Origin of the sequence: Corallococcus aberystwythensis, assembly GCF_003612165.1 — a bacterium.
GTDB classification, from domain to species: domain Bacteria; phylum Myxococcota; class Myxococcia; order Myxococcales; family Myxococcaceae; genus Corallococcus; species Corallococcus aberystwythensis.
Map to the genome: position 1 here is coordinate 1 of NZ_RAWK01000001.1, position 96,766 is coordinate 96,766.

At 70.3% G+C, this 96,766-nt stretch carries 63 protein-coding genes; 29 read left to right on the forward strand and 34 right to left on the reverse strand.

The window, feature by feature from the left end; translation table 11 throughout:
* Nucleotides 1-110: 110 nt before the first annotated feature.
* The 4 genes from D7W81_RS00005 to D7W81_RS00020 all read right to left on the reverse strand — a co-directional run bounded on the left by D7W81_RS00005 (nt 111) and on the right by D7W81_RS00020 (nt 5,034).
* Nucleotides 111-626: a hypothetical protein gene (locus D7W81_RS00005; RefSeq protein ID WP_147445293.1), complete on the reverse strand. Its 516-nt coding sequence runs from the start codon at nt 624-626 to the stop codon at nt 111-113.
* A gap of 54 nt (nt 627-680) precedes the next feature.
* Nucleotides 681-3,698, reverse strand: coding sequence for a CHAT domain-containing protein (locus D7W81_RS00010; protein WP_120553245.1), 3,018 nt, complete (start codon nt 3,696-3,698; stop codon nt 681-683).
* Nucleotides 3,695-4,306 (reverse strand): RNA polymerase sigma factor, encoded by a 612-nt coding sequence (locus D7W81_RS00015; RefSeq protein ID WP_244226880.1) that lies wholly within the window; start codon nt 4,304-4,306, stop codon nt 3,695-3,697. Before D7W81_RS00015 ends, D7W81_RS00010 begins: the two co-directional genes overlap by 4 nt.
* A 107-nt stretch (nt 4,307-4,413) precedes the next feature.
* Nucleotides 4,414-5,034 (reverse strand): hypothetical protein, encoded by a 621-nt coding sequence (locus D7W81_RS00020; protein WP_120553247.1) that lies wholly within the window; start codon nt 5,032-5,034, stop codon nt 4,414-4,416.
* A gap of 117 nt (nt 5,035-5,151) precedes the next feature.
* Between D7W81_RS00020 and dgcN the strand changes: the two genes are divergently transcribed.
* Entirely contained in the window at nt 5,152-6,165 is a 1,014-nt protein-coding gene (gene dgcN / locus D7W81_RS00025; protein WP_120553248.1) for an N-acetyltransferase DgcN, read from the forward strand.
* Between the two features lie 63 nt (nt 6,166-6,228).
* The gene (locus D7W81_RS00030; RefSeq protein ID WP_120553249.1) at nt 6,229-6,957 is read left to right on the forward strand and encodes a YebC/PmpR family DNA-binding transcriptional regulator; all 729 of its coding nucleotides are present in this window, start codon (nt 6,229-6,231) and stop codon (nt 6,955-6,957) included.
* A 31-nt stretch (nt 6,958-6,988) separates the two neighbouring features.
* Here D7W81_RS00030 and D7W81_RS00035 read toward each other — a convergent pair whose 3' ends face one another.
* The 3 genes from D7W81_RS00035 to D7W81_RS00045 are packed head-to-tail and all read right to left on the reverse strand — an operon-like array spanning nt 6,989 to nt 11,357.
* Nucleotides 6,989-8,701 carry a sodium:solute symporter family protein gene (locus tag D7W81_RS00035; protein ID WP_120553250.1) on the reverse strand — a complete coding sequence of 571 codons (1,713 nt, stop codon included), beginning with the start codon at nt 8,699-8,701 and terminating at the stop codon, nt 6,989-6,991.
* On the reverse strand, nt 8,698-8,877 hold the full coding sequence (locus D7W81_RS00040) for a hypothetical protein (protein WP_120553251.1): 180 nt from the start codon (nt 8,875-8,877) through the stop codon (nt 8,698-8,700). Before D7W81_RS00040 ends, D7W81_RS00035 begins: the two co-directional genes overlap by 4 nt.
* Complete coding sequence (locus D7W81_RS00045) at nt 8,874-11,357, reverse strand: PIG-L family deacetylase (protein ID WP_120553252.1); 2,484 nt, start codon at nt 11,355-11,357, stop codon at nt 8,874-8,876. The genes D7W81_RS00040 and D7W81_RS00045 overlap by 4 nt, the downstream gene beginning before the upstream one ends.
* 95 nt (nt 11,358-11,452) lie before the next feature.
* On the opposite strand from D7W81_RS00045, the gene bshC reads away from it, so the two are divergent.
* The 3 genes from bshC to bshA are packed head-to-tail and all read left to right on the forward strand — an operon-like array spanning nt 11,453 to nt 15,089.
* Nucleotides 11,453-13,126, forward strand: a complete 1,674-nt coding sequence (gene bshC, locus D7W81_RS00050) for a bacillithiol biosynthesis cysteine-adding enzyme BshC (protein WP_208721103.1) — start codon at nt 11,453-11,455, stop codon at nt 13,124-13,126.
* Entirely contained in the window at nt 13,123-13,929 is an 807-nt protein-coding gene (bshB1, locus tag D7W81_RS00055) for a bacillithiol biosynthesis deacetylase BshB1 (protein ID WP_120553253.1), read from the forward strand. Before bshC ends, bshB1 begins: the two co-directional genes overlap by 4 nt.
* On the forward strand, nt 13,926-15,089 hold the full coding sequence (bshA, locus tag D7W81_RS00060; RefSeq protein WP_120553254.1) for an N-acetyl-alpha-D-glucosaminyl L-malate synthase BshA: 1,164 nt from the start codon (nt 13,926-13,928) through the stop codon (nt 15,087-15,089). Before bshB1 ends, bshA begins: the two co-directional genes overlap by 4 nt.
* 23 nt (nt 15,090-15,112) lie before the next feature.
* Here bshA and D7W81_RS00065 read toward each other — a convergent pair whose 3' ends face one another.
* Complete coding sequence (locus D7W81_RS00065) at nt 15,113-15,970, reverse strand: DUF2911 domain-containing protein (protein ID WP_120553255.1); 858 nt, start codon at nt 15,968-15,970, stop codon at nt 15,113-15,115.
* A gap of 152 nt (nt 15,971-16,122) precedes the next feature.
* On the opposite strand from D7W81_RS00065, the gene D7W81_RS00070 reads away from it, so the two are divergent.
* Entirely contained in the window at nt 16,123-17,766 is a 1,644-nt protein-coding gene (locus tag D7W81_RS00070) for a DUF2339 domain-containing protein (RefSeq protein ID WP_120553297.1), read from the forward strand.
* Between the two features lie 59 nt (nt 17,767-17,825).
* On the opposite strand, the gene D7W81_RS00075 is transcribed toward D7W81_RS00070, so the two are convergent.
* Entirely contained in the window at nt 17,826-18,896 is a 1,071-nt protein-coding gene (locus D7W81_RS00075; RefSeq protein ID WP_120553256.1) for an ADYC domain-containing protein, read from the reverse strand.
* A gap of 309 nt (nt 18,897-19,205) precedes the next feature.
* On the opposite strand from D7W81_RS00075, the gene D7W81_RS00080 reads away from it, so the two are divergent.
* Complete coding sequence (locus D7W81_RS00080; protein WP_120553257.1) at nt 19,206-22,415, forward strand: CHAT domain-containing tetratricopeptide repeat protein; 3,210 nt, start codon at nt 19,206-19,208, stop codon at nt 22,413-22,415.
* A 42-nt stretch (nt 22,416-22,457) separates the two neighbouring features.
* On the opposite strand, the gene D7W81_RS00085 is transcribed toward D7W81_RS00080, so the two are convergent.
* Nucleotides 22,458-22,724 carry a hypothetical protein gene (locus D7W81_RS00085; RefSeq protein ID WP_120553258.1) on the reverse strand — a complete coding sequence of 89 codons (267 nt, stop codon included), beginning with the start codon at nt 22,722-22,724 and terminating at the stop codon, nt 22,458-22,460.
* Nucleotides 22,721-23,074 carry a hypothetical protein gene (locus D7W81_RS00090; RefSeq protein WP_147445294.1) on the reverse strand — a complete coding sequence of 118 codons (354 nt, stop codon included), beginning with the start codon at nt 23,072-23,074 and terminating at the stop codon, nt 22,721-22,723. Before D7W81_RS00090 ends, D7W81_RS00085 begins: the two co-directional genes overlap by 4 nt.
* A gap of 88 nt (nt 23,075-23,162) precedes the next feature.
* Here D7W81_RS00090 and D7W81_RS00095 point away from each other — a divergent pair, with 88 nt between their 5' ends.
* Nucleotides 23,163-24,032, forward strand: coding sequence for an alpha/beta fold hydrolase (locus D7W81_RS00095; RefSeq protein WP_120553260.1), 870 nt, complete (start codon nt 23,163-23,165; stop codon nt 24,030-24,032).
* On the opposite strand, the gene D7W81_RS00100 is transcribed toward D7W81_RS00095, so the two are convergent.
* Nucleotides 24,005-25,186, reverse strand: a complete 1,182-nt coding sequence (locus D7W81_RS00100) for a DNRLRE domain-containing protein (protein ID WP_120553261.1) — start codon at nt 25,184-25,186, stop codon at nt 24,005-24,007. The genes D7W81_RS00095 and D7W81_RS00100 overlap by 28 nt on opposite strands.
* A 228-nt stretch (nt 25,187-25,414) precedes the next feature.
* Here D7W81_RS00100 and D7W81_RS00105 point away from each other — a divergent pair, with 228 nt between their 5' ends.
* The 3 genes from D7W81_RS00105 to D7W81_RS00115 all read left to right on the forward strand — a co-directional run bounded on the left by D7W81_RS00105 (nt 25,415) and on the right by D7W81_RS00115 (nt 28,153).
* Nucleotides 25,415-27,022: a patatin-like phospholipase family protein gene (locus D7W81_RS00105; protein WP_244226883.1), complete on the forward strand. Its 1,608-nt coding sequence runs from the start codon at nt 25,415-25,417 to the stop codon at nt 27,020-27,022.
* 65 nt (nt 27,023-27,087) lie between these two features.
* Nucleotides 27,088-27,486, forward strand: a complete 399-nt coding sequence (locus D7W81_RS00110; protein ID WP_120553262.1) for an MGMT family protein — start codon at nt 27,088-27,090, stop codon at nt 27,484-27,486.
* A 121-nt stretch (nt 27,487-27,607) separates the two neighbouring features.
* Nucleotides 27,608-28,153 (forward strand): M15 family metallopeptidase, encoded by a 546-nt coding sequence (locus D7W81_RS00115; RefSeq protein WP_120553263.1) that lies wholly within the window; start codon nt 27,608-27,610, stop codon nt 28,151-28,153.
* Here the strand turns inward: D7W81_RS00115 and D7W81_RS00120 are convergent.
* The 3 genes from D7W81_RS00120 to D7W81_RS00130 form a co-directional block, all read right to left on the reverse strand.
* Nucleotides 28,150-30,480, reverse strand: coding sequence for a sensor histidine kinase (locus D7W81_RS00120; RefSeq protein ID WP_244226884.1), 2,331 nt, complete (start codon nt 30,478-30,480; stop codon nt 28,150-28,152). The genes D7W81_RS00115 and D7W81_RS00120 overlap by 4 nt on opposite strands.
* Nucleotides 30,481-30,641: 161 nt before the next feature.
* Nucleotides 30,642-31,214 (reverse strand): hypothetical protein, encoded by a 573-nt coding sequence (locus D7W81_RS00125; protein ID WP_147445295.1) that lies wholly within the window; start codon nt 31,212-31,214, stop codon nt 30,642-30,644.
* A gap of 66 nt (nt 31,215-31,280) precedes the next feature.
* The gene (locus tag D7W81_RS00130; protein ID WP_120553265.1) at nt 31,281-32,489 is read right to left on the reverse strand and encodes an extracellular solute-binding protein; all 1,209 of its coding nucleotides are present in this window, start codon (nt 32,487-32,489) and stop codon (nt 31,281-31,283) included.
* Nucleotides 32,490-32,600: 111 nt separating this feature from the next.
* On the opposite strand from D7W81_RS00130, the gene D7W81_RS42190 reads away from it, so the two are divergent.
* Nucleotides 32,601-32,750, forward strand: coding sequence for a hypothetical protein (locus D7W81_RS42190; protein WP_158621375.1), 150 nt, complete (start codon nt 32,601-32,603; stop codon nt 32,748-32,750).
* A 178-nt stretch (nt 32,751-32,928) separates the two neighbouring features.
* A complete protein-coding gene (locus D7W81_RS00135; RefSeq protein WP_120553266.1) occupies nt 32,929-53,151 on the forward strand; it encodes a non-ribosomal peptide synthase/polyketide synthase in 20,223 nt (6,740 codons plus the stop codon).
* A gap of 1 nt (nt 53,152) precedes the next feature.
* Here D7W81_RS00135 and D7W81_RS00140 read toward each other — a convergent pair whose 3' ends face one another.
* Nucleotides 53,153-54,145, reverse strand: a complete 993-nt coding sequence (locus D7W81_RS00140; RefSeq protein ID WP_120553267.1) for an alpha/beta fold hydrolase — start codon at nt 54,143-54,145, stop codon at nt 53,153-53,155.
* Nucleotides 54,146-54,282: 137 nt separating this feature from the next.
* On the opposite strand from D7W81_RS00140, the gene D7W81_RS00145 reads away from it, so the two are divergent.
* From D7W81_RS00145 to D7W81_RS00165, 5 genes are all read left to right on the forward strand, one after another.
* Nucleotides 54,283-55,188: a hypothetical protein gene (locus D7W81_RS00145; RefSeq protein ID WP_244226885.1), complete on the forward strand. Its 906-nt coding sequence runs from the start codon at nt 54,283-54,285 to the stop codon at nt 55,186-55,188.
* Between the two features lie 106 nt (nt 55,189-55,294).
* Nucleotides 55,295-57,541 (forward strand): DUF4139 domain-containing protein, encoded by a 2,247-nt coding sequence (locus D7W81_RS00150; protein WP_120553268.1) that lies wholly within the window; start codon nt 55,295-55,297, stop codon nt 57,539-57,541.
* Complete coding sequence (locus tag D7W81_RS00155) at nt 57,541-59,100, forward strand: mucoidy inhibitor MuiA family protein (RefSeq protein ID WP_120553269.1); 1,560 nt, start codon at nt 57,541-57,543, stop codon at nt 59,098-59,100. Before D7W81_RS00150 ends, D7W81_RS00155 begins: the two co-directional genes overlap by 1 nt.
* Nucleotides 59,101-59,114: 14 nt before the next feature.
* Complete coding sequence (locus D7W81_RS00160) at nt 59,115-59,879, forward strand: alpha/beta fold hydrolase (protein WP_120553270.1); 765 nt, start codon at nt 59,115-59,117, stop codon at nt 59,877-59,879.
* 7 nt (nt 59,880-59,886) lie between these two features.
* On the forward strand, nt 59,887-61,008 hold the full coding sequence (locus tag D7W81_RS00165) for a DUF6348 family protein (protein ID WP_120553271.1): 1,122 nt from the start codon (nt 59,887-59,889) through the stop codon (nt 61,006-61,008).
* Here the strand turns inward: D7W81_RS00165 and D7W81_RS00170 are convergent, their stop codons facing one another.
* The 3 genes from D7W81_RS00170 to D7W81_RS00180 form a co-directional block, all read right to left on the reverse strand.
* Entirely contained in the window at nt 61,009-61,533 is a 525-nt protein-coding gene (locus D7W81_RS00170) for a hypothetical protein (protein WP_147445296.1), read from the reverse strand.
* Between the two features lie 67 nt (nt 61,534-61,600).
* Nucleotides 61,601-62,761: an FAD-dependent monooxygenase gene (locus D7W81_RS00175; protein ID WP_120553273.1), complete on the reverse strand. Its 1,161-nt coding sequence runs from the start codon at nt 62,759-62,761 to the stop codon at nt 61,601-61,603.
* Between the two features lie 30 nt (nt 62,762-62,791).
* Complete coding sequence (locus D7W81_RS00180) at nt 62,792-63,640, reverse strand: MBL fold metallo-hydrolase (RefSeq protein WP_120553274.1); 849 nt, start codon at nt 63,638-63,640, stop codon at nt 62,792-62,794.
* A gap of 242 nt (nt 63,641-63,882) precedes the next feature.
* Between D7W81_RS00180 and D7W81_RS00185 the strand changes: the two genes are divergently transcribed.
* Both D7W81_RS00185 and D7W81_RS00190 read left to right on the forward strand, forming a co-directional pair.
* Nucleotides 63,883-64,467 carry a hypothetical protein gene (locus D7W81_RS00185; RefSeq protein WP_244226886.1) on the forward strand — a complete coding sequence of 195 codons (585 nt, stop codon included), beginning with the start codon at nt 63,883-63,885 and terminating at the stop codon, nt 64,465-64,467.
* Between the two features lie 60 nt (nt 64,468-64,527).
* Entirely contained in the window at nt 64,528-65,364 is an 837-nt protein-coding gene (locus D7W81_RS00190; protein WP_158621377.1) for a type VI immunity family protein, read from the forward strand.
* A 21-nt stretch (nt 65,365-65,385) separates the two neighbouring features.
* On the opposite strand, the gene D7W81_RS00195 is transcribed toward D7W81_RS00190, so the two are convergent.
* Together D7W81_RS00195 and def are read right to left on the reverse strand one after the other, a co-directional pair.
* Nucleotides 65,386-66,453 carry an NADH:flavin oxidoreductase/NADH oxidase gene (locus D7W81_RS00195; protein ID WP_120553276.1) on the reverse strand — a complete coding sequence of 356 codons (1,068 nt, stop codon included), beginning with the start codon at nt 66,451-66,453 and terminating at the stop codon, nt 65,386-65,388.
* On the reverse strand, nt 66,450-67,076 hold the full coding sequence (def, locus tag D7W81_RS00200) for a peptide deformylase (protein WP_120553277.1): 627 nt from the start codon (nt 67,074-67,076) through the stop codon (nt 66,450-66,452). The genes D7W81_RS00195 and def overlap by 4 nt, the downstream gene beginning before the upstream one ends.
* A 138-nt stretch (nt 67,077-67,214) precedes the next feature.
* Here def and D7W81_RS00205 point away from each other — a divergent pair, with 138 nt between their 5' ends.
* On the forward strand, nt 67,215-67,712 hold the full coding sequence (locus D7W81_RS00205; protein ID WP_120553278.1) for a hypothetical protein: 498 nt from the start codon (nt 67,215-67,217) through the stop codon (nt 67,710-67,712).
* Between the two features lies 1 nt (nt 67,713).
* Here the strand turns inward: D7W81_RS00205 and D7W81_RS00210 are convergent, their stop codons facing one another.
* Complete coding sequence (locus D7W81_RS00210) at nt 67,714-68,865, reverse strand: fatty acid desaturase family protein (RefSeq protein WP_120553279.1); 1,152 nt, start codon at nt 68,863-68,865, stop codon at nt 67,714-67,716.
* A 93-nt stretch (nt 68,866-68,958) separates the two neighbouring features.
* A complete protein-coding gene (locus D7W81_RS00215) occupies nt 68,959-69,435 on the reverse strand; it encodes a MaoC family dehydratase (protein ID WP_120553280.1) in 477 nt (158 codons plus the stop codon).
* A gap of 187 nt (nt 69,436-69,622) precedes the next feature.
* Between D7W81_RS00215 and D7W81_RS00220 the strand changes: the two genes are divergently transcribed.
* Nucleotides 69,623-71,020 carry a BamA/TamA family outer membrane protein gene (locus D7W81_RS00220; RefSeq protein ID WP_244226887.1) on the forward strand — a complete coding sequence of 466 codons (1,398 nt, stop codon included), beginning with the start codon at nt 69,623-69,625 and terminating at the stop codon, nt 71,018-71,020.
* Between the two features lie 10 nt (nt 71,021-71,030).
* Here the strand turns inward: D7W81_RS00220 and D7W81_RS00225 are convergent, their stop codons facing one another.
* The 5 genes from D7W81_RS00225 to menA form a co-directional block, all read right to left on the reverse strand.
* Nucleotides 71,031-71,981 carry a DUF5995 family protein gene (locus tag D7W81_RS00225; protein WP_120553281.1) on the reverse strand — a complete coding sequence of 317 codons (951 nt, stop codon included), beginning with the start codon at nt 71,979-71,981 and terminating at the stop codon, nt 71,031-71,033.
* A 157-nt stretch (nt 71,982-72,138) separates the two neighbouring features.
* Nucleotides 72,139-73,392: a c-type cytochrome gene (locus tag D7W81_RS00230; protein WP_120553282.1), complete on the reverse strand. Its 1,254-nt coding sequence runs from the start codon at nt 73,390-73,392 to the stop codon at nt 72,139-72,141.
* Nucleotides 73,393-73,497: 105 nt separating this feature from the next.
* Nucleotides 73,498-74,613 (reverse strand): hypothetical protein, encoded by a 1,116-nt coding sequence (locus tag D7W81_RS00235; protein WP_120553283.1) that lies wholly within the window; start codon nt 74,611-74,613, stop codon nt 73,498-73,500.
* A 15-nt stretch (nt 74,614-74,628) separates the two neighbouring features.
* Entirely contained in the window at nt 74,629-76,542 is a 1,914-nt protein-coding gene (locus D7W81_RS00240) for a hypothetical protein (RefSeq protein WP_120553303.1), read from the reverse strand.
* A gap of 257 nt (nt 76,543-76,799) precedes the next feature.
* Nucleotides 76,800-77,726, reverse strand: a complete 927-nt coding sequence (menA, locus tag D7W81_RS00245) for a 1,4-dihydroxy-2-naphthoate octaprenyltransferase (protein ID WP_120553284.1) — start codon at nt 77,724-77,726, stop codon at nt 76,800-76,802.
* Nucleotides 77,727-77,980: 254 nt separating this feature from the next.
* On the opposite strand from menA, the gene D7W81_RS00250 reads away from it, so the two are divergent.
* Nucleotides 77,981-78,667, forward strand: coding sequence for a DNA-binding protein (locus tag D7W81_RS00250; protein WP_120553285.1), 687 nt, complete (start codon nt 77,981-77,983; stop codon nt 78,665-78,667).
* Between the two features lie 209 nt (nt 78,668-78,876).
* Nucleotides 78,877-81,327, forward strand: coding sequence for a lytic transglycosylase domain-containing protein (locus D7W81_RS00255; protein WP_120553286.1), 2,451 nt, complete (start codon nt 78,877-78,879; stop codon nt 81,325-81,327).
* 57 nt (nt 81,328-81,384) lie between these two features.
* On the opposite strand, the gene D7W81_RS00260 is transcribed toward D7W81_RS00255, so the two are convergent.
* Nucleotides 81,385-82,197, reverse strand: coding sequence for a hypothetical protein (locus tag D7W81_RS00260; protein ID WP_208721104.1), 813 nt, complete (start codon nt 82,195-82,197; stop codon nt 81,385-81,387).
* A 320-nt stretch (nt 82,198-82,517) separates the two neighbouring features.
* On the opposite strand from D7W81_RS00260, the gene D7W81_RS00265 reads away from it, so the two are divergent.
* On the forward strand, nt 82,518-83,927 hold the full coding sequence (locus D7W81_RS00265) for a M28 family metallopeptidase (RefSeq protein WP_120553287.1): 1,410 nt from the start codon (nt 82,518-82,520) through the stop codon (nt 83,925-83,927).
* Nucleotides 83,928-83,991: 64 nt separating this feature from the next.
* Here the strand turns inward: D7W81_RS00265 and D7W81_RS00270 are convergent, their stop codons facing one another.
* Entirely contained in the window at nt 83,992-84,876 is an 885-nt protein-coding gene (locus tag D7W81_RS00270; RefSeq protein WP_120553288.1) for a fatty acid desaturase family protein, read from the reverse strand.
* A 222-nt stretch (nt 84,877-85,098) separates the two neighbouring features.
* Between D7W81_RS00270 and D7W81_RS00275 the strand changes: the two genes are divergently transcribed.
* The 3 genes from D7W81_RS00275 (at nt 85,099) to D7W81_RS00285 (ending at nt 87,589) form a co-directional block, all read left to right on the forward strand.
* Nucleotides 85,099-85,761 (forward strand): iron-containing redox enzyme family protein, encoded by a 663-nt coding sequence (locus D7W81_RS00275; protein ID WP_120553289.1) that lies wholly within the window; start codon nt 85,099-85,101, stop codon nt 85,759-85,761.
* A gap of 174 nt (nt 85,762-85,935) precedes the next feature.
* Nucleotides 85,936-86,562 (forward strand): DUF47 domain-containing protein, encoded by a 627-nt coding sequence (locus tag D7W81_RS00280; RefSeq protein ID WP_120553290.1) that lies wholly within the window; start codon nt 85,936-85,938, stop codon nt 86,560-86,562.
* 1 nt (nt 86,563) lies between these two features.
* Nucleotides 86,564-87,589: an inorganic phosphate transporter gene (locus D7W81_RS00285; RefSeq protein ID WP_120553291.1), complete on the forward strand. Its 1,026-nt coding sequence runs from the start codon at nt 86,564-86,566 to the stop codon at nt 87,587-87,589.
* 79 nt (nt 87,590-87,668) lie between these two features.
* Here D7W81_RS00285 and D7W81_RS42195 read toward each other — a convergent pair whose 3' ends face one another.
* A complete protein-coding gene (locus tag D7W81_RS42195; protein WP_158621379.1) occupies nt 87,669-89,393 on the reverse strand; it encodes a hypothetical protein in 1,725 nt (574 codons plus the stop codon).
* Nucleotides 89,394-89,648: 255 nt separating this feature from the next.
* Here D7W81_RS42195 and D7W81_RS00295 point away from each other — a divergent pair, with 255 nt between their 5' ends.
* The gene (locus D7W81_RS00295; protein ID WP_120553292.1) at nt 89,649-91,121 is read left to right on the forward strand and encodes a B12-binding domain-containing radical SAM protein; all 1,473 of its coding nucleotides are present in this window, start codon (nt 89,649-89,651) and stop codon (nt 91,119-91,121) included.
* On the opposite strand, the gene D7W81_RS00300 is transcribed toward D7W81_RS00295, so the two are convergent.
* The 3 genes from D7W81_RS00300 to D7W81_RS00310 are packed head-to-tail and all read right to left on the reverse strand — an operon-like array spanning nt 91,042 to nt 96,670.
* On the reverse strand, nt 91,042-91,902 hold the full coding sequence (locus D7W81_RS00300; RefSeq protein WP_244226888.1) for an acyl-CoA desaturase: 861 nt from the start codon (nt 91,900-91,902) through the stop codon (nt 91,042-91,044). The two genes, D7W81_RS00295 and D7W81_RS00300, sit on opposite strands and share 80 nt — an antisense overlap.
* Nucleotides 91,903-91,949: 47 nt before the next feature.
* Nucleotides 91,950-96,251 carry an AAA family ATPase gene (locus D7W81_RS00305; RefSeq protein ID WP_120553294.1) on the reverse strand — a complete coding sequence of 1,434 codons (4,302 nt, stop codon included), beginning with the start codon at nt 96,249-96,251 and terminating at the stop codon, nt 91,950-91,952.
* A 17-nt stretch (nt 96,252-96,268) separates the two neighbouring features.
* A complete protein-coding gene (locus tag D7W81_RS00310; RefSeq protein ID WP_120553295.1) occupies nt 96,269-96,670 on the reverse strand; it encodes a hypothetical protein in 402 nt (133 codons plus the stop codon).
* Between the last annotated feature and the right edge of the window lie 96 nt (nt 96,671-96,766).

A 96,766-nucleotide genomic window follows, 5' to 3' on the forward strand; every position in this document is an offset into this window, starting at 1 on the left:
GGTGGGCGGGGGTCCATCCAGGAACGTGAAGGCCGTGGCCTTCCAGGGTGAGGCGACGTGCCCCTACCCTGGCGCCACGGCCATCCAGTCCGTCCCGTGAGAAACCGGGACTAGCGCTGCAGCGGCGTGCCGACCTTCACCCGGGCCTTGTCCAGCTTCAGGGTGGACAGCTCGCGGTTGATGTTGGCCACGTCCGACGGGCTGATGGGGTCCGGATCATGTCCGCCCGGGGGACCGCCGCCCTTGGGGCGCGGGCCTTCGGGGGCGACGGCGCCGCCGCGGTCCGGGTCCACCAGGGACGTGCCGCCGGCCTGCACGTCCGCCAGCGCCTTGAAGCCGGCGGTGCTGCTGGCCGCCTCCTTCTGGGTGAGCTGCTTCACCAGCGTGAGCTTCCCGCTGCTCCGGTCGTACCGGTACAGCCGGGTGCCCTTCGCGCCCTCATCCACGGCCACGTCCACCGCGCCGGTGGCCTTCGCCCTGGCCGGGCTCGCCATGGGCTTCGCCGCCGGGGCGAGCTTCACCGGGGTGTTCTGGGTCTTCGCCTGCTGGGCCCCCGCCTGCGCCGCTGACAGCGTGGCGATGCCCACGGCCATCCTTCCCACTGCGGACTTCCAACGCGTGATCATGATTCCTCCCGGTTCCCTTACGCGCGGCGGCGCGAATATTCGGCGGGAGTCTACTTATTCGAACGCGACCAGGTCCTGGATCCACCGGGCGCTGCCCTGATGGAGCCACCGCGCGCGGGTGTCCCGGAGCGCCTGGGCCGGCGGGCTGCCGCGCCGCACCGCTTCCAACAGGGCCTGGAAGAAGGCCCCGGCCTCCACGTCCGGCACCTCCGTGGACGGCGCGACCACGGCCCGCGCGCCTGCCTGGATGAGCGCCGACGGCAGGCTCCACACCGCGTGGTAGCGCCAGGCGCCCACGTTCGCGTCACAGGCGGCCAGCATCACCACCGGGGCGCCCTGGAGCGTGTGGCCCTCCAGGTCCTCTGCGGTGAGCGCGTAGCGGCCGGCCGCGTCCGGGGACAGCGCCAGGAAGGCGGCGTCGGACACGGCGCCGGAGAGGCCGTGCGTGTGCAGCTCCACCTCCGTGGCGTCCTTCATCTCCGCGAGCACCGCCTCCGGCGTGGCCGCGCGGCCCCGCAGGTGGACGTCGCCCGGTCCCGTCACGCCCTTCCATGGCATCAGGCGCGGCAGCCCGAGCGTCGCGGGCGGCTCCACGTCCGACACCACCAGCCGCTTCGGGGCGGGCGCCGCGGCGGGAGCGTCCACGCGGTGTCCGCCGGGGGCCAGGTAGCTCCACGCGCGGTCCCCCGGCAACACCCCCGGGCGCCCCTGGAGGATGGGCTCCGCGAGCACCCGCACCGCGTCGCAGCCGGAGAGCAGCTGGAGGAGCGACTCGGGCACCGCGGGCACCTGTTCGCGCAGGGGCCGCCGGAGGGCGTTGAGGTACAGCCCGTTGCTCGCGCCGGTGGGGCCCCGGGCGACGAAGAGCAGCCGTTCATCCTGGCCGGCCAGCGCCAGCAGGCACGACGTGGGCGCGGCGCGGTCCACCTCCTCCGCGAGCAGGTCCACGGCGGGGCCCCACTCCTTCGCCCGGCCCGCGTCCATCGCCAGCACGTGGTGGCTGTGGGCCCAGGCCTTGCGTGCCTCGATGTCGGTGGAGCGCAGGAGCGCCGAGCCGGTGATGACGCCACGCAGGATCCGCTGTCCCGCCTCGCGGTCGCGCTCGATGACGAGGCGCCCTTCGATGTGGTCCACGAGCAGCCGCTCACCGGCCGTCAGCGATGGGTCCTCGCGCAGCACGCGGATGCGCTCGCGCACGCGGTCCAGCTCGCGGCCCGGCACCGTGCTGCCCTCCATCCGCAGCAGGTCTCCGGCGACGGCGACCTCCAGGAGCATGGGCGCGGTGGGACAGGCGAGCGCGTCCTGCACCTCGCGCCGGGCCCGCTTCGCGTCCAGGGCCTCCACGAAGAGGAGCGCCCGGGCGTGGTGGTACTCGGAGCGGCGCGCGCAGTCCTGCGGATCGTGCTGGACGTACTCGTCCAGGTAGGCACGGGCCAGGGCCGGGGCGTGGCTCAGCCGCGCGCTCGTCACCAGGTCGGACAGGAGCATCTCCTCCTGGAACCAGCTGTCGGTGCGGAAGGCCTCCTCCAGCGCGGAGCGGGCCAGGACCTCCGCCTCCTTGCGGCGGTCCAGCCGGTTGTAGAGGGCGGCCAGGTGCCGCTGGAGATCCACGCAGCGGTACTGGAAGCCCGCGCTCCGGCACGACGCAAGCCCGTCCTTGAGGGACGTCTCCGCCGTCCGCATGTCCCCTCGCGCCTGCGCCGCCTGCGCCCGGCCCCGGGCGAGCGGAGCGTCGTACCAGGCGGGCTCGTCGGACTGACGGACCAGCGGCGTCAGCTCGTCCACGAAGCGGTCCTCCTGGTGGAGCAGCAGGATGGCGCCCAGCAGCAGGTCGCGCTCACCGGAGCGCCGCAGCCGCGCGAGGAACGCGTCCGCCTCCGCGCCCTCCAGCGTCCGCATGCCGGCCAGGACTTCGCGGTAGGTGTTCGCCAGCGGGCCGCGCTTGTGGAAGTCCGCCGCCGCGACGCGGGCCACGTAGGCGCTCGCTGTCTTCGTGCGGGTGACGTCGTCCAGCAGCTCGGCCAGCGGCGCCAGCGCCTTCACGCGCTCCACCGTCGGGGCCGCACGCAGCGCGTGGTAGAGGTACAGCCGCGCCAGGTCCGGGTTGCGACGCGCCATGGAGGCCGGGTACGGCGTGCCGTCCAGCGCCAGCGTCATGCCGGCCGCGTTCATGGCCTTCCACGAGTCCCGCCGCGCCAGCGCGCCCTTGCGCAGGCCGTCCGCGCGCTCGAGCGCCTCGGTGCTCCAGCCGGGCTCCTTCGCCTGGGCCACGAGGGAGAACTCCGCCGCCGCGGCCAGCTCCAGCGAGAGCGCCTGGAGCGCGAGGCCCCGGTTCCAGTGCAGCCGCGTGTCGTCCGGCGCGGTCTCCAGGCCGCGCTCCAGCAGGGTCAGCGCGCGCTCCGGCTGGGCACGGCCCAGGGCCGCCAGCGACAGGTCCCCCATGACGGCGGGCGACGCGGGCAGACGCTCCAGGATGCGCTCCGCCCGCTCGAAGTCCCCGGCCGCGAGCCAGGCGGTCGCGACGCCGTGCAGGTCGCCCTTCGCCTCCAGCGCCGTCAGGGCCTTGAGGTCCAGCTCTGGCCGGCCGTCGGAGCCGCCGCGCATGGTGCCCAACCCGCGGTAGCCCGCGAGGCCCGGGTGGCTCAGCCGGCCCTCCAGGGGACGCGCGGCGGCGAGCGCGAAGGGCAGCGCCCGCTCTGTTTCGGAAGAACGCCACGGACGCCCCACCGCCAGCACCGCGAGCACCACCGCGGCAGCGGCCGCCGCGAAGCCCGCCACGCGGCGGCGATCCCAGGCGGAGCGGGCGCGGGGGCGAGCGGACGGAGCGCGCGTTCCCGCATCGGACACCGGCCCGGTGCGGGAGGCTGTCGTGCCGGGCACGGGCTTGAGTCCCGAGCCGGATGCGGAGCGCGCGTCCGCTGCGGCCTGGACCAGGAGGCTCGCCTGCACCTGGTCCTCCAGGGCGGCCTGGCACTCCGCGCAGTCCGCGAGGTGGGCCTGGAAGGCCTCGGCCTCCTCGGATGGAAGCTCCCCGTCCACGAAGGCGGCGAGCTGTTCACAGGACACAGTCACGCCGGGCCCCCCGCGGTGCCTTCCCGGGCGAGGAGCAGCTCCTTGAGCTTCTTGCGCGCCCGGAACAGGCGGGTGCCCACCGTCATGGACGGGATGCCGAGCCGCCGGCCGATCTCCGCGTAGCTCTGTCGCTCCATGTCCTTCATGCGGACCACCTCGCGCAGCTCCGGGGGAAGCTGTTCCACCGCCAGCCACACGTCATCCAACGTGTAGCGCGCCCATGTCTCCGGGGCGGCTTCGGCCTCCGCCAGGGTGTCCCCCATCGCGTCGGTGAATTCCTCCTGGGGGTGGCGCCGGTCGTGCCGGCACCAGTCGAGGAAGCGTCGAACGAGGATGGACGCCAGCCACGCCATGGGGGGCGCGGACCGGTCATACGTATGAAACGCGCGGAAGGCCCGCTCGTAGGTTTCCTGCAACAGGTCCTTCGCGTCCGCCGGGTTGCGCCCCCGGCACAGGATGCGGGCCCGCTCCTCCAACGCCGGAGCGCACCGCGCGATGAGCGCCTGGAACTCCGCGGCGTCCCCACCGGACGATGAAGACACCTCCGGCGCGGATGCGGAGGACTCCCCGGGCCGGGGGGCGGTGCGGGGCGATCGCGGGCGGAACACCACGGGGCCGTTCCTAGCAGGAGCGGCCCCGCCCGCGAAGTCCGTCGACACCCTCCCCGGCGCTTCCCACCCGGCAGGTGGGAGGCCCGGGACGGTGGCCCGGAGGGCTAGCAGGGGCCGTTGCCGATGCGGACGCCCGTGCGGACCCGGCCCTTGAAGACGCCCAGCGCCGCCCCGAGCCCCGTCACGCGCATCTTGCTGTAGCCCGACCCGCCCGTGCCGATGTTGACGCGCAGCGAGCAGTGGGCCGGCCAGAAGAGGGTCGCGGGGTACCAGGTACCGGTCGTGGTCACCGAGCCCAGGCCGAACCAGACACCGTTCTTGTAGCCGAACGCCGAGCCAGAAATCGCAATGCCCTTGCAGGCGCTCTCCGTGACGTTGCTCGTCGCCGGGATGACCTCCACGAACGGCTGGGCGTAGTTGCCGCCCAGGCCGGTGACCTCCGTCACGAAGCGGTGGGGACACGACGGCTGGTCATAGGTGCCGTCATTGGAGGCCGCCGACGCGTCCGCGTACGAGCAGTGGGGAAACACGGCGGTGACCACCGCGCCATCCGGCTGCGCCAGCACCACGTCCGACCCCACACAGGACTCGTCGAGGTCCTGCTCCTGACTGGCCAGGGACTCCTCCGCGACGTCGGAGGTGGCGGTCTCCTCCTCCAGCGGACCGCCACAGGCGGTGGCGAGCGAGGCGGCGAACAACAGGGCGGCGGACGAGGAGAAGCGCATGGGGTGACTCCGTGAGAAAGGGGCCCGTATGCGGGCTCCTCCCTGTTACGTCCGCTGTCGCGCTTATTCCCCCGCGCCATTTCCACGCCGTTTTTCCGCCGTGCTAAGGCACCGCGCGTGGACATCGACAAGCCCTACCTGCTGTTCCTGGGAGACGTGAAGGATCAGCTCGCGGCCAAGACGGCCCACGGCGTCGTGGACTGGCGGCCGGACTGGTGCGTGGGTCAGCTTCGCCTTCCGGGCTGCGTGGCGGACTGTGGCCTGCCGGACATGGACATCGCCCAGGCGAAGGCGAAGGGCGCGCGCACGCTGGTGGTGGGCGTGGTGAACCCGGGCGGCGTGCTGGCGGACGCGTGGGTGGACACGCTGGTGCGGGCGCTGGAGGCCGGACTGGACGTGGCCACCGGGCTGCACAAGCGGCTGTCCTCGTTCCCCGCGGTGGCCGCGGCGGCGGCGAAGCATGGGCGCAAGCTGCACGACGTGCGCTTCGCGGACCGGGACTTCGCCACCGGCCAGGGCACGAAGCGGCCCGGCCTGCGCGTGCTGACCGTGGGCACCGACTGCGCGGTGGGCAAGAAGTACACGGCGCTGGCGCTGGAGAAGGAGCTGCGCCAGCGCGGGTGGAAGGCGGACTTCCGGGCCACCGGACAGACGGGCATCCTCATCTCCGGGCGCGGCGTGGCGCTGGATGCCATCGTGTCCGACTTCGTGTCCGGGGCGGCGGAGTGGCTCACGCCCGCGAACGACGCGGACCACTGGGACGTGGTGGAGGGCCAGGGGTCGCTGTTCCATCCCTCCTTCGCGGGCGTCACGCTGGGCCTGCTGCACGGCGCGCAGCCGGACGCCTTCATCGTCTGTCACGAGCCCACGCGCACGCGCATGCGCGGCGTGCGGCACCCGCTGCCATCCATCCAGGACGTCATCGACCGCACGGTGCTGGAGGGCCGGCTGACGAACCCGGCCATTCAGTGCACGGGCATCGCCATCAACACCGAACACCTGCGCGAGGACGAAGCGCTGGCGCTGTTGGAGTCCACGGGCCGGGCGCATGGCCTGCCCTGCGTGGACCCCCTGCGCACGGGCGCAGGCCCCCTGGCGGACGCGCTGGCGAGCCGCTTCCCGCGCGGCTGACGCGCGGGCCCCTTCTTCCGAAACCCTCTCCACCGGAGCGGGTCACGGTATATTGAGGAAACCATGGGACGCATTTTCGAGACACGCAAGGCGACGATGTTCGCCCGCTGGAACAAGATGGCGAAGGTCTTCACGCGCATCACGAAGGACATCGTGATCGCGGTGAAGTCCGGCGGACCGACGATCGAATCAAACCCCGCGCTGCGCCGGGCCGTGCAGAACGCCCGCGCGGCGAACATGCCCAAGACCAACGTGGACGCCGCCATCAAGCGCGCCAGTGGTCAGGACCAGGCCGACTACCAGATCCTCCTCTACGAAGGCTTCGCGCCCCACGGCGTGGGCATCCTGGTGGAGGCCGCGACGGACAACGTCACGCGCACGGTGGCCAACGTCCGCTTCCCCTTCACCAAGCTGGGCGGGAGCATGGGCACGGCGGGCAGCGTGTCCCGCCTCTTCGAGCACATGGGCGCCATCCGCCTGGACGCCGAGGGCGTGAACCAGGAGGAGCTGGAGCTGGAGCTCATCGACCACGGCCTGGAGGAGATGGGCGAGACGACCGGCGAGAAGGGCGAGAAGCAGCTGCTGCTGCGCTGCAAGTTCGCGGACTTCGGCAAGCTCATGTCCGCGATTGAAGCCAAGGGCATCGCGACGGTGTCCACCCAGTCCGAGTACATCCCCCTGCCCGGCACCCTCAAGGAGCTGCCCGAGGAGCAGGCCACGGAGGTGCTCAAGCTGGTGGACATGCTGGAGCAGGACGACGACGTGCAGCACGTCTTCCACAACCTCGCCTGAAGCACTCCGAAGTCCTGGCACCCCCGCGGACTCAGGCCCCCGTCGCCGGGGCCTGCGTCTCGCCGCGCGGCAGGATGCCCTGCATCACCAGGCTCAGCACCACCACCAGCGCACAGCCGATGACGTTGAACCAGAGGTAGCCCACGTCGGAGAGGAAGAAGAGGGCAATCACCGTCGCCTGGGAGATGACAGCCGCCGCGAACACGCCATGGCCGCGCACGTGTTTCACGAAGAAGGCCACCAGGAAGATGCCCAGCACCGTGCCGTAGAAGATGGAGCCCAGGATGTTGATGGCCTGGATGAGGTTGTCCAGCAGCGAAGCGAAGGTCGCGAAGGCCACCGCGACCAGCCCCCAGAACACGGTGAACAGCTTGGACGCCACCAGCACGTGCCGGTCCGAGGCGCCGGGCTTGAACACCCGCCGGTAGAAGTCCACCGTCGTGGTGGTCCCCAACGCCGTCAGCTCGCTGGCGATGGAGCTCATGGCCGCAGACAGGATGACGGCGATGAGCAACCCGAACAGCCCGCTTGGCAACCAGCGCTTCACGAAGGCGATGAAGATGTAGTCCGAGTCCTTCGTCTCCGCGCCCGGAAGCGCGCGCGCCACCATGTCCTTGGCCTCCTTGCGGACCGCGCCCGCCTGCTGCTGCGCGCCCTGGAGCAGCGCCCGTGACGCCTCGCCAGCCGCCACGTCGCCCGACTCGACGGCCGACAGGTAGCGCTCCACCTCCGCGCGCTTGCCGGACTGGACCTGCTCCCACTTCGCTTCCAGCTCGGCGTACTCGGCCGCCTGCGGCGTGGCCTGCACGCGCGTGCGCAGCGCCTCGTTGAAGAGCAGCGGCGGCGTGCTGAACTGGTAGAAGACGAAGACAAGAATCCCGACGAAGAGGATGAAGAACTGCATCGGGATCTTCAGCACGCCATTGAAGAGCAGCCCCAGCCGGCTCTCGGAGATGGAGCGGCCCGTCAGGTAGCGGCCCACCTGGGACTGGTCCGTGCCGAAGTACGACAGGGACAGGAACAGCCCTCCCGTGATGCCGGACCAGAAGTTGTAGCGGTCCTGCATGTCGAAGCCGAAGCTCACCACGTTCATCCGGCCGAACGCACCGGCGACGTCCACCGCCTTGCCGAACGACACGTGCTCCGGCAGGCGCCAGAGGATGACCGCGGCCGCCACCACCATGCCGCCCATCATCACCACCATCTGCTGCTTCTGCGTCTGGCTCACCGCCCTGGAGCCTCCCGTCACCGTGTAGAGGATGACGAGCGCGCCCATGGCGATGACCGTGGGCTCCAGCGGCCAACCGAGGATGGTGGAGAGGATGATGGCCGGCGCGTAGATGGTGATGCCCGCGGCCAGGCCGCGCTGGATGAGGAAGAGGAAGGCGCCCAGGAGCCGCGTCTTCAGGTCGAAGCGTGACTCCAGGTATTCGTACGCGGTGATGACGTTCAGCCGGTAGTAGATGGGCACGAAGACCGCGCTGATGATGACCATCGCGATGGGCAGTCCGAAGTAGAACTGCACGAAGCGCATCCCGTCCTCGTAGGCCTGCCCGGGGACGGAGAGGAAGGTGACGGCGCTTGCCTGCGTGGCCATGACGGCCAGGCCAATGGTGGGCCACTTCAGCTCACGGCCTCCACGCATGTACTCGTCGCTGGTGGCCTGCCCCCGGGACTTCCAGAGGCCCCACACCACGATGCACGCAATCGTCCCGCCCAGGACCAGCCAGTCGAGCCCCGTCACGCGTACGCCTCGGTGAGCACCCAGAACAGGGCGACGAACAGCACGAAGATGCCCAGCACCAGGATGTAGATGTTGCGCCAGGAGCCCAGCAGCGGCGGCGCGTCATCGAGCTCGGGCCGGTGCGCGGGGGCGGCTTCGGCGGGCTCACGAGGGGTCAGTTTGGGAGCGGTGCTCATGGAGAAAGGATGTTGGCCAACAGGCGGTAGGCGCCGGGAACCCCGGCGGGGAGCTGACGGAAGAAGGCGAGGCCCGTGTAGATGAAGGTGCCCTTGCCATGACGCGCGACCAGCAGCGCGCCCTGGAGCGGCGCCTCGCCGGCATCGTGCATGGCGAACACGGGCTGATAGCGGGCGTCCCACGACGACGCGAAGTAGAGGCCACGCTCCTGCACCCAGCCCTCGAAGTCCGCGGCCGTCAGCGCATTGGGCGCGCGCAGCAGCGGTTCATTGGCGCGCAGCGGCGTCATCACCGCCGTCTCGTCCGTCACCCGGTCGCGGCCAATCTCCATCGGATAGGGCCCGACGAAGGACGTGAGCGGCCCCACGCGGCTGTTGGTGTTGTACTGCACCACCAGCCGCCCACCGCCTTCCACGTACTGGAGCAGCCGCTCCCGGTGGACGGTCAGGTGCGTGTTGGCGTTGAAGGCGCGCACGCCCACGAGGATGGCGTCGAAGCGCTCCAGCTTCTCCCGGGCCAGCCGCTCCTCGGGAAGCAGCGTCACCTCGTAGCCCACCGCGCTCAGGCTCTCCGCGACGCGGTCGCCCGGACCGGGGATGTAGCCGATGCGCTTGCCCTTCATGGCCAGGGAGAGCGGCACCACCGTGGCCGTGGAGGGCTGGCGCACCGTCAACGGCGGGATGTGGGGATGGGACACGGAACGGGCACGCCATGACCAGGCGCGGTCCCCCACGTCGACCTCCACGGAGAGGACTCCCTGCTGCGTCGAGCCCTGGGGTGGCGTGACCTGGAAGGTGGCGGTGCGCTCGTCTCCGCGCGCCGCGAGCTTGAACTCGACGGAGGCGGGCTCCACGCGCCAGCCGGGCGGCGCCACCATCCGCACCGTGCCCGGCACCTGGTCCATCCCCGCGACCAGCACCACCGGCACGGCACGGGACTCACCGTTGGGGAACATGAGCACGTCCTGCGGCAGCGTGGCGGTGACGGGCGGGGCGATCTCGAAGTCACGGTACAGCTCGCCGCGCACCGGGTCCGTCCAGGCGTAGACCACCGGACGCACCGCGCGGAAGCGCCGGCCCGCGACCTGGTACTCGAACGCCACCGATAGCGCGGGAGCGCCCTCCGGCTGGCCGGTGAGCGCGCGGTCCTCGTCCTTGAGCGTGTAGAGCCCTCCGGTGACAGGCTCCCGGAGCCAGTAGGGCGTGGAGATGGGCGCCGTCGCCGGCGGCGTCACCGTGCGCGACAGCTTCAGGGGCACGTTCGCGCCCAGCGCCTTCCCCACGGCCTCGGGTTTCTCACCTGGCAGTGTCAGCCCCACCCACTCGACGGCGGCGGGCGAGCGGTTCAGCGCCACCACGTCCAACGCCACGGGCAGGCCCGGGATGCCCGTGGGCGCGGCGGCACGCACCTCCAGGAACAGCCCCGCGCAGGCGGCGATGAGCGCCTCCGTCTCACGCAGCTTGGGCGCCTTCCACGGGTGGGTGTCCGGCAGCGCGGTCAGCGCCTCGTGGACGCGGACGAGCGCGGGCAGGGAGCGGTGGGGGGCGCGCGCATCGAACGTCTTCATCGCGGCGGCCACCGCGCCGGACACGGCCTCCGAGCCCTTCCAACGCTTCCAGGAGAACTCGAGCCCCTCGAACACGTCGCGCTTCGGAAGCGTCCCCGCCAGCGGCGTGAAGTACTCGGCGCCGGGGCCCCGGTCCGCGGCCTGGCCGAAGCCCTGGCTCTTGTGCTGGCTGCGGCTCTCCGCGGCCACCTCCCCCCACGAACGCCCGAGCAACGCGTCGTAGCCGCCCACCTCCAGCTTCACGTAGCGGGACAGGTCCTCATCGGGCTTGAACGACCACGAGGAGGCGTTCTGCAGCAGGCGATCCGCCTTCCACGGCTTCACCTCGGACAACTGCTCGGGGAAGCGCTTCGGGTCCGCGGCGGCGATGAAGGCCTCCGCCGCCAGCAGCGCGGAGGCCGTGTGGTGGCCGTGGTTCGGCGGCGCCGTGGTGAAGCGGGTGATGATGACGTCCGGCTGGAAGCGCCGGATGGCGAGCACCACGTCCGCCAGCACCGCTTCATGTCCCCAGATGCGCAGCGCCTCTTCCGCGCTCTTCGAATAGCCGAAGTCCCGCGCCCGCGTGAAGAACTGCTCCGCGCCGTCCACGCTCCGCGCGGCGAGCAACTCATGCGTGCGGATGAGCCCGAGCAGGGCGTCCTGTTCGGTGCCGATGAGGTTCTGCCCACCATCACCGCGCGTCACGGACAGGTAACCCGCGCGCAGGCCGCGCTCTCCCACCAGCCACGCGAGCAAGCGCGTGTTCTCGTCGTCCGGGTGGGCCGCGACATAGAGCACACTGCCTGTCACACCGAGCCGCTTCAGGCCCGCCGCGATTTCACCCGCGTGCAGCTGCCGGGCAGGCCGCGCCACCGCCGTCGACCCGATTCCAAGGCTCATGGCCAGCATCATTCCGAGGAGCAGGTTCCGCATCCGCGCGGACCCTACAACAAGCCTCTTCCCTGCGCGCGGCCCGCATTCATTCCGGGTTGACGCCCGCCGCCACGGCCGCGCGACGACGTGCGCGCATGCACTTCCGGTGGCGTGCCCGCCGCGACCTGTTATCACCGCATGCCGTGACGTCCTCGTTCTCGACCGCGTGGCTTCGCGGAGATGCGTCCGCGCTCGCCTTCCTTTCCGACGACTATCGGCACCGTGAAGCGCGCGCCCGGGCCGTGGCCGCCGCCGCGTCGCGCACGGTGTCGCCCGCGCTGCTGGACGTCCTCGCCGCGCAGAACGCGCGCCTCGCGCCGAGTCCCGCCCGGGAGCGCAACCTCGCGCTGCTCGCGCGGCCCGGCACCGTGGCGGTGGTGACGGGACAGCAGATGGGCCTCTTCCTGGGCCCGCTGTACACACTCTACAAAGCCGCATCCGCCATCGTCACGGCGCGCGCGCTCCAGGAAGAAACCGGCCGGCCCTGTGTTCCCGTCTTCTGGCTCCAGACGGAGGACCACGACCTTCCGGAGATTGACCACTGTTTCATCCCGCGCCGGGGCGGAGGGCCCTGTCGCGTGGCGCTCGAGCTTCCGGATGCGGCAACGTCTCGAGCGCCCATCGCCCACCGCCACCTGGGCCCGAGCGTCCTCCCCGCCCTGGCCACCCTGCGCGCCGAGCTGGGAGCAGAACCCCACGCGGAGGAGTTCCTCTCCCTGCTGGAGCAGGCCTACCGTCCCGAGGCCACGCTCGCGAGTGCCTTCACCGACGTGCTGTCGTCCCTCTTCGCCGACGAGGGCCTCGTCTTCCTCGACCCTCGGGACGCACGGCTGGCGCCACTGGCCGCGCCGGTGCATCGCTTCGCCCTCCAGGAAGCGGGGACACTCTCCGCGGTGCTCGCGGCCCGTGTGGAGGCGCTCGACCGCGCGGGCTACACGGTGCAGGTCCATGTCCGCCCGGGCTCGCCGCTGAGCTTCTTCTCACCGGATGCGCTCGAGGGCCCGCGCTACCGGTTGGACCCGGCGGAAGCGGGCGCCTGGAGTCTGGTGGGCCACCCGGAAGACAGCGCCATCACCCAGGACGCGCTGCACGCCGCCCTGGAGCGCGAACCGCTGCGCTTCACCACGTCCGCGCTGCTGCGTCCCCTCCTCCAGGACACCTGGCTCCCCACGGCGGCGTATGTCGGCGGCCCGGGCGAGCTGGCCTACTTCGCGCAACTGGCGCCGCTCTACGCCCACGCGGGCCAGCCGATGCCGCTCGCCATTCCCCGGGCCCGCTTCCGCGTGCTCGATGACCGCGCGCGCCGGTGGCTGGGCAAGGTGGGGCTTCAGCCGGATGAGGTGAACGTGCCGCGCGACGCGCTGCTCACGCGGCTGGCCACGCGGGATGCCCCGGAGTCGCTGGAGACGCCCGAGGCCCTGGAGGCCCGCCTCTTCGGGGCCTTCTCCTCCGAGCTGGAGCGCGTCGCCGGACAGGTGTCGGCGGTGGACGCGAACCTCCAGGACGCGCTGCGCCGCACCCGGGGCACGGTGCGGGTCGCGGTGTCCCGGCTGACGGGCCGCTACCGCCGCGCGCTCGCCCGGCGCGATGCCACGGCGGCCGAACAGGTGGACCGCCTGCGCACGTTCCTCTTCCCGCAGGACGCGCCCCAGGAGCGTGTCCTGGGGCTGCCCTACTTCGCCTGCCACATCGGGGCGCGTGCCTTCACGAAGGGGGTGCTGGACGCGTGTGTCCCCTTCCACGGTGACTCGAAGGACCTGACGCCATGAGCGCGACCGGCACCGCCTACGGCATCGACGTCCTCGCCTTTGGCCCACACCCGGATGACGTGGAGTTGTTCTGCGGCGGGCTGCTGGCGAGCATGGCCGCCCGCGGCTACCGCACCGGCATCGTCGACCTGACGCGCGGCGAGAAGAGCTCGCGCGGCACGCTGCAATCCCGCGCGGAGGAAACGGAAGCCGCCACCCGCGCGCTGGGGCTGGCCCACCGGGAGAACCTGGAGCTGCCCGACGGCTGGCTCAATCCGTGGGCGGGCTTCGACGCGCCCGAGCCCGAGCGCGCCCGCACCGCCGCCGTGGCCCGCGTGGTGGAAGCGCTGCGCCGCCTGCGTCCGGAGCTGGTCGTCGTGCCCTGGGAGCAGGAGCGGCACCCGGACCACGAGGCGGCCAGTGCGCTGGTGACGCGCGCCCTCTTCTTCGCGGGCGTGCGCAAGTTCGACGCGGAGCCCGCCGCGGAGCCCTTCACGCCGCGGCAGATCCTCTACTACCCGCTGCGCCACCTGGCCGAGCCCAGCGTCGTCGTCGACGTCTCCGCCGTCTACGAGCGCAAGCTGGCCGCGGTGCACTGCTACGCCAGCCAGGTGATGCCCCGCCCGGACGCCCCACCCACGCTGGTGGGCTCACCGCTGTCGCTGTCCTCACTGGAAGCCCGGGACCGCTTCTATGGCGCCCAGATTGGCGTCACCCACGGCGAGCCCTACGTCCTGCGCGAGACGCTGGGGCTGGCCGACCCGCTCGACCACTTCCGTAGGAATAGCTTCGCCCGGCCCCTGTTCTTCCCAGCACGCACATGAACGCCCCGCTCAACGTGGCCATCACCTGCTTTCCGACCTTCGGTGGCAGCGGCATGGTCGCCACGGAGATTGGCCTCGCGATGGCGGACCGGGGCCACCGCGTCCACTTCATCGCCCGGGACCTGCCGGTGCGTCTGCATGGCGCGAACCGGAAGGTCGTCTTCCATGAGGTGACGGAGAGCGACTACCCGGCGCTCCAGCAGTCCAGCACCTATCCCATCGCGCTGGCCTCCAAGATGATCGAGGTCGCCAGCTACGAGCGCCTGGACATCCTGCACGTCCACTACGCGGTGCCGCACGCCACCGCCGCGTGGATGGCGCGCGAGGTGCTGGGCGACAGGGCGCCGCGCGTCGTCACCACGCTGCACGGGACGGACACCACGCTGGTGGGAATCGACCCCAGCTACCTGCCAATTACGCGCTTCTCCATCCTGCGCAGCGACGCGGTGACGGTGCCGTCGGCCTACCTGCGCCGCGCGACGTGGCAGGGCTTCGACATCCCGGAGAGCGTCCCCATCGACGTCATCACCAACTTCGCGGACACCGCGCGCTACGCCCCGGTGCGCGACCGCGCCTGCCTGCGCGCGCTCTTCCCGGCCCTGCATGACGACGAGCCGGTGCTCATCCACGTCTCCAACTTCCGGCCGGTGAAGCGCATCGCCGACGTGGTCGCCATCTTCACCGAGGTCCACCGCCACCGTCCCTGCCGGCTGGTGATGGTGGGAGACGGTCCGGAGCGCTCGCCCGCGGAGCGGATGCTGCGGGAGAAGGGCCTGGAGGACCGCGTCGCGTTCCTCGGCAAGCAGGACCGCTTCGAGGAGCTGGTCGCCGCCTCCGACGTCTTCCTGCTCCCCAGCGAGCAGGAGAGCTTCGGGCTGGCCGCGCTGGAGGCGCTGAGCTGCGGCATTCCCGTGGTGGCCAGCGACCTGGGCGGAATCCCGGAGCTCGTCACGCACGGAGAGACGGGCTTCCTGGCGCCGCTGGGGGATGTCCCCGCCATGGCCCGGCACGTGCTCACGCTGGTCGAGGACGCGGAGCGCTGGCAGGGCTTCTCACACCGCGCGCGGGCGCGGGTCCTGGAGCGCTTCCAGAAGGACCCCGCCATCGACCGCTACGAGGCGCTCTACCGCCGGCTCCTGACGGGGCCCCTCCGTCGCTGAGGGGCCCCGGGAGCTCAAGCGGGCTACTTCTTGTTCTTCCACTCCGTCAGCGCCTGGGAGACCTCGTCACGCGCGTAGAAGTTCTTGTCCTTCTGCCCCAGGTCCCACGCGGTCTGCGCGGCCTTGCGGGCCTCGGCGTACTTGCCCGTCTGCGCCAGGATGTTCGCGCGAGTCCAGTGGGCGTACCAGGTGGGGTTGGCGGCCACGGCCGCGTCGGCGTGCTTCAGCGCGGCGGCGGGGTCCTTGGCGGTGCCCGCGAGGTAGGAGGCCGCGCTCGTGTGCATGCTGGCCATGCTCTTCTCCGCCTGCTCGATGTTGGCCTTCGAGAGGGCGGCGGTGTCCACCGTGATGGGCACGGAGACGCGCAGCTTCTCCCACTCCAGGTCCAGCCGCGTGCCGGTGTCCGTGGTGTCGGTGAAGAGGTACGTCAGGCGCTCGCGCGCCGGAATCGCCGTGGTGGTGGCGCTCACCGTGGCCACGTCCTTGGAGGCGTCATAGGACGTGCCGCCCCGCCACAGGCCCAGGTCCGTGTTCAGCATCACCTTCCAGCCCTTCTGCGAGGGCAGGCTGACGATGGCGTAGGAACCGGCCGGGACGGCCTTGCCGCCAAAGGTGACGGGGTGGCTGAAGGTGATCTTCGTCGCCGCGTTGGCGCCGCTGCGCCACGCCGCGTCGTTGGGGACCAGCTCGCCCCAGATCTTCCGGCCCTTCACTGCGGGGCTGGAATATTCGACGGAGATTTCGGAGACACCCACCTCCTGCGACACCTTCGCCGCGGGGCTGGGGGCCGGCAGTTTGAGCTGAGCCAGCGCGGGCATCGCCGACAGGAGCATGAGCGCGGAGGCCATCCGGCCGAAAAGCGGGTTCTTCATCGTCTTCACTTCGTCCTTTCCGACCCGGGAAGGGTCGCAGAGCCTGCGGAGTGTATAGACGAGGTTTCGCGCCGCCTCACCCTCCCAAATTGAAGGGACGCCGCGCCTGTGCTTGAAGAGGCCGCGGGCCGGGAAGCGCGTTGGAGCACGAGGGGAAGTCCATGTCGGACGAGGGTGAAGGGCAGGACCTGCGGGACACGGTGAAGCGGCTGGAGGCGACGGTCGCGGCCCTGGAGACGCGGCTCGCGAAGGTGGAGGCCCGGGAGGCACCGCGCCCCGTCGCCGCGCCCGCCGTCCCTGTCGACGCGCCCGCTGTCTCCGTCGCCGCGCCCGAGCAGCGCGACCTGGAGGCGCATGTCGGCACCTACTGGCTGAGCCGCCTGGGCATCGTGGCGCTCATCATCGGCATCGCGTACCTCATCACGTACCACTTCGGGGAGCTGGGGGTGCTGGCGCGCGTGGGCGCGGGCTACCTGCTCAGCGCGGGGCTGGGCGCGTTCGGGTTGTGGCTGGCGAGGAAGCATCAGCTCTTCGGGCGCATCGTCTTCGGCGGAGGCCTGGCGCTCGCGTACTTCGTCACCTACGCGCTGCACTTCATCCCGGCGGTGCGGGTCATCGACAGCGAGGTGCTGGCGCTGGTGCTGCTCGCGGCGTTCGTGGTGGCCATCGTCACCATCGCGCACCGGATGCAGTCGGAGACGGTGGCGGGCATCGCGCTGTTCCTGGGACTGCACACGGGGATGCTCAGCGACATCACCGCGTTCACACTGCTGTCCACGACGTTGCTCGCGGCGGGTGCGCTGTTCTTCCTCGTGCGCAACCGCTGGGTCATCGTGCCCCTGTCCAGCCTGGTGGCCGTGTACAGCACGCACGTCGTCTGGGCGGTGCGTACGGGCCACATGGCGCCGGGCGCCCCCGAGGACGACCGGCTCTTCTTGAGCCTGGGCTTCCTCGCGCTCTACTTCCTGCTGTTCTCCGTGGCGCTGCTCGTCCGCCCGCGCGACCTGCCCCTGCGCGCGAGCCTCGCGTTCACCCTGCTCAACTGGGTGGGCCTGACGTCGCTGGGCGCCTACGAGGTCTCCCAGGAGCAGGACTCGCGCCTCTTCACGTTCCTGCTCGTCGTCGCGCTGGCGCATGGCGCGGCGGCGGCCGTGGCGCGGCTCCAGCGCGCGCCCGTGGGGCTGACGCACGCGTACCTCGCGCTGACCGCGGTGACGCTCGCGCTGGCCATGCCCGCGCGCTACGACGACGTCGCGCTGGTGGCGGCCTGGACGGTGACGGGGCTGGTCGCGGGCCTGGCCGCGCGCGGAGTGGAGTCCCCGGTGCTGCGCGGCGTGGGCGTGCTCATCCTCTACGTGGCGCTGGGGGCCTGTGAGTGGGAGACGCCGGGGCGCCTGACGCTGCTCATCGGGCTGGTGGTGGCGTTCGTCCTGGTGGAGCGCGGCGGGACGGTGCGCGTCGCCGGCCTGCCCGAACCCGAGGCCCGGACGCCCTTCACCGCCATCTGCGCGGTGGGCGCGGGGCTGGCCCTGGTGGCGCTGGTGGGCGCGCGGATGCCCGGGGGACTCGTGACGCTGGGTTGGGTCATCGCCGCGTTCCTCCTCTTCGGCGTGGGCTTCACGGTGCGCGAGCGCTGGTACCGGCTGGCCGCGCTCGCGGTGCTGGGGCTCGCCCTGGGACGTCTGGTGCTGGTGGACGTGGCGAAGCTGCCGCCGGATCAGCGGGTCATCACGTTCATCCTGCTGGGCGTGATGCTGCTGGTCATCTCATACACATACACGCGGCTGCGCGACCGGCGCGGGTGAAGGCAGACACCCAGGCTTGAAATACGAGGCTCGCGCCGGGGCCCGTGACCGGGGGCGTGCTACGGGCCCTTGGCCGCGGAGGCAGCGCCCTTCGGGGCCGCGAACGTCAGGTTCCGCAGCAGCGCGGCCTCGGGGCGCACGTTCATGCGTCGCACCGTGCAGCGCTCCCCTTCCCCTTCGCCGGGAACGACCGCCGCGTCTGGCTGGAAGCGGTTGGGGCACTCCTGGAGGAGGGTCGCCAGCTCGCGGCCGTCACGGGTGCGGGCCAGGCAGGTGGCTCCGTCGGGTGCCCACGCCGCCTCGAATGAGGCCTTCGCCGGATCCCACTCCCCCCGCTCGACCATGCCGAACCGATCATAGACATCGATGGTGGTGCCCTGGTGCGTGTGGCTCCGGCCATTGCCACAGTAGTCCGCGCGCGCCATGCGGGTGCAGGCCTGGTGGAGTTCGGCCAGCGGCTTCCCGTCCCGGCGGTCCCAGGGTTTGTAGCCCCACTGGATGCACTTGGTGATGGCGCCGTTCTCACAGGCGAAGGTGAGCTTGCCCGGGGCGTCGTGGTGGGCCCCGCTGGCATCCCAGACGCCGCTCACCGCGAGGGCCCGGGGGTTGGACTCGCGGCCCACGGCGACGCAGGGGTTCTCCCACTCCTGGGCCACCGCGTTCCACGCCTCGATGCGGTAGAAGACCGTTCCCGGATCCTCGGCGGACGGTTCGGCGTCGCAGAGGGCCACCTCCACGGGCTTGCCGCCGCTGTTCGTCCCCTGGAGCACGGTGCCGACGACGTCCCGGGGAGCCGCCCCTGCCTCCGAGAAGGGAGAAGCGACCAGGTGCCCGCCCTCGAGCCGCAAGGCCTTCACCCCGCCCTCCGCCCGGCGCAGGGGCGCGAGGTCGGCCGAAACGAGCACGCTGCTGCGCTCGTCGGCCACCTTCTCCGTGTTCCAGTCCCGCTTGGTGCCCCACAGCATCGTTCCCTGCGGCCTGGCGATGCGGCTGCCGGACGAGCCCTGGCAGCGGCGCGCGTAGCGCTCGGCCTCCGAAACCTGGCCCGCGGGCCTTGCGGAGGCCGGAACTCCCGCCTGCGCCAGGGAGGGAAGCTGAAGGAGCAGACAGACCACCAGGGACTTCTTCATCGCGTTTTCTCCGGCACGCCCAGGGACGGAATTGATGGACCGTGATTGGGAGAGACAGGGACTTGCAAAGTCATGCACGGAATTCTCCAGCTGTCCCATGGCCCACCAGCCTGGCGACCTCCGCGTGACACCGCCGGAGAGCCAGGGTTCACTGGCCATGTCTGCGTTCAACGGGGAAACATGAGGCGCATGCTCGGGTGGATGGTGGTTGTCGTGGTCTGCTGTTCGGCGGGAGCGGCGACAGCGAAGGAGCCGCGGGATGCGAAGCTTCGGGAGGCGCAGACAGCCTTTGACGAGGCGACGAGGCTCATGGAAGCAGGCCTCTACACCGAGGCGTATGGACCGGCTGCGCAGGCGCTCGCGCTGAAGGAGTCCGCGCTTGGAGGCACGCATCCAGACATCGCCGGCGCTCTGGACCTCGTGGGGGAACTCTCTCAACGGCAAGGCGACGCCGCCCACGCGGAGCCCCTGCTTCTACGCGCGCTGGCCCTGAGGGAAGCCACGCTCGGCAAGGACCACCCGGACGTGGCCCTGACGCTCACCCTCCTGGGCATCCTCTACAAGGACCAGGGACTGTTCGCTCAGGCCGAGCCCCTCTTCCTGCGCGCACTCTCCCTCCGGGAGACGGGCCTTGGCGCCACACATCCCCTCGTCGCCAGAACGCTGGGCAACCTCGCGAATATCTACAAGGACCAGGGGCTGTACGAGCGGGCCGAGCCCCTCTACCTGCGCGCGATCGCCATCCGGGAAGAGGCCTTCGGCAAGAACCATCCCCATGTCGCCACATCGCTCAACAACCTTGCCCTGCTCTACAAGGACCAGGGGCTGTACGAACGGGCCGAACCCCTCTTCCTGCGCTCGCTCGCCATTCGGGAAGAGGCCTTCGGCGACCGCCACCCCGATGTCGCCGCATCGCTCCACGGCCTCGCCAACCTCTACGTGGGTCAGGGGTTGTACAGCCGGGCCGAGCCCCTCTTCCTGCGCGCGCTCGCCATCTTCGAGGCGGCCCTCGGCGGCAAACACCCTCACGTGGCCGCCTCGCTCGACGACCTCGCCAATGCCTACTCGGAGCAGGGGTTGTATCCCCGGGCCGAGCCCCTCCACCTGCGTGCGCTCGCCATTCGGGAGGAAGCCTTCGGCAAGGGCCATCCCGAAGTCGGCCTCTCGCTCAACAACCTGGCCCTGCTCTACATGGAGCAGGGGTTGTACGAGCGGGCCCAACCCCTCTTCCTGCGCTCGCTCGCCATCCTGCAAACAGCGCTCGGCGACCAACATCCTCTCGTCGCCACCTCGCTCGACAACCTCGCGCTCCTCGCCAGGGAACAGGGGCTGTACGGCCGGGCCGTGACCTTCCATCAGCGCGCGCTCACCCTCCGGGAGGTGGCGCTCGGCAAGAGCCATCCCGACGTCGCCTCATCACTCCACAACATGGCCAATGTCTATCTGGACCAGGGAGGGAATGAGGACCGGGCCGAGCCGCTCTTGAAACGCGCGCTCGCCATCCAGGAAGCCACGCTCGGCGACGCCCATCCCTTCGTGGCCTCCTCGCTCTCCAGCCTCGCCAGGATCCACCTGGCCCGAGGAAGGTATGACCGGGCCGAAACCCTGTGGACGCGTGCGCTCGCCATCCAGGAAGCCACGCTCGGCGACACCCATCCCAACATCGCTCAATCGCTCCAGGGCCTCGCCCTGCTCCACCTGGCCCGGCATCGCCTCGCCGCGGCCCTGCCGCTCCTCACGCGCGCCTTCGACATCTCCGAACAGCGGCTGCGCCAGGAGGCGCTCGACTTCTCCGAGTCACGCCTGGCTCATTTCCTCCAACTCCTGCGCGCGGATGAGCAGGGGCTCTACGCCGTGCTGCGCGCCTGGCCCCAGGACGCCAGCGTGCGGCGTCTGGCGCTCGGCGCCGTGCTCCTGCGCAAGGGCCGCTCCGTCGAGGAGACCGCGGAGATCTCCCGCAGCCTCTCCCGAAGCCTGGGCGCCAGGGACCGCGACACCTTCGAGCGGCTGCGAGGCCTGCGCACCCAACGGGCCGCCCTTTCGCTCGAGGGCCCCGGCGAGCTCACTCCAGCGGACTACCAGCAGCGCCTCAAGTCGCTCGCCGACCAGGGTGATGCCCTGGAGGCCGACCTCGCCAAACGCTCCGCGCCCCTGCGCGCGCTCACCGCGCCCCCACCCGCCTCCGAAATCGTCGACCGGGTCGCCGCCTCCCTCCCGCCAGATGGAGCCCTCGTCGAGTTCATCGCCTACGAGGACAGTCCCGTCATCCCCACTCCCGGCAAGCGCCGCGTGAAGAGACCGGGCCGCCTGCACTACCTGGCGTTGGTGCTCCTCCCCGACGGATCCACGCGGGCCCTGGACCTGGGCCCGGCGGCGCCCATCGACCGCGCCGCCATGCGCCTGCGCGATGCACTGGCACGCCGCGATGCCCAGGCACAGGCCTCCGCCCGGGCGCTCCACGACCTCGCGTTCCGCCCCCTGCTGCCGCTGCTGGGCAACACCCGCCGGCTCTTCGTTTCGCCTGACGGACATCTGAGCCTCGTCCCCTTCGCCGCGCTCCACGACGGGCGCGAGTTCCTGGTCGACACCTGGGACTTCACCTACCTCACCTCCGGCAAGGACCTGCTGCGGCGTCCCCAGGACACCTCCGCCGTGTCGTCCGTCGTCGTCTTCGCCGACCCGGACTTTCAGGCGGCCTCTGGAGCCGCGCCCCGGCCGCCTTCGCCCGTGGAGCGTTCCGCGCCCCTCGAGCGCTTCTTCTCCACCGCGCGCGCGGAGGACATCGCCGCCATCCCCTGGGCACCGCTCCCGGGCAGTCGCGCGGAGGCCGAGGACATCCAACGCCTCCTCCCCCAGGCACAGCTCTTCGTCGGCCCCGAGGCCACCAAGGAGCGGCTGCTCCACCTGTCCACGCCCGGTGTCTTGCACCTGGCCACCCACGGCTTCTTCCTCGACGACGCCGCCGTGCCCCGCGATTCCAGGGCCGTGGTCCACTTCGGTGTGATGGGAGAGGGAGCCCTCACACGCCCCGTTCCGGATCCGTTGCTGCGCTCAGGGCTGATCCTGACGGGAGCGTCCTCCAAGGCCCCTGACGCGGTCAGGGCCCCGGCGGCCAGCGCGATGGTGACGGCCCTGGAGCTGGCGGGCCTGGACCTGTGGGGCACGCAGCTCGTGGTGCTGTCCGCGTGCGACACCGGACGAGGCGACGTGAAGCCAGGCCAGGGCGTGTACGGCCTGCGCCGCGCCTTCGTCGTGGCGGGAGCGGAGACGGTGGTGATGAGTCTCTGGAAGGTGAACGACGGGGCGACCCACTCCCTCATGGAGGCCTACTACCGCAACCTGCTCGCGGGGCAGGGACGGGCCACGGCGCTGCGCGAGGCGATGCTCTCCTTCCGGCGGACGTGGCCCCATCCCCACTACTGGGCCCCCTTCATCACCGTGGGCAGCGACGCACCAATGCGCGCGCTGTCGCCTGTCCCCCCTTCCCTTCCGGCCGCGAAGCCCGCCCAGCCTCGCTGAACGTCGTCGGCCTCGACACCGTGCCCTGACAGGCGCGGCCTCTCAGATGTCGGTCTCCAGCCGCTCCAGCACCCGATACTCCTGCCGGTAGGCCTTGCCCCCACGCTCGAAGGTCTCCACCACGGTGGCGCCGTCCTCGGAGATGACGAGGCGGTAGTCCGTGTCCGCCGTGGGCGTGGTCGCCCTGTAGGCGCCAGACGGGAGCAGGAAGGTCACGCGTGGGGGACGGTCCGGACAACAGGCCGTCAGCAGCGAGGAGGCCAGGGCACTCGTCAGCATGCCCGCGAGTACGATGCCGGCCTTCCTCATGGCAGCCTCTCCAGGGTGAGGTCCCGGTAGAGTTCGCCCGTGCCTTCCGTCGGCTCGGCCTCGAAGAGCGTGCCCTTCGCGAACTCGTTGGGCGCGCCCTCCGCCGGCCGCACGGCCCACACGCTGTAGACGGCGCCAATGGGGCCCGGGCCCTGCGCGGGGATGATGGAAACGCCATCCGCGGTGGCCGACACGAGCCGCAGCCGGATGCCCTCGGCTTCGTCATTCAGCGGATCACACACACCCCCCTGGAGCTTCGCGCCCGCGAACAGGGGCCAGCCCAGCGCGAGTCCCGCGCAGAAGAGCGCCGTGGGGACGACCTTGCGACGATGCGACAAATGAATTGGCATGGGACGGGAGCCTGCTCCAACTCCCACGCGAAACACCATCCACCCCGGGGACAGGCTAATCTTGTGTCTCTTTGCGTCAGGAGCCTCCATGAGTCTCGCCTACCGCCGACAGGGCACCTCCCACCGGGGCTGCACGCTGAGCTGGTTCGTGGAGGGCGACGGTCCTCCGGTGGTGATGATCCAGGGGGCGGGCATTGGCGCCACGGGATGGCGGCCCCAGGTGGAGGGGCTGGCCTCCCACTTCCGCTGCCTGTGCCTGGACAACCGGGGCTTCGGTGCCAGCCAGCCTCCCGGCGACGCGCTCACGGTGGAGTTGATGGCCGAGGACGTGCTCACGCTGATGGACGCGCAGGGCTGGAAGAGCGCGCACGTCATGGGGCACTCGCTGGGCGGGCTGGTGGCGCTGTACCTCGCGCACCGGGCGCGCGAGCGGGTGCGCAGCCTCGCGCTCTTGTGCACCTTCGCGACGGGCGCGGTGCCCACCCGGATGACGCCAGACATGCTGCTCATGGGCCTGCGAACGCAGGTCGGAACGCGGCGCATGCGGCGCCACGCCTTCCTCCGGATGGTGCTGGCGCCGGAGGAGCTGGCCCACGCCGACAAGGACGCGCTGGCGGCGGAGCTCGCGGAGCTGTTCGACCATGACCTCGCGGACCAGCCGCCCGTGGCGATGCGTCAGTTCCGGGCCATGGGGAAGGCGGACGCGACACCGTTCCTCCGGGGGCTGGCGGGCCTGCCGACCCTCGTCGTGAGCGCCACGCATGACCCCATCGCGCCCCCCACCGCCGGGCAGGCCCTGGCGGTGGGAATCCCTGGCGCGCGCTTCGTGGAGCTTCCCCATGCCTCACACGGCGTCACGCTGCGCTTCGCGGACCGCATCAACGCGCTCCTGCGGGAGCACCTGGAGGCCTCGGAGACCCCGGAGCTTCGTCACGGAGGGCAAGGCCGGTCGAAGTAGAGCGTCAGCTTGGGCCACACCGCGTCCGACGCGACGTAGGGCGAGTAGAACTCCACGCCGTCCGACGAATCGCTGCGCAGCCCGAGCTCCACCCGGAACCCTGTGCCGTTGGAGCCCAGCGTCCCGGTGCCGCTCCGCACCAGCCCCGTCACGTCCATCTTCACCGTCGTGAAGGGCGGAACGGCGCCCATCCCCGTGAGGGGAGAAGGCTCCAGTTGGGGACGCGTGTTCCAGGTGCGGCTCTCCGGCGTCCAGGTCCCCGGCACCACGTTGTACAGGCTGGGACCTTCGCGGGTGCCGTCGTCTCGCGAGCGCAGGCTCAGGATCGCGCGCTTGATGTGACGGCCCCGCGGGTCGACGATGAAGCTGAGGAAGGTCTCACGTCCCACGTCCGCGTCCACCCAGAGCGACGTACTGCGGGACAGGCGCGAGCCGGGCGAGGACTCGGACACGTGGAAGACCCGGTCCGGGAGGTTCACCTCGTAGCTCTCCACGAGGGTGCCGGGGGTGCAGTTGGCGGGCTCCGTGTTGACGAAGAGTACGGGCCGGAGCTGCTCCAGGCTGCTGTTGCGCGACACGAAGCTCGCGCCGTCCTGCGAGCCCATTCCCACGGAGAAGCTGTAGACGCCGTCGCCCTGCACCACCCCCGTGGCGTCCAGCTCCACCCACGATTCATCCTCCACCGGCAGCGGGGTGTTGAGCACGGGCCCCGCTCCTGCGTACAGGGGACGGTTGTCCCAGGTGAGGGTGGATTCGGTCCAGTCATTGGAGACGGGCCACGCGGACAGCGTGCCCGAGGAGCCGCTGGTCGCGTACAGCCGCAGCTTCGCGTTGTTCACGGGCGCGCCCAACCCCACGAACTCGAAGCGGAGGAAGGACTCGGACAGGGGCGCTCTGTCCGCGCGCAGCCGCGTGGTGTCACCGTAGTTCGTGGAGGGCGCATCCGCGTCCGTCCGGGCGTCAGCGCTCGCGATGGCGTAGTTCGTCAGGCCCGGCGTCAACGCGGAGGCCTGCTGCCCCTCGGGCATCGGGGCCACCTCCTCGTCCGCCAGCTCCTGTTCATCTGGAGCGCCCGCCCCCTCCGGCCCACAACCCGTTCCCGTCAACAGCAGCAGGCTCAAACCCGCCGCGCTCCCCACGCACTTCAATGACATACCCACCCCCAGGATGTACCGGCGCGAAGTGCATCCCCTGTGCCCATGAAACAACGTCTGCTCGCGACCACCGGCCGACGTTCGCGACGGCGCGAGGGGAAGCTCCGGTGCGTGAGGGGACACTCCCGTACAACACCAGGGTATCCAGGCGACCCAGCGGGGGAACGGCGCGGGAGCCAGGAGAGGCGTGGCCGTGGCTCAATCTGGCCTAAGCTCGCGGCCCTCCCTATGAGCCAAGACTCCACGACCCCTGTCACAGAGAAACACGGTCCGCTCGGGCCGCTCGCGCTGTCGCTGTCCGGCGGCGGTTATCGCGCGGCGGCGTTCCACCTGGGGACGCTGCGGTTCCTCGACACCGTTGGACTTCTGTCTGATGTCGTGGGCCTGTCCACGGTCTCCGGCGGAACGCTCACGGGCCTGGCCTGGGTGGTGAGCCAGCTGGACGGCAAGCCGTTCAAGGAGTTTCACGAGACGTTCTCCGCGTACCTGCTGCGGACGAATGTGATTGCGGAGGCGCTGACCGGGCTGACCTCCAACCGCGACCACGGCAGCCATGCGTGGGCCAGCCTCATCCGGTCCGCGGCGGACGTCTACGCCCGGCCGGACTTCCTGGGCGACCGGCGCTTCGGAGAGGTGCTGAACGCCGGCGGGCTCCAGCTCCAGGAGGCCATCTTCAACACCACCGAGTTCCACAGCGGCCTGGACTTCCGCTTCCGGCGCAGCAACAAACCGAACACCCTCCTGGGCAACAACGGCTACCGGATGCCGCGCCCGGTGGCCAGCCACGTCCGGCTGGCGGACATCGCCGCCGCGTCGTCGTGCTTCCCGGGTGGCTTCGAACCGCTGGTGTTTCCGCAGCAGTTCCACTGGCCGCGGGACTATCCGCTCGACACCGCGCTGGCGGCCCTGGGTCCGGGCTTCCAGAGCGGCCTGCCCCTGATGGATGGCGGCATCTACGACAACCAGGGCATCGACAGCCTGTTGCTCGCGTTCAACCGCGCGGAGCCGCCGCCCACGCTGGTCATCTCCGACGTCAGCGTCCAGAGCCCGGAGATGTACAACGTCCCGGAGAACCCGACGAAGCGAGGCTGGGTGACGCTGAACGGGGTGTCCTGGATGGCCTACGGCCTCTTCGCCCTCTCCCTGCTCTCCGCCGCCATCCTCGCGTGGCGAGGGTTCGAGACCGCTCGCGCGGGTGACTGGGCGCCGCGGGACTATTTCCTCTATCTCATCCCCGGCGTGCTGACCGCGTCGGTGGCGACGGCACTGGTCTGGGGCCGGGCCCGTCTGGAGGACGTCATGGCGCTGCTCAAGCGGCAGATGGACCTGGACGTCTGGCCGTCGTTCAGGAAGCTCACCGTGCTGGAGTTCACGCAGATGCTGGTGCTCCGCGCGACGTCGATGCTGGCGCTGACGTCCAAGGTGTTCATGAAGCGGGTGCGCGGGCTCGTCTTCGGGCAGGTGTATGGGGACTCGCGGTTCAAGGACCGGCGCATCTCCAACCTCATCGCCGCGCTCACGGTGGACCGGCCCAACCTGTTCGCGAAGCACCCGTGGCTCAAGCCCGGTGCGCACCTGGTGTCCCTGGGCACGCAGGCCTGCCAGATGCCCACCACGCTCTGGTTCACGGACGCGGCCCGGTTCACCGAAGTGGAGGGCGCGGGCGCGGCCACCATCTGCTACGTGCTCCTGCGCCACATCGTGGAGCACCACGCCGGCCGGTACGAAGCGCCGGGCCAGCCGCTGAATACCCTGTACGAGCGCCTGCGCAAGGAATGGGCAGTGCTCAATCAGGCCGGCGCTCCGTCTCAGGACCGGCCGTCCGTGGCGGCCTAGCAGGTTCTGCGTGCATCGGGTGATGCCATGAGTAGGATTCGGGCAATCCCCCGCCCGGAGGCCCGATGGCATCCCCCACCGACACGCAGGACCCGTATGAGCGCATCTATCGCGTCTGCGAACAGGTGCCCTCCGGCCAGGTGGCCACCTACGGGGACATCGCCACCATCGTCGGCGGGGCCTGTGATGCGCGCGCCGTGGGCTACGCGATGGCGGCGCTGGGTTCGCGCTCGACCGTGCCGTGGCAGCGCATCATCAACCGCACGGGAGGCATCAGCACCTCCGGCATCCGCCAGCGCGAGCTGCTGGAGGCCGAGGGCGTCGCCTTCGACGAAGCGGGCCACGTGCGCATGGACGCGCACCACTGGAAGGGCCCGAGCGAGGCCTGGGTCCGCGCCCACGGCTTCAGCGTGCTGCCGCCCCGGGACGCGCCCGCGCCCGACGCACAGCTCAAGCTCTTCTAGGGCTCACGGAGCGTCCGGGCGACCGGGCACGAGGGGACAGGGCTCGGCGGGCTGCCTGCTTTTCATGGCGGAATAAAGGGGGCAGCCTTCGGTCTTCGCCCATTGCTTGGACCTCCGAAGAATGTCCTCTCCCCTGCTCCGCTGGGGCCTCGTGCTCCTGGTCTGTCTGCTGGCACCTGTCGGGTTCGCGAAGGAGGCGAAGGTCCGCAAGGCCAAGGCGAAGGCACCGCGTCTGGTGCGGATCCACAGCGGGCACCGGCTCCAGCGCGACGCGGCCGCCGCCTTCGAGCGCATGGCGACGGAGGCGCGCACGGCGGGGCAGCCGCTGCTCGTCACCAGCGGGTGGCGGTCGTATCAAAAGCAGCGCTACCTCTGGCGCCTCTACCGCAAGGGCCTGGGGCCCCAGGCCGCGCGGCCGGGCCGCTCCAATCACAACCGCGGGCTGGCGGTGGACCTGGTGGTGGGCAGCGAGGAAGCGTCCCCCACGTATGACTGGCTCGCGGGCAACGCGTGCCGCTTCGGCTTCCGCCGCACCGTGGCGTCCGAGCCGTGGCACTGGGAGTACCGGCCGAAGAGCACCTCCGCGCCTGAAGCCGACGAGGACTGCCTGGGCCGCCCGCTGAACGTGGAGCCCCTGCCCGCGGTGGTCCGTCAGGACGCGAGCTAGGTCCCGGGAGGCAGCTCCACGATGAACTTCGCGCCGTGCCCCGGCTCGCTTTCGACGCGGATGTTTCCACCGTGCGCTTCGATAAGCTGGCGCGTGATGAAGAGCCCCAACCCCAGCCCTCCGTAGTTGCGGGAGGCGGCGCGCTCGAAGCGCTCGAAGATGCGGCCCTGGGCCTCCGGGGGAATGCCCATGCCGTGGTCCTCGACGATGAGCCGCGCTCTTCCCGCGTGGTTCGCCACCTCCATCTGGATGGGCCGCCCCGCGCCATACTTCATCGCGTTGGTCAGCAGGTGGAGCATCACCTGCTCCATCCGCAGCCGGTCCCACCTCCCCTGAACCGGCTCCAGGGCCACCAGCTCGAAACCACAGCCCGACTTCTGGAACTGCTCCGCGAGGTGCGCCGTCACGTCCCGCGCCAGCTCCGCCAGGTCCAGCTCCTCCGGGCGCAGGGTGAGCCGCTTCTCGTTGATGCGTGAGACGTCCAGCAGGTGCTCCGCCAGATGTGACAGCCGTTGGAGCTGCACCTCGAAGACCTCCAGCATCTTCGACACCTTCTCCATGGGCAGCGGTCGCGCGGCCGTGAGCGTGGACTCCATTTGCTGCACGCGCAGGCGCATGGAGGTCAGTGGGGTCTTCAGCTCATGGGAGGCGATGGACAGGAACTCGTCCCGCGCGCGGATGGACTCCTGCGCCGAGCAATAGAGCTGGGCGTTGTCGATGGCGAAGGCGGCCCTGCGGCCCAGCTCCTCCACCAACGCCACCTCCGTCGGCGTATACGTGCGCCCGGGCGAGGGAGAGACGAGGAACAGCGCCCCCAGGGTGCGGCCTCGCGCCTGGAGGGGCACGCCGAGCGAGGGCCGGCCCTGGAGCGTCCGCGCCTCCCGCCATGGCTCCTGCGCCAGCGCGACGGGATCCAACAGGCCCATGGACGCCTCGAACATCTCGGACATCCCGGTGGACAGGACCCGGGCCGGGCCGTGGGGGTCCGGCGGATGGCGTTGGAGGAACTCCCGCACCTGCGCGGCACGGGCCGGGGAGCGGTCCGCCACCGCCACGGGCCGCAAGGCCGCGCTGTCCGTCCGCACGAAGACGACACACAGGTCCGCGAGCACGGGCACCACCAGTTCGGCGACGCGCTGGAGCGTGGTCTCATGGTCGAGCGACGCCACCAGCTCGCGGCTCGCCTCGGCCAGGAAGCGCTGGGAGGTCTCCATCTGCTTGCGCTCGGTGATGTCGGTGGCGATTCCGCAGAGCGCGTACACCGCCCCGGTGGAGTCGCGGAGCGGGAACTTCTGCGTGAGGTGGATGTGGATGCCGTCGTCGTGGAGGAGCCGCTCCTCCCGCTCCACGGAGACACCCGTCTCGAGGATGCCTCCGTTCACCTCGTGCAGCGTCTCCGCGATCTCCCGGGGGAAGACGTCGAAGACGGTCCTCCCCGCCACCTGTTGCCGGGTGCGGTGGTAGAGCCGCTCCCACTCGCGGTTCACGAACAGGAAGCGCCCCTGCGGATCCAGCAGGAAGAACACGGTCGGCGCGTTGTCCAGGATGGCGCGCAGCCGCTGTTCGCTCTCCTGCAGCGCCTCTTCCGCCCGCTTCCGCTCGGTCACGTCGATGAGCACCGCGAGCGAGCGGAGCACCCTGCCGGAGGAGTCCTGCTCCGCGATGGCGGACAGGAGGACGTCGATGGGCTGCCCGTCCTTCTTCACGACCTGGTACGGCACGTTCCAGCAGGCCCCCGTCTTGAAATACTCCGGGAGGACGACCTCGCGCGCGTACCGCCGGGACTCCGGCGTCAGGAACTCCACCGAGTCGCGTCCGAGCACCTCCGCGCGCTCATAGCCCAGGATGCTCAACCAGCGATCGCTGACGCTGATGAGCCGCCCCTGCGGGTCGATGGAGTGCATCATCACGGGGGTGTTGTTGTAGAGCGAGCGGTACTTCTCACTGGCCTCGCGCGTCACATCCTCGGCCCGCTTGCGGTCGGTGACGTCGCTGACGACGGAGACGCCGCCGCGGATCCGGCCGGCCTCGTCGCGGACCGGACTGGAGCTGACGTGCAGCCAGGCCCCCGCAGGCCTCTCGGCGTTGCGCAGGAAGACCTCCTCCCGGCTGACCGTCTCCCCCCGGAGGGCCCGGCTCATGGGCAGGCGCTCGGACGGATAGAGCGTGACCTGGTCCGGCAGGTAGAGCCCATAGTGCAGCGGCCACCGGCTGACCGGCTCGTCGGTAGGCCCCATGCCCAGGGTGAGCTGCGCCTTCGGGTTCATGAACACCAGGCACTGGTGGTCGTCCGCCACCATGAGCCCCTCCCCCATGCTGGTGAGCACGGCATCCAGAAGACTGCCGTGCCCTGGCGGCGGGCTCCGCAGGGGCGGATGTGCTGGGCTGTCGTGCAGGCGGGCCATGGGACGCGTGAATGGGATGAAATTCTCCCTCTTCAACGATGGGGGCTCGCCAGCCCATGTGCCAGACGTCGCCCCCCGGATCCCTACTCCGCGCGACGCAGCAGCTCGTCCATGAGCGAGTCGTCGATCCGGTGTTCGTACCTCGCGCCCTGAATGGCCTTCAGCCCGGGCCACGCTCCAATGAGCACATGCCCCATGAGGCAGGTCGCACCGGCCGCGTATTCGAGGACGACCGCGCCGGCCAGCGTCTTGCCGTGCCACATGTTGGTCCTCGCCACCCGCAGCGTGCCCCTGGAGGAGTCTCCGAGCAGCGCCCCGGTGGCGTCGAGCACCTTCACCCCGTCCCCGGTGAGCTCGACGTGTTGCAAGGGCTCCTTGAGGTAGGTGGAGTTGGGCGCCTCCGTCCGGAGAATCAGCATCACCAGCGCGATCGGGAAGGTGGCGCACGTGACGGAGAACATGACGAGCCCGAAGACGGCGGGGCTGAAACCAGGCCAGGAAGAATATGCGCCCGCCGCCAGCGCGATGAGGACGGCCGGCAGAAGGGCGCTCACCGCCAGTGCCAGCACGAAGCGGGAGGTGGTCACCTTCCACAAGGTGAAGCTCGCACGGGGCGGGGAGCTGCGTCGGCGGGACTGCGCGAGGGTTGAAGCCATGTCTCCACGATGACGGAATCCCAGCGCCGTGCGTAGCCCCCTCGTCCCCCTTCCACTGTCATCCGGTCACTGGAGGTCTTCGAGCAGGGCCGCCTGGAGTGCCTTCCGGTTCTCGGGGAAGCGCTGGTTGGGATAGGGCCGTGCTCCGCTCAGGATGGGTTCGTATTGCTGGTACATGGGGTCGGAGCGCGCGGGCTCCTGCTGATAGAAGGCGCGGTTGGCCTGGAGCAGGTAGCGGGGCCGGGTGCCATCGGGAGCGTCCTTGCTGAAGGCGATCAGGCTGCGCGTCTCCGGGGCCTGCATGAACGACGTGAAGGCCCGGGCGTCCTCCGCGCACGTCCCGGCGCAGTTCTTGTTCAGCACCAGCGCATCCACGAACACCGCCGGAGCCGAGCCCGCGCCCAGCGGGACCGAGATGACCTCCGGGAGCGGCATGGAGGGCTGGGCCTGGAGGATGTAGAAGAGGCGCTCGGTGTAGCCCATGAAGCCGTTGGCCTGCCCCGTGGCGAAGGCCTCTTCCGCCACCGTGTTGTCCGCGTAGCTGCCATCCAGGCACGGATTGACGCCCGCTTCGATTGAGCAGCTGTCAACGACCTCCGCGAACGCGCCCACCGTGGGCGAATCCAGCGGCAGGGAGATGGCGCTCGCGAGCGCATCCCCCGGATGCGTGTCCAGCCAGGCATCCAGGTACGAGGCGGGCAGCGTCCAGCTTCCGTCGAAGTTCGCCACCAGCGGGCGCTTGCCGGGGGCCGCCTCGCGGAGGATCCGCGCGAGCGAGGTGCTGTCGGTGGCGGACCGGATGTTCGGGGTCCGCGAGTAGATGACCTTCGTGCACAGGTAGGTGGGCACGCCATAGCTCTGACCCGAGATGCGGACGGCCTCCTCGGCCGCGGGATGCGCGACGCCCGCCTCCAGCGCGACCGGCTGGATCCATCCCTTCTCCGCGAGCGAGCCGAGCACCAGCGTGTCCACCTCCACCACCTGGGCGGCCGACGCGTCCGTGCCCAGCAGCTGGTTCAACGTTCCGCCTTCATCCAGGTCATAGACATCCAGGTTGGCGTCGAACACGACGTCCAGATCGATGTCCGGATGGGCCCTCTCGAAGTCGGCCTCCAGCCGCTGCTCCAGGCTGGCGAAGCCGTCCCCCGCGGAGTCGGGGATGTATGGGAACAGGACGGCCTTCAAGGGACGCTTGGGCGTGGGGTCGGGATCGGACGACTCCGAACAGGCACTCAGGACCAGGACGGCGGGGCAGATCAGGGCGCTCCAACGCATGGCGGATGACCTCTCTTTGAATGGGCTTGGGGCGCCAATCCTTAGCAGGGCGCAGCCGGCCCCGGCCACCGCTGGCGCACGAAGGCCTCAGGGTTGGATGACGACCCGGCGATGCGTGACTCGATGCGGATGACGGGCGTGCTGCTGCTCCTGGCGGCGACGCCCGCCCTGCTGGCCGCGTCCCATGTCTGGGCGTTCTGGCGGCTCGTCACGGGCCTTTCGATGCATCACCGGAGCAGCAACGACTCCCCTCGGGAGTGACGAACAGGGCGGGGTTCGTCGCGCGGCGCGTGCGTGAGGGCCGGTGCTCGCCGTACGGGGACCGCTTCGCGAAGCCGTCCACGGAGCGCGCACGCCGGCTGAAGATCAGCGGCGCCTGGGACTGCTGTTACGGTCGCGCACCCGATTTGCCACGGGTCCCCAAGGAGTATGCGCGGACATGGCCCCTTCCGATTCGAAGCGTGCGCGACTGGCTGAACTGTTGCGAGGAAAGGTCCGGCCCTCTCCGCGCACGCCCGCATCTTCCGGCCAGGAGCGCATGTGGTTCCAGGAGCGGCTGGCCCCCGGCGGCACCACCCTCCACATGGCCGTCGCCGTCCGCCTCTCCGGAGTGCTCGACGAAGCAGCCCTGCGCCGCGCCTTCGATGAAGTGGTGCGCCGTCATGATTCCCTGCGCACCACCTTCATCGAACAGGACGGGCGCCCCTTCCTGAGGGTGGCCCCCGAGCTTGAGCTCTCCGTGCCAGGGGTGGACCTGAGCGGCCATTCCGAACAGGAGGCCTGGCGCCTTCTGCATGAAGCCTCCCGCATCCCGTTCCACCTGGAGCAAGGCCCCCTGCTGCGCGCGGTGCTCTATCGCCTCTCCAAGACCGAGCACCTGCTGCTGCTGACCGTCCACCACATCGTGTCGGACGGTTGGTCCATGGGAGTGCTGGTGCGCGAGATGGCGGAGTTGTACCGGGCCTTCGCGTCCGGCGAGCCTTCGCCCCTGCCTCCCCTGCCCTTGCAGTACGCGGACTACGCCGCCTGGCAACGTCAGGCGTTGCAGGGCGAGGCCCTGGAAGCGCAGCTCCATTACTGGCGCCAGCGTCTGGATCCTCTCGCCGTGCTGGAGCTGCCCACGGACAGGCCGCGTCCCGCAGAGCTCGACTCTCGCGGGGCTCGCACCTCACTGCTGCTGCCGCTTGCCGTCACCCAGCAGCTCAAGCAGGTGGCCCTGCATGAGGGCCGGACGCTCTTCTCCGTCCTGCTGGCCGCCTTCAACGTCCTGCTTCAGCGCTACTCAGGACAGGAGGACCTCACCGTCGGCACGCCCGTCGCCGGCCGCTCCCGCTCCGAGCTCGAAGGCCTCATCGGCCTCTTCGTCAACACGCTCGCCCTCCGCACCGACCTCTCCGGCGACCCTTCTTTCCGGCAACTGCTGGGCCGCGTGCATGACGCCGCCCTGGGCGCCTTCGCCCACCAGGACGTCCCCTTCGAGAAGCTGGTGGAGGTCCTCCAGCCCTCGCGCCGGATGAATGGCTCGCCGCTGTTCCAGGTGATGTTCGTCCTGCAAAACGCGCCGATGTCCGCCGTGTCCCTTCCCGGGCTGCACATGGACTCGCAGCCGGTGGACGGCGGCGCTGCCCGCTTCGACCTGACGCTGATTGCCGCCGAGGATCCGCACGGCCTGCGCCTCACCGCTGAGTACCGCACGGCGCTCTTCGACGAAGCCACTGTCGCGCGCATGCTGGGACACCTGCGTTCACTGATCCAGGCGGTCGCCCTGGACGCCGGGCAGCGGGTGTCCGCGCTGCCAATGATGAACGAGGCCGAGCAGCGCCGGTTGCTCATCGACTGGAACGCGACGGCTGCCGACTTCCCGCGCGATGCCACCCTGCACGGGCTCATCGAAGCCCAGGTGGAGCGCACGCCGGAGGCCGTGGCGCTCGCGTTCGAGGGCCGCACGCTCACCTACCGGGAGCTGGACGCACGGGCCAATCAGCTCGCGCATGCCCTCATCGCATTGGGCGTGGGGCCGGAGGTTCGCGTTGGCCTGCTGCTGGAGCGATCGTTGGAGCTCGTCGTCGCCCTGCTGGCCACGCTCAAGGCCGGCGGCGCCTACGTTCCCTTCGACCCGGCCTACCCCGCCCAGCGCCTCGCCTGGATGCTGGAGGATGCGCGCCCCGCCATCCTGCTGGCCCAGGAGCACCTGCTGTCGCGCCTGCCCGCTCATGAAGCCCGCGTGCTGTGCCTGGACACGCAGTGGGAAGACGTCGCGCTCAATCCCCGGCACACGCCGCTTCCGCGCGCCACCGCGGATGGCCTGGCCTACGTCATCTTCACCTCCGGCAGCACTGGCCGTCCCAAGGGCGCCATGAATGCCCATGGCCCGGTGGTGAATCGCCTGCTGTGGATGCAGTCCGCCTACGGCCTGGGCCCCTCCGACGTCGTCCTGCAGAAGACGCCCTTCAGCTTCGACGTCTCCGTCTGGGAATTCTTCTGGCCCCTCATGACAGGCGCACGGCTCGTCCTCGCGAAGCCCGGCGGACACCAGGACCCGGCCTACCTCGCGCGCCTCATCTCCGAAGCAGCCGTCACCACGCTGCACTTCGTGCCCTCCATGCTCCAAGTCTTCCTGGAGGAGCCGGGGCTGGAGTCCTGCACGTCCCTGCGCCGCGTGGTGTGCAGTGGTGAAGCCCTGCCGCTGGAGCTCGCGGAGCGCTGCCTGCGGCGGCTGCCGTGGGCCGGACTGCACAACCTCTACGGCCCTACAGAAGCCGCAGTCGACGTCACCTTCCACCAGTGCTTGCCGGGCGAGTCGCGCCGCTCCGTGCCCATTGGCCGGCCCGTGGCCAATACCCAGCTCCGCATCCTCGATGCGCACCTTCAGCCCGTTCCCGTGGGCGTGCCGGGCGAGCTCTTCATTGGCGGTGTGCAGGTGGGGCGCGGCTACCTGGGCCGTCCGGAGCTGACGGCGGAGCGCTTCATCCCGGATGGCTTCAGCACTACGCCGGGCACGCGCCTGTACCGCACCGGTGACGTGGCCCGCTGGCTGCCCGACGGCGCCATCGAGTACGTGGGCCGTGCGGACTTCCAGGTGAAGGTGCGCGGCCTGCGCATCGAATTGGGGGAGATTGAAGCCGCGCTGGAGCAGCACCCGGGCGTGCGGCAAGCGGTGGTGGTGGCTCGCGAGGACGTGGCTGGCGACAAGCGACTCGTCGCCTACGTGGCACGCCGGAGCGACGCAGGGGTGGATACCTCCGCGCTGCGCTCGCGTCTGCACGAGAAGCTGCCCGAGTACATGGTGCCCTCCGCCTTCGTCCTCCTGGAAGCCCTGCCGCTGACGCCCAGTGGCAAGGTGGACCGCAAGGCCCTGCCAGCGCCTGAAGCCACGGCCTCCGCCTCTGAATACATCGCTCCGCGCACGGCCACCGAGGCGAAGCTCGCGGGCCTCTGGGCCGACGTGCTCCGCGTGCCCCGTGTCGGCGCGCGCGATCACTTCTTCGAACTGGGCGGGCACTCGCTCCTGGCCACCCAGCTCGTCTCGCGCGTGCGTGCGGCCTTCGGGGTGGAGCTGGCCCTGCGCACCGTCTTCGAGGCCCCCACGCTGGAGGCGCTGGCCCGGCGCCTCGACGCGTCGGGCGAACAGGTGCTGGCGTCTCGTGTCCCGGCGCTCGTGCCGGTGCCTCGCACGGGTGCGTTGCCGCTGTCCTTCGCGCAGCAGCGGCTGTGGCTCATCGAGCAGATCGATCCCGGCAGCCCGGTCTACAACATGCCCATCGCCCTGCGCCTGTCCGGGGCGCTGGACCTCGACGCCCTTCGCCGGGGGCTCGAAGCGCTGGTGCATCGGCATGAGGCCTTGCGCACCACATTCCGCGAGGACCCCTCGGGCCCCGTCCAGATCATCTCTGCGCCCTCCGTGTTTCCATGGGAGGTCATCGACCTGCGCGGGCAGCACCAGGACGAAGCGCGCCGCCGCGCGGAAGCAGAGGCCGTGCGCCCCTTCGCGCTCACCACTGGCCCCTTGCTGCGCGCGTCGCTGCTCATCCTGGAAGAGCGTGAGCACCTGCTGCTGCTGACCGTGCACCACATCGTGTCGGACGGCTGGTCCCTGGGTGTGATGGTCCGAGAGATGGCGGAGCTGTACCGGGCCTTCACGTCCGGCGAGCCTTCGCCCCTGGAGCCTCTGCCGTTTCAGTACGTGGACCATGCCGCCTGGCAACGTCAGGCGTTGCAGGGCGAGGCCCTGGAAGCGCAGCTCCAGTACTGGCGCCAGCATCTGGATCCTCACGCCGTGCTGGAGCTGCCCACGGACAGGCCGCGTCCCGCACAGCTCGACTCACGCGGGGCTCGCGCTTCGCTGCTGCTGCCGCTTGCCGTCACCCAGCGGCTCAAGCAGGTGGCCCTGCATGAGGGCCGGACGCTCTTCTCCGTCCTGCTGGCCGCCTTCAACGTCCTGCTTCAGCGCTACTCAGGACAGGAGGACATCACCGTCGGCACGCCCGTCGCCGGCCGCTCCCGCTCCGAGCTCGAAGGCCTCATCGGCCTCTTCGTCAACACGCTCGCCCTCCGCACCGACCTCTCCGGCGACCCGTCCTTCCGGCAACTGCTGGGCCGCGTGCACGACGCCGCCCTTGGCGCCTTCGCCCACCAGGATGTCCCCTTCGAGAAGCTGGTGGAGGTCCTCCAGCCCCAGCGCAGCCTCAGTCACTCGCCGCTGTTCCAGGTGATGTTCGCCTTGCAGAACACGCCCATGTCCGCCGTGTCCCTTCCCGGGTTGCGCATGGAGCCGTTGCCAGTGGATGGCGGCACTGCCCGCTTCGACCTGACGCTGATTGCTTCCGAGGAATCGCACGGCCTGCGCCTCACCGCCGAGTACCGCACGGCCCTCTTCGATGAGGCCACTGTCGCGCGCCTGCTGGGACACCTGCGCACGCTGCTCCAGGGCGTCGCCCGGGACGTCAACTCTCGCCTGTCCGAGCTGCCGCTCCTGGACGCCGCCGAGCGCCGGCAGGTGCTCTTTGATTGGAACGACACCCACGCCGAATTCCCGTGCGATGCCTTGCTGCCAGAGCTGTTCGAAGCCCAGGTGCGGCGCACGCCGGAGGCGGTGGCGCTCGCGTTCGAAGGCCATACGCTCACCTACCGGGAGCTGGACACACGCGCCAACCAGCTCGCGCACGCCCTCATCACATGGGGTGTCGGGCCGGAGGTTCGCGTAGGCATCCTGCTGGAGCGCTCGCTGGAGCTTGTCGTGGCGCTGCTGGCCACGTTGAAGACCGGCGGTGCCTACGTCCCGCTGGACCCCGCCTACCCGGCGCAGCGCCTCACCTGGATGCTGGAGGACGCACGCCCCGCGGTGCTGCTCGCGCAGGAACGGTGGCTGTCACGCGTGCCGGTCCACGAGGCCCGGGTGCTGTGCCTGGACACGCAATGGGACGACGTCGCGCTCCAGCCCCTGCACCCGCCGTCAGCGCGCATTCCTCCCGACGCCATCGCCTACATCATCTTCACCTCGGGCAGCACGGGGCGGCCCAAGGGCGTCATGGTTCCCCACCGCACCGTGGCCCACCTCATGGGCGCCACGGACCGGATGCTGGGCACCGTGCCCGGCACCTGGCTCGCGGCCTCCAGCGTCTCCTTCGACATCCACGCCCAGGAGCTTCTCTGGACCCTGACGCTCGGCTTCGAGGTCGTCCTCTTCGATGCGAAGGGGTCGCTTCCCGACGTGCTGCGCCGCCATGCCATCACCCATCTGCAGGCCGCGCCGTCCTTCCTGCGCAGCGCGGTGTTGACGCCGGAGGCTCTCGCCCTGCTCGGGAGCCTGCGCCATCTCGGGGCGGGCGGTGAGGCCTTGCCCGGCCCGCTGGCACACCAGCTCCTCGCCGGGCTGCCTGACGTCACGCTGCTCAATCTCTACGGGCCCACGGAGACCACGGTCTACTCGTCGTCCTACCGCGTGCCTTCCGGCGCGCTCCCCGCCGTCGTCCCCATCGGCGCGCCCATCGCGAACACCCGGCTCTACGTGCTGGACGCGCGGGGGCAGCCGGTGCCCGCGGGCGTGTCTGGCGAGCTGTTCATCGCGGGCGAAGGCGTGGTGCGTGGATACCTCCAGCGTCCGGAGCTGACCGCGGAGCGTTTCGTCCCCGATGCCTTCTCCGGCGTGCCGGGTGCCCGCATGTACCGCACGGGGGACCTGACCCGCTGGCGGCAGGACGGCACGCTCGACTTCCTGGGCCGCACCGACTTCCAGGTGAAGGTGCGCGGCTTCCGCATCGAACTGGGAGAGGTGGAGGCCGTCCTTTCACGCCATCCGGACGTGAAGCAGACGGTGGCGGGAGCGCACCGCGACGCTTCGGGTGAGCACCGGCTGGTGGCGTGGGTGCAGCCCCGGCCCGGGTGCGCGGTCGACACGGGGGCGCTGCGTGAACACGCACGCGCGCACCTGCCCGAGCACATGGTGCCCTCCCTCTGGATGCCTGTGGACGCCTTCGCCCTCACTCCGAATGGCAAGGTCGACCGCAAGGCCCTGCCTGTACCGAGGGCCTCCGCTGCGTCCTCCGGATACGTCGCACCGAGCACCCCGACCGAGCAGAAGCTCGCTGCACTCTGGACCGAAGTCCTCGGCGTTCCCCGCGTCGGCGCACGGGATGACTTCTTCGAACTGGGTGGACATTCCCTGCTGGCCACGCAGCTCGCCTCCCGCGTGCGCCGGACGCTCCGGGTCGAGCTGTCGCTGCGCACCCTCTTCGAAGCGCCCACGCTGGAGGCACTCGCCCGGCGCATCGACGACACCGTACGGCAGGACAGCAGCCCGCTACCACCGCTCGTGCCAGTGCCCCGCGTGGGTGCGTTGCCGCTGTCGTTCGCGCAGCAGCGGCTGTGGCTCATGGATCAGCTCGAGCCCGGCAGCCCCGCCTACAACATCCCCTCCGCCCTGCGGATCCAAGGGGCCCTGGAGGTCCAGGCGCTGGAGCAGTCCTTCCGCGACCTCATTGCTCGCCACGAATCGCTGCGCACCACCTTCGAGGTGCGCGACGGGGAGCCCGTCCAGGTCATCCACCCCGCCGCCGGGTTCCACCTGGCCGTGGTGGAGCTGACCCACCTGTCCGAACGCGATGACGAAGCCCGGCGTCTGGCTTCAGCGGAAGCCCTGCGTCCCTTCGACCTCGCACGCGGACCGCTGCTGCGCGCGTCGCTGCTGAAGCTGGCAGCGGACGAACACCTGCTGCTCGTGACGATGCACCACATCGTCTCCGACGGCTGGTCCATGGGCGTCCTCGTCCGGGAGCTCGTTTCCCTCTACGAGTCGCGCTCCTCCGGCCGCACGCCGCGAGTCCAGGCCCTCCCCATCCAGTACGCGGACCATGCCGTCTGGCAGCGTGGGTGGCTGCGGGACGACGTGCTCGAAGCGCAGCTGGGCTACTGGAAGCAGCAGCTCTCCGGCGCACCGGCCCTGCTGGAGCTGCCCACCGACAGGCCCCGTCCCGCCGTGCGGACACAGCGGGGCGCATCCCTTCCCATCCACCTTCCGCTGGCGCTCTCCGGGGCGCTGACGGCCTTCTGCCAGCGTGAGGGCGTCACCCCCTTCATGGCCCTGCTGGCCGCCTTCCAGGTGCTGCTGTCGCGCCACTCCGGTCAGGATGACATCGTCGTCGGCTCGCCCATCGCGGGCCGCACCCAGGCGGAGACCGAAGGCCTCATCGGCTTCTTCGTCAACACCCTGGTGCTGCGTGCCCGGGTGAAGCCCCAGGTGGCGTTCCGCCAACTGCTCGCGCAGGTGCGAGACACGACCCTCGCGGCCCATGAGCACCAGCACCTGCCGTTCGAGAAACTCGTTGAAGCGGTGCAGCCCACGCGCGACCTGAGCCGGAGCGCGCTCTTCCAGGCGATGTTCTCGTTGCAGAACGCGCCCGCCGAAGCGCTGCGCATCCCCGGCCTGTCCTTCCAGGCCGTGGAAGTGAACACCGGTACCGCCAAGTTCGACCTCACCCTGTCATTGCAGGACTCCCCACGGGGCTTCACCGGCACGCTGACGTACGCCACGGACCTCTTCGACGCGTCGACCGTCCAGCGCATGGCGGGCCACCTGGGCGTGCTGCTGGAAGCCATCGTGGCGGCGCCGGAGACGGCACTCGCGGACCTGCCACTGCTCACCGAAGCGGAGCGCCAGCAGCTCCTGACCGATTGGAATGGCCCCCGCGTCGGGTTCCCGCGCGACACCTGCATCCACGAAGTCTTCGCCGCCCAGGCCCTTCGCACGCCTGACGCCCTGGCCGTCATCTGCCGTGCTCAGCAGCTCACCTTCCGTGAACTGGACGCGCGCGCCAATCAACTGGCCCACCGGCTCGTGACGCTGGGTGTCGGTCCCGACGTGCGCGTGGTGCTCTGCGTGGAGCGCTCCGTGGAAGCCCTCGTCGGCATCATCGGCACGCTCAAGGCCGGCGGCGCCTACGTGCCCATCGACCCCAGCTACCCGCGTGAGTGGATCGCCCATGTCCTCCAGGACACGGGGGCTCCGGTGGTGCTCACCCAGCAGCGGCTGCGTGACTCGCTCCCTCCCCACACCGCGCATGCGGTCTGCCTGGACTCCGACGTGGCGGACCTGGCCCGCGAGTCCCGGGAGGCTCCTGCCACCGGCGTGTCCCCGGAGCACCTGGCCTACGTCATCTACACCTCTGGCAGCACCGGCCGGCCCAAGGGCGTGATGATCCAGCACCGCTCCGTGCTGAACCTGCGCCTCGCGCTGGCGAGCACCGTCCACGCCGGCGCGCGAACGGCGGAGCGGGTGAGTGTCAACGCGCCGCTCTCCTTCGACGCCTCCGTCAAGCAGCTGATCCAGGTGCTGGACGGTCACACCCTCTGCATCGTCCCGGATGAGGCACGGGCCGACGTGGGCGAGCTGCTCAAACGCATCGCCCGGGACTCCCTGGACGTCCTCGACTGCTCACCGGCACACCTGCGCCTGCTCGTGGAGGAGGGACTGCTCACGCGCGAATCCGTCCCCCGCCGCGTCCTCGTGGGCGGAGAGGCCGTGGACCCGGCCACCTGGAGCCAGCTCGCCGCGAATGCGCGCCTGCGCGTCTTCAACGTCTACGGCCCCACCGAGTGCACGGTGGACGCCACCGCGTGCGCGTTCGACGCCTCGCCCACGCCGACGCTCGGAAGGCCCCTGCCCAACGTCCGCGTCTACGTGCTGGATGGGACCCTCCACCCGGTGCCCGTGGGCGTCTCGGGTGAGCTCTTCATCGGCGGAGAAGGCGTGGCGCGCGGCTACCTGGGCCGCCCCGCGCTGACCGCCGAGCGCTTCATCCCCGACGCCTTCTCCGGCAACCCGGGCGCGCGTCTGTACCGCACGGGTGACGTCGCGCGGTGGCGCGCGGACGGCACGCTCGACTACGTGGGACGCGCCGACTTCCAGGTGAAGGTGCGCGGCTTCCGCATCGAGCTGGGCGAAATCGAAGCCACGCTGCTCCAGCATCCAAGGGTGCACGAGGCCGTGGTGCTGGCGCGTGAGGACGCCCCCGGTGACAGGCGCCTGGTCGCCTACGTCACCGCGACGGAAGGCCACCTCCTGGAGGCGGACACCCTCAAGGCCCACTTGAAGCAGCACCTGCCCGAGTACATGGTGCCCGCGGCCTTCGTCCTGCTGGACGCCCTGCCGCTCAACACCAACGGCAAGCTGGACCGCAAGGCCCTGCCCGCGCCCGAAGCCGCGTCTTCTTCCGGGTACGCCGCCCCCAGCACGCCCACCGAGGAGCTGCTCGCGGGCCTCTGGGCGGACGTGCTGCGCGTGAAGCACGTGGGGCGGGAGGATCACTTCTTCGAGCTGGGCGGCCACTCGCTGCTCGCGACCCAGCTCGTCTCCCGCCTGCGCGCGGCCTTCAGGGTGGAGCTGCCGCTCCGGGCGCTGTTCGAGGCACCGACCCTGGCGGCCCTGGCCGTTCGCATCGACGCGGCCCTCCAGTCCGGGCAGCTCGCGGCGGCCCCTCCCATCCAGCGCGTGCCTCGCGCCCAGGCACTGCCCGCCTCGTACTCGCAACAGCGGGTGTGGTTGCTCGAACAGCTCGCGCCCGGCAGCACGGCGTTCAACGTGCCGCTCGCGCTGCGATTGTCCGGCGCGTTGGACGTCGAAGCCCTGCGCCAGGCGCTCGAAGCACTGGTGCACCGGCACGAAGCCCTGCGCACCACCTTCCGCGCCGCGGCCGAGGGCCCCGTCCAGCTCATCGCCCCCCCGTCTCCGCTGGCCCTTCAGCGCGGCGACCTGCGCTCGCTGCCCGAGGACGCACGCGAGCCAGAAGCACGGCGGCTGTCCGAAGCCGAGGCTTTGCGCCCCTTCGACCTGGCCACGGGACCGCTGCTGCGCGCATCCCTGCTGACCCTGGACGCGGAGGAGCACGTCCTGCTCCTCACCCTGCATCACATCATCTCCGACGGCTGGTCCAGGACCGTGCTGGTGCGCGAGGTGGCGGAGCTCTACCGGGCCTTCGCCTCCGGAACGCCCGCCGCCCTGTCTCCGCTGCCCCTGCAGTTCGCCGACTACGCCGCGTGGCAGCACCAGTGGCTGCGAGGCGACGTGCTGGAGGAGGAGCTCGCGTGGTGGCGGCGGCAGCTCGACGGGGCTCCGCGAGCGCTGGAGCTGCCCACCGACAGACCCCGCGCGCACCACACCCAAGCGCGCGCGGGCCTGCTGCCCGTGGTGCTGCCGCGCGAGCTGTCCGAAGCGGTGGAAGCGCTCTGCGTCCGCGAGGGCCTCACGCCCTTCATGTTCCTGCTCGCGGCCTTCCAGCTGCTGCTGTCGCGCTACTCCGGACAGGACGACATCTGCGTGGGCTCGCCCGTGGCCGGCCGCAACCGCGCGGAGCTGGAGGGGCTCATCGGCTTCTTCCTCAACACCCTGGTCCTGCGCACCCGCCTGGACGGCGACCCCACCGTGCGAGAGCTGCTGATGCGCGTGCGCACCACCGCGCTGGGTGCGTTCGCGCACCAGCACGTGCCCTTCGAACAGCTCCAGCCGATGCGCGACCTGCGCCAGGCCCCCTTGTTCCAGGTGATGTTCATCCTCCAGAACACGCCCCCGGCGGAGCTCTCCGTGCCAGGGCTGACGTTCCGCCACCTTCCGCAGGCGAGCCCCGCCGCGAAGTTCGACCTGACGCTGTCGCTGAGCCGGACCGAGCACGGCTTCACGGGCGTGCTGGAGTACGACGCAAGCCTCTTCAACGCCTCCACCGCCGAGCGGATGGTTCGGCACCTGCGGGGGCTGGTGGAGTCCCTGGTGGCCGCGCCCGAGCGCCCCGTGTCCTCGCTGTCGCTGCTGACCGTGGATGAACGCCGCCAGGTGTTGGGGGACTGGAACGCCACGCGCGCGGACTTCCCGGACGCCTGCGTGCACTCGCTCTTCGAGGCGCGGGCCCGGAGCACGCCGCACGCGCTGGCCGCGACGTTCGAGGGCACGCGCCTGACGTACGCGGCGCTGGACGCACGGGCCAACCAGCTCGCCCGCGAGCTGCGCCGCCGGGGTGTCGGGCCCGAGGTGCGCGTGGCCCTGAGCGTGGAGCGCTCACTGGACGTCGTCATCGGCATGCTGGGAATCCTCAAGGCCGGGGGGGCCTGGGTGCCGGTGGATCCGCTGCTGCCGCGCGAACGGCTGGCGTTCCTGCTGGAGGACAGCGGCGCGAAGCTGCTGGTGACACAGGCCGCGCTGCGCGACCGCTTCCCCAAGGCACACCGCGACCAAGCCCTCTGTCTGGACTTGGAGCGCGAGGCGCTCGAGCAGGAACTCCCGGAGGCGCCGGAGACGGCGGTGACGCCGCGTCACCTGGCCTACCTGCTCTACACCTCCGGCAGCACCGGCACGCCCAAGGGCACGGCGGTGGAGCACCGGAGCGTGGCCAACCTGGTGACGCACGAAGCGGTGGCCTACGGCATCGGGCCCGGCAGCCGCGTGTTGCAGTTCGCCAACCTGAGCTTCGACCTGTCGGTAGAGGAGATCCTCACCACGCTGTGCGCCGGGGCCACGCTGGTGCTGGCGCCGTTGGACAAGCTGATGCCGGGTGAGCCGCTGCGGACGCTGCTGCGCGAGGAGGCGCTCACCGTCATCAGCCTCACGCCCGCGGCCCTGGCGGCCACGCCCGCGGACGGATTGCCCGAGCTGCGCACGGTCATCTCCGGAGGCGAGGCCCTGCCACGCGAGGTCGTGGCGAGCTGGGCGCCCGGCCGGCGCTTCCTCAACACCTATGGCCCGACGGAGGCCACGGTGGTGGCCACGCTCACCGAATGCGTGGCGGACGAGCGCGTGCCTGGCATCGGCCGGCCGCTCGCGAACGTGCGCGCCTACGTGCTGGACGGCCGTGACGAACCGGTACCGGTGGGCGTGCAGGGCGAGCTGTATGTGGGCGGCGCGGGCGTGGCGCGAGGCTACGCAGGCCGCCCGGCGCTGACCGCCGAGCGCTTCGTGCCAGACCCATTCAGCGGCGAGGCCGGAGCCCGGCTGTACCGCACGGGCGACGTGGTGCGCTGGCGCGAGGACGGCACGCTGGAGTTCGTGGGCCGCGCGGACGCACAGGTGAAACTGCGCGGTTTCCGCATCGAGCTGGGTGAAGTCGAGCACGCGCTGCGCGGGCACCCATCGCTGAAGGATGCCGTGGTGCTGGCCCGGGAGGATGTCCCCGGCGACAAGCGCCTCGTCGCGTACGTGGTGGGGAGCACCGGGGCCACCGGTCTGGACCTGGAGTCCCTGCGTGCCCACGTCCAGCAGCACCTGCCCGGGTACATGGTGCCCGCGGCCTTCGTGCCGTTGGACGTCCTGCCGCTGACCCCCAATGGCAAGGTGGACCGCAAGGCCCTGCCCGCGCCGGACCTCTCCCGCGACGCGAGCGGATACATCGCGCCCCGCACGCCCACCGAGGAGCGCCTCGCCGCGCTGTTTCAGCGGCTGCTCAATTCCCGGCGCGTGGGTGCAAGCGACGACTTCTTCGACCTGGGCGGGCATTCCCTGCTGGCCACCCAGGCCATCAGCCGCATCCGCGAAGCCTTCGGAGTGGAGCTGCCGCTGCGCGCCCTCTTCGATGCCCCGGCCGTCGAGGCTCTTTCCGCGCGCATCGACGCGGCCCTTGAAGGCAGGGGCGCGCCGGCCTCCTCGCGGCGGAGTGAAGGCCCCGCGCTTTCACTGCCCATGCTCCCGCTGGAGGAGGTCGCGGCGCTGCCCCATCCGGTGGAACCGCGCGATGACTCCGCCGGGACGCACCCGCTCACCGATGCCGAGCGGCAGCAGGTGCTCTTCGATTGGAACGCGACGGCGACGGACTTCCCTCGCGATGCCACGCTGCACGGCCTCATCGCGGCGCAGGTGGAGCGTACGCCGGAGGCCGTGGCGGTCGCCTTCGAGGGCACCACGATCACCTACCGGGAGCTGGACGCGCGGGCCCATCGGCTCGCCTGCCACCTGCGCTCGCTGGGCGTGGGGCCGGAGGTGCGCGTCGGCGTGATGCTGGAGCGGTCCCTGGAGCTGCCCGTGGGCCTGCTCGCGATCCTCAAGGCGGGCGGAGCCTACGTGCCGCTGGCACCCGATTATCCCCCTGCACGACTGGCCTTCATGTGGGAGGACGCCGCGCCACACGTCCTGCTCACCCAGCGGCACCTGATGGACCGGCTCCCCGTGAGGGATGCGCGCGTGGTGTGCGTGGACTCCGAAGCGGCCCTCCTGGCGAACGTGCTGGACAGCGGCGTTGACGCCGGGAACGCGGCCTATGTCCTCTACACGTCCGGCTCCACGGGACAGCCCAAGGGCGTGGTCATCCCCCATCGCGCGCTCGTCAATCACATGGCGTGGCTGATCACCGCCTTCGGATTGGGGCCCGACGACCGGGTGCTCCAGAAGACACCCCTGAGCTTCGATGCCTCGGTGTGGGAATGCTGGGCGTCCCTCATGTCGGGAGGCCGGCTGATCATCGCGCCTCCAGAAGCGCACCGCGATGGCGCCCTGCTGCTGGACACCGTGGTGCGGAGCCAGGTCACGGTGCTCCAGCTCGTGCCGTCACTGCTGCGGGCTCTGCTGGACGAACCGGGCCTGTCGCGGGCCACCAGCCTGCGCTGGCTCTTCTGCGGCGGCGAGGCCCTTCCGGCGGAGCTGGAGCCACGGCTCCGCGCACGGCTGCCCCTCGTCACCCTGGTCAACCTCTACGGCCCCACCGAGGCCACCATCGACGCGACGTCGGCCCGCTGCCCCACCTCCAGCACGGGCAGGACGGTGCCGCTGGGACGGCCCATCGCCAACACCCGGGTCTACCTGTTGGATGACGGCTTCCATCCCGTGCCCATGGGCGTCGCCGGAGAGCTGTACCTGGCGGGAGAAGGCCTGGCGCGCGGCTACCATGCCCGGCCCACGCTGAGCGCGGAGCGCTTCCTGCCTGACCCGTTCAGCACCACTCCCGGCGCGCGGCTGTACCGCACGGGCGACGTGGCCCGCTACCTGCCGGACGGCAACCTGGAGTTCCTTGGCCGAAGCGACGCGCAGGTGAAGGTGCGCGGCCTGCGCATCGAATTGGGAGAGATTGAAGCCGCGCTGGAGCAGCAGCCCGCCGTGCGGCAGGGCGTGGTGGTGGCGCGCGAGGACGTGGCCGGAAACCCGCGCCTCGTCGCCTATGTCGTGCGCGACGGCGGCGCTGGCGCAGTGGACGTGGGTGCACTGCGCGCGGGTCTGCACGCAGTGCTGCCGGAGTACATGGTGCCCGCGGCCTTCGTCGTGCTGGACGCCCTGCCGCTGTCACCCAGTGGCAAGGTGGACCGCAAGGCCCTGCCCGCCCCGGGAGCCTCGCAGCCCCGCGTCCCTACCCGCCCGCCGGGCACCGGCACCGAGCGCGAGCTGGCGGCGCTCTGGGGCCGCGTGCTCCACGTCGCGGAGGTGGGCGGCGAGGACGACTTCTTCGAGCTGGGCGGCCACTCCCTGAGCGCCACCCAGGTGCTCTCGCGCGTCCGCCAGCACTTTGGTGTCGAGCTCTCCCTCCCTGACTTCTTCGCCTCCGCCACCGTTGACGCCGTGGCCCGCCGCATCGACGCGCTGACCCTGGACCGCCCGGCGGCGCGCGTACCACCGCTCCGTGCGCGCACCGGACAGGATCCCGCCCCGCTCTCCTTCGCTCAGCAACGCCTGTGGTTCCTCGCGAAGCTGGACCCCGACAGCACGAACTACAACCTCCCGGTCGCCGTGAGCCTGGACGGATTCCTCGACGTGCCGGCGCTCGCGCGCGGCCTGCGCGACCTGCACCAGCGCCATGAATCGCTGCGCACCACGTTCCAGGAGCGCGATCACCAACCGGTCCAGGTCATCACCGCGGAGTCCGCACTGCCTGCCGCCTGGACGGACGTCAGCGCCCTGCCCGAGGCCGAGCGCGAAGCCGCGCTCCAGCGCCTCATCGAGCACGAGTCCTGGCGGCCCTTCGACCTGGAGACCGGCCCGCTCTGGCGCGTGCTCCTCGTGCGCCTGTCCGGCCAGCGCCACGCGTTGCTGTTCACCCTGCACCACGTCATCTCGGATGGCTGGTCCATGGGGGTCCTCGTCCAGGAGCTGACAGCGCTGTACACGGCTCACGCCGAGGGACGGCCCGCGCTCCTGGAACCCCTCCCGGTCCAATACGCGGACTTCGCCCTCTGGCAGCGCGGCTGGCTGCGCGACGAACTGCTGGAGGCACAGCTCGGCTGGTGGCGGCAGCAGCTCCAGGATGCGCCCCAAGCGCTGGAGCTGCCCACGGACCGGCCCCGTCCGTCCGTGCGGATCTCCCAGGGCGGCGCGCATTCCTTCCAGTTCCCCCCCGAGCTGTCGGACGCGATGCACGCCCTCTGCCGGCGCGAGGGCGTCACCCCGTCCATGGTGGTGCTCGCGGCCTTCCTGCTGCTGCTGTCGCGCTACTCCGGACAGGACGACATCGTGCTCGGCTCGCCCATCGCGGGCCGCACGCATGCGGAGCTGGAGGGGCTCATCGGCTTCTTCGTGAACACGTTGGTCCTGCGCACGAAGCTGGACGGAGTGCCTGACTTCCGTGCGTTGCTCGCCCGGGTGCGGGACGTGACGCTGGGGGCCTACGCCCATCAGGACGTGCCCTTCGAAAAGCTGGTGGAGGCACTGCGGCCTGACCGCGCCCCCGGCCGCGCGCCCCTCTTCCAGGTGATGCTCGCGTATCAGAACGCGCCCATGCCGGAGGTCATGGGGCCGCGGCTGCGGATGGGCGCACTCAAGGTCGAGAACCGCGCCGCGAAGTTCGACCTGACGCTGTCCATCAGCGACCGAGGACAGGGGTTGAGGGGACAACTGGAGTACAGCACCGACCTGTTCGACGCCTCGACGGCGGCGCGGATGGTGGACCACCTGCGTGTGTTGCTGGAGGGGGCGCTCGCACAGCCCGACCAGCCGCTCCATGCGCTGCCCCTGCTGACTGCGCGTGAGCGGCACCTGCTGTTCCACCCGGAGCGCGAGCTGTCCGCCATCACTCCGGCGGACGCGTGCCTGCATCGCCTCATCGAAGCCCAGGCCCGGATCACACCGGACAGCGTGGCCGCGGAGCTGGAGGGACGGACGCTCACCTGGGCCGAGCTGCACCAGCGGGCCCGTGGGGTGTACCGGTCGTTGGTGGCGCAGGGGCGGGTGGAGCTTCCCGCGCCGCCTCCGCTCCTCCCCATGCCGCGCAAGGACGCCGTGCCGCTGTCGTTCGCTCAGCAGCGCTTGTGGTTCATGGATCAGCTCGAACCCGGCAGCGCCGCCTACAACATCTCATTCGCCCTGCGGATCCAGGGCGCCCTGGACGTCCCCGCGCTGGATCAGTCCTTCCGCGCCCTCATCGCCCGTCACGAGTCCCTGCGCACCACCTTCGCCCTGCGTGACGCGGAGCCCGTCCAGCACATCCACCCGGCCACCGGCTTCCACCTGGCCGTGGAGGAGCTGGCCCACCTCCCCGAGCGCGATGACGAAGCCCGGCGCCTGGCTTCAGCGGAAGCCCTGCGTCCCTTCGACCTCGCACGCGGGCCGCTGCTGCGCGCCTCCTTGCTGCGGCTCGACCCACGAGAGCACGTGCTGCTGCTGACGATGCATCACATCGTCTCCGACGGCTGGTCCATGGATGTGTTCGTGCGGGAGATGGCGGCGCTCTACGCAGCCTTCGCCCAGGGCCGGCCCTCGCCCTTGAGTGGCCTGCCCGTGCAGTACGCGGACTACGCCGTCTGGCAGCGCGGGTGGCTGCGGGACGAAGTGCTCGAAGCGCAACTGGGTTACTGGAAGCAGCAGCTCTCCGGCGCACCGGCCCTGCTGGAGCTGCCCACCGACAAGCCTCGTCCCGCGGTGCGGACACAGCGGGGCGCATCCCTTCCCATCCACCTCCCGCTGTCGCTGTCCGAATCGCTCACGGCCTTCTGCCAGCGCGAGGGCGTCACCCCCTTCATGGCCCTGCTGGCCGTCTTCCAGTTGCTGCTGTCGCGCTACTCCGGCCAGGACGACATCGTCGTCGGCTCGCCCATCGCGGGCCGCACCCAGGCGGAGACCGAGGGCCTCATCGGCTTCTTCGTCAACACCCTCGTCCTTCGCTCGCGGCTGGAGCCCGGCACGTCCTTCCGGCGGTTGCTCGCCCAGGTGCGCTCCACCACCCTGTCCGCCTTCGACCACCAGCACGTCCCCTTCGAGAAGCTCGTCGAGGAGTTGCAGCCCCAGCGCAGCCTCGGCCACTCGCCGCTCTTCCAGGCCATGCTGGTGCTCCAGAACGCGCCCGCGGCCACGCTCTCGCTCCCAGGTCTGGCATTGCTGCCCCTGGAGCGGGACGCCGAGACCGCCAAGACCGACCTCACCCTGTCCCTGACGCAAACGCCCGAGGGGCTCGTGGGCACGCTCGGCTACCGCGCGGACCTCTTCGCCCCATCCACCATCGCGCGCATGGCGGAGCACCTGCGCGTCCTGCTCACCGCGGCGCTCACTTCACCGGACTCGCGCTTGGGGGACCTCGACCTGCTCACCGGCGAGGAGCGCTCCGTCCTGCTCAAGGACTTCGTCACCTCCGGAGCGCCCGTCTCGCAGGCTCCCACGGTGCCGGCCCTCATCGCGCTTCAGGCGGCACTCCATCCGGAGCGTCCGGCGGTGGCGTGTGACGGCCAGGTGATCACCTACGGAGAGCTGGAGGCGCGGGCGCACCAACTCGCGTGGCACCTGCGCTCGCTCGGCGTCGGCACCGACTCCTGCGTGGCCCTCTGCCTGGATCGCTCCGTGGAGACCGTCGTCGCGCTGCTGGGTGTCTGGAAGGCCGGCGGGGCGTATGTGCCGCTGGATCCGGCCCAGCCCGCCCTGCGCTTACAGTCCCTGGTGCGGGAAATCGCCGCGCCCGTCGTCGTGACGGTGTCGCGCCACGCGGCTGCCTTCGCTGCGTCCTCCGCGCAGGTCATCCGCATGGACGCGGATGCAGGGACGCTGGCGCGGATGCGCACCGACGCACCTCCGGGCGACCCCCCTCCGGACTCGCTGGCCTACGTCCTCTTCACGTCCGGCTCCACTGGCAGGCCCAAGGGCGTGGCCGTCGCCCACGCGCAGCTCGCCACCTACGTCCACGCCGCCACCGAGCGTCTGGGATTGGAGTCCTGCGCCAGCTTCGCCCTCGTCTCCACCTTCGTCGCGGACCTGGGCAACACCGTCCTCTTCCCGGCCCTGTGCACTGGCGGGTTGCTGCATGTCCTCACCCAGGAGTGCGCCAGCAATCCCGTGGCGCTCGCGGATTACTTCCAGCGCCACCCGGTCGACTGCATGAAGGTCGTCCCCTCGCACCTCGCCGCGCTGCTCACCGCGCCGGTGCCCGCGCAGGTCCTGCCCCGCAAGCGGTTGGTGCTGGGGGGCGAGTCCACCCCCTGGGCCCTGCTGGAGACGGTGCACGCGCTGGCCCCCGGCTGCGAGGTGCACAACCACTACGGCCCCACCGAGACGACCGTCGGCGTGCTGGCGGGCCGCGTGGCGCTGCCGCCGTCCCAGCCACGGCCTTCCTCCGTCCCGCTGGGGCGTCCGCTGGCGCATTCACGCCTGTATGTCCTCGACGCGATGGGAGGACTGGCGCCGGTGAGCGTGCCCGGAGAACTCTTCGTCGGCGGAGCCCAGGTGACGCGCGGCTACCTGACGCGCCCGGACCTCACGGCCGAGCGCTACCTGCCAGATGCCTTCAGCGACATGCCGGGCGCGCGCATGTACCGCACCGGAGACCGCGTGCGCTGGCTCGCGGACGGCCGCATCGAGTTCCTCGGCCGCGCCGACTTCCAGGTGAAGGTGCGAGGCTTCCGCGTGGAGCCCGGAGAAGTCGCCTCCGCCCTGCGCGAGCATCCCTCCGTGCACGAAGCGCTCGTCCTCGCGCGACAGGACGTCCCGGGCGGCACGCGCCTCGTCGCCTACGTCGTCCCGCGGGACGCGGAGGTCCCGAAGCCCACCACCGAGAGCCTGCGCGCCCACCTCCTCCAGACGCTCCCCGAGTACATGGTGCCCGCGGCCTTCGTGCTGCTGGACGCGCTGCCGCTCACCCCCAACGGCAAGGTGGACCGCAAGGCCCTGCCACCGCCGGATGCCTCCGAGTCCCTCGCCCGCTTCGTCGCGCCGCGCAGTCCGCTGGAAGAGCTGCTGGCACGGACCTTCGCGGAGGTGCTCCACCTGGAGCGCGTCGGCGCCGAGGACGACTTCTTCGCGCTCGGTGGCCACTCCCTGCTCGCCGTACGCCTCATGGCACTCCTTCGCGAGCGCACGGGCCAGTCGCTCCCACTGTCCGCGCTCTTCCAGGGCGCCACCGTCGCGCGGCTCGCCGCCCGGCTGGAGCCCTCGTCAGGGCCGCAGGGCAACGCCCCCAACGTGGCAAGGCTCAACACGGGGGATCCTCGGCGCCGGCCGTTGTTCCTTGTCCACGGTGGTGGGGGTGGCGTGCTCAGCTTCTCCAGGCTCGTCCGGGAGCTGGGCAATGAGCGGCCCATCCACGGCCTCTTCGCCCCCGGCCTGGAGGGAGGCGTGCTGCCTCCTACGTCCATGGAGTCCCTGGCCCGTCTCTACGTGCAGCAGGTGCGCGAGGTGCAGCCCCACGGCCCCTACCGGCTGGCGGGGTGGTCCATGGGCGGACGCGTGGCGTACGAGATGGCGCGGCAGCTCCAGTCCCAGGGACAGCAGGTGGAGTGGCTGGCCCTGTTCGACAGCACCGCGCCGTCAGGACAGCGGGAACCCGAACCGCCGCCGCTGGCACGGCTGGCCGCCTTCGGCCGGATGGCCGGGTTCCCCCTCCAGGACGTCCCCGCGCAGGAGTTGGAGAAGCTGAGCGCGGTGCCGGACTCGGAGCTGGTGCCGGGGATGATGGAGGTGCTCCGTCAGCTCCCCGCCGCGGGAGGGCTCGAGCCCGGGCAGATGGAGCGCCTCTTCGCCGTCCACGAACGGCTGGGCGAGGCGAATCGCGGCTACGTGCCCGCCAGCCCCTACACGGGCCCCGCCGAGCTCTTCCAGGCCGCCGTGCACGCGGGCGACCCTTCACGGGCCGCGGAGGGTGGTTGGTCCACGTGGACGCCCGGCGGCCTGACGGTGAGCCAGGTGCCGGGCGATCACTTCTCCCTGCTCCAGGAGCCCCACGTCGCCACCCTGGCGGAGCGGATCACCCTGCGCCTGCGGGCCCTGGATGGGAGCGGAAACGGCCCTTGAGCTAGCGCGCGAGGAACGCGCGCATCGCGGAGATGACTTCCGCCTGCCGCGTGAGCCAGAGGTAGTGCCCCGCGCCTGGAAGCATCACGAGCTTCCAGTTCGGCAGGCTCTTGAGCAGGGCCTCCTGGGCGGCCTCGTGCTGGCGCAGCTCCGGAAGGAAGGCCTGGGCCCGCTCGCGCAGGTCAGCGGGGACGTTCTCCGCCTGGGACAGGTACGCCACCCACCCCGCGAAGGCCTGGTCGTCGGAGATGGCCAGCACCGGCGCCCGCAGCTTCGCGAAGTCCGGTTCGGCCGCGCCGCGCACGCTCTGCTCCGTCGCCTCGGGGAGGCGGCGGTAGCGCAGGTATGCGCCGGTGCCCGCGTCGAACTCATAGGCCTGATCAATCTCGTGCGGCGGGAACGGGCCGCCCAGGTCGCGCGCCAGCAGCGCTGTCACGGCCTCGCGTGACGGCTGCCCGTCGAGCACCGTGAACGGCAGCGGCGGCAGCGGACCGGGCTGCAGGAAATGGGCGATCTCCCCCCGGTTCTCCGTGGCGTCCAGGAAGATGAATGCCTCCACGCGCTCCGGGTGGTTCACGCCCATCCAATTCAATTCGTCCCCCGCCAGCGAGTGCCCCGCGAGCGTCACCTTCTGGAGCCCCAGCCCGTCCAGCGCGGCCAGCACGTCGTGCCCCAACGTCGCGCTGTCGTAACCCGTGGCGGGCCAGCTCGACGCACCGAAGCCGCGCCGGGTGAAGGCATACACGTGATGCGTGGCGGTGAACTCCGGCGCCAGCACGTCGTAGACGTGGCCCGTGCTCCCCAGGCCCGGCAGGAACACCAACGCCGGCCCCTTGCCGCCGTAGTCGAGCACCTCCAGCTCGACCTCCGGGGCCACCTTCACCCGCCGCACCTGGTGCAGCGGATCCACCGGGTCACCGGGCGGCGGAGACGGCGTGGTGGCACAGGCGGAGAGCAGCAGCACCCACGAGAGACGGAACCAGGACGTTCGCATGGCGGCAACCTTTGCATGGCTTGCCGCGACAACGGAACAGACTCAAGTCTGCAAATCATTGCCCAAATTAATTTCAGCGTAACTTTCCACCCTTCGCTGAATCCCCCTCTCGGAGACAGATGATGCGCTCGAACTGGATGACGTGGTCCCCTGCCCTGTTGCTGTCCGCGGGCCTGATGCTGGCCGCGTGCGGCGGCGCGGAGGTGGAGGCCCCCGGGCCGGACGTGTCTGCCATTGGCACGGTGGAGGGCGAGGCGAACTCGCCCATCTACGACCGGGCGCGCGCGTACGCCGCCGCCAACCCCAAGCGCGACGGCGGTTCGTGGAACCAGTGGTGTGGTTCGCTGATGGTCCGCTTCGGGCAGCTTCCGGACTCCGCGGTGCGTCCCACGGCCATCGAGGCGTACCGCGCGTCGCGCATCGTCTCCACGGATGCGTCCAAGGCGCTGACGGGGGCGTTCCACTGGTGGGACATCGGGTCGGCGGGCCACGTGGGCGCGGACCTGAACGGCGGCGGCGGCACGGTGTTCATGGCCACGTACAACCTCTCCCAGTCCTGGGGGGATGCGATTGGCGTCAACAGCGTCTCCGGGTACTCGGCGAAGACGGGCGCGCGCTACCTGGGTTGGTCCATGGACTACGCGGGCGGGAAGATTGCCGGCGGCGGGCAGTCACCGGGCGGCGGTTCCAGCAGCCTGCCGCAGACGACCACCGAGTTCGACGGCATCCCGGGTGAAATCTATTACAAGCGCATCCAGACGGTGGGCCGGCGCGACTACGGCTACACGGGCCCCATCGACGGGGTGACGGGGCCGAACACGGAGAAGATCCGCGTGCGCATCACCGCGCGCGAGCTGAACCGGCGCGGAGGCCCGCGCACCTCCTCCGAGGACGACGGCATCCCCGGCTCCATCTACTGGACCCGCGTGCAGACCGTGGGCCGCTCCTTCGGCTACACCGGCCCCATTGACGGCATCCCCGGCGCGAACACGTACAAGGCCGAGCACAAGATCTGCGCGTACGCCGTGAACCGCGCGTTCTGACCGGACCCGGTCCCTCCACGGCGCGGTGCGAGATCCGCGCCGTCGTCGTCGCCATCGACGGGGGCATCGGGGTAGCGTGCAGCCCTCTCCACGGAAGAGGGGGCCCATGCGCGTTGTACCGTCCGTCCTGGAATCCGTCACAGTTCACGCCGAGGGCGCGCTGTGCACGCGCGCGTTCGTGCTCTCACCCGAGAACGGGCACCTGCCCGGTCAGGTCCGCGTCGACGGCCTGCCCCTGGCGCTGCGCACGGGCTCGCTGCGTGCCCGCGTGGTGGAGGGGCCCTCGGGCCTCCTCGTCCGCGACCTCAAGCCCACGTTCGACGTGCGGCTGCCGCCCGAATCGGAGCTGCCCGCGGAGCAGCATTCGCTCGAAGCGGCGGAGGCCGCGCTGGCGGCCGTGCACAGCCGGCTGGAGCGGGTGCGCTCCGAAATCACGGCGCTCCGCGGCCTGACGCCCACCTGGCCAGCCCTGCCCAAGGGCCATCCCCCGCGCGACGCGCCACTGGCCGCGATGCTGTCACTCACGGGGTTCGTGGACACGGAGCTGGCGCAGCTGCAGGCCCAGGAACTGGACCTGGAGCGGCAGCACCGCGACGCCACGCACGAGGTGGAGCTGCGCCGCCGCCGCGTGCAGGAGCTGTCCTCCGCGAGGAGCGTGGACCGGGCCCGGCTGTTCCGCGCGGCGCTGCTGACGCTGTCCGGCCCCGTCGCCGCGAACGCGGACGCGCGGCTGGTGCTGGAGTACGCGGTGGCGGGCGCGCGCTGGGTGCCCACCTATGACCTGCGCCTGCCGCGCACGCTGGAGGAGGGCACGCTGCGCATGCGCGCCGCCGTCATCCAGCGCACCGGCGAGGACTGGACGGGGGTGCGGCTGGCGGTCTCCACCGCGAGCCTGGAGCGGCGCGCGGAGGTGCCGGAGCTGAAGTCGCTGCGCATCGGCCGCAGCCAGCCGCCGCCCGCGCGTTCGGGGTGGCGTGAACCCGCGCCGGGCCTGGAGGAGCTGTTCGCGGGCTACGACGCCCTGCACGTGGCGCTCCCGCCCCAGATGCTTCCGAAGCCCCAGCCTCCTGAGTACGAGGAACCCCTGCCGGAAGCGGATGACGACGGGTACGACGACGAGGAGCAGGAGAAGGTCTTCAAGGAGACGGCCACGTTCGGGGGCGCGCCAGGAGGGGCACCCAGGGCGTCCCGTCCGCCTCCTCCACCGCCCATGGCGGCGCCGAAATCCTCGGGGGCCTTCCTGGTGGGAGGGGCCCGTTCCCCGGACAGGAACCGGAGCGTCACCGGCGCCATCCCCGCGCCAGCACCTGCCATGCCCGCGCCCCGAGGTGGTGGTGGGATGGATCGCATGCGCAAGAAGCGCATCGCCGCAGAGGAGAGCCTTGAAGGCGCGCCGATGGCGGACCTCGCGATGGATGAGGACGAGGGCGGCGCCGGGGACCTTCTGCGTGCAGCGGGCCTGGAGCCGGCGGACGGCCTGTTCGACTACGACTCGCTGACGCTGGCCTCCGCGGCCTCACCGGCGCAGCGCGGCCGGTTGCGTCCCCGTCCCGCGCTTGTCTCGCAGGCAAGGCTGTCCATCACGTCAGTGAACGTGCAGGTGGAGGTGGTGCGGCTGGAGGCCCAGGCCTTGGTCTTCGCCGAGTCCGTGAACACCGTGGCGCCGCCCACCTGGACAGTCCCGCCGCGCGACTCCGCCCGGCACTTCGATGCGCGCTTCGACGCGGAGGCCGTCACGGACGTGCCGTCCGATGGCGCATGGCACACGGTGCCCATGTTGACGGTGCCCCTGGAGCTCACAGCCGAGTACGTGTGCGTGCCCTCCGTGGAGCCGCGCGTCTTCCGCACGGTGCGCCTGAACAACGCCTCGCCGCATCCGCTGCTCGCGGGGCCCGTGGACGTGACGCTCGGCGACGAGTTCCTGATGACGTCCCCGCTGCCCACGCTGGGGCCCGGCGAGACGCAGCGGCTGGGCCTGGGCGTGGAGGAGGCGCTCCAGGTGGCGCGCAACACCCGCTTCGACGAGGCCACGGGCGGCATGTTCGGCAACAGCACGGTGCTCACGCACCATGTCTCCGTGGAGGTGGCCAACCACCTCTCCCGCCCCGCGAACATCGCCATCTCCGAGCGCATTGGCGCGGTCCCCGAGTCCCAGAAGGACCTCAAGGTGGAGGAGGTGGAGGTGGTGCCGCCCTGGCACAAGCCCACGCCCCTGCCGGGTGAGGAAGCGGTGGAGGGCGAGCGGGTGTGGCGCGTGAGCGTCCCCGCCGGAGAGAAGCGTTCGATGAAGGCGACGTGGGTCGTGAAGCTGCCCGCCAGCAAGATGCTGAACGGCGGGAACCGGAGGACATGATGCGCACTTCCATTCTGTTGCCCCTGGTCAAGGTGACGGTCCTGGAGGACCGGGCCCTCATTGAACGCAGCGGCGCGGTGACGCTGCCCCCGGGCTCCTGCCGCCTCGTGGTGGACGGACTGCCGGCGGTGGCGGTGGACCGCTCGCTCCAGGCGAAGCTCTCCGGCGGCATGGTCACCCAGGCCAGCCTGCGCCGCACGATGCGCGCGGTGCTGCCGGAAGCGCTGCGCGAGCACAGCTCGGAGCTGGCCCGCCGCGCGTTCGAGCGCGAGCAGGTGCTGGCGCGAGCCCAGGCGGAGGTGCGGAGGCTGGAGGCGAAGCACGGCCTGCTGGAACTCGCGCGCCGGGATGTCCTGCGCGCCATCTCCGAGCGCAGCGGCGCGGGTGAGGCGGATCCCGCGAAGTGGAAGGAACAGCTCGCGACGGTGCGCCAGGAGCAGACCGCGACGGATGATCAGCTCCGGCAGGCCCGCCGCGACCTGGGGCGCCTGGAGCGTCAGCACATCCAGGAGACCCGCGACGTGCTGGCGCGCACGGAAGCGCCGGAGCCCACGGTGGACGTGCGCGCCGAGCTGGACGTGAGCCACGCCGCGGGCGGTGAGGCGACGTTGACGCTCAGCTACCTGGTGCCGTGCGCCGCCTGGCGGCCGGCCTACCGCGCGGTGCTGGGCACCACGGAGGCGGCCTCCACCGTGACGTTGGAGTGCGAGGCCGTCGTCTGGCAGAACACCGGCGAGGCGTGGAAGGACGTGACGCTGGCCTTCTCCACGGCGCGGCCCACGCTGGGCGCCACGCCCCCCCGGCTCACGGAGGACTGGCTGACCCTGCGGGACAAGACGTCGCGCGAGAAGCAGGTGGTGGACGTCTCCATCCGCGAGGAGTCGCTCCAGGAGACGGGCGAGGCCGGAGCGGTGAAGGCGGCGGACGCGCTGCCCGGCATGGACGACGGCGGTGAAGCGGTGACGCTGTCCGCGCCGCACAAGGCCACGGTGCCCTCCGACGGCGAGGCCCACCGCGTCGCGCTGTTCGCGTTCACCTCCCCCTCCACGTCGGAGCTGGTGGCCTGCCCGGAGCAGTCGCCGCTGGTGCACCGGGTGGCGCGGTTCGACAACACGGGACCGGCGGTGCTGCTCGCGGGGCCGGTGGACCTGGTGCGCGCCAACGGCTACGTGGGCCGCGCGCAGCTCAAGTTCGCGGGCAGGAACGAGCGCGTGAAGCTGGGCTTCGGCAGCGAGGACTCGCTGCGCGTGTCACGGCAGGTGGACGTGGGCGAGGAGGTGGCCCGCATCACCGGCCGGCGCACGAACACGCAGAAGGTGAAGCTGTTCGTCTCCAACATGGGCGCGAAGCCCGCGGCGCTCGCGGTGGAGGAGCGCATGCCGGTGTCGGAGGTGGAGGCCGTGGAGGTGACGATGCTCAAGGACGCCACGAAGCCCGCGCCCACGAAGGTGAGCGCAGAGGGCATCGTGCGCTTCGAGTTGAGCGTCCCTCCGCGCTCCCGTCAGACGGTGGCGTTCGGCTTCACGGTGGCCCGCGGCGCAAAGGTCGCGGGCCTGTAGGAAAGCGCCACGCCATGCCCTACGCGACGAAGTCCGGCCGCCGCATCCACTACGAGGTCCAGGGGCATGGCCCTCCCCTGCTGCTCCTGCACGGCCTGCTCCAGCTGGGCGCGCACTGGACGCTCAAGGGGTACGTGCCCGCGCTGACGGACAGGTACACGGTGGTGACGTTCGACTCGCTGGGGCACGGCCAGAGCGACACGCCGCACGACCTGGAGGCCTATGGTTTGCGGCACCGGGTGGAGGACGCGCTGTCGGTGCTCGACACGCTCTCCATCGACCGGGCGCACGCGTGGGGCTATTCGATGGGAGGCTGGACGGTGTGTGGCCTGGCGTCGTTCGCGCCCCAGCGGCTGGCGTCGTACGTGGTGGGCGGATGGGATCCCGCGGTGGGCCTGCCCGTGGCCTACGCGGCCCTGGAGAAGCAGCTCAAGCCCGGCACGAACGTGGACTGGTTCCACATGCTGCTGCTGGGTGCGCGGAAGGCACCGGAGCTGGCGGAGGCCATCGACGCGGGCGACCTGGACGCACTGCGTTTGTGCCTGAAGGCCTGTGAAAGCTCGGCGGGCCTGGATGAGGCGCTGGTGCAATCCGGCCGGCCAGGACTGCTCTATTGCGGCGTGATGGACCCGTACCACGACTCCATGAAGGCCGTGGCACAGCGGGCCGGCGCGACGTTCGCCACCATCGAGCACGCCGACCACGGCGGCGCCTGGGCGAAGGCGCCCAAGGTGCTGCCCCACGTCCTGCCGTTCCTCGCCTCCGTCACACGGTCCTGAGGTTTCCATGACGCCGATTCCCGCGAACGCGCAACTGGCGGAGCTCCTCCGCGCTCACGGCCTCTCCATCCAGGAGGAGGGGGAGTGGCTCCGAGTGGGCTCCCAAGGCCCGCGCTTCTATGCGGCCTTCATCGACACGCGGACCGGGCCGGGCCACTGCATGCGGCAGCTCGACGTCTGGTTGGGGCCCTGGGCCGGCCAGTGGGTCGTCGAGTCCGTGGGAGGCGTTGGCAAGACGGAGGAGGAGGCCTCGCGCGATGCCCTGGCGAACTTCGTCCGGGCGAGCCTGCACGTGCTCCTGTCCGCCTTCGTCCGTCCTCCCGATGCGCACGTCACCATCGAAACCTGGCAGGTCGGTGGCATCGACCGGAAGGTCATCCTGGGCGACATCGTCAGCCGGGGAGACGACGCCGGCCCGAAACATGAGGAGCCGTGGCTCAGGGCCTTTGAGGACGCGCTCAAGTCCCTGCCGCTGACCTCTGGCACCCATTGGGTGCGCGTCTATTACGCCCAGATGGATGGGGAGCGCATGACGCTGGAGGTGCTGCTCGACAACGAACCGTGGCAGGCCCTGACGGACCTGCTCGAGACTGCTTCCTGGCCTGCCGCGCCCGGGTTCCTCAGCCGGAGGTTGTTCCTGGTGCTCCAGGGAGGCGCGGACGCGAGCCGCGCGGTCGCAACCTGGCTGGACTGCCCCGACGACGGCGATCCCGTTGCCCTCATCCAGGAGCAGGGCGCGACCCTGTTGGAAGCGGAGAAGCTCTACGCGTACATCCCCCTGGCCTTTGGCGAGTCCGTGATGAAGAGGCTGGGCGCGGTGTCCCCTGTCTCGGCCGAGTTCACCGCGGATCCTCCGACTGTCCAGGGGACTGTCGTGTTGGCGGAGGATCCGCTGTGGCGCGCGCTCGTCCAGTTGGCCGAGGAGGCCTTCGAGGGGAAGACCAGCCTCACCCGCGAGCAACTGCTCCACCTCTCGGGTTCCAGCTCGACGGTCCGAGTCCTCAACGAATTGATGAACAAGGGGGGGAAGCCCGAGGACCTCAGGTTCACCCCACCCCTCATCATCATCTCTCCCGAGGCGATGGCGGAGTGGCCAGCGGCGACGCCCGCCGCACCGCGCCGGCCGTGATCAATTCGCGGACTGGATCGCGATCACCCGGACGTCGAAATCCTTGCAGGCGGCGTCCCTGCAGATGCCGTTGAGCCACGCCTCTCCCTGGCCGAACATCACGCCGTCGGCGTTGACGAAGAGGTCCGCGTAGCGCTGCCGGGTGATGACGTTGGCGATGGCCGGCGTGACGATGGCGTCGTAGTGCCTCATGAACGCCGCGGCGTCGGGCAGCTTCACCTTCCGGCCGCCCACGGTCGCGGTGAAGGGGTACGCCGCCAGGGCCGCGACCGCCTTCGCGTCACGCGCGGCCACCGCCTTCTGGAACGACACGAAGGCCTGCTGATACTTCGCGGGCTCACCGAGGACGCTCTGGATGCGGGCATTGACCGCGGCGGTGTCCTCGCCAGTTCCAGCATCCGGAGGCACCACGGCGAGGGCTGGCGAGGAAGGCCGTGCGGCAGCCACCACCGGCGGCTCCGTGCGCTGACAGGAGGCCGCTGACACGAGGACGACAGCGGCAAACCGCGGAGGTTTCGTCTGCATGGGTACCCCCCGCCAGGACGGATAACAGGCTCCTGGCAAAGACATACTCTACAGGGCTCAATTCCTCTCAGCGCACACCCTGCACCAAAGTCTGTAACTGACGTCTCGCGGCTGACTCCGGAACGAGCCGGAATAGTGTATCGCGGACAAAGCGAGCCGCCTTGTTCTCCCACTGGGCCAGCACGCCCATCTGTCGCGACATCACGACCATTTTATTGGCGCGCTGGATCCGGCGGGACTCGTAGGCCCGCAGGGCATCCTCCACGCTGCCTGGAGCCGAGAGGCACTCGCCGAGCACGACGCCGTCCTCGATGGCCTGACAGCCGCCCTGCCCCAGGTTCGGGGTCATCGGATGCGCGGCGTCGCCCAGGAGCGTCACCCGGCCCCGGCTCCACTGCCGAATGGGCGGCCGGTCGTGGATGTCCGTGCGCAGGACGCGTTCCGGCGGCGTCGCCGCGAGCACCTGCGCGATGGGCGCGTGCCAGCTGGCGAAGCGCTCCTGGACGACGGCGAGCGTCTGTCCCGGCGCATCCTCCGAGCCCGCGGGCGCATTCAACGTGGCGTACCAGTACAGCTCGCCATGCCCGATGGGCACGATGCCGAAGCGGGCCCCGGGACCCCATGTCTCACTGAAGTGGCCCGCCTTCACGAGGCCAGAGGCCGGACAGATGCCGCGCCAGCTGGTGTAGCCGGAGTAGCGCGTGGGCTGAGCGCCCCACAGGCCCGCCCGCACGGCCGAGCGCAGGCCGTCCGCGCCCACCAGGACGTCGCCAGAGACGGTGCTGCCATCGGACAGCGACACGGTGACGCGGGCGCCATCGTCCTCGAAGCCCGTCACGGCGACGCCCAGCCTCACGGCCTCTTCCGGGCCCGCGTGGGCGCGGAGGACGGCCTGGAGGCGGGCGCGGTGCACGGACACCATCGGGGCATCCAGCTCCTCCTGGAGCGAGCGCATGTCGACGCTGGAGATGCGGGCCCCGGAGGCATCGAGGATGAGGGTCTGCTCGGCGCGCTCGCCCTCCGCGACCACCGCGTCACACAGGCCGATGCGGCGCAGGGCGATGGCGGCGTTCATCTGCACGGTGATGCCCGCCCCCACCGGTCGCAGCGCGTCGGCGCGTTCGAACACGGTGGCGCGGATCCCCGCGCGCCGCAGGGCACAGGCCAGCGTGAGGCCCCCAATGCCGGCTCCGGCGATGAGGACGTGGCGGGACGACGGGGACGTCATGGCGGCCTCCAGTCAGGCCGGCACAGCGGGTCAACCGAACCAGCGGCCGGAGTCAGGAGCAAAGACTCGCACGCGCTCGAGCAGTGACGCGGGCAGGCGCGCCTGGAGCGTCGCGTGGACCTGCGCGGGGCTGTAAGCCTGACTGAAGTGCATCAGGACCAGGGCCTCGTTCTGGAAGCGGTCCGCCATGGAGGCAATCTCCTCCAGGTGGATGTGGGCCCGCTCCTGCGCGTCGCGGACGGTGCGCTCCGCGTCGATGAACGTGCACTCGAGGATGAGCACGCGGCTGTCGAACAGGGACGGCTGGCGCTCCAGCACGTTGGAGAGGGTGTCCGTGCAGTAGGCCAGCTCCAGCCGTTCGACTTCATCGAAGAGGGGCTCCCCGGCCTGGCGGCGGCGGCCAATCTCCTCGGGAGGCAGCTCGCGGTACTCGGGCTTGAGCTTCGCGACGCGGCGGAGGAACTGGTAGCCCAGCGACGGCACGGGGTGGTGCGTGCGGAAGGCGCGAACCCACAGGTCCTGCTGCACCTTCACGGTGTCGCCGGGGCGCAGGGGGACGGTGCGGATATCGGACTTCATCCGGTGCAGACGGCCCAGGGCCGCGAGCGCCTCCTGCACGGGCGCTTCAATCTCCGCCGGCAGGTAGACGAACGGCGGTCCCTTCCCCACGAGCGCGCGGATGCCCATGAGCGATCCCAGCGCGCTCGCATGGTCCGCATGGCCGTGGCTGAGGAAGATGCGGTCGGTGGTGGCGAAGGAACGGATGGGGATGCCCGCGTCCAGCAGGACTCCCAGCTCCGGCACCAGGAGCGACGTGTACACCCCGCCCACGGACACACCGCGCACGGTATAGGGTCCCGCCTGCACCTCGGTCAGCATGCGCGGAAGCTTATGCGGACTTCGGAAGGAAGGCGCCCGTGCGGTTGAGTCCACGGTGGACAGGGTTTCTGCTGCTCCAGGCGTGCGGTGGTGCGCACGGACGGAGTCAGTACGACTTCGACAGCGCGACGAACTCCTGCAGGACCCAGCCCGCCTACTGCGCCCAGGCCGCGGGAGAGGAGTCGGTGGTCCCCCGGGCCGTACGGACGTTCGCGACAGCGGGAGGCTCCGCGGCGGCGGCCGTGAAGATCCTGGATGCCGCGCTGAAGCAACAGGTGACAGAAGCGCTGGAGGAGTGCGCGGACAAGGCGCGAACGGAGGTCATCCTCGCGAACTTCGGGACCCGGAGCCCGACACCGCAGGAGTGCAACGAGCAGGTCCGCGACGCGCAGGGCCGGACCCTCACCCGCGCCATGCAGCTCGGGAATGAGATGCACCGGGTCGCCTTGCAGTGCGCGGCGGAGAAGCTGAACAAACTCCGTCCAGGCGGCTTCAGCCTGGAGCCCACGTATCTCTATGATCTGGACAGCGGGAAGGTGACCTGGCTGTCACCCGATGAAGTGGCTCGCATCCGGCAGCGCGGCAGTTTAGGAGAGTTGAAAGGGTCTCTCGTGCCGGACGTCGTTCTTCACAATGGCAATCCGGAGCAGGTCCAAGCAGCCTATGATTTCAAATTCCCTTGTGTGGATATCGGCAAACGGCCGCCCTGGCGAAAATACCCGCCGGGACATCCCTACGACGGCATGTCTCAGGATGAGGTCTACCGACAGGCATTCGGCCTTCACGAGGTCCCCCAAGTGATTCCCTATCTGGGAGCCGGACTTTAAGCCATGGACTACTCACCACTACAGATTACCCGCAGGAATAGAGTCGTCACACAAGTAGGGGTGAGCCTGTGCTTCTATCTTCCCAGGCCTACGCTCGAAGTCACACAGGCCGTCTCTGAATCCCTGCAGACGTATCTTAACGCCATCGCGCCCCAGACACTCACCCACTACCCGGACGATGAGGGAGAATGGCAGGAACTGGATGCGGCCGGCTGGATGGTGGTCCGTGAAAAAATGCGGCGCCAGCTCAGGTCGAGTGTCTTGCTCACCAATGACACGCCCTACCCCAACGGGTACGAGTTCAGCTATGACGGCAAGGACATCCATGCCCCCATCTTCCGTCGCGATCCTGGCCCCGTGACCGCGGTTCGCTTCATCGTGCCCCTGTCATGGATGAGGACTCACGGTGCCCTCCGGGTGCGCGAGCTGGCGCTGGCCCTGGCGGCGCCTCTGCCATTCAGCTCCGGGCACGCGGGACTGGCCGTCACCGGCTTCCTCGGTGTGGGCTCCGTCACATCGGACGTGGTCCCTCAACTGGTTCAGTACCCCGGTGTCGACCTCATGGAGCTGGATCTGGTCTCCTGGGAGATCGGCACCCGCCTGCGCGTCCCGCACTGGCTCGCCTTCATCGGCGATCCCTCGCTGAGCGCCATGGGCGGCGTGGACTTCCTTCGCTCCCAGCTCCACGCGCCCGGCACCACCGTGGAAGCCCTCGACGCGTCCCGGGCCGTCGTCACCCTGGGCCCCGAACCGCTCGCAGGCGGTCCGGACCAGCCGCTTCCAGCCTACCGGGAGCTGGCCCGCATCCTGGAACCCTGGGCCTTTCACGCCACCCGGCGCCCCGCGGACTTTCCAGACGAAGACTTCTTCAAGTGGGACCGCCGGTTCCTCGACTGAACCGGCGTCCCCTCCCGGGGATCAGTTCTTCGCGCGCTCGTACTGGTGCGGCCACAGCACGTCCGCGCGCAGCTCCTTCGCGGCACGCAGCGGCCAGTACGGATCCCTCAACAGCTCCCGCGCCAGGAAGACGGCGTCCGCCTGCCCCGTGGCCAGGATGTGCTCGGCCTGGTACGCGGAGCGGATCATCCCCACCGCGCCCGTCAGCATGCCCGCCTCCTTGCGCACCTTCTCCGCGAGGTGCGTCTGGTAGCCCGGCCCCACCGGAATCTTCGCGTTGGGCACCACGGCGCCCGACGAGCAATCCATCAGGTCCACGCCCTCCTTCGCCACCAGCCGCGCCAGCGCCACGGAGTCCTCCGGCGTCCAGCCCCCCTCCACCCAGTCCGTCGCGGAGATGCGCATGAACAGGGGCAGCGACTCCGGCCACTTCGCCCGCACTGCCCGCGTCACCTCCAACACGAAGCGCGTCCGGTTCTCGAACGTGCCGCCGTACTTGTCCGTCCGCTTGTTCGCCAGCGGCGACAGGAACTCGTGCAGCAGGTAGCCGTGCGCCGCGTGCAGTTCGATGACCTGGAACCCCGCCGCCTTCGCCCGCACCGCCGCGTCCGCGAACGCCTTCACGATGCGCTGGATGCCCGCCTCGTCCAGCGCCGTGGGCACCGGATAGCCCTCATCGAAGGCCTCCGTCGTGGGGCCCAGCACCGTCCAGCCACCCTGCTCCGGGTCCACGCGCTTGCCCGCGTCCCACGGCCGGGGCGTGGAGGCCTTGCGGCCCGCGTGCGCCAGCTGGACGCCCGACGAGGCCCCGTTCTGGTGCAGGAAGCGGTTGATGCGCGCCAGCTGCTCCACGTGCGCGTCCTTCCACAGCCCCAGGTCCTGCGGCGAGATGCGGCCCTCCGGCTCCACCGCCGTGGCCTCCGTCAACACCAGCCCCGCGCCCCCCACCGCGCGGCTGCCCAGGTGCACCACGTGCCACTCGTTCGCGAAGCCGTCCTCGCTCGAGTACTGGCACATCGGTGACACCACCACGCGGTTGCGCATCGTGATGTCCCGCAGCTTCAAGGGGGTGAACAGCCTGCTGCTCATGTCGGGTCCTTTCGGGGAATCGAAGGGGTCTCTTCCGGCAACCCCAGCGCCGTGCGCACCTGGGCCGTGCTCTTGCCCAGCCAGTGCCGACGGTGGTTCTCCTGCGTCGTGAGGCTGCGCGTCTCCATGCGGTCCACGTAGAGCGTGCCGTCCAGGTGATCCAGTTCGTGCTGGATGATCCGCGCGTACCAGCCACGCGCGGACACCGTCACCGGCTGCCCGTTCTCATCCAGCGCCTCCACCCGCACGCCGCGCGCCCGGGGCACCAGCGCCGCGAAGCCGTTCACGCTCAGGCAGCCCTCGTGGAACTCCACCGGCGTGGGGTCCTCCACCACCAGCTTCGGGTTGATCAGCACATGGAAGGCCACGGGCGCGCGCTCGCGCAGGGCCAGGTCCGCGGGCGAAGCGCCGGCCTGGTACTCCGCCCGGTCCTCGATGACCACCAGCCGCAAGCCCACGCCCACCTGTGGCGCCGCGAGCCCCACGCCGGGCGCGTCCCGCATCGTGTCGCGCATCAACTGGATGAGCTGGCGCGTCTGTGCACTGCCGATTTCTTCCGGGGTCAGGTCGCGCGCACGCTGGCGCAGCACCGGTTCCCCCGCCTGGACGATCTTGAGCACCATGGTGGCCCCACCGTAACAACCGCTCTCCCGCCGCGCCGCATCGCCATGGGGCGGGCACGGGCCCGGCCGCCCGGTTCCCCACGGAGAGGGCAGCCCCTGGCGTGAGGGGGTGCCACTGACGGTAGGCTGTGTCGCACCATGGCTCGCCGCAAGAAGGCAGAAGAGACCACCGCGCGCGTGCGCAACCTGCTCGCCCTCGACGCCGCCGGCATCATGCGGAGGCTGGCCGCGCGCCGGGAGGAGATGTTCCTCCTCTTCTCCCGCCTGCGCAGCCGCGACCCGCTGGTGGAGACGGTGGCCTCGCGCTACGCGGACGCCGCCTTCGCCCAGCTCATCCACCTCACCGAAAAGGAGCAGGCGGTGGTGGACCACTTCTACGGACGCCTGGACGAGCTGCGCTGGTACTTCACCTACACGGAGGACATGCCCGGCACCGCGCACCAGACGTTCAGCGCGCTGCACCGCCGCCTGGAGGAGAGCTATCGCCTGTTCGTGGAGACCTTGGGCCTGCCCGTCCAACCCGACGGCGTGCGCGTGGTGAACGTGGAGGCCGTGCGCCAGGAGGAGACGGCCGCGGAGGGAACGCCGGTGGCGCTCGCCCCGCTGCCCCGCCGCCGCCGCGCGCCGCCCGCGTGACTCAGGCCGCCGAGGCTTCCGCCCGCGCGTCCGCGGCCGACATGGCGGGAGCCGCGGCCTTCACCAGCCGCTTCATGGACGCCTTGCCCACGACGACGTCCACCATCTTGCGCGCGCGCGTCCAGACGCCCTCCTGCACGTAGGGGATGCCGTACTTCTCGCAGAGGGCGCGCACGTGCGGCTGCGCCTCGCGGTACTTCAGCATCGGCAGGTCCGGCCAGAGGTGGTGCTCAATCTGGTAGTTCAGCCACAGGTGGGCGAAGTCGTTGAGGTCGCCGCCGGTGCGGTAGTTCGCGCTGCCCACCACCTGCTGCACCATGCGCTCCGCCTTGTTCGCGGGCGCGGAGTCGAAGCGGTACAGGTCCTCGCCGGTGTGGTTGGGGCCCACCACGAAGAACGTGTGCAGGTTGGTGACGACGTCCGCCAGCACGGAGTTGCAGAACACGCTGAACGCCGCCCACGGCCCCACCACCAGGAACGCCGCCGGGTACAGGCCGAAGAAGACGGTCGCGTACGGCAGGTAGCAGCGCGTGAAGAGCTCCCACAGCTCCGCGCGCGTCAGCGCCCCACCCTCGCGCCGGCCCTTGCGGCGCAGCGAGCCCAGCGTCTCCGGCGCGTAGTAGCTCGCGCGCCAGGTGACGGCCAGCAGCGCCAGCTGCACGTAGCGCAGGGGCAGCGGCCGGCTGTTGTCGCGCAGCGAGCCCTCCGCGTTGCGCTCCAGCAGGTCCGGATCCGCGTCCTCGCCCGTGTGCGAGTGGTGCAGCACGTTGTGCTCGAAGACCCACGCCTCCGGCAGCATCCAGTCCAGCCAGTCCACGAACCGGCGGGCGCCCTTCGCGAAGCCCTTGCTGGTGCGCGACGCGGGCATGTCCGGCACGCGGTCATAGCCCCGGTGCCCCACGTGGTGCATGAGCAGCCAGCGCGTGGAGCGGCCCAGCCCCAGCGCCACCGCGGAGAGCGGATTGGGCGCGATCCACGCCGTGGCCATGCCCAGCACCGACGCCACCTTCCCCCAGCGCTCCATCTTCCGCAGGTGCGCCGCGTCCGGCTCACCCAGGTTCGCGTCCAGCCGGGCGCGCAGCTCCTTCAGCTCCCGGTAGAAGCCCTCCACGTCCACGGAGGCCAGGTCGAAGTCAGGGGCGGCGCGGGACATGCGAAGAACTCCTCGGGAGCGGGACGGGGACCACGAGCGGAACCGGCCGCACGGTAGCCTCCACCCGCGCTCACGCAAAGCGTCACGTCCCGCTCAGCCGCTCGCCGGGCGACGGGGCAACACCAGCTTCGCGATGAGCACCTGCACCACGTCCCCCTTCTGGTTGCGCGTCTCGCTGCGCACGGTGGCGATGCCCCGGTCCGGCCGCGTGCGCGAGGGAATGACTTCCAGCACCTCGCTCTCCACCTGGAGGACGTCCCCCGGGCGCGTGGGTCTGGGCCAGCGGATGTCCCCGGCCGCTCCCACGATGCCGCCCTTGAAGGGCAGTCCGCTCTGGACGTTGAGCTTCATGGTGAGGGCCGCCGTGTGCCAGCCGCTCGCCGCCAGCCCTTCAAAGAGCGTGTCCTTCGCCGCGGCGTCATCCAGGTGGAAGCCCTGCGGGTCGAACTCCCGCGCGAAGGCGACAATCTGCGCCGCGTCCAACGTGTGCGTGCCGCTGATGAACTTCTGCCCCACCGACAGGTCGTCCAGGAACAGCTCCTGGCGCCCACCCTCCTCCGTCGAAGCCATGCCCGCGTCCCTCCCAGATAGATGCATATCCAGATGATGAGGATAATGCATCCGCCTGGGGGATGCGACAGTCCTACTGGACGCTGGGGCAGCCCGGCCGGACGCAAACGTTGAGCATCGCGCGCACGCGCGGGCCGGCACGCGCTGAAACAGCCGGGGCCTCTGGAGCGTGCGGTATGAGCACGGGGTGCCTCTCCCCCGCTTGCGCCGTCACCTGTCCTTGCTCGCCATGGTCCTGACCGGCCTGGGTGCCCCCGTGGCCCTCGCCGACGAGGAACCGCCCGTGTCCGCCCCCCACCGGCCCGAGGTCGCGGAGGTGACGGTGGAGGGGGCGAACAAGACGACGTCGGGGACGGTGCGCTCGTTCGGGCAGCTGGACGTGGGCGACGAGGTGGACGACGAGGAGCTGAAGAAGGTGGAGCGGCGGCTCCTGGCCACGGGCCTGTTCCAGGACGTGCAGGTGAGCACGGAGCCCCTGGCCGACGGGCGCGTGCGGCTGGTGCTGCGGGTGAAGGACAAGGCGTCGTGGGTGGTGGCGCCCACGGTGGCGCTGTCCTCCGCGAACACCGGCGGCGGGCTGCTCTACGCGGAGAACAACCTGGGCGGCCGCGCGAAGAAGCTCGCCGTCGCGGCGCAGCTGAGCACCGGTGAGAGCGGCGTGTACGTGGGCTTCCTCGACCCCATCGTCTTTGGCCTGCCCCAGCTGAAGTTCAGCCTGGAGGGCCAGCTGAAGAGCGACCGCGTGGACGAATACAATCCGGACGCCAGCCAGGATGATCCGGAGATCCTCCGGCGTACACGCCTCAACTCGGCGTCCATCAGCTCCGAGCTGGGCTTCATCCTCTTCGAGCGCGTGCGCGCGGCGGCGAAGTACCGCGTGTCCAGCATCGACGCGCAGGCACCGGACCCCGAGAAGCCGGTGACGTCGCAGGCCTTCTCCACCGGGCCGTCCCTGCGCGACACGTCGCTGCGCTTCATGGTGGGCCTGGACTCGCGCCAGACGCTGCACGCGGTGACGGAGGGGCTCAACCTGGAGGGCTCCTACGAGGTCTCAGTCCCGGGTGTGTGGAGCGAGTTCCGCTACCGCAAGTTCGGCATCCTCTACCGCCAGGGCCTGCGCTTCTTCAGCGAGAACAACCTGGTGCTGCGCGGCGAGCTGGCCGTGGGCAAGGACCTGCCCTTCCACCAGGAGCTGACGATGGGCGGCAACATGCTGCGCGGCTTCCAGTACCGGCAGTTCCGCGGCGACACCCGGCTCACCTTCACCGCCGAGTACCACTTCCCCCTCTTCAAGGTGAAGTCGCTGGCCTTCCGGGGCCTGGGCTTCTCCGACACGGGCGCCATCGCGTGGCGCGAGCTGCCCTCGGATGGAGTCCTGCGCGACGCCAGCGGACGCAACATCCGCGGCTACCTGCCGGAGTCCTATACGGACCCGAAGGCCGTCACCGTGGCCCAGGGCGTGGGCGCGGGCCTGCGGCTGTACCTCAACAACGTCGTGCTGCCCCTCTTGGGCGTGGACGTCGCCTACGGCGTCAACTCCGGCCAGGTGCGCTTCTACCTCGTGGCCGGAGTCACGCCCTCCTGAAGGCGCCCCGCTAGCTGACGCGGGCATCGACGCCCGCGTCCGGCCGGGGGACCACCACACCGGGCCACGCCTCCGGCGGCAGCGTCAGGCGGTACGGCGGCGCATCACCGAGCACCGTCCGCCACAGCGCCTTGTCCGCGCACAGCGCCTGGGCGATGCGGCCGGACGTCGTGCGCACGCGCTCCACGACGGCCTGGTGCTCCTCCGGCGTCTGCGCCTCCAGCATCGCGACGACGTTCTCCCAGACGCGCTGCCGCCACACGATGAGCATCCGCATCACGGCCCGCTCCATCACGGGGCGGCTGAAGGGCACGCGCAGGAGCAGCCGCGTGGACATGCACCGGTAGCGCTCCGCGAGCAGGTCCACGCACTCCGGGATGCACGTGCGGAGGACCTCGTTCACGTGGAAGTAGTCGTGCCGGTAGCGCGCCATGCGGCGTGCATCCGCCGGGGGCGACTGGTGGGCGATGTTGTCGTAGACGACCATTCCCAGGTCGTGGTTGATGTGGGCGCTCACGCCCAGCAGCGCGTCCTGATACGGCTGCGTGAGGCGTTGCGCCGGGTAATGCGTCGCGAAGCGCCACGCCGCGGTGGGCAGCGGCAGGTTCTTCAGGGAGTCGCGCACCGCGATGAGCGCTTCCTCCGCGAAGCGGCCCGTCAGGTGGGACAGCCACTCGGGTTCGAGGAAGCCGCCCGCGTCCGGCCGGTTCAGCAGGTGGACGACCTTGCGCGTGACGATGGCGTAGATGTCCAGGAAGATGGCGCGTGAATCATCGCGCGCGTTCAGCCGGCCGAGGATCTTCTCCAGCCCCTCCAGCGCCTCTTCCGCGTCGACGGGATTCCAGAGCACATCATCCAGCCGGATGGGGCCCTGCGTGTCCGGGGACTTCGTCTCGTGGAGCGGGACGGCCCTCGGATGCTGCTTCCGATGCGCCGAGGGGGAGGCCGGTGAAACAGTCATGGAATGACGCTCCGCGGGTGGGGGAACGACTTCACATGAAAGCGTATCTCAGCGAGTAAAACTTGTTACGTCCGCTGGGCCCGCGAGGGCGAAACTGTTGCAACAAACCCCCGCGTGTCGACACTCACGCGGGGGTCTTTGTCACACCACCGTCAACTCAGGGCGCGGTGCCTTCACTCACGGTGCCACCCGTCTTGCCCAGGACGAACTTCGCCAGCGCCAGGGCGTTGTTCTCGTCGATGAGGGACTCGTAGGTGGGCATCTGGGTGCCGGGCTTGAAGGACTCCGGGTTGCGGATCCACTTGGCCACTTCCTCCGGGGCCTTGCCCTTGGCGCCCTGGAGCTTGGCCTCGAAGGCCTTGCCGGGGGCGTGGCAGGTCGCGCAGCCCAGGGAGCTGAACATCTTCTCCGGGTCGGCGGAGGGCTCCGCCTTGGGACGGCCACCGGTAGGCGGCGGCACGGCCTTGTCGTTGGCCTTCACGGAGCGCAGGAAGGTGTAGAGGGCGGTGAGCTCCACGTCGTCCGCGTAGCGGTACTTGGGCATGGGCGGGCGCAGGATGAAGCCACCGGGCGTCACGCCCGTGACCATGGCGTGCTTGAACTCATCCAGCGTCCACTTACCGATGCCGGCCGTCTCGCTCATGGTGATGTTGGGCGACAGCAGCTTGCCCTCGCCGCCCAGCGGCACCAGGTCGAACTCGAAGCCGCCGCTCAGGAGCGTCTCCGGGTGCTGCATCTTCACCGCGCTGCTCTCCAGGCCCGGCGAGTGGCAGAAGGTGCAGTCGTAGACGCTGGAGGCCAGGTAGCGGCCGTACTCCACGGAGTCCGCCGCCTTCACGGGCACGGGCACAGGCTCCGTGCGGCCCTTGTCGTTGATGCCCATGGCGAACGCGAACGCCATCCGGCCCGGGGGCGTCAGCTCGGAGCGCGGCGGCTGCGCCTTCTCCGGCGCGAAGTCCGGGTGCCCGGAGCGCATGAAGCCGATGACCGCCGCGATGTCCTTGTCACCCATGTTGGGGAACGGAGGCATGGGGCGGAAGTGGTGGTTCTTGTCGATGCCGTTGATCACCATGCGGGCGATCTCCTGGTCCGTCCAACCCCCCACGCCCTTCTCCATGTCGGACGTGATGTTCGCGGAGTAGAACGTGCCCAGCTCGGCCGGGAAGTCGAACATGCGGCCGCCCACGGGCTTGGTGTTGCCACCGCCCGCGTGACACTCGCCACACACCGCGCGGAACACCTGCTCACCGCGGGCAATGCCCTCCGGTGAGCTGTCGCGCGTGATGTTGGGCAGCGCGACATAGTCATACGTCTTGTTGATCTTGTGGGTCGCCATGCCCATGGCGGTACCCGCGCCAATCAAGACCAGGGCGACCAGCACTCCAATGGCCAGCAGGATCTTCTTCATCATGGGGAATGTTGCTCCGGACGAACGGGGACGGCACACGGCGCTCCGTCTGCCCCACGGGAGGGACGGACGGAGCGGAGGTGCCGGGACGGGTGAAGCGACTGGCGACTACTGCCCAGGCAAGCAGGTGCTGGGCGGGGGGAACTGGGGCGTCGTCGAGGGGACCGCCGGCGCCATCTGGAGGCCCGCGAACGTGACGAGGCCGGGGATCTGCGGGAGAGCGAGCGGCATCAGCGACCACGGCCGGTTGTCCGGGACGCTCGTCGTGGCGTCCTTCGCCGTATAGGTCACCGTGCCCGGGGGGCCCATCAGCGGCGGGTGGACGATGGCCACCAGGCCCAGGCTGCTGTTGGGCGCGGGCTGCCCCCCGGGCGGAGTGGGCGCGATGAAGAAGCCGCGCGTGGACTGGAACGGCGCGAGCGGCGGAGGCAGCGCGCCCACGGGCGCCCACTCGATGTTGAGCACGCGGCCGGACGAGGCCTCCACGGTGGTGTTCGCCGCGGGCACGCGGAACGCCGGGAAGCCCGGGCGGTACAGCCAGAAGACCGTGATGCCGCCAAAGCGGCCCGGGTTGAGCAGGTCCGGCACCGTCACGGGCGCGCCGTCGATGGCGGTCAGGTACTTCGCCACCGCCTCCAGGACGCCCTTGTCGCTCATCTGGAGCGCTTCCAGGCCCACGCACGCGCTGTGCGCCGGCACCACCGGCCGGATGGTCAGCGTGGGCAGGTAGTTGCCCTCCGCCACGGGCGGCAGCGGAAAGGGCGGCGGGACGTCGTTGGCCAGCGTGCCCTGCCCCACGGACAGGACGAAGAACGGGGCGCCCTTGCGGGTCGGCACCTTCGGCAGGGTCCACAGGCCCCGCGCGTCGGACGGGATGGGCGGGGCCGGGTCTGGCGGCCGGCCGGTGACGGGATCCGGCACCGTGTCCTGGAGCGTGACGAGCGCGCCGCGCACCACCGAGCGCTGAAGGAGCGGGCTGAACTCCGCGAAGAGCGGCGGCAGCGGGCACTGCGCGGGCGGAGGCGCGCAGTGGGCCAGGTTGATGAAGTAGGCCTCCGGGTCCACGGTGAAGCCGGACAGCCGGGAGGTGAGGCCCTCCGGCTCGCGGTTCTCGTAGGTGGGCCGCGGCATGAAGGTGGACGACGCGGGGGAGGAGGATTCCGAGCAGCCGGCGTTCAGCAGGGCCGCGCCGAGCAGCGTTCCAACGAAGAGAGCTCTGTGCATGGCGGGTCGCATCCCCTACTTCGCGGGGAGGATGTGGCTGGAGGGAAGCTGATCGCCGCCGTGGCACGTCTGCGCGCAGTTGCCGAACCGGCTGGGCGTGCCGCGCTGGTTGAAGGCGATCTGGAAGAACTCGTCACCGTGCTGCGAGATGTGGCACGAGCCGCACAGCGCCAGGCTGGGCCGCTCCGTGCTCTTGCGCGTCAGGTGGCACACGGTGCAGTCCGCGCGGTTCGCCGGGTAGCTGGGCGAGTTCATGTGGATGCGGTGCACCATCTCCTGCGTCCGGCCCACCGTGTCCGTGTCGTAGTGGTGGCAGACCTTGCAGCTCTCGATGTGGTCCACCGACAGGCCGTGGCGCAGGTTGTCCAGCGACAGCACGCCGCGGTGGCAGAGCTGGCAGTTGCCCACGTTGCCCGGGTACGTCGTCGGCTCGTCCTGACCCACCTGGAAGAAGAAGGGGTTCAACTTCGCGACGCGCTCGCCCATGGCCCCGCGGTTGAACTTCACCAGCGCCACGTAGGTGCCCGGCTTCGCGTTCGCCGGCAGCGAGAACGTCTGCCGCGTGGGCCACTGGTAGTCCGCGAGGCCCGGCGTCAGGCCCGTGAGCGTGGCGTCATCGTAGAGCGCGAACGGGAACGGCTGCTTGGAGAAGAACTGGGCCTCGTCGCTGGGGTTGCCCAGCACCTGGAGGTCCTGCAGCGGGCCCGCGATGGCCACGTTGTTGATGGAGTCATTCTCCGTGACGGTCGCGATGACGCCGGGGATGAACGTCAGCAGGCCGTTGGCCTGGCCGGTGACGATCTGCCCCGCGCTGGGCAGCAGGTCCTTCGAGTGCAGGCGAGCGCCCGCGCTGTCGCGCAGGTCCACGTAGACGCTCACGTCCTCACCGGGCTTGTAGAAGCTGCCCTCTTTCGGAGGTGAGAACACCAGCCGCGAGTCCAGGCCCGGGCTGCACTGCACCGGGTTGCCGGCGTCGTCAGAGCAGGTGGACGGACGGTCATCCGGGATGACGTACGTCACCGGGAAGTAGAACGGCTTGTCCGGCAGCTGGCTCCAGGTGGCCTTGAGCGCGCCGGGGCCCGACAGGCGCGGGACGCGCAGCACCTTGAAGGGGTTGGTGCTGCCCACCATGTCCACGCGCGCGATGGTGCGGGTGATGGGGCTCTGGTCCAGACCGCCCACGAAGCCCGTCACCGTGCCGGGGTCCTTGTCACCCGGGAAGCGCGGCGGCTTGAGGTTCTCCGAGCGCCAGGCGAAGCGGCTGTGGCCGGCGTAGGGCGAAGAGGCCAGCAGCTCCGAGCGCAGGTACGTCTGGCTCGCGCGCGAGGTGCCCGTTTCGTCCAGCACCTCCACGGTGATGGTGTCGTCCTTCACCTTCTGCCAGTTCGCGTTGCCGAACAGCACCTCGCGGGTCCAGCAGTCCTCCACCGCCCCCGCGATGCTGTAGAAGCTCCACTCGTCCGGGCCCTGGTTGACGTTGGTCCAGTCCAGGCCGGCGAAGACCGTCTGGGTCTTGATCCACGACAACGCGGCGGTCTGGTCGTTGGGGTTGTTGTGCTGGTTGACCACCGTCTCCGACACGGAGAACTGGTTCAGGAAGTACTGGTTGTCTGACAGGATCTGCAGCGTCCCGGTGGGAGGCGACAGGGTCAGCGGGTTCTGCGCGAGCGGCGTGATGCACACGTCCGGGTACGGGACGGGCACGCCGTTCTTCGCCACCATCTGCCCACTGGGCAGGAAGGCGCAGCCGTTGATGTACTGGAGGCTGAGCCGGATCGCGCCGGAGTTGAGCCCCTGGTACGGGTCGAACCGCTTGGCGCCGCGACCCGTGGTCGACCCCTCGTCGTCAGTGACCTTGAGGAGGTTGCAGGACAGCAGGGGCACCAATAGGGCGCACCACGCGCTCTTCAGCAGGATTGAGCGATTCATGGAAGGCGAGGCCGGAGACAGGCAGGGGGAGGAAAGGAAGCAGGTGTCCTCGCGCGCGGGCCCACGCGTCCCACCCTTCCCGACGCCGCCAGCGTTCCGCCACGCGGAGACGGTGAGGCTTGGGAAGGGTTGGGAGGAGAACACCTCATCGGATCAAACTGACCACATTATGAGAGTCCGCGCAATTCGCGGACTCGAGATCCCGCGAGGCGCTTGAACGCCCGCCGCGCATGACCCGGGGCGTCGGGCGGGACACGCTAGAGGCTGAGCCCCGCGGACAGCAGCAGCGCGAAGACGAGCCCCAGCGCGGCGGTCTTCCCCAGGTGCGGGTTGAGCGCGCCGCCGTCCTCGCGCCAGATGGCGCGGATCTGCTTCACCGCGAGTGGCAGCGCCGCCAGCGTGAAGAGCCAACCCCACCGGTGCTCCGGCAGCACCAGCCAGGCGAGGACCGGGAGCACGAACGCGCCGCCCACCGCCAGCGTGTACTCCCACTGCCCGAAGCGCTGGCCGAAGCGCACCACGAGCGTGCGCTTGCCGGCGACGACGTCCGTCTTGCGGTCGCGCAGGTTGTTCACCGCGAGGATGCCCGCCGAGAACAGCCCCATGGACAGCCCCGCCAGCAGCACGGCCGGCGTGACATGGTGGGTGAGCACCACGTAGCTGCCGCTCACCCCCAGGAGCCCGAAGATGATCAGCACCAGCACGTCCCCCAGCCCCAGGTAGCCCAGGGGGATGGGGCCCGCGGAGTAGAAGACCGCGCCCGCCAGGCAGAAGGCGCCGCCCGCGAACACCGGCCACCCTTCCGCCTGGGTCAGCAGCAGGAGCGCGAGCGAGGAGCCGGTGAACGCCAGCGCCGCCGCCGTCGCCACCTCGCGCGCGGACAGCCAGCCCTTCTGCGTGACCCGCGCGGGGCCCAGGCGCGCCTCGGTGTCCGCGCCGCGCTCGAAGTCCGCGTAGTCGTTCACCAGGTTGCTGACGATCTGCATGAGCACGAAGCCCACCAGGAACGTGAGCGCCGGCACCGGACGCCAGGCGCCCTCCGCGTTGGCGAAGGCCCACCCCAGCACCGTGGGCGCGATGGAGGCGGTCAGCGTCTTGGGCCGCAGCGCGAGCCACCAGACGCGGGCCAGAGGGGGTTTCGCTTCAAGCGCGACACTCGACGACGGGAGACTCGGAGTGGCCATGGATGTCCGGGGGAGGGCAGCAGGCACACGGTAAAGCTACGGGCGTGCGGACCGCAAGCTGGCCCAATGATTCACATCGGCTTTCCTCATGTATCACCTGTCACATGCCCCCACCGTCAGTAGCAGACGCGCTTCGTCAACAAAGCGTCCCGTCCGCCACGCGACACAAAGGCAGACGGCAGTCATACTTCAAGTGAATTCAAGAACAAACAGAATTAACAGCAAAGTTGCCGACCGGATGATAGAAGGTGGGCATGAACTCCTCCCACCTTGTCTCCCCTGCCCTTTCGCGCCGGCGTGTCCTGACGCTCCTGGGCGCTTTCGTGGTCGCGCTCACCGGCTGCCAGCCGGTCCTCTCCATCGATGACGCGCGTTCGCGCGCCAACGGCTCCGAGGTGACGGTGGAGGGCGCGGTCACCGTGCCGCCCGGCGCGTTCTCCTCCGCCCTGGGCGATGAGGGCTTCGCCATCCAGGACGACACCGGCGGCCTCTACGTCAAGCTGGAGGAGAAGCTGCCCTTCGGGTTGGGAGCGCGCGTGCGCGTCACCGGCACGCTGGACGAACAGAACCAGCTGCGCATCCTGAAGAGCGTGCCCGCGGACGTGGACTTGAAGCACGGCACGAAGCAGGTGTCGCCCAAGGACGTCACCACCGGCGGCGTGAACGAGTCCGTGGAGGGCCAGCTCATCCGCGTGAGCGGCGCCATCACCCAGGCGTTCGTGGACGACTCGCCCTACGGCTACAAGCTCTACATCGACGACGGCACCGGCGAGGTGCAGGTCTTCGTCCACGTGTCCGCCGGGTTCGACAAGGCGGCGCTCCAGGCCCTCACGGTGGGTCAGCACATCGCCGTGGTGGGGCTGGCCGCGCAGTACGAGACCACCTACGAGGTGGCCCCCCGCATGCCGGGCGACCTGGTGCTCCAGACGACCGCGCCCTGACAGCAGGCAGGCGCCCCTGGGTATGTAGCACCCCAGGCGCCAGTCGAGCGGCCGCCGGGCCGTTGGCTTTCATGCATCACTCCGGATGTGTGTCCGGGGCGGGATGCACGAAAGCCAACGTGTGCCTGGCAAGCAGTCAGCCGGGCAGGTTCCAAGCGCACCAGCAGTGCCAATCCATCCGGGTCCCTGGCGGACGAACGAGGGCTGGCATGGACGGACTTCGAGGAACAGCGGCGGTCTTGCTTGCGTGTGCGGGCTTGTGGACCCCGGGCACCGTGTGGGCACAGGCACCCGGCGAGGACGACTCCGGCGACGTGATGTCGGAGGAGAAGCTGGAGGCCCTGCTCGACACGCCGGCGGCGCAGCCGTCCCAGGACGAGTTGACGGCGGAGGCCTTCGGGCCGGAGCGGCTGGCGCCCTACTTCGCGGAAGGACTGCTGGCGAAGGCGAAGGCGGAGTTCGACCGGGGCCGGTACAAGTCCGCGCGGGCGCTGCTCGCGACGGAGTCCCCCCCTTCCCTCCCCGGCCGCTTCCTCCAGGCGCAGAGCGCGTTCCTCGCGCGGGACTTCACGACCGCCGCCGCGGAGTTCACCGCGCTGGCGGAGGACTACGTCCCCCTGCGCGACCACTGCCTGATGCGGGCCGCGCAGTCGCATGAGCGGCTGCGCAAGCCGCTGCGCGCGGCGGAGCAGTACGGCGCGGTGAGCCCCGGCTCTCCGCTCTACCCGGAGGCCCGCTTCACCATGGCGCGCGTGCTCAAGCGCCAGCTGCGCATCCCGGAGGCGCTGGCCGCGCTGCAGCAGTTCATCGACAGCCGGCAGGCGCGCGGACCGGACGCGCTGCGGATGAAGGCGCTGCTGGAGTACTGCGAGCTGGCGCGCGCCGCGGGGCAGTACAACGCCGAGCACCGCGCCCTCCTGGAGGTCTGGGCCACCGCGCCCCTGTCCAAGGAGGCGGACCGCGCGCGCGCCCTGCTGCGCGACCTGCCCCTGCCCATGAAGTGGCGCGTGCGCCGCGCGGAGGCGCTGGTGGAGGTGCACCAGAACGTCGCGGCCATGAACATGCTGGCCCGCTCAGGGCCGCGCACGGAGCTCCCGGATGAGCTGGCCTGCCGCGCCCAGCTCACCCTGGGCCGCGCGCTGCGCAAGGAGCGCCAGCACCGCCGCGCCATCCAGGTGCTGGAGCCGGTGGCTCGCGAGTGCCTGTCGCCCGAGCAGCGCCCGCAGGCGCTCTACCTGCTCGCCTATTCGCAGTCCGTGGTGCAGCCGGAGGCGGCGGTGGAGACCTACGCCACGCTGGCCCGGGACTACCCGGAGCACGGCTACGCGGACGACGCGCTGTTCTTCGAGGCCTGGACCCAGCAGCGCCTGAACCGCACGGACGAAGCGCTCCAGAACTACGAGGCGCTGGCGAAGCGCTACCCCGCCGGCAACTTCGCCGCCGAGGCCCTCTTCCGCGCCTTCTGGCTGCACCTGCGCAAGGAGGAGATACAGCCGGGCCTGGCGTCCCTGATGGCGGTGGAGCAGCTGCCGGAGTCCGCGCGCACTGACGAGGCCCTGTGGCGCGCGCGCTACTGGCAGGCGCGGGTCCAGGAGAACGGCGGCGCGCTGGACGCGGCGCTCGCGCGCTACGAGCTCATCGCCACCGAGCGGCCCACGGCCTGGTACGGGCTCCTGTCCCGCACGCGGCTGGCGCAGCACGCCCCGGAGCGGTTGGCGCGGCTGACGGAAACCTCCGCGCAGGCCGCCTCCACGAAGACGCTGAACACCGCCGCGCCGGCGAACGACGAGGTCTGGCCCCTGCCCCCGGGCGCGCTCCAGAAGGATCCGCGCTTCGCGGCGGGCGTGGAGCTGCTGCGCCTGGGACAGCCGGGCGTGGTGGAGGAGCTGCTCGCGGTGGACACGCGCGGCCTGGCGGAGGCGCCCGCGCGGCTGCTCTACCAGACCATGCGCCGCACCGGCCGCGGCCGGGCCACGCGGCAGGTGGCCCGCGTGACGCTGCGCCAGGAGGCCGCGGGCCCCTTGAGCGCCGCGTCCCGCCCGGTGTGGGAGGCGACGTGGCCGCTCGCGTTCCGGCCGCTCATCCAGAGCTACTCCAAGGCCGCGCGCGTGGATCCGGACCTGCTCCAGGGCCTCATCCGCGAGGAGAGCCGGTTCAACCCGACGGCGCGCTCGTCCACCGGGGCGCTGGGGCTGGCACAGCTCATGCCCGGCACGGCGCAGCAGGTGGCGGACTCGCTCAAGCTGGCGTCGTTCGAGGTGTCGTCGCTGCTCCAGCCCGCGCAGAACATCCGGCTGGGGGCGACGTACCTGGGCTCGCTGCTCAAGCACTTCGACGGCAACCCCGCCTACGCGGTGGCCGCCTACAACGCGGGCCCCGCGGCGGTGGAGCGCTGGCGCAAGGCCCTGCCCCAGGCGGAGCTGGACGAGTGGGTGGAGCACATCGCCTTCGAGGAGACCCGCGACTACGTGAAGCGCGTGCTCAGCAGCTACAGCGCCTACAAGCTGCTCTACGCGAATGAAGTCCCCGCGTCCTTCGCGCCGGCCCGCAAGGTCCCGCTGGAGGCCCGGCGCACGCCCACGGTGAGCCCCGCCACGGGTGTGGGGGGCAGCGGCCGCAACGTGGCGACGCCCACGTCCTCCGTCTCCGGAAAACGCTAGCGGCTCTCGCCGGACGGGCTGCGTGCTCCCGTCCGGCGCGGCCATCCGAGGCCCGGGCTACTTCACGCCCGTGGGCTGGGTGATGGACTCCGAGCGGATGGTGTACTTGCCGGCGACAGCGTTCGTGTCGATGCCCGTGAAGTGGCGGTACGGGTACGCGCCATCCGCGATGGTCTCGATGAACTCCACCGAGTCACCGGTGACGGTCTTGCCGTTGATGTCCACGGTGAAGGTGCTCTTCTCCGAGTCCACGCGCCACACGCACGCGCCCACGTTCGTCTCCGCGGAGCCGGTGGACAGCCCGTCGATGTCGAAGTCGTTCAGGAAGTGGTGGTGCATCTCCGCCCACTGGAGGAACTCCCGCCAGTTGTGGAAGACCTGATGGAATCCGGCGGGCTGGGGGCTGGAGCCCTGGAGCACTCCGCCCAGGTAGACGTTCATCGTGTATGCGGAGCCGCCCGGCGAACCCGTGAACGTGGGCAGCATGTCGACCGAGTTCGCCACGCGGCCCGGAGTGACCTTCAGCGTGCTGACGACCTGGTCGCCGTCGCGCGCGGCCAGCTGGTAGCCGCCCTGCGCGCCCAGGCTCATCGCCACGCGCTGCTCCCACTTCACGGCCTGCGCGAAGCTGCTGGAGACGCCGTCCCGCTGCGTCGCGAGCCCGGTCACCGCCAGCCCGTCCGCGACGGAGTCGACCTTCGCGCGGCCCAGCGCGCAGGTCGTGATGCCGTCGAACTTCTTCACGCACTGGGACGCCGCGGACTCCTGCGCGCCCAGGGAACCCGAGGCCTGGCCGTCGTCGCCGCCCGCGCAGCCCGTGATGCTCAGCAGCATGGATGCCAGCAGGGAACCCGTCATCTTCAGGTGCATGCACTACCTCGTCGTGTGGGGTGGACTGCTCGCGGCTCCACTGCACCTCGCACGCCAACACGCCGAGTCCGTCTGTCTTCACTCTGTCAGTTCATGGGTTGAGAAAATGGAGTAGCGCCGGATGTCACATGAAACCACGTGATTTGTAGCAAGCCGGGTCTCACACGGAGCGTCAGGAGGCCGCACCCACGGGCGCGCTCCTGAAACCCGGATTCACCGAACAGGCCCTGCGCGGGCGGAACTTTTCCGTGGCGCACAACTCCCACCCGGGCCGACCGGATAATCTGGGGAGCGCGGTTCCTCCCCCGGACTCCCCCACCATGGCCTCGAAGATCAACGACAGCTCGCGTCCCCTCACCTCCGTTTCGCGGCTGTCCTCGCAGGACGCCCGGCCCACGGAGGCGAAGTCCCGGAACCGCCCCCTCGCGTTCAAGGACGGCTTCGAGTCCTCCGGCACGAAGCCCGCGCCCGGCCAGCTGCCGCGGCTGCCCGCGCCGCCTCCCATCCTGTCGCTGCCCGCGCCCACCCCGGCGCCGGTGCCGACGCCGGTACCGCCGGAGGCTCCCACCGAGCCGCCCGTGTCGGCCGACTCGGATCCAATGAAGCACCTCGAGTACCTGGCCTCGGACGCGCTGCAGGGGCGTGACAGCCCCTCCACGGGGCTGGACACCGCTTCCGCCTACGTGCAGGCGCACGCGCAGAAGTACGGGCTCGTGGGGCCGAACTCCAACAACCCGGAGAACCCCTTCCAGCAGAAGTTCAACGTCTACTCCTGGCTGGGCGCGGACACGGCGGGCGAGGCCCACGCGTCCCACGCGGAGCACAAGGAGTTCGGCCACCAGACGTTCCAGGAGGGCTTCTACCTGGACGAGAAGATGCCCAAGGACACGCTGAAGCTGCTCAACCGGCAGTACGAGCAGACGATGAAGTCGGCGGGCCAGACGGCCGTGCCGGCGCGCTCCGGCCAGCAGCGCAGCGTGGAGGAGCTCAAGCAGGTAGCCACCGCCACGGGCCAGGCGGTGAACACGATGGCCATGCTGCCCGGCACCGGGCCGCACAAGGACGAAGTGATTGTGGTGATGGCCCACCTGGACCACGTGGGCATGGACCGCAAGGGCAACGCCTACAACGGCGCGGACGACAACGCGTCCGGCAGCGCGGTGCTGATGGCGGCGGTGCCGGAGCTGGCGGAGGCCGCGAAGAACGGCAAGCTGGACCGCTCCGTGCTCTTCATCTGGACGGCCGCGGAGGAGAAGGGGCTGGTGGGCTCCCAGTACTTCGTGGACCACCCCATCCCCGGGCTGGAGCTGAAGAACATCGCCGGCGTCATCAACACGGACATGGTGGGCCGCTGGGATGATCAGCGCCTGTCCGTGGTGGACACCAACACCAAGGGCCAGCCCAACTACTTCCGCGACGTGGTGGACCAGGCGAACCAGCAGATGGCGGATCCGTTCGACCGCATCAACCGCGACATCAACGTCTACCGCGACCGGCAGGACGGCGCGTCCTTCGGGAAGAAGGGCGAGGACGTGCTCTTCCTCTTCGAGGGCCTGTCCAACCCCAATGGCGGCGGCGACCTCATCCCCGAGTACCACCGGCAGGATGACGACATCGAGAAGATCATCGAGGACAACGGCGGCAACAAGCCGCGCCGCGTGAAGGACCTGCTGCTCAACGTCATCAACATCGCGGCGAACCGCACGACGGAGCCGCAGCCGCAGCAGTAGCGCGGGGAGCTTCCGCCGGAAGGGGCTGCTTCCGGCGGAAAGGACTTCCGGAGACGCCGGACTGCTAGGCGGCCAGCTTCTCCGTGCCGCTGGTCACGGGCCCGCCAGAGAGGGCGGCGACCTCGTGCTCGCTCAGCACGAGCTTCTCTTCAGAGCCGCGCCAGACGAACGGGATGCCGGGCTGCCGGTAGAGGTTCGCGGGGATGTCGCGCGCCAGCTGCGCGTGCAGCTCCGGCAGCTTGGACCAGTGCAGCCCGTGCCGCGTGTGATGCGCGGTGTGGTAGCCCAGGTTGCCCGTCATCAGGTTGTAGCCCTTGTGGAGGATGTTGTACGAGGCCTCCGAGTGGTTGGCGGTGTCCAGCCCCACGTGGTGGAAGTACGTCGCCCAGACCGTCACGTAGAGCGACGCCATCATGGGCAGCAGGAACACGAAGAGCGCGTTGTAGGGGTTCACCCAGAACAGGCCCGCCAGCAGCACCAGCTGGAGCGCGGCCATCCCCACGAACGTGCGCAGCGCCTTGGGGTGATGCTTCTTCCCCACCTGGAACGAGCGCGGGTACGCGGTCAGCGCCGTGCGCAGCGAGTACTCCGTCTCCCCCATCGTCGTGCCGTCATCCCGCTTCCAGCGCGACTCGTCCTGCGTCTGGTCCAGGTAGTTCTTGTGGTGGCCCAGCACGTGGTGGAGGAACCACGCCTGCGACGTCACGCCCGTCTGGAAGCCGAAGACGATCTCCAGGAGCCGGTTGGGCAGCGCGTGCTTGAACATGGACAGGTGCTGGTGGTGGTGGTTCCACGAGCAGATCCACCCCTTGGGGATGATGCCCAGCCCGAACCACAACACCGGCACCCACCAACTGCTCGCCGTGAGGAACACCGTCATGTCGAGCGCGAACACGCTCAGGAACATCAGGACCGGGATGCGATCTTCAGGGTGCCGGAACAGGGTCATGCGCCTTCCGCGACAAGAGGTGCCAGGGCAGTAATGCCGATTTTCAAACTGTAGGACGGCACCCCCTACTCCGAACAGCCCACCCTCGCCTGCCTGCACGTTCCACACTGACGGTAAACAGCGTAGTCGCATTGTACTTGTATTTCCACTATTCCAAGAATCGCAGTCCTGCGTTGTGATAAACGCCGACCCAGCCCTTTTGGACCCAACCTGGAGGCGGCAATGCGGAACCAGACCATCGAGGCGGCGCTGACGAAGAATCCCCACCGTGAGCAGCTCATCAAGCACCGGTTCTTCGAGGTGGTGGACGAGAAGGCCTTCAGCCGCGACCAGGCGGAGATGGTGCTGGGGCAGTGGTGGCACCCCCTGCACTACTTCCCCGACTTCCTGAGCAAGCTCATCGCCGTCTGCCCGCAGATGGAGATGAAGACGGCGGTGACGCACATCCTCAACCAGGAGGTGGGTGAAGGGGACCCTGCGCGCGCGCACGAGCGCTTCTTCATCCAGACGATGACGGACGCGGGCTTCACGAAGGCGGGCGTGTCGGAGGCGGACATGACGCCCGCGACGCGCCGGCTCATTGACGGCTACCAGCGCTCCACGGAGAACCACCTCACCGGCCTGGGCTTCCTCTACGGCACGGAGGTGGCGGACCTCACCATGGTGGCCAAGCTGGGCAAGCTGGTGCGCCGCACCACGGGCCTCAAGTCCCTGCCCTGGGTGGACATCCACGTGAAGCAGGAGCCGGACCACGTGGAGACGGCCGGCCACACGGTGGGGCTCCAGTACACGGACGCGGAGCTGGCCACCATCACCCGCGGCGCCGAGGAGATGTGGCAGCTGTGGGTGGGATTCTTCGAGGAGCTGCGCAACCGCGTCGTCTGAGCGGCCGCTTGCGTCAAGCGCAACCCCCTGGAATCCGTACGTTTTCGCACGGAACACTGGCGAATCTCTCCAGGTAGGGTAGTCACTCCCGCGTCACGGGAGCGTCACACCCCAAACGCCACCGACCTCCCGCGGCGGACCGCGCCTGTGCCTCCAGGCGCCGAGGGAGATTCCATGCTCGAAAAGCTGATGCCGAAGTCGGACGAGTTCTTCGACGACTTCGACGCGCAATGCGCGAGGACCGTTGAAGGAGCGAAGCTCTTGCACGAGCTTCTGGCCGACTACCGGGACGTGCCCACGCGCGTCCAGGCCCTCAAGGACGTGGAGCACAAGGGCGACGACGTGACGCATGCCGCCTTCAACCGCCTCCACCAGCAGTTCATCACCCCGTTCGACCGCGGGCAGATCCACACGCTGCTCTCCCGCATCGACGACGTGCTGGACCTGACCAACGCGGCGGCGGCGCGGCTCTTGTACTACGAGATTGAGACCAGCCGGCCGGACGCCACGGAATTGGCGCGGCTGTTGGTGCTCTCCACGCAGAAGGTGCAGGAGGTCGTCGCGGCGCTGCGGCTCATCAAGAAGCCGGAGCAGATCCTCGCGGGCTGCAAGGAGATCAAGCGCCTGGAGACACAGGCGGATGAGGTCCTGCGCGCGGGCATGGGCCGGCTGTTCAAGAGCGGCGTGGACACCCTGACCATCATCAAGTGGAAGGAGATCCTCGACCTCATCGAGACGGCCACGGACAAGTGCCAGGGCGTGGCCAACGTCATTGAAGGCGTCGTGCTGGAGCACAGCTGAGATGCTGCTCGCCGCAGTCGTCCTCATCGTCGTCGTCGCGCTCATCTTCGACTTCATCAACGGCTTCCACGACGCGGCGAACTCCATCGCCACCGTGGTGTCCACGCGCGTGCTGTCGCCGAACCTGGCCGTCGCGTGGGCCGCGTTCTTCAACTTCGTGGCGGCCTTCGCGGGCGGCGTGCACGTGGCCAACACCATGGGCAAGGGCATCATCAACTTCGAGATGCTCCGCGCGGCCGGCCCCACCGCGGTGTTGATGGTCATCTTCTCCGCGCTCATGGGCGCCATCACCTGGAACCTGCTCACCTGGTGGTGGGGGCTGCCCTCGTCGTCGTCGCACGCGCTGGCGGGCGGGATGATTGGCGCCACGCTGCCGGTGCTGGGCTTCCAGGGGCTGGTGGGCAGCGGCATCGCGCGCATCGCGGCCTTCATCGTGCTGTCGCCGCTCATCGGGATGACGCTGGGCATCATGATGATGGTGGCCAGCACCTGGGCGGTGCACCGTCAGACGCCGCTGCGCGTGGACACCTGGTTCCGCCGGCTGCAGCTGGTGTCGTCCGCCATCTTCTCCTTCAGCCACGGCACCAACGACGCGCAGAAGGTCATGGGCATCATCGCGGTGGTGCTCTTCGGCACCATCTGGCGCGACCGCCCGTTCCACATCGACTGGTGGATGATCATCTCCTGCCACGCGGCCATCGCCATGGGCACCTTCTTCGGCGGCTGGCGCATCATCCGCACCATGGGCCACAGCCTCACGAAGCTGGCGCCCATTGGCGGCTTCAGCGCGGAGACGGGCGGCGGCGTCACCATCATCGCGCTGGCGGAGCTGGGCATCCCCGTGTCCACCACGCACACCATCACCGGCGCCATCGTCGGAGTGGGCTCCACGCGCGGCTGGCGTGCCGTGAAGTGGGGCGTCGCCGGCCGCATCATCTGGGCGTGGGTGTTCACCATCCCCGCCGCCGCGCTGGTGTCCGTCATCGTCTACGGACTCACGCTGGCGGTGGTGCGGATGGCGGGCTGAGAAGAGCAGCCCCTGCTTCACCGCTTCACTTCAGGGCGGGCCCTTCCTCAACGGGAAGGCCCGCCCTCTTTCGTTCCAGCTACTCCGTGATGTTGAGCGCGTTGACCACCGACGGCGCTCCGCCCAGCGCGGGCGGCACCCAGGGCACCACCTTGCGGTTCTTCCACTGGAGCAGCTTCAGCGACGGGTCATCCAGCGACACGTCGAAGGTGAAGGAGATGCGCGTGGGGCCTTCCGCGTCCGACTCCTCGATGCGCGCCTTCATGCCGCCCACGTCGAACTCCTGGCCCTGCTTCACCGGCCAGTTCTTGCCGCGGTAGATGCGCTCCTCCAGGATGTTCAGGTAGTGCTGGCCCTTGGGCAGGGACAGCTCCAGGGAGTTGGGGCCGGTGCGCGTCACGTGCTGCTCACCCGCCTTGTAGGACAGCACCCACCAGTTCTTCGGCAGCGGCATGCCCGTGGACCACCACTGCACGGAGCCGTAGATGCCCACGGTGCCGGCGGGGGCGTTGAGCACCACGAGCCGCTGGTTGGGGAGCGCCTTCAGGTCCAGGGCCTCCGCGTACCGGTCGTGCACGCGATTGAAGAGCCCGGCCATCTGCGAATAGGTGGCCGCGGTCTGCCACCAGACGTAGGGCGCGCCCGCGATGTGGATGAAGGCCATCACCGCCGCCCCCACCAGCACCAGGCCCGCGCGCGGCTTGAGCGCCCGGCCCCGCCACGCGGTGCGGAGGATGACCGCCAGCGCCACCGCCATGCCCAGGCTGGGCACGATGAGCGTGCGCGCCCCCGCCAGCGGCGAGCTGCCCAGCCACGTGGACGCGAACGAGCCCACCAGCAGCCACTTCAGCGTCTTGCGCTCCGCGGGATCCACCTGCGGCCACACGCCCCACAGGAGCAGCGAGAAGAACACCAGGCCCACCGCGCCCAGCACCTGGAAGGTGCCCACGTAGGACGGGTCCAGGATGTAGTCGTTGGGCGCGCTGAGCGTCAGGCCCGCGATGGCCGCCGGGACGCGCTCGAACATCGCCAGGAACCACTGCACCGGCGCGCCGGCCAGGTCCAGGTGCGTGTCCTGCCGGGCCGCGCCGTAGCCCAGGACCTTGTACATCACCAGGAAGCCGGCCATCAGCACGCTGAACGGAATGAGCGCCTTGAGCCGCTCGGACGGCTTGCCCGGGCCCGCGAAGGCCTCATAGGCGAGCACGTAGGGGATCATGATCAGCGTCGTCTCCGCGCCCGCCAAGCCCAGCGCGAAGGCGATGAGCGACCCAATCATGGCGCCCTTGCGGTTGCGCTCGCGCCACTCCATGTGGAGCCAGAAGCCCAGCACCCCGAAGAGCATGGACACCAGCAGCACGCGGTAGGACAGCCAGCCCACCACGGCGCCGTGCGAGCCGTTGACGGCGAAGAGCAGCAGCGCCAGCCCCGCGATGCCCGTGGGCAGGATGCGGCGGAACAGCACGGCCACCAGCGCCACCAGCCCCACGTACCAGAGCAGCGAGTGCACGTGGTAGGCGACGGCGACGCGGTTGTAGAGCAGGTGATCCAGGCCGAACAGCGCGCTGCCCAGGGGCCGGAAGAAGGCCAGCTTCACGCCCGGCTCCACGAACCACGGGAAGATGCCCGCGTGGGCCATCTGCGCGGTGTGCTCCGGGATGCCCGTGGCCGTGCGGTACACGTCGAAGTGCGTGTTCGCCAGCGGCGCCGGCTGCGGCAGGTTGTCCCAGATGCCCAGCCAGACGTAATCGTCGAACATCCAGCCGTTGTTCAACGTCGTCAGGCTCAGCAGCGCCGCGGCCACGACTGAAATCCAGAAATAACGCCGAAACGGCCAACCACCGGAGGCTGGCGGGGGAGAGGTATCCATGTTTCAAAGATCTATCAGTACGCCCCCCGGACGAGATAGGTCCTCCTGGGTCGTCCGCTGCCACCGGAAACACGCGGAGTGCGGCGCGCGCGACGGAGATCCTTTGCCACTGCCCGGACTCCGGGTGATCCTCCGCCGACGAAGGGGGACGCGGTCCGGCAAGGCACATCCACGGCCGGGCCCGCACGCATGCGCATCGCCATCATCGCCACGTACACCCATCCGACCCGCCTGCGGATCAAAGAGCCCTCCATCATGCAGTCCTCCGTGCCGGAGCTCATCGCCGGCCTGTGCCCGGAGCACGTGCAGGTGGAGATCTTCAACGAGAAGGAGGCGGACCTGCCGTTGGACCGGCACTGGGACCTGGTCTTCTTCTCGTATCTGCACTCGTACTACGAGCACACCAAGGTGCTCTCCACCCTCTTCCGCCAGCGCGGCATGACGACGGTGGCGGGAGGCCGGCACGCGGGCCATTTCCCTGACGACGCGGCGAAGTACTTCGACGCGGTCATCACCGGGGAGCCGGAGTCCAACGTGCCCGCGCTCATCGCGGACTTCGAGAAGGGCGAGCTGAAGCCGCGCTACAGCCTGCCCTCTCACGGCGCCGCCGCCATCCGGCCGTACCGCTACGAGCTCATCGACTTCACGCACAACAAGGTGCGGCTGCCGGGCATCGAGGCGTCGCGCGGCTGCCCCTTCACCTGCAACTTCTGCGTGCTCACCGGCCACGAGCGCTACCGCTTCCGGCCCATCCCGGAGGTCATCGACGAAATCCAGACGCGCATGCGCTGGAACCCGAACTTCCTGGGGCTGATGGGGGACGCGTTCGTCTTCCTGGACAACAACCTGGGCGGGTCCCCCAAGTACCTGCGCGCGCTGTGCGAAGCGCTCATCCCGCTCAAGAAGACCTGGGGCTGCGCGCTCACCTTCAACGTGCTCAAGGACGAGTCGCTGGTGAAGCTGATGGCGAAGGCGGGCTGCCGCTACGTCTACACCGGCCTGGAGTCACTCAACCCGGACTCCATCAAGGCGATGAACAAGGGGCAGAACAAGCTGTCGGAGGTGGACGCCGTCATCCGCCGCGTCTTCTCCGCCGGCATCCTCTTGTCCTTCGGGCTCATCGTCGGCTCGGACGGCGACACGAACGAGTACCTGCACCGGCTGCCGGAGTACCTGGCGGACCTGAAGTACTTCTCCGTCACGTTCCTGGGCATCGTGTGCCCCTACCCGGAGACGCCCTTCTTCCGCGAGCTCCAGGCGGAGGACCGGCTCTTGCCCGGCACCATCAGCCGCGACTACGACGGCTACACGCTGTGCCACCGGCCCAAGCAGCTGCACGCGTCGGAGGTGGTGGAGCACTTCCAGCGGCTGTGCCGCACGCTGGGGAGCCTGCCCAACATCGCCCGGCACTACGCGTCCAAGCTGATGCTGAGCGACCTGCCCCGCTACAAGCAGACCATCCTCTTCTCCGGGCCGGAGATCGTCAGCATCCGCAACCCGCTGAAGAACAAGGAGCGCCGCTACATCGCGGGGCTGGATGCGATGGAAGCCTGGGACGTGGAGCAGATGGCCGCGCTGGGGCTCACGCCGCAGGTCCTGACCGGACCCGGGACGGCAGGCGCACGTCCCACGCCAGCCCCAGGCCTTGCAGCGCACGGATGAAGAGCCAGCCCGGGTCCCACTGCCACCACACCCAGCCGTGCCGCGCGGACGCGGGGAAGGCGTGGTGGTTGTTGTGCCAGCCTTCCCCCAGCGCCAGCACGGCCACCCACCACACGTTGCGGCTGTGGTCGCGCGTGTCGTGGACGCGGTGGCCGAACGCCGCGTGGCACACGGAGTTCACCGCGTAGGTGCTCTGCATCCAGCACACCACCGGCAGGAAGAAGTACGCGGGCACCGTGCGCCAGCCGAACGTCAGCCCCACGAAGAGCACCGCCAGCACCTGCGGCGCGATGCGGTAGCGCAGCAGCCAGTGGTAGTAGCCGTCGTTCACCATGTCGCGGCACCAGGTGCGCCAGCCGTCCTCCTCCGTGGAGGACGCGTTGAGGATCCACCCCATGTGCGCGTACCAGAAGCCGCGCAGCGGCGAGTGTACGTCCCCTTCCGCGTCCGCCTTCGCGTGGTGCAGCCGGTGGTTGGCGGCCCACAGGAGCGGGCTGCCCTGCGCCGTGAGCATGGCCACCGTCACCAGCGCGTACTCCACCCAGCGAGGGCACGCGAAGGCGCGGTGGCACAAGAGGCGGTGCAGCCCCACCGTCGTGCCCAGGCCGATGGACACGTACACGGCCAGCGCCACCGGCAGCGCGTACGGCGGCCAGGGCAGGAAGAACGCCAGCGCGGCCAGCGCATGCACCACGAGCATGTAACCGACGATGACGGGACTGAGCTGGAAGCGGAGCGGTGCGGTGATCATGGCCCGGTGCGACAGTCGAGGAAGAAGCACGCAGTCTAGGGGCCCCGCCTGACGGGACAAGGAATGCGTTCCGCCCGTTACATCACGCGGGCGTCACGGGCCCGCGACGCCTGGGGCAGCAGGAGCGCCTCGGGAGGCGGAGCCAGGAGCGCGGCCTGGAAGCGGTCCATGCGGCGCAGCTCCGCGCGGGCCTCCACCTCCGTGAAGATGGCGCGCGCGCGGGCGAGGAAGGCCTCGCGCCGCTGCGGCAGGGCCACCGCCGCGTCGAAGTAGGCCACGCCCGTCTCCCAGCGGTTGGGGCTCTTCTCCAGGACGGCGATGGCCTCCAGGAACACCGGCTCCGCGGCCTTCGGGCCCTTGCGCAGGGCCAGCGAGCGCGCCGTCACGCGCAGCGCCGGGCCCTTCAGGTACGGGTAGAGCCGGGCGATGAAGCGCGCCTTGAGGCAGGACAGCCGCACGATTCGCAGCAGCTCCTTGCGCGGCACCACCGTGGCGCCCTCCTCCAGCGCGAAGAGGGCCGCCTCCGCCGCGTCCACCAGCCCCACCTGGAGGAAGGGCACCAGCACGTGGTAGCTCCAGATGCTCTTGAAGCAGCGCACCGCGACGAGCGCCGCCTCCTCCACCTGGTGCTCGCGCACGGTGACGTTGGCCAGGTGGTTCAAGCTGGCGCACTGGTTGGCCAGGTCCGCCACCTCCTCGCTGATGCGCAGGCCCTGCTCCAATTCCGCGCACAGCTCGCCCACGTCGCCTTCACCCAGGAGGTAGCGGCACATGGGCGCCCATGAATGCGCCCAGCCCTGGTGCATCAGCGCGTTGAGCTCCACGCCAATGGTCTTCATCTGCTCGTAGAGGGCCTCCGCCGTGCGGAAGCGCGAGTGGAGGAACTCGCCCGTCGCCTGCATCATCAGGGACGTCTGGCGCTCCCAGCGCTCACCCACCTGGCGCAGCGTGGAGACGGCCTCCTCCTGGAAGTCGCGCGCGCGTTGCAGCTCGTTGGCGAAGAAGGCCTGGATGCCCAGACGGCTGAGCGCGAGCCCCTCCGCCACCGGATCCTTGGAGCGCCGCGCGTACTCCAGCGCCTTCTCACAGTGGTAGCGCGAGCGCTTGAGCAGCCCCGCGCCGAACAGCAGCGTGCCGTAGTAGCCGCGCGCCATGCTCATGGCGTAGTCGTTGCGCGAGCGCTCCGCCATGTTCGTGGACACCAGCGTCGCCCAGGTGAGCTTGGTGATGTCCGCGAAGTAGTAGATGCGGATGAGCGAGTTGAGCGTGGACAGCTGCTGGAGGTAGTTGCCCAGCCGGGAGGCCGGCAGCGGCCGCAGGATGAACGGCAACAGCGTGGCCAGCCCGCGCAGCAACAGGTTCGCCAGCGTGCGCAGGCCCAGCGCGGCCAGGCTCCCCGGGAGGCTGCGGCCGCGGAGCACCAGCGACTTCTCCAGGTGCTGCGTGGCGAGCGCGGACTCGCCCTTCTCCTGGTGCGCGCGGCCCAGGCCCAGGTGCAGCTCCGCCTGGTTGGGGATCTCCTCCTCATCCACCAGGCACTGCTCGAACATCAGGATGGCGTTGGCGTAGTTGCCCGCCTGGAGCAGTGTCTCCGCCAGTTCCTGCATCACCCGGCGCGTCTTGAGCAGCATCGCCTCCGGATCCACCGGGACGACGGTGCCCAACAGCTCCAGGCCGCGGTTGTAGTGGTAGAGCGCGTCGTCGTTCGCGTACTGCGCCCGCGCGCTGCGGGCCGCCATCAGCGTGTACTCCAGGCCCTTGTCCTCCACGTTGCCCGCGAGGAAGTGGAACGCGAGCAGACCCGCGGAGGCCGCCAGGTTGTCGCTGGCGCGGGCCTCCAGGTAGCGCGCGAGCCGGCGGTGCAGGTCCTCGCGCGCGGACACCAGCAGCGTGTTGTAGGCCACGTCGCGGATGACGATGTGCTTGAAGAGGCAGGTGTACGGCTCCTCCTGCTCCAGCAGGATGAGGCCCAGGCGCTGGAGCGTGTCCATGGCCTCGCGCAGGCGCTGCACGCCCAGGGTGGGCACCAGCGCCGCCACCGCGTCCAGCGTGAAGAGGCGCCCGATGACGGACGCCACCTTCACCACCAGCTTCTCCGTCTCGCTGAGCAGGTCGATGCGCGACAGCACCACGTCCTGGATGGAGTCCGGCAGGATGAGGTCCTGCAGGCCGCGCTTCAATTCCATCCGCGTGGAGCCGGGCTCCGCCAGCCCCAGGTAGCCCTGCTCCGCCAGGCCCTCCACGATGGACTCGATGAAGAACGGGTTGCCCTGCACCTTCGCGAGCAGCCGGTCCTCCAGCGCGACGTCCGGCGGCGACAGGCGCAGGTGCAGGCGCAGCAGCGCCCGCGTGTCCTCTTCGTCCAGGCTGACGAGGTCCACGGGGAGGAACTCGGGCAGCTCGCGCAGCCCCTTGAGCTGGTCGCTCGGGCGCATCGTCGCCAGCACCATGATGCGGTGCGCGCCCACCCGCACCGCGAGGTACTGGAGCAGATCCAACGAGATGTAGTCCGCCCAGTGCAGGTCCTCGAAGAAGAGCAACAGCGGCTGCGCGCGGCTGAGCTTCTCCAGGAGCTGGAAGACGATTTGGAACACCTTCTGCTGCTTGCGGCGCGCGTCCATCCCCGCCGTGTCGGACGTCTCCTCCAGCGTCATGCCGAGGATGCCCGCCACCACCGGGATCCACTCCGGCCCCACATCCTCCAGGCCCTCCAGGCCCTGCCGCAGGCGCGCAAGCTGCGCCTCCGTGTCGTCCGAGTCGTGCAGCCCGAACGCCTGGAGCAGCACCTCCTTCCAGGGGAAGAAGGGGGTGAAGGCCTCGTAGGAGTAGCAGACGCCGTACAGCGCCCGCGCGCCGCCCTCCTCCGCGTCCTCCAGCACGCGCGCGCCCAGCCGCGACTTGCCGATGCCCGCCTCTCCGGACACCACGCACACGCGGCCCTGGCCGGCGAACGCCGCGTTGAGCGATTCGTGCAGCACGTTGAGCTCGCGGCTGCGGCCGATGATGTCACCCCGGCCCTTGATGAAGAGGCCGCGGCGCGTCTCTCCCAACAGCCGGTACACCGGCACCGAGCGCGAGACGCCCTTGAGCTTCGCGTCCTCCACGAACTCGGTGGAGAAGCCGCCCTGCTGCGAGCGCGACTGGGTGTTGGCGCACAGGTGCACGGCGCCCTGGCGTCCGCCGTGCGTCATCAGGCGCGCGGCCATGTTCACGACCTCGCCCAGCGCCGAGTACCCCTTGCGCGTGGGCGAGCCCATGTCGCCGCAGTAGGCATGGCCGGTGGCGATGCCGATCTGCAGCTCATCCAGGAAGGGGAACTGCTCGCGCGCCTTGAGCAGCTTGCAGGCCAGCCGGCACGCCAGCACCTCCTTGTTCTGCTGGGCGGTGGGCGCGCCGAACAGGACGTAGAGCACATTGCCCTTGTCCGTGAAGTCCGTCATCAGCAGCACGCCACCGTGGTGGGCGCTCTCGCGCTGGACGAACTCGTAGTAGGCGTTGAGGTCGCGGGTGAAGGCGGCCGGATCCGTGTCCGACTGCGCGTGGGTGAAGCGCACGAAGAAGCAGGTGACGTCGCGGAAGTCGCCCGCGAACTCCTGGTGCGCGGTGGTGATCTTCGTGAAGAGCACCGGGTGCAGCAGGAGCGCGCACCGGCCCACCAGCTCCGCTCCGCCCGTGGGCGCGGGCAGCGGGCGCTTCACCGCCTCCACCGGCGCGTCGAGCGCCAGCCGGTGGTTGCCCCCCTCGCGTGGCTCACCCTGGCGGGCGGCTTCCGGCAGCGCCGCCCAGGCGCGGGGGCTCAGCACGACCTCCGACACCGTGGCCTGCTTCTCCGCGCCCACCGCCTGCGCCAGCGGCTCACCCACGAGCGCCGGGTGCATCCACAGGCCGGTGGCGCCCATCACGATGCGGGTCGCCTCCCCGAACCCGATGCCGATGCGCGACGACACGCCGAAGCGCTGGCCCAACAGCTCCAGCCGGGCGAAGCGCGCGAGCCTGCGCTGCACGCTCAGCGCGCACACCGCCGCGCGCTGCACGACGTCGCCATCCGCCTCGCCCGGCGCGGCCTCGAAGCACGCGAGGATGGAGTCGCCGGCGAACTGGTAGATGTCCCCGCCGTGGTCCCGGACCACGTCGATCATCTCCGTGTAGTAGTTCGTCAGCAGGCGCTGGAGCGCGTCGATGCCGCGCGGGCCCGCACCGCTCAGCCCCACCACGATGGGCGTGAAGCCCGCGATGTCCAGCAGCAGGATGGCGCCCCGCACCCCTTCGGTCAGGGGCAGCGCGTCCGCATCCTGGCCCCCGAGCCGCGCGAGGATGGCCGCCGGCATGTAGGGCGCCAGCGTCGCGACAGCGGGATCGATGTGCTGCGTGGAGGGCATCCCCGGGGGCTTTCCGCTCAGGACAACGTGGCGTAGCGCAGGTAGAGGGCGCCCAGACAGACGGCGCCGTAGAGCGGAATCTCCGCCGTCTCCGTCCAGGGCTGCTGCTTCATGACCGCACCCCAGATGTGCACCGCGGTCATGATGCCGCCAATGAGGCCGATGAGCTCGAAGATGACCAGGTGGCTCTTGGGGTCCGGGATGAACTGCACCACCGCGATGATGACGGACAGCGCCAGGCCGCCCAGGCAGCGCGCGAAGTAGACCGTCAGGTCGTTGTTGCCCGTGGGCAGCTCCCACCCGAACCAGCGCGCCCAGCGCAGCGGCACGAACAGCAGCGGCAGCGCGTAGACGACCGCGAAGGTCAAGGTGGAGACCGCGAGGAACCAGCTGGCCAGCGGATAGTCGGGGTTGATCATGATGGCGGACGTGACAGGGGCACGGGGCGTCCTGCTGCCGGGCGCACCCTGCCCCCGCCGTCCATCCTAGAATCTTTTCCCCTCCCCGTGGGGCCC

Excerpts from the sequence above, each read along its gene's own strand:
- D7W81_RS00005 (WP_147445293.1), bottom strand. The coding sequence starts at position 626 with ATGATCACGCGTTGGAAGTCCGCAGTGGGAAGGATGGCCGTGGGCATC.
- D7W81_RS00020 (WP_120553247.1), bottom strand. The coding sequence starts at position 5,034 with ATGCGCTTCTCCTCGTCCGCCGCCCTGTTGTTCGCCGCCTCGCTCGCC.
- D7W81_RS00030 (WP_120553249.1), top strand. The coding sequence starts at position 6,229 with ATGGGACGCATTTTCGAGACACGCAAGGCGACGATGTTCGCCCGCTGG.
- D7W81_RS00040 (WP_120553251.1), bottom strand. The coding sequence starts at position 8,877 with ATGAGCACCGCTCCCAAACTGACCCCTCGTGAGCCCGCCGAAGCCGCC.
- D7W81_RS00045 (WP_120553252.1), bottom strand. The coding sequence starts at position 11,357 with ATGCGGAACCTGCTCCTCGGAATGATGCTGGCCATGAGCCTTGGAATC.
- bshC (WP_208721103.1), top strand. The coding sequence starts at position 11,453 with ATGCACTTCCGGTGGCGTGCCCGCCGCGACCTGTTATCACCGCATGCC.
- bshB1 (WP_120553253.1), top strand. The coding sequence starts at position 13,123 with ATGAGCGCGACCGGCACCGCCTACGGCATCGACGTCCTCGCCTTTGGC.
- bshA (WP_120553254.1), top strand. The coding sequence starts at position 13,926 with ATGAACGCCCCGCTCAACGTGGCCATCACCTGCTTTCCGACCTTCGGT.
- D7W81_RS00070 (WP_120553297.1), top strand. The coding sequence starts at position 16,123 with ATGTCGGACGAGGGTGAAGGGCAGGACCTGCGGGACACGGTGAAGCGG.
- D7W81_RS00075 (WP_120553256.1), bottom strand. The coding sequence starts at position 18,896 with ATGAAGAAGTCCCTGGTGGTCTGTCTGCTCCTTCAGCTTCCCTCCCTG.
- D7W81_RS00080 (WP_120553257.1), top strand. The coding sequence starts at position 19,206 with ATGGAAGCAGGCCTCTACACCGAGGCGTATGGACCGGCTGCGCAGGCG.
- D7W81_RS00085 (WP_120553258.1), bottom strand. The coding sequence starts at position 22,724 with ATGAGGAAGGCCGGCATCGTACTCGCGGGCATGCTGACGAGTGCCCTG.
- D7W81_RS00090 (WP_147445294.1), bottom strand. The coding sequence starts at position 23,074 with ATGCCAATTCATTTGTCGCATCGTCGCAAGGTCGTCCCCACGGCGCTC.
- D7W81_RS00095 (WP_120553260.1), top strand. The coding sequence starts at position 23,163 with ATGAGTCTCGCCTACCGCCGACAGGGCACCTCCCACCGGGGCTGCACG.
- D7W81_RS00100 (WP_120553261.1), bottom strand. The coding sequence starts at position 25,186 with ATGTCATTGAAGTGCGTGGGGAGCGCGGCGGGTTTGAGCCTGCTGCTG.
- D7W81_RS00105 (WP_244226883.1), top strand. The coding sequence starts at position 25,415 with ATGAGCCAAGACTCCACGACCCCTGTCACAGAGAAACACGGTCCGCTC.
- D7W81_RS00110 (WP_120553262.1), top strand. The coding sequence starts at position 27,088 with ATGGCATCCCCCACCGACACGCAGGACCCGTATGAGCGCATCTATCGC.
- D7W81_RS00115 (WP_120553263.1), top strand. The coding sequence starts at position 27,608 with ATGTCCTCTCCCCTGCTCCGCTGGGGCCTCGTGCTCCTGGTCTGTCTG.
- D7W81_RS00125 (WP_147445295.1), bottom strand. The coding sequence starts at position 31,214 with ATGGCTTCAACCCTCGCGCAGTCCCGCCGACGCAGCTCCCCGCCCCGT.
- D7W81_RS00130 (WP_120553265.1), bottom strand. The coding sequence starts at position 32,489 with ATGCGTTGGAGCGCCCTGATCTGCCCCGCCGTCCTGGTCCTGAGTGCC.
- D7W81_RS42190 (WP_158621375.1), top strand. The coding sequence starts at position 32,601 with ATGCGTGACTCGATGCGGATGACGGGCGTGCTGCTGCTCCTGGCGGCG.
- D7W81_RS00135 (WP_120553266.1), top strand. The coding sequence starts at position 32,929 with ATGGCCCCTTCCGATTCGAAGCGTGCGCGACTGGCTGAACTGTTGCGA.
- D7W81_RS00140 (WP_120553267.1), bottom strand. The coding sequence starts at position 54,145 with ATGCGAACGTCCTGGTTCCGTCTCTCGTGGGTGCTGCTGCTCTCCGCC.
- D7W81_RS00145 (WP_244226885.1), top strand. The coding sequence starts at position 54,283 with ATGACGTGGTCCCCTGCCCTGTTGCTGTCCGCGGGCCTGATGCTGGCC.
- D7W81_RS00150 (WP_120553268.1), top strand. The coding sequence starts at position 55,295 with ATGCGCGTTGTACCGTCCGTCCTGGAATCCGTCACAGTTCACGCCGAG.
- D7W81_RS00155 (WP_120553269.1), top strand. The coding sequence starts at position 57,541 with ATGCGCACTTCCATTCTGTTGCCCCTGGTCAAGGTGACGGTCCTGGAG.
- D7W81_RS00160 (WP_120553270.1), top strand. The coding sequence starts at position 59,115 with ATGCCCTACGCGACGAAGTCCGGCCGCCGCATCCACTACGAGGTCCAG.
- D7W81_RS00165 (WP_120553271.1), top strand. The coding sequence starts at position 59,887 with ATGACGCCGATTCCCGCGAACGCGCAACTGGCGGAGCTCCTCCGCGCT.
- D7W81_RS00170 (WP_147445296.1), bottom strand. The coding sequence starts at position 61,533 with ATGCAGACGAAACCTCCGCGGTTTGCCGCTGTCGTCCTCGTGTCAGCG.
- D7W81_RS00175 (WP_120553273.1), bottom strand. The coding sequence starts at position 62,761 with ATGACGTCCCCGTCGTCCCGCCACGTCCTCATCGCCGGAGCCGGCATT.
- D7W81_RS00180 (WP_120553274.1), bottom strand. The coding sequence starts at position 63,640 with ATGCTGACCGAGGTGCAGGCGGGACCCTATACCGTGCGCGGTGTGTCC.
- D7W81_RS00195 (WP_120553276.1), bottom strand. The coding sequence starts at position 66,453 with ATGAGCAGCAGGCTGTTCACCCCCTTGAAGCTGCGGGACATCACGATG.
- def (WP_120553277.1), bottom strand. The coding sequence starts at position 67,076 with ATGGTGCTCAAGATCGTCCAGGCGGGGGAACCGGTGCTGCGCCAGCGT.
- D7W81_RS00205 (WP_120553278.1), top strand. The coding sequence starts at position 67,215 with ATGGCTCGCCGCAAGAAGGCAGAAGAGACCACCGCGCGCGTGCGCAAC.
- D7W81_RS00210 (WP_120553279.1), bottom strand. The coding sequence starts at position 68,865 with ATGTCCCGCGCCGCCCCTGACTTCGACCTGGCCTCCGTGGACGTGGAG.
- D7W81_RS00215 (WP_120553280.1), bottom strand. The coding sequence starts at position 69,435 with ATGGCTTCGACGGAGGAGGGTGGGCGCCAGGAGCTGTTCCTGGACGAC.
- D7W81_RS00225 (WP_120553281.1), bottom strand. The coding sequence starts at position 71,981 with ATGACTGTTTCACCGGCCTCCCCCTCGGCGCATCGGAAGCAGCATCCG.
- D7W81_RS00230 (WP_120553282.1), bottom strand. The coding sequence starts at position 73,392 with ATGATGAAGAAGATCCTGCTGGCCATTGGAGTGCTGGTCGCCCTGGTC.
- D7W81_RS00235 (WP_120553283.1), bottom strand. The coding sequence starts at position 74,613 with ATGCACAGAGCTCTCTTCGTTGGAACGCTGCTCGGCGCGGCCCTGCTG.
- D7W81_RS00240 (WP_120553303.1), bottom strand. The coding sequence starts at position 76,542 with ATGAATCGCTCAATCCTGCTGAAGAGCGCGTGGTGCGCCCTATTGGTG.
- menA (WP_120553284.1), bottom strand. The coding sequence starts at position 77,726 with ATGGCCACTCCGAGTCTCCCGTCGTCGAGTGTCGCGCTTGAAGCGAAA.
- D7W81_RS00250 (WP_120553285.1), top strand. The coding sequence starts at position 77,981 with ATGAACTCCTCCCACCTTGTCTCCCCTGCCCTTTCGCGCCGGCGTGTC.
- D7W81_RS00255 (WP_120553286.1), top strand. The coding sequence starts at position 78,877 with ATGGACGGACTTCGAGGAACAGCGGCGGTCTTGCTTGCGTGTGCGGGC.
- D7W81_RS00260 (WP_208721104.1), bottom strand. The coding sequence starts at position 82,197 with ATGCACCTGAAGATGACGGGTTCCCTGCTGGCATCCATGCTGCTGAGC.
- D7W81_RS00265 (WP_120553287.1), top strand. The coding sequence starts at position 82,518 with ATGGCCTCGAAGATCAACGACAGCTCGCGTCCCCTCACCTCCGTTTCG.
- D7W81_RS00270 (WP_120553288.1), bottom strand. The coding sequence starts at position 84,876 with ATGACCCTGTTCCGGCACCCTGAAGATCGCATCCCGGTCCTGATGTTC.
- D7W81_RS00275 (WP_120553289.1), top strand. The coding sequence starts at position 85,099 with ATGCGGAACCAGACCATCGAGGCGGCGCTGACGAAGAATCCCCACCGT.
- D7W81_RS00280 (WP_120553290.1), top strand. The coding sequence starts at position 85,936 with ATGCTCGAAAAGCTGATGCCGAAGTCGGACGAGTTCTTCGACGACTTC.
- D7W81_RS00285 (WP_120553291.1), top strand. The coding sequence starts at position 86,564 with ATGCTGCTCGCCGCAGTCGTCCTCATCGTCGTCGTCGCGCTCATCTTC.
- D7W81_RS00295 (WP_120553292.1), top strand. The coding sequence starts at position 89,649 with ATGCGCATCGCCATCATCGCCACGTACACCCATCCGACCCGCCTGCGG.
- D7W81_RS00305 (WP_120553294.1), bottom strand. The coding sequence starts at position 96,251 with ATGCCCTCCACGCAGCACATCGATCCCGCTGTCGCGACGCTGGCGCCC.
- D7W81_RS00310 (WP_120553295.1), bottom strand. The coding sequence starts at position 96,670 with ATGATCAACCCCGACTATCCGCTGGCCAGCTGGTTCCTCGCGGTCTCC.